The sequence below is a fragment of the Pseudomonadota bacterium genome, assembly GCA_039028935.1.
Classification (GTDB): Bacteria; Pseudomonadota; Gammaproteobacteria; order Steroidobacterales; family SZUA-146; genus SZUA-146.
This window is the reverse complement of the sequence record JBCCHD010000002.1, coordinates 1-115,343: the sequence shown is the minus strand read 5'-3', so window position 1 is coordinate 115,343 and position 115,343 is coordinate 1. Positions and strand designations below refer to the sequence as shown.

The following is a 115,343-nucleotide window of genomic DNA, read 5'->3' as shown; positions in this document are numbered from 1 at the left end:
ATTCCTCTCGCGCTTCTCGAAGGGGTAACGCCAATAAGTCTTGCTTTACCAGCGCGGCTTCTTCGGCCACGACCGATTGTGACAGCGCGTCCTCGACATCCTCTAAGCTAATGACCTCATGGCCCCCTTTGATCAGCAAACGGTGCACCAGGTTACGCAAATCGCGAATGTTGCCAGGCCAAGGATAGCTACGTAATCGGTTTTGTGCGGCGACAGAGAACTTACGCACAGGCAAGCGCTCCTCATCCGAAAGCTTGTCGGAGTAATAGTTGAGTAATTCCGGTACGTCTTCGCTATACAGGCGCAGTGGTGGCACGTGCAAGGTGCCCACACTGATATGAGGCAGAAGTTTGGCGAGCAAATCGTCCGAATCAATCGCCTGTTCAATTCCCGGCTGCGCCGCACACACAAGACGGGCATCCAGCGGATGTTCATGCTGGCTACCAACCGGTCGAAACTCCCCGCCCTCAACGGCAGCGAGCAAAGTTCGTTTCGCCGACTGCGGCAGATCTTCAATGCCGTTAATGTACAAGGTACCGCCAGCCGCCTCCCGCAGCTTACCTTCGACCGCTTTATCACCGTCGAGGCTACCTAACAGAACCGCCGGCGCGGACTCTTCCGTAAGCGTCGCGGCCACGAGCGACACATACGGGGCGTTTGCCCGTCCAACCAGATGGTGCACGTATCGCGCGAACGACTCGCGACCGGTACCGGCTTCTCCGGTAATTAACAAATTGGTGCCATGGGGCGCGTAGCGCTTGGCTTCTTCGCGCAACTCGCGCATCACCGCGCTTTTGCCGACGGGCGCGACGAAGCCTGTCACCAATTTTCGCGCTCCCTTGGTGCTGGTCGCTTTGTCGCTCGACTCCAATGCGCGCTCAACGGTGCGCAATAGTTTGGCCAAAGACAGTGGTTTTTCAATAAAGTCAAAGGCGCCCAGGCGCGTTGCCTCGACCGCCGTTTCAACAGTGCCGTGGCCGGACATCATGACGATCGGGCACTGCAGGCTTCCTGCTGCTGACCATTCGCGCAGCAACGTAATGCCATCGGTTTCAGGCATCCAGATGTCGAGCAGCACAAGATCGGGGTCAAAACCATGCCACGAGGAACGGGCTTCCACCGCGTCGGCGGCCGTCGAAACGTTGTAGCCCTCTTCGGTTAAGATTTCTTCTAATAGTCCGCGGATATCGGACTCGTCATCAACCACTAACACATTTGCAGACGTCATGCGCTTTCCCTTCTTGGCTGCTCAGGTGAATCCGGTATCAATGCCGCGCGCGAATCGTTGTCAACCGGTAACAGAATTCGCACACGAGCACCGCCGTCATCAACGTTGCTTATAGTAATTACACCGGCGTGTTCTTCAACCAATTTTTTTACAATCGCTAACCCTAAGCCGGTGCCTTTGGGCTTGCTGGTCACGTACGGTTCAAACACCGTTCGCATCATGGCCTCGGGAAACCCTGGGCCGTTATCCTCGATCACAATTTCGGCCACTGACTGTGCCTTATACGTGGCGGCCCGCGTGCTAAGGGTTATCACCGATCCTTGTTGTTCGTGCACGGCGTCGATCGCGTTGCGCAGTAGATTGTGCAAAATCTGACGGAGACGACCGGAGTCGGCGACAATCGAGGTTAGCGTCTCATCAAGATCGAGTCTCAGCGCCACGGCGGGGTCGCCACCTCGGTAAAGATCGACGACCTCACCCATCAAACGATTGAGATCAAATCGCGCCAATTCAATTTCCGGTGCACGCGCGTAATCACGAAACGCATCCACCATGTCGCGCATGGTTTCCACCTGCTGCACAATTGTGCGCGTCGCGCGCTCCAACACGTCCGCCTCGTGAGCGGTCATTTCGCCTAAGTACTTTCGCCTCATGCGTTCGGCAGAAAGCTGAATCGGCGTAAGCGGATTTTTAATTTCATGCGCCAAACGTCGGGCGACTTCACTCCAGGCCGCTTCGCGTTGCGCCTGGAGCACCGTCGTTACGTCCTCGAACACGATGACGTAACCCATGGGCGGATCGTTTTGATCATTCGGAAGTGGTGTGCACGCAGTACTCAATATGCGCTGCTCGGCCGGACCGTGCACCGACAACTGCTGTCGCCACTGAGTGTGTCCCTGTTCGAGATGATTGTTCGACGTCAATGCAAGCTGAGTGGACATGTCGCTGGACGTTTCATCGGCGACCGTGAGGGCGGCGAGTAACTGACCTTCAAACGCGGTGGCATTGGTTTCCAAAATGCTGCTCGCCGCATCGTTGACATTGAGCACTCGGCGATCGGGACCGACCACCATGACACCCGACGACAGGTTGCCCAGAATTTTTTGCAGGTTGGCTCGCTCCGCTTCGACGGCCTCACGGCTGCGCTGCTCCACTTCGCTGGCGTGCGACAAGCGACGAGTCATATTGTTGAATGAGGCCACCAGAAATCCGATGTCGTCGCGATTGCCCTCCGGCAGCTGCATAGCAAAGTCGCCGGCGGCCACCGCGCGCGTCCCCGCCACCAGATCTTGGATCGGTTTGACGATGCGACGAGCGATAAAAAAGATGCCCCATAAGGTCAGCAATAGCGAGACGAGCAGCACCAAAGACAAGGTGAGTTTAAAGCTGTCAATCAATGGTTCACGAATAAACTCGAGGTTATTGTGATAGGAATACGTTTCCTGCACCGACTCGGCAAGTTCGGCGATATTGCTGCTCACCGGAAAGCTAGCAAACACGACGCGCGCGTCCGAATCGCCGTTGCCGACCTGCAGTCGCTGAGCCGCTCGGATATTCAGTCCCCCGTCGGCGGCCGGTTCAATATCGAGCATCGGTAAACCGGAGCGGACCTGTGCGAGTAATTCATCCGACATGCGCTGCGGTGCAACGGATGGCTCGCGACTCACGGCCTGCACGGCGTTATTGCTCGCGATAAAGGTCAGTTGTGCCGCCTGCAGCTCCTGGCGCATGCCGCCCACCGCCTGGGCCAGTTCATCGGCGGTTAACGGTCCGGCCTGGCGCGCAATAAGATCGAGTCGCTCCATGTGTTCGCGCATGCGCATATCGAGAACCGTTTGGCTCAAGGTCAGCGCGTCGTCTAGCCCGCGGGTCACATCCGCATCAAAATAGCTTTGGATTCCGCGATTGAGGAAGTACATGGAAAATAGGTACACGAGAATCAACGGCACAGCGGCGAGGGCTGCGAACATACCGATCATGCGCCCCTTAAGACGCGCACCCGGAATGCCTTTTATGTAGTCACGCCCAAGACGCAGTATGTTGACTAGGATCAGGCCGAGCAACAGCAACACACCGGCGGCGTTCAACAGCACGATCACATAATGGAGGCGGCCGAATTCTTCGGTGTTTTGTGTGGTCTTGGCAAGCAGCAACAGCGCCACCACCATGACCAGAAACGCCAGAACGGAAAGGGCGCGAACCGCCAGCCGACTCACAGCGTGATCAACCAGCGCTCCCATGAACTTTCAAGACGCCAGTCGTCCACCTGAAACAAGGCCGCCAGCATGCGAAGCGGTGCCGCGTAGGAGCGCGTGTCGAGCACCGAGCGCATACGTATCGAGTAAGCGGATTCAGGGTCGAGCAGACTGATGTCAATGATCGGCAAATCTTGAAACTGCCCCAAGCGCTTTAACGCCTCAGACAATGTGGCGTGCGTGGTTTGTTCGGAGCTGTTGAAGTTGCGCACCACAAACCGTTGGGTCAGCGCATGGTAGGTCAGCTCAGATCGCTGCACCAAGCTCACCACGTTCGGGTCGGGCAAAAAGCGTCGGCTGCGGTCGAGTTCGATCTGCGTTTCAAACAATAGCGGTACGCCATTGTATAAGCCGTTGATCGCCCCACGCGTGAGACCATAGACAATCTCGGCGTTGAGCAACAAAAGATCGGTCTCAACTCGAGTGTTGGTCTCCACAATGACGAATTGACCGTCCGTCGCTTCGGCTGGCGGTAACACCACGGTATCGGGTGTGGAAGGGGGTTCACTGTCTTGAGCGACCGCGGCAAACGACGCCGCCATCGCGATCAGCAACGCGAACGCCGCACACGCTCGACGAGCATTTTTTGACGCGCGGGATACGTCAGCACACGACTGGCTCAACCGCCAATTGTCGCTCGCACACAACATTATTATGGGCTACTCTCTCCGTTTCTCAACCGCAGCATAATAAAAGCCATCACTCCCTGTCGCGTTCGGCAATATTTGAACTCCATTTTTCAATAACTTAGAGTTCTCTAAAGCACACTCCAACGGCACGATTTGCGCAGTTGGGCAGCCCTCGAGCCAGGCGCTCAAAAGGTCCTCATTCTCCTCCGGAAACACCGAACATGTGGCGTAGATCATACGCCCGCCAGGTTTCAGAGTTGGCCAAAGTTTGCGCAGTATTTCGCGCTGAAACTCTGGAAAGCTCCGGGCATCTTTGGGCCGTCGCAACATTTTGATGTCGGGATGCCGGCGCATTACCCCCGACCCACTGCAGGGCGCGTCGACCAAAATTCGATCAAACGATTCGCCATCCCACCAATCCTCCGGAGCGACCGCACTGCCGGTAATCAAATGAGGTGAAACACCCAAGCGGTCGGCGTTATCCTCCACACGCTCAAGTCGTTCTTCCGCCAGATCGAGCGCATACAGCGACAGCGCCTTGTTGCGCTCCAACATATGCATCGCCTTGCCACCGGGTGCCGCACAGGCATCGAGCACTCTCAGCGCACCGTCGTCGATGGCCATGTGCGCGGCTGCCAGCTGCGCGCCGGCGTCCTGCACCGACACTAGACCATCAGCAAAGCCCGGCAATCCCTCCACGGGTCGCGCTTCATCGAGCAATAGAGCGCTGTCAACGCCGGCAATTGCTGCAGCCTCTATATCGGCAGACTGCAGCATTTTTAGATAGTTGTCGCGGGTGGTTTTGGCCACATTGACCCTCAACGCCATCGGCGGCTGAGCATTGTTGGCGTCCAGAATCGCTTGCCAATCGTCGGGCCAATCCCGGCGTGTTTTGTCGATGAGCCATTTGGGGTGACACCACACGAACGAATCGTTGGTCGCGAGCGAGGCGTCTATCGCCTCCCGCTCTCGCTGATAGCGACGCAGAATCGCATTGAGAAAACCGGCGCCTTTGCCGAGATTAACCAGGCGACTGGCGGCAACCGTCGCATCCACCGCCGCATGCGCCGGCACCCGTGTTGCGACGAGTTGCTCAAGTCCGAGCGCCAACAACGCACGCATCATGGGATTGAGTGGTTTTTTCGGGTTTCTCAGTAGTTTAAGCACCACTTCATGATGTCGCGGCATCCGTCGTAACGTGCCGTAGGCCAGCGCACTGACAAAGCCCTGATCGATTTCCGTCAGCCCCAGTTTGGCCTGTGCCAATGGCTTGTCGAGTGCCGCACCACCGAGCACCGCCGCAATCGCTTTGGCCGCGTTAGCTCGCACCTTGGCACCGGTCGACATCAGACGAAACGCTCGTTCAGAGGTCGAGTAGCACGCAGGTAGTCCGCCGCGCTCATCACCCGTTTGCCCGCCGGCTGCAGCTCGGTGACGCGCAGCACCCCATGACCGGTCGCCACATGCAGCCCCTCATCCAGGCTGATAATCGTGCCGGGCTGGGCCTCATCCGTCGATTTTGCTGCACGAATATCTGCAGCAAAAATTCGCACTGATTTGTCGCCCAATACCGTATGCGAAACCGGCCATGGATTGAACGCGCGAATTTGTCGCTCGATCTCGTCCGCCCGCTGCCGCCAATCGATGCGCGCTTCGGCTTTGGTCAGTTTATGCGCGTAGGTCACGCCATCTACCGCCTGCACTGTCGGCGCCACCGATTGCGCCAAGACAGTCGGTAGGGCATCGATCAGCGTCTCAGCTCCCAGGATCGCTAAGCGGTCATGCAGCGTCCCGCCCGTCTCGTTTGGTGCCAAAGGTACTCGCGCTTCCCGCCAAACGGGCCCCGTATCCAGCCCCGCCTCCATCTGCATAATTCCCACACCCGAATGGCTGTCTCCGGCCGCCACCGCGCGTTGAATCGGGGCCGCCCCACGCCATCTGGGCAGCAGCGACGCATGCACATTCAGGCAGCCATAGGTCGGGATATCGAGCACCATCTGAGGTAGCAACAGGCCATAGGCCACCACCACCATCAGATCCGGTTGGGCCATCGCGAGGTCGGCAATCGACTCATCATGTTTGAGGCTTTTCGGCTGAAATACGCGAAGATCACGACTGATGGCGTAATCTTTAACCGGGCTTTGCCGAAGCGAGCGACCCCGCCCAGCGGGCCGGTCGGGCTGGGTCCAGACGCCGGCCAGTCGATGGCCCTCAGCGCTGCACCATTGATCGAGCGCACGTAGCGACGGCACAGCAAAGTCCGGCGTGCCGGCAAACAGCACGTTGAGCGAGTCGGTCATGGGTGGCAGCAAATCGCCGCTTACGAGCCTGTCTTCGCCGTCGCTACCGGGTCACGCAGACGGCGATTTTTGGCGAGCCGTTTTTCGATCATGCGGCGTTTGAGCGGCGACAGATAATCAACAAATAACTTGCCCTTCAGGTGATCCATTTCGTGCTGGATACAAATGGCTAGCAACCCCTCGGCGACGAGTTCGAACGGTTCCCCATGCTTATCGAGGGCTGACACCTTAATACGCTCCGCACGATTGACCTTCGCGAAGATATCCGGCACCGACAAGCAGCCTTCTTCGTGAATGACTTTTCCTTCTTTTTCAAGGATTTTAGGGTTGATCAGGCAATGGGGCGCGGAGCGATCTTCGCTGACATCTGCAACGAGCAGACGGATATGCCGATCGACCTGCGTAGCCGCCAAACCGATGCCCGGCGCCGCGTACATGGTTTCAAGCATTTGCTCGGCCAGCGCGGTGATCTCGGGCGTCACTTCGTCGACCTTTTTGGCCACGGTGCGAAGTCGCGGATCCGGGTATTCCAAAATTGTGAAGTGGGTCATATTTTGCCGCTGACTATTTCGTGTATTTTCCAATAAAATGTTGCTAAAGTTATGACAACTATGGAATAGATGGGTTTCGTGGTGTCGGTTCTGAACGCCCGCTTGAGCGCCTGAGCCACCCCCCGAAATGGGTTTTGAACGCCGTTTTTCAAGGGGCCTTTTGCCAGTATACCGTGCACCCCGGTCCCACGCATTCGAAAACCGCCACTATTTTGCCCATTACACCGGCCCCGAACGTTGGCCTACTACATCGGAATTCGTACATGAGCTCACCCATTCGCTCGCTTTTTCGGCCCTTTCTGATCGGCACACTGACCCTCGCCCTGCTCGGCGGGTGCAGCACGGTCCGCAATATCGACCTGAACCCCTTCTCTCAAGAAGCCCCCGTGGTTCGCGAAGAGGTGCCGGAACTGACGCCAACCAGCGCCTCGCAGGTGGACCGTGATGACAGCTATCCCGTCCGACAGCCCCCGATGCCGGCCCGCGAGCTGGCGACCGGCGGTGGCACGCGCTATGTCGGCCAATCTGGACGCAGCACCATTCGACTGCGCCCTGACGCACCGCAAAACTACACCGTTGTGAAAGGCGACACGCTCTGGGACATTTCCGGACTGTTTCTGCAAGATCCGTGGCACTGGCCCGAGATCTGGCAGGTCAACCCGCAAATTGAGAACCCGCATCTCATCTACCCAGGCGACGTACTGAGCTTGGTGTGGGTGGACGGACAACCTCGCATTGTTTTGAATCAACAGCTCAGTGGCCAGCGACTGTCGCCCAAAGTCCGAGTGCTGCCGCTTGAGGCCGCGATTCCAACTATCCCCTACGATGCGATCGAACCGTTTTTGTCCAAGCCACGCGTCATGTCCGCGGAAGAAATTAATGGCTTGCCCTACGTACTGGATATTAAAGAAAGCCACATTGTGGCCGGATCCGGTTTCACGATTTACACCCGCGGCAACTCCGAGGCCGAGGTCGGCGATCGCTATAACGTCATGCATGTTGGCGACCCACTTTACGACCCGGACAACGGTCGACTGCTGGGGTATCAAACCCATCATGTCGGTGGCGGGCGTCTGGTTGCCCAAGGCGATCCGGCGAAGCTCTTTTTGAACGAAACTTCCCGCGAAGTCCTGCGCGGCGACCGCTTGGTCAATCAAGACATCACGCCCGCTCAGGACTACACGCCTAGCGCACCTCGCTATGTGGTGGACGGCTCAATCATTGACGTGATCGAGGGCGTGAAGCTCATCGGCCAGTACCAAATTGTGGTGGTTAATCGTGGCACGAAACATGGTCTTGAGGCCGGCAACGTTCTATCGATTCTGCAGCGCGGCAACGTCGTGCGCGATCGGTATGCGGATCGCAGCCTATTCAGTCGTTCTTTCTTCGCACCCAAGGTAAAACTCCCTGACGAGCAAGCCGGTGTGATGATGGTCTTTCGCGTCCAGGACGATCTGAGCTACGGCATCGTCATGCAGGCGACCAGCGAAATTCATGTTGGCGACAAAGCGGTGAACCCGGAATAAGCGCCTGCTTATCGAGTATAAAAAAGCCGACCACTGGGTCGGCTTTTTTGTGCGTGTAGACGGGTACTCAGGTCGTTAGGAAGGCTTGTCTCGTAACAGCGGTAGCGATGCACAGCGAAATGAGCCACCGCTTTTGGGCGTATCGGCAAACACGACTTCAATCACCTCAAAACCGTGCTCGCGCAACACCGCATTAACGCGTGTTGCTGCACTACGCGAAATGAGGGTGGTGGTGTCGATCGAAAGAACGTTAGTCGCCAAAATACGTTGCTCGGCCTTATTCACTTCAATCCACTCGTAGTGATCTCGGATCGCATCGGGTATACGTTTGAGTCCATCGGGATAAATGAGCGCTTTGCCTTTTCCAATCGGTACGAACGCACAATCCAAATGCAACACGTCTTCGCCTTGCGCCTCTCCACGCAGCGGCACCTGCACTACTTGGAATGTATCGCCAAAGCGATGCTGAAGAAACTCGACCCCCGCAGCGTTCGAGCGCTCGCCCGTACCAACAAAGATAAAGCCATTGTCCACCACCACATCGCCACCTTCGAGCACCGCCGATTCTGGCACAATCTCGTAGTGTTCATGCGGAATGGAGTCGATGACGCGCTGAATTCCGCGCCATTCGTTTGCCCTACACGACGTGGCCATACGCATGCGCACGAATACGTCACCAATCACAACCCCAATATCGCGGGGCGTTAATTGGTCAGGCACACCGTCGACCGGCTCCGGTTTTATGACTTCGACATCGTGTTTTTCTAACGCTTTTTGAAAGTGCGCAAACTCTTTAATTAAGCGATGGCGATCAGGAATGAGCGACGCATCATCCAACCATTTTCGTTGCTTTTGGTTGATGGGTGCTTCAGGCACAACAAAGCACTCCGGTGAACCGATGATTACCTGTCTGAGGCGTCCTGTTTCAGAGTTTACCCACATGCGTATTATTCAAATTCTTATTAAGCGCTTGATAGTAATTTAATAGTGCCTCAATGCCCACGCTTTTCGACCGCAACTCAACATAAACTCTCAACTTGCTTTGAATGGCCACACGAGGCGCATGTGAATGCACGAAAACGGTTCACATAAAGTAGTGTTTGCGTGTGATTCAGCCTGAACCATCGACACTACCAGCCACCGCCGCCGCCTCCACCGCCACCGCCGCCTGAGAAACCCCCACCGCCAGAGGACGAACCGGGCGGCTTGGAAGCGGACGCAATAGCGCTGCTAAAGGAATTGCCCATGGTATGGACGAAGCGCATCGGATTAGCGCTGTTAAAGTGGCCACGGTACCAGCTGGGCTGATAGTGCGAACCGTTTTTGTCTTCGGCCGTTAACAGCACGTTAGTAAAGCGCTCAGCCCAGGGTTGTTCGACATCAAGCGCCTGGGCATACGGTAGATACCGTTCGAACAACTCGGGCGTCTCTTCAGGCGGATGCCGCAGATTCAGTGAATCTTGTTCCGCGTACTCCAGATAGCGACGAAAGCCGTCCACTTTGTCGAGGAGTTTCCGACCAAGCGGTGTGGGTGTTTTGAGCAACCACCAAAAAATGCCGGTGCCAATCACGCCCAGAGCAAACACAAGACTTGTCGCCGTGCTCAATGCGTCCATAGCTCGAACAGTAATAAACGCGCCGACGATTAAGAGAATAGGCGGCACAAGATAGCCCACGTTGTCGACGAAAAATCGTCTATGGTGATAGTTACGCAACGTTCGCCGATGCGCTTTTTTGGCGCTGCCAATTACCGCGTGATTACTGTCGTCCAGCCATAGACTGCTGCGAATCGTGAACAGTTTAGCGAGCAATACACGTTCACCTGGTGCGAGCGTCTCGTCACTGGTTTTGTCCGTCCGATCAAGCGTGTAGTCGCCATCATCGTTTTTGATCGTGATAAATCCGTTCACAGCAAGATTGAGTATGGCGGCCGACAGCACGCCGCTGTCGTAGCGCATTTTGGCAATGTACCGCAGCGACGCCGGCGAGATATCAGGCGGCGGTTCGTACAACGGCATCACCACGCCGGGCGGCGGGTCCCGCCCCACTCGCGCCCACGAAACAAATAGATAGCAAAGTGACGCCAGCACCGCCGACAGCGCGATAAAAAGCCCGCGATTTTGACTCAATAGGAACGTCAGCTTGTCGACGAGCGATGGCTCGCTAACCACACCTTTGGGCCACAAGACGGCGATGGTCAATCCTTCACGAGGCCGCAATGACCGCGTTGTTCGAAACGCCGCGCTGGAATCCATGCCAACCTCTGCAGCGTAGTCGGCGCCCCGCGAGCCGGTAGTTCCGGTATAGGCAACCGCTTCAATCGCATCAGCGCTCACGCCCGGGGGCAAACGCACCGTGGCTGTGACGTCATCGATGGTGAAGTCCCACCCATTGCCCGTCACATTCCAATAGAGCTCATCGTGATCGTCAAAGTAGCCCAGCATGTGCGTTGCGCGATACGCGATTTCATACGTATAGACGCCGGATGCAAGGTATGCGGATGCCTCACCGACATAGACGCGCACGCCATTGGCAACCCGTTGTGTGTGAAAGGGCTCGGTCCGACCATCGCGCCGCACAGACTGAACCTCAAATCCCACACGAACATGATTGCCCAACCGGTCTTTGTAGTCTGTGGGAAAATCTCGAAAGATCCCACGTTGAATCTGCCTACCCTCGGCGCGCACGGTAATGGACTCGACGACATCGATCGTACCGTCGGCATTTACACCGATCGCGCTATGAAAGCTCAAAATGCGTTCGTCCGCAGACACCGAGGCAACACACCACGCCATCACCAGCGTGGCCACGATACGGAAAATCATTGCGCCGACCCCGGACTCTGACGCTCACCCTCCTCTAAGCCCGACTCAAAATACTCCGCTTCACCGAAACCAAACGGAGGCGCGATGAGCATATCTGGAAACGACTGAATCAGCGTGTTGTAGTGTCGAACGGCCCCGTTGTAGTAGCGGCGGGCATATTGAATGTGATCTTCCACTGCCGAAATAGACGACTGCAAATCGAGAAAATTGTCGCTCGCTTTCAGGTCAGGATACGCTTCGGCTATCGCCAAAAGTCGCCCAATGCCGGCACCCAGCTGCGTTTCAATTGCAGCGACAGCCGCTGGGCTTCGGGCTTGCTCGCTTTGCACCCGAAGTTCCGTCACGGCCGTCAGCGTGGCTTGTTCAAAATCAGCATAGGCGCGTACGGCAGAGACCAGTTTCGGAATGAGGTCGTGACGGCGTTTGAGCTGGACACCGATGTCGCTCCAGCCCGCTTTCACGTGATTGCTCGCCGCTACTAACCGGTTATAGAGAAATACGCCGAGTCCAGCGAGCGCTAAAATCACCAGTCCAATTATCAGTAAAAGGTCGATAAGCGTCTCTCCTGCCCGTGGGCGTTCAGTACATCAGTCGAATTAGTTTACCGCGCATTCGCCGATTCCTGTGGCTGTCGGCCAGTGACCAGTGCAATGAGTGCCACCACGCCGAGTAAAACCGCCACTAGGAACGATGCAGCCGGAAACGCAAGGGGTGCATTGGGTCGCGTAAAGTAGGACAGCGTAGTGTTGTAGATCAGTGGTGATATCAGCAACGACACGGCCGATAGACTACCATTGAATCCTTGCAGCTCCCCTTGCTGGTCGCGCGGTGTCCGTTTGGACATAAGCGCGTTGATGCACGGCATGGCCATTCCCTGCAAGCCAATCAGCGCGCACATAATCAGCGCAACCGTACCACTCGACGTCAAGCCAAACACCAACAACCCCACAATGCCCGCGGCGATACTAAACACCGCGGTGTTGCGTTCGCCGAAGCGACGCACCATACGGCTGATAAGCTGGGTTTGAACCAGCGCCATGGACAGACCGACCAACGTGAGCGAAATACCCACCATGCGGCTGTCCCAGCCAAATTTCATTGGTGAGTAATACGCCCAACTCACCGGGTAGATGTTGGCACTGGTGATCCAAAACAGATAGACAAAGGCGATGCTGAGTACACTCGGGACATGTCGCAGGCTCAATAGTGCGCCTAATGGATTGGCACGACGCAACGAGAATGGCCGCTTATCCTCTTCGCGCATTGGCTCTTTGAAGACGAACAACCCATAGATTAACGTCATTAGCGCCATGAGCCCGGCGACAAAGAAAGGCACTCGAGTACCGTACTCACCCAGAAATCCGCCGAGCGCGGGCCCGACGACAAAGCCGATGCCAAAGGCGGCACTCACGAGTCCAAATCCTCTTGCGCGATCCGCTTCGCTCGAAAGGTCTGCCATGGCCGAATTGGCCGGCCCAAAAATAGCACCCAATGCGCCAGCCAGCGTTCGGCCTACAAACAACCAGACGATGTTCTGAGCAAAGCCCATCACAATGAAATCGAGACTGAAGCCGAGTAGCGACGCTAAAAATACCGGCCGACGACCAAACCGATCGCCGAGATTGCCGACCAGCGGGCCCATGAGAAATTGTGCCACCGCATACGCGGCGGCAATGAATCCACCGAGTAACGTAGCGCGAGACAGCGACACGTTTTCCAGCTCCATGATGAGCTCGGGCAGAACAGGCATGATAATGCCAAAGCCCGCGGAGTAGGTGAACACCGTGAGCAAAACAAAGCGCGTAGCGCGTTTTCGGGCGACTGCATCCATGAGCGTGAGGTCGGTTCAGAGGCTTGGGATAGTGCCGAATAATGGAGCCCGTGGCCAGAACCGTTGGACTAGTTGTAGTCGCTTAAATCCTCAGGCGCGTGCAGCAGTGTACTGGGGTATTTGGTGAGCTCATCGTGTAGCGGTAGCCATGGCAACTTGCTTTCGTAGTTCACATGAAAGGTCGGCTCAAAATTCTCCGGCGTTTCGAGGGAGGCGGCATATAAATGCATACCCCCGGGATAGTGATCGGCTTCGAAACCGATGGGCGATCCGCAGTGACCGCAAAAATGGCGATGCACGCCGCTGGAGGATTCGTAGGTATTGGGGGGCTCGCCCAGCCACCGAAATTGGCTCAACGGCACGCCTAGCCAAGCCACAACCGGCGCGGCGCAGTTACGCCGACAGTCATCGCAGTGGCAATAACAAGCCCAAGTCATATCGCCGTCAAATTCCCAGCGCACCTTCTTGCACAAGCAGTGCCCTCGCGTTACCACGGGTACCTCCTTCGGTTGGCGATCGCAATCCGATCGCACATCACACATTGATTGCAAGCTTAGTCGAGACGTTTGGTATGGAGAATGAAAGGGCACGACGCGGGCTATGCCGCATAAGCCACCATCGATGTCGAGCGACGATCAGATTACGATCCCGTTGCGGGTGAACGACGGCTGCGGATGACTGGCGGCACAACCGTTGAGCATCGGATCGATGATAGGAGAGTGCGGGTTCTAACGCTGACCGGGCAGGTGATACCCGTCAATTTGACCTAGTCTTAGCGCGTGAGGTGCGCGTTCTACTCTCGATAGGGATCGCTTGCCGCTGAGCGCGATAAAAAAGAGACCCCGACACCCGAACAGTGCCGGAGTCTGATGGGCAGTTAGTAGGTCTTTTTGCTGCGCTTTTTCGCTTTATAGGCGTCGAACTCTTCTTGCGAGATCATCTCGTCACCATTGGTGTCGATTTTCGCCAGCTTATGGGCTTTCTTTTCACCCAGTTCGTCCGCCGTAATCACGCCATCGGCGTTCTTATCGTACTTGTCAAAACCGCCGGCAAACGACGGCGCGGTAAAGGCGATCAGAGTCACTAAAGTCAGTGCTTTTGCTTTCATTGCGTGTTCCTCATTGAGATAGATGGGCTTTATCGATAACAGCGCGCTACTGTACGAACAGTTTCGCACAATGACGGCACAATACGATTACTCGGTGGATGGACTTATCGCGAACAACGCGCGGCCCGTCGCAGAGAAATTAGAAATCAAGCACTTACAACATATCTATTCGGCTCGCACTGGACCGGCTTCAGAGCGTGTCCATGGCGTTCACAAACAGATGGACGAGGCCGTTACGCGGCGCGTTGGATGGCCATTCAGCACAAAGACTCAAACTTCCGAGCCTCCAGTCGGGCAATACGTACTTCAAGATTCCGGCTTTTACTGGCTCATCAGTCAAAAACTCGGGCAACGCAGCGATGCCCAAACCGGCTTCTACCAGCTTCAACAGTGCCCGCGCATCGTTGGATTGCAGGCGCACCTTGGGTTTCAACGTCACCGAGCCGGCGCCCGATCGGGCAAAGGAAATGCCACGCAAATGCACGGGCGCCAGCGCCAGCCAATCCCAGTCCTCCAGGTCATCGGGATGGTTCACGCTCGCGCGGCCCGCCCAATACGGTTGCGTAACGACAAGGCGCCGCTCGATCGTGGTTAGCACCCGCACATTGGGCGACACCGGCGCATCTCTCATAAGCCGAATGGCGACATCAAAACCATCATCGATCAATGCTTTGCGCGTATCGGAAAAGTCGACCGTTAAATGTATGCGCGGATATCGCACCAAAAAGGTCGCCAGACGATCCGCCACGACCGAGTCGGATAGCACGGATGGTAACGTCACGCGAAGCTCGCCGCTGGGTTCGCTTGACGATCCAGAAATGTCGATGAGTTCTTTATCGACAGCATCAAGCATAGCTTGTGTACTCACCATCAGACGCTCTCCCTCTGGCGTGAGCGTTAGTTTGCGAGTCGAGCGGTAGATGAGTGCCACGCCCAAATGTTTCTCTAATTGCGACACATGGTGGCTAACAACCGAGGGCGATAAATCCAATGCCTTGGCGGCGTTTCGAAACGAGCCGAGCTGCACGGTTCGTAAAAATATGGCGAGCTGTCGGTAACGATCAATCATTATTCAAGAATTTAGAACAGTTAATTGTAAGTGTCCCATCTTATCAATCTTAGCCTGCTTCTGCATACTGGCGCCGTTCACTTGGGCTTCCTGTGAAGCACTGATTTTTCTATTAATTGGAGAAACGTTATGGCAACGCTCACCCGAATTTTTGCGCTTATCGCCCTGCCATCGATCCTGATGGCGTGCGGCACGACAACCGGCCCCTCCCCTGAAAAAACCGCCGCTCAGGCCTTTTACGACTACTTGAGCAATCCCGGCTCGCCCGCTCAAGCCGAGGCGTTTAAACGGGTTGCCGCCGAAGATTGGCAAAGCATCGGCAACTACTCCGGCAATAACAAATCCCGCGATGCCTTCGCTGGGCAAATGGCTGGTTTTTCAAAGCTAATACCTGACCTGGATTGGGCCGTTCAGGATATGCATCAGGATGGCAACACCGTCGTCGTGCGCAGTCGTGCCACCGGCACACCAGTGGCGCCCTTGTTTGGCATTAACGGTGAAGGTCGCCGCTTTGACGTTCTGACTATCGACATTCACGAATTTGAAGCAGGCAAGATCGCCCGTTCCTACCATGTCGAAGATTGGTCTGGCGGTCTGCGACAGCTCACAAGTCCCGCGGTGGCCAAAGCCACGGCCGACGCCATTGAGGGTCAAGAGACCATGAAAGTGGTCATGGCGTTTATGCAAGCGATGGGCAGTGGCGATATGGAAACAATGATGGACCTCATGGCCGACGACATGGTTTGGCAAAATGAGGGGGACTCAGCCATTCCATGGATTGGACCATGGAAAGGTAAAGAACAGATCCTGTCCTTTTTGCAAACGTTCTCCACGGGGGCAAAAACAACGCTGTGGGAAAACGAAGACGTGAGTGCCTCCGGCGATACCGTTTCGATCTTTGGCAAGATGAAATTCATCACCACCCATTCGAATCAGGAAACGGACGAGTTCACGTTTGGGCTGCGCGCAAAAGTTCGCGACGGCAAAGTCGTGTTATGGAATTGGCTAGAAAACTCATACGATGTCAGTCGCACCTATCACGGTAAGTAGGCGCAGCACTAACTCTAGCGAATGACTAATTTGAAGCGGCTGGTTCCGAATTGTACGCAGGTCCCAGCCGCTTCTTGTTTTCGTCACGCAAACCGATCAACAACAGCTCACCGTCTGCGTCGATCCGAAATTCACCATAGCGCCCGTTCTCATAAATCTCGGCCGTGCCTTCCTGGAAAAAATAGGCGTCGGTGGCAAACTTGACCCGTCCTGAGCGCACGCGATAGGCAACGTGCACCACTCCCTCGCTGGCAACCGATGAGTCGGCTAAGCCAGCAAAGCGGCCGACACCCTCTTCAAGAGTTAATACTGCCCAGCCGTCAGCCGGCGCTAACCCGCGCGATTCTTCCGGTGGGACATCCGGTCGCAGCGCCTCGCTCAATTGATTGGTTACGGCAAAGCGCAAGCGCATGTAATCACCCTGCATAAGCGACCGAGGGTCAACCGGCGCCAGCTCGAGAAGCACGGTTTGTCCACTTTTGAGATGGTGTTCTTTTTTGTAAATGGCAACGTTCACATAGGCGAGTATGCCAACGAGAGCGGCAACGGCGACAAAGGCTCTCACAGACCGCTCTCCGACGTGGTTTCCGACTTACCGGGCAACACCCATCGTATGAGCAGCAAACTCACGCCGAGCGCCACAAATATGCCCGATTTAACCAGCAGCGTTTGCTCGAGCTGATAGTAATAAATACCGAAAAAGCCCAGCAGTACAACAAAGCCGATTCCGCTCAATACGGTGTTGCTGGCCGCAAAGCCCAGCAACAGCAAAATGACGCCGATGGTAATACCCGAGACATTAAACGACAGCGCGCCCAGCGCGATTGCGGCAAGCACCACCCAGCGTTGTTGACGCATATTGAGCGAATAGCGGCGCATAATGCCCCACACGGTATACAAAAGTGCGAAGAACACCAGTGCCTTACCCACCATCGGTAACTCATACCATTCGGCATCTGCCGGGCCGACGCCCACGGCGGCTCGCACATCATCAATTCGAACACCGAGCAAAGGAAACAGCGCAACGAGGCCTACGGCAAGTGTTGCGCCATAAGCAATCGCGGTATTGCGCGCCACGTGCCTGGGAAACAAATACTCGTTGAGCCAGACCGACGCGACACCGAACATCACCGTGCCCCCCACGAGATGGTGCAGCTCCGGACGCTGCAAAGCAAAGAACACGCACAGCACCGCGATACACGCCGACCAAACCCGATGCACAAAGCTGGGCACAACAAAACACAAACCGAGTTGAAACGCGGCAAAGAGCCAGAAGAAGGGCGCATCAAAATCACCCATGATCTCGTAAACGCCAATCGACATAAGCCCCTGACCGGCAAGACTCAGCGCCAACGCACTGTGCTCAAAGAAATCGTTCTGTAATGTGCGAAGCGCGATAATGGCCAGTGCCACAAGTATCAATCCGGTCGTCAACGCAACGGCTGGCTGATCGAACACGTTGCCAAACACGATGACTATGCCAACAAGTAAAAATAAGGATGCCGCCCAACCCGAGACGGCGAGCAGAAGTTTCACAAACCAAGGTGATTCTGGCTCTGGCAAAATCGGCGCCTCGCCACTCACCATACCGGCGCGCTCAAGGCGCTCCCAGACTGTGTTGGATGCGCCGCTCACGCTTGCTCCGCCAACATGGCCTTTTGGATCCGTCGAATCCAAATGGCAACCAGGGTACCAAGCCCCACAATAAGCATCGCCATCAGAATAAAAAGGCTGCCTTCATCGAGTCGAAACGAAAAGACTTTATCCCCAACGAACACCAGGAACACGAGCGCGAGCGATACGCAGGTACCTGCCACCACAAACAGATCAGCCTGTCGAAATCGATAAAAGAAATACAGCGCCGCGCAGAGCGCAAGCCAAGCAAACAAGGCGATGAGCGAGGCGGACTCGAATCGAAAAGTAACCGCTATGATCGCGACAATCGTAGCCGGGATGCCGGTAGCGAGCGCCATAATTCGCCGCGCATATTCCGACTGCATCCATTCATATTGAGGCCGGCAAAATTCCCAGAGCACAAGCGCCACGCCATTGTTTAACGCCAACACTGACCACAGTGTGACCTCAAACTGACTAAACAAACCATGCGCCAAAGCCGGGCGAAAAGCGTCCCAAAAGAGCATGACCGCGACATTGATCAGGCCCAATACCAGCAACCACTGCGGCGCAAAGCGCGACAGCACGGTCCAGGGCACAATCATGACCGCCCACATGGCAAACAATTGCCAAGGATCCACACCGGTTTGATACGTTTGACCAAACAAAGCAAGCAGGACACCCGTTAAAATACTGGCACTAAACAGTAATGCTTTGCCCAATGCTGGATTTTCGCGCCACCAAACATAGGCGGCCAACACAGCGATGAGCAGCCCCTGCACCAAGGCAAACTTCGCCAGACGATCCATGCCGTCCCAATTGTAGGCGAAGAAAAACAGTACACCGGCGGCGGCCGCCGATGCGCCCAACCACAACAGTAAGCCGTCAATAAACTGACGCCAACGCGCGAGGCTCGGTGCAATACCGGCTTCGGTCAGTGCATTAGCCAACTGCGCATCGAGCACATCACCGCGCTGTACAATGGCCAGAAACTGCTCGCGATCAGAAGTCATCGCTTCTCCTAGACAAAGCCTACGCCGAAGGTGGCGCCGATCGAAACGGACACCAAACCAACCGCCACGGCGTACCAGCAGCGCTGGCGCTCCTTGGGCGCACCCGCCGCCAGCTTCATGCCAACTAACCCAGTGATTGTGCCCACGACACCCACGAGCACCAGCCACGCGGTCAACAACACAAACACAAATCGTGCCTCAGGCTCAGGCGGCGCAATGACCAGATCAAACGCTTTTACACCGGCCCAAAAAAGACCGAGAAGTAAGAACAAAGTGATCATAAGCGCAATGAACGATACGGTACGTGCGGCACTAGATGCCGTTGAAGTCATGTTCCCCCCTTTGGTCGCGCCCGCTGAATTTATCACATGCACACACCGTTTGCGGCGGGTAGGCCGCAATCGAGACGGAATACGGGAAGTTACAAGATTTCGTTAGGTCGGCGCATAAGATAGTGCGCAACATACCACTGCGTGCCGTTGTCCATGGCGAAAAATTCAGCACACGCCATAAAGAACATGCGCCAGCGCTGAAACCACACGCGCGCCTGATCTTTGCCATAGGTGCGTTCAAAAACCGGCAATACTTCGTTTTCGGCTGCGTCCAGTCTCAACAACCAGGCATCGGCCGTTAGCGCATAGTGTTGCCCGGAGACGATCCAACTGTCCTCCATGACCAGGTCGTCCTGAAACTGTTCAAGCGTGTGCCGGGCGGGCATCAGCCCGTTCGTGAAAAAGTAACGCGCCATCCAATCTTGTTCACTGTTCACGGAAAAGGGATACATCACTTTATCGTGGCAAAAAATATGCACAAACAGTGTGCCGTTTGGTTTTAACCACTGTGCAATGCGCGACAAGAGCATTTGATAGTTGCGCATATGCTCGAACATTTCGATCGACACGACACGATCGAACTGGCGATTCGTTGAAAAGGTGTTCATGTCCGACGTGATGACATGAACGTTGTCGAGTTGTTTTGCGGCCGCGTGCTGTTCGATAAACGCGCGCTGTGACCGCGAATTAGACACCGCGGTAATGGTGGAATTGGGAAACTGCTCAGCCATCCACAGCGTCAGGCTGCCCCAGCCGCAGCCGAGTTCGAGGATGTTGTCACCGTCGATTAGTCCTGCCCGTTCGCACGTGAGCCGGAGCATATGCTCTTCAGCCTCGGCCAGTGAATCACACCTGTCCGGCCAATAGGACGAGCTGTACTTGAGTCGTGGTCCGAGCGTCTGCTGAAAAAAACGCGCGGGTAATTCATAGTGCTGCTCGTTCGCTTCGGTGGTGGACAGCGCGATAGCGCTTCGTTTGAGCGACGCGATCAGTTGATCAAAGCGCACCTTTTGAGCCACCGGGCCGCCCTCTAATTCGGCTTCGAGTCGATTGCGAATCGCGCGCCGCATACCCCACCGTGTTAGCCAGTCGGGAATCAGACCTTTTTCACACAAAGCGATCAGCGACACGTGTCGTCCTCGGCATCAAGCGCGTTCGGCATAGTGCGCGCACCGTGCTGTGCCCGTTTCGAGCTCCGGGTCACGGGTGGCGACCTGACGCGCACCTCGATACTATGAGATACGCTGCGTGACAACTGTATCAAATACGCCGGGACGCGCCCCACTATGATTACAATCGCTTCGCTTCATTGCTACCCGGTAAAAGGCCTGCGCAGTATCGACCTCACGCGGGCCACGGTGCTCGACCGCGGGTTCGCCTACGATCGTGAATGGATGATTGTTGATGAGAATCATTCGTTTATTACTCAGCGCCAGGCAAATATCATGGCGACGATCACCACCCGACTCACCGATACGCATCTGGTGCTCGAACACGAATCGGCCCAACCACTGGCGATCGAGCTGGATCACACGTCCGGGGACACATATGCGGTAAAGGTGTGGAAAGACACGTGCGAGGGCGTTGATCAAGGCAATGAGGCCGCTGACTGGCTCTCGGCCCTGCTCGCTACCAATGGGTTTGACCGCGTGCGACTCGTGCGCTTCGCCCCGAGCGGAGAGCGGCCGGTGGAACCCGACTATCTGGATGGCGACGAGGCGCACGTTGGCTTTGCGGACGGCTATCCTTTCCTGGTGGCCAATACCGCCACGCTTGCCCACTTAAATAGCCTGCTCGATGACGCCGTGCCAATGAATCGATTCCGGCCGAACATCGTCCTCCATGGACTGCCAGCCCTCGACGAGCATCGACTGGTGTCTCTTGACGTTAAGGCCCGGGGTGTCCACATGCGACTACCCAAGCCCTGCCAGCGCTGCAAAGTCACGACGATCGATCAACAGACCGGCGTTGTGGCCGACTCCCGTGAGCCGCTCAAAACACTGGTGCGTTCACTGTCACTCGACGGGCTGATCGGCGGCTTCTTTGGTCAAAATGGCATCGCCACTTCGGGAATGGGCACGGCGCTCGAACTTGGCGATGAAGTCACCGTGACCTATACACCTGATTGATCACCCAGCGCCTGAGCACGCTTCTTACCGGACTGAGCGTCGCCCGATCGTGCAACGAACACGCCGCGCATCACGCCGGCAGAGCAAACAACGCGTATCAGAGTATCGACTGCCACAGCAAAACGGTCAGTACGCTCAACACGGTCGTGACACTCAGCATGGCCACAATCAGTCGCTCTGAAAAACCAGCTTTGATACCGATCAGTCCTGCGGTGATCATACTGGGCATGGCGGCCTGCATGACACTCGCCGTCATCGCCGGTGCACTGACGTCCAGGGTGCGCGCCACGCCATACACTAGAAGCGGCGCAAGAATGAGCCGTGTAAGCACCCCGATCGACAAGGGTAATCGCAGCGACTGCGGCACGCGGAACCTGAGCGCAAAGCCGACAATAAAGGCCGCGAGCGGCCCCATGAGTGACCCGAGCACGCTAAGTGGCCCTACCACGATGGCGGGTAGCGTCGTGGCATCCATCAAAAAGATAGCCACCATCAACACCGGAAACGGTACGAACGTAATCACTTGCCGTACCATGCGAAAAAGCCGATCGACCGCCCGTTCCCCAGGCACTTGACTGTAGAGCGCAATCACAATGGAGGCATAGATAACGAGCGCTAGAAAGTTGCCGAACTGGTCATAGAACGCGCCGTAGGCGACCACCGTATCGTCGAATAACGCATCGAGCAGTGGCACGCCCAAGTACGCCGAGTTGGAGAGCGGCGCGACGAGCAACAGCGCGCCCGTTACGTTGGACGACCAGCCCAATGCGCGCGAACATATCCACACCACCGCCGCCGAGAAAAGAATGACGCCCCACGCCGCCGCGACCGGCGCAATGGCATTGAAATCCAGCGCCAGAGCGGGCACTTTGAGCAAAATTACGGCGGGCAGCGCCGCGTTGATAATAAAGGTATTGATTCGCTGTGGCGTAGAGGGACCAACCCACCGGAAGCGACGGGCTAAAAGCCCAAACGCCAACCCCACGGCCAGTAGCGTAAAGGTCACGGCTAGCCGTTTCGCGGTGGCATTCGCGAACGACCGTCATGGGCGACATGCGGCATTCTTTGTCGCACGGCCAGCCGACTGACGCGCATCGCGGCGGCCAGATCGGCAACTTGCCCAGTGAACGACACGCTCAATGTTCAACAAGCGTATTGAGTCGAGCCTGGATCAGATCGAGTCGCAGATCGGCCGCACCACCAGGCGATACGCGTTTATTCAGGCTATCGCTTGGCGACAGATCATCAATTTCATCCAACCCCTCTTTCACCAGCCGATACGCCTGTCGAAACGGGATGTTCTTGGCAGCAAGTTCCACCGCGATATCCGTCGCGAACATACCTCGATCCATTGCCTTACTCATGGTTTCAACATTGAACGTTACCGTTTCCAACAGTTCCGGCATGAGCCGAAGCGCGCCCAGCGCATGCTGCACGGCGCGCAGCAACGGTCCTTTGGTGTTCTGTAAGTCCCGATGATAACCACTCGGCAACGATAGGTTTGCGGTTAATTCGGTCATCGCGCCGTCGACCACACCAAACGCCGCACGCAGCAACTCGATCACATCCGGATTGCGTTTGTTCGGCATAATCGACGACCCAGTGGTGTAGGTGTCGGGCAATGACACGAAATCGAACTCGGCCGTGGTAAATACGCTCAAATCCCAGGCCAGTCGACGCACATCCAGCAGCGCCTGAGAAAACGCGCTGAGCGCCTGCAGTTCAAACTTGCCTCGACTGTTCTGCGCATAAATCGGACTCACCTGCAAACGCTCAAAGCCGAGCTCCCGAGTAGTGAGCGCGCGATCGAGCGGAAGATTGACGCCGTAACCAGCGGCCGTACCCAGTGGATTACTGCTGATCCACTGCGCCGTCTGCGACGCCAACTCAGCATTATCCACAAAGGCCTCTGCAAACGCGGCAAACCACATGCCCACCGACGACACCACGGCACGTTGTAGATGGGTGTACCCGGGCATGGGCTGATCCATACCCTTTTCGGCCCGTGCCAGGCAAATGGCGGCGCTCGCCACGCTAAGTTGTTTGAGTTCAGCCAGACTGTGCAGCATGAAAAGCCGTGTGGCGACCAGCACTTGATCGTTACGGCTTCGGCCAGTGTGCACTTTGCCGCCCAACTCACCGATGCGTTCGGTTAGCCAGTGCTCAATGGCCGAATGCCCGTCTTCAAACTCACTGGTCAGCGTTAATTTACCCGAAACAAAATCAGCGGCAATGACATCGAGCGTGTCGCAAAGCGTGCCGCACTCCTGGGCGGTCAGCACCGCAATGCTCTCCAGTCCCCTCACGTGGGCCTGGGTCGCACGCACATCAAACAAAAACAGCTGTTGGTCGAGAGTCACATCCTCACCCGCCAAAAACTGCATGATGCGTTCGTCCAGCGACGTACCGTCGCTTTGCCAAAGCAGATTAGCCAAGTCGTATTCCTTCCAGTTCGTTAAGACCACAAGCAAGATTCATGTTTTGCAACGCCTGCGTCGCGGCCCCCTTAAGCAGGTTGTCGAGCGTGCAATGCACGACCGCACGAAGGCCGTCTTCACTCACCGCAAACCCGCCGAGCGTCGCGCCGGACCGACCCACACTCGCGTTGACCATCGGCACGTCTTCTGTGAGTTCGATAAGCGCCTCATTCGCGTACAGATCGGTGTAACGCAACTGCAGGGCCTCAAGACTCACCGGCGCTTGGAATCGAGCGTTCACGGTCATAAGAATGCCACGAAAAAAGGACGCCACATGTGGTGTAAAGTGCACGTCGGCGCCAAGCTGCCTACCCACCTCTCGCTCATGAATGTGATTGATGGTTTTATACGGAATGAGATTCTTATCGAGTTCAGTGGGATTGTTATAGCGACTTTTCTTCGTGCCCGCACCGCTGTAACCCGATACGCCGAAACACGCCGCCGGCCCATCCAATAGGTCGCGTATGGGGTATAGCGCCAGCTGCATCGCGGTGGCATAGCATCCTGGGTTGCTGATGCGCGTATGACCAGCCGCTTGAGCCCGAGTCAGCTCAGGCAAACCGTAGTACCACTCATCGTCAAAACGATAATCGGCGCTCAGATCAATGACGATGGTGGATGCCGGAAGCGCGCTGGCAAAGCGTGCCGCCAATTCGTTGGGCAGTGCCAGCACAACAATATCGACCTCGCGTTCAGCCAAATCCTCCGGCTCGAGCCGCTCAAATTGCAGATTGCTCGAACTGCCTGGCACCGCGCGACGCAACAGCTGTCCATGCAGTGCACGCGAGCTTGCGTAGGCTAACTCGAATTCCGCATGACCCTGCATCGCGCGAATAAGCTCACCCCCAACAAAGCCACGAGCGCCAACGAGTCCAACCTGTTTCATAATCGTTCCACATCACTGTTTGTCGCTCGGCCGCTGATCCGGTAAGTCTACCGATGCGCGCTGATTTGGCGACGTTAACTGCGCGCCAAGGTGGCAGGCGTTTTGACAGCCGCCTCCACGCAACGTTCTACCTGTTTCAAGTCGTTAAGGCCATACCAAAATACATTCCAGTCCGAGGTTTTGATCACACCATCTGCCTGGCGAAAGTAAAATGAATTGATCGGATTGTTGGGACGCGCACGCCAAAAAAGCTGCGTATGACCATTCCGTACCGCGTCCCACACCGCTTTGCCGAGGCCTTCCCCTTGTGCTTTATCGGTGACCGCAAACTTGTCGAGCCACGGCACTCCGTCATTCGTTGTGATCACTGCGGCCGCGCGGTAATTCTGACTGACGTAAGCGGCGAGCAAATTCTTCTGCTCGGCGTAATTGTCAATAAGGCGGCGTCCGAAGCTCGATTCTATGAGCTCACGTAGTTTGCCTTCATCGACGGAGTGCCAACCCGTATGCGCGTTGATCGACTCGCCTACTCGAATCAGCGTGCCCGACCCCTTGTGGGTGAACAGTTCACGAGCGAGAAAATCGGGCTGGGTAATCGACACCGATGACGTATCCGGCAAGTCACGCAACAGATTCGCGATTTGCTCCACTTTGAGACGCATACCGGAGTGCAGCCACTCTTGTTGCAGTAACTGCTCAAGATCGGTGGACAAATTGACGGACGAAATGATGCGGCCTTCGCCATTGAGGATGCCGCCGGTTTCGGTGAGAAAGATAATTTTGTATGGCTGAAGCGCTCGCACTAACGCGTTGGTGACCACATCGGCATTGATATTGACGATCTGACCATCTGGCGTTTCGCCAAGCGGCGACACGATGGGCAGCATACCGCCGTCCAAACAGTGGCGGATGACATCGAGGTGGACGTCGGTAATTTTACCCACCATGCCATATCGACCGTCGTCCAAAATCTCCGCTTCGAGTACACCACTGGTAATGGGCGCCGCGCCAGTATTAGCGTCGCGCAGCGCTTCGACGATGTTCATGTTTTGTTGGAGAAATACGCGCCGAGCGTGTTTGAGCACCTCGGGCGTGGTCACCCGATAGCCATCCACCACCTGCGAATCGATATTGTGCTGTGCCAACGCCGCATTGAGCTGAGGGCCGGCGCCATGCACAACGATGGGTGTCAAGCCTACGCGCTGTAAGAAAACCAGCGCCGACGTCAGCGCAGGCAACGACGAGGATAAAATCGCACCGCCTACTTTAACCACCGCAAACTTATCGACATCGAGGTCAGAATAGCGTTTTAAATATTGCTGAATCTCCTGCTCGCTCCCCATGGTATTGAGCAGTCGATGGATAATTTCGCGTGTTTGCTTATGCGGCGCCATGATTCAGTATCCGTTCGTAGTGTTCGGTCATAACCTCAAGTTCACCACAATCCACCCATTCATCGGCGGTATGAGCTTGCGCTATGTCCCCCGGCCCCCACACCACAACGTCACAGCCGGCTTTCGCAAACAGCGCCGCTTCGGTCCAAAAATCAACCGCCTCGCCCACTGGGCCATCGAGACGCGCCACCAGATCATCAGACGTGGCGGTCAGTGACGGCGCGATAAAGCCGGGCGTCAACATGGCCCTCGGATAGTCACCAGCGAGTGTCTCGAAATGGCGCACCAACTCCGATTGATCGTCACCGGGTAGCGTGCGCAAGCCAAACTTGAGTTCCGCAGAGGGTGCAATCATGTTGGGCTTGATGCCGCCATTGAGCGTTCCGAGATTAAACCGCACACCCATTAAGTTCTGGTAAGTACGAGACTGCTGCTCGTCGGCCCATCGCAGTGCGCGATGGCTAAAGTGCACGGCTTGATGGAGCGCACTGTCGCCTACCTGCTGCTGCGAGGAGGCGTGACCTGCAGCACCTTTGAATGACACCGACGCGGTCACAATACCGCGATGCGCGCGCACGATGCGCGATTGGGTGGGTTCAGCGACAACCACCTGCTGAAAACCATGCGGTTGAGCCAGATAGGTGTTGATACAGTGACTGTTGCCGGCTTCCTCATCGGACGTAAAGAGCAACGCGACATCGCCAGCACTGTGCGCGGCTGCCGTAAGCATGCACGCCGCGGCGCCTTTAATATCACACGCACCAAGACCCGTGGCGCGCTCATTGCTTACCGACAACACAAACGGGTTGTGCGTCCAGTCTTCATTAACCGGTACCGTGTCAACATGAAAGTTAAACAACAGGTCAGGGTTGCCGCGCACGCTGAGCAAACTAATGCGCCCTTCGCCATGATTCCACAGCGTATGTTCGAACCGAGGCAGACTCTGCTTTAGATAGGCAAATAAGCCAGTTTCATCAAATGCGCGAGGTGGATTGCATGTGTCGAAACCCACGAGTGCCTCAAGATGGCCCAAGATTTCTGCGCGATAAGTCACGTGTCCGATACTCCTGCACCGTTGATCTGCGCCCACAGAGCGGAGCTTTGACCAAATAACTTGATGAAGCCCTCGGCCTCCTCCACCGACCAGTCGGCATGTTGCGCATAGCCTGCGGTGCCTGTGGTTAGTAAGTGTGGTGAGTCAATCGCCACCGCCTCCACCATGCCACCCGCGGTACGCAGCGTGACGGTGCCGTTCACGCACTGCTGTGACTGGGTGAGGTAGGCCTCTAGGTCGTGTTTAAGCGGATCATAAAAGAAACCCTGGTAGACAAGCTCGGCCCACTTTGTTGCCACAACCGACTTGAACGCGTTCTGCTGCCGCGTACTGGTGGCCTCTTCCAAGGCGCGATGCGCAACGTCGAGTGCCGTAATGCCCGGCGCCTCAAATACGATGCGTCCTTTAAGACCAACGGTGGTGTCCCCCGTATAGATACCCCGACCAACGCCGTACACCCCGAACTCGCGGTTCAGCGTGGCGAGCAAATCCGGGCCACTCATTGGCGAGTTGTCGAGTGCCACCGGCACGCCGCGCTCAAACGTCACATCGATTCGCAGTGTTTCAGACGGCCATACGCTCGCCGGTTTCGTCAACACCCGCGCACCTTCACCGGGCTCCTTCCACTCGTCAATTTCAGAGCCCGAAAGCGTCACACCCATCAGATTCTCGTTGATGGTGTACTGGTCAGTCTTGTCCGGTACATCGAAACCCAGTGCTTCGAGTTGCGCCTTCTCGTACTCGCGTACATTGAGTCCCTTTCGTTGGATAGCACGAATGGGCGCGATGATGTTGTAGTCGCCCAGCGTTTTTACCGTTAAATCGAAACGCACCTGGTCGTTACCCATGCCGGTGCAGCCGTGGGCAAAGTGCTTGGTACCCAACCGATCACACAATGCCAACGACGCTTTAACAATGACATAGCGATCAGAACACAGCAGCGGATACTGACCTTGGTACCATCCACCAGAACGAATGAGCGGTATGAGCACTTCATTCCACACGTCATGCGAGGCGTCAAAACAGTGGTGTTTCTCAGCACCGAGTGCCATGGCGCGCGCTTCGATGCGTTCAACCTCATCCTGGCCGACACCGCCGGTGTCAACAAAGAGCGTGTGCACCTCAAAGCCTTGTTCACGCAACCACGGCACACAAAAGCTCGTATCCAAACCACCGGAAAAGGCAAGTACTACAGACTGGGACATCAAACACTCCTCGATCGTGACGTTAATCGTGTCGCTCGACCTGGCCCCGATCGATTGGCCATGGGTCGTGACGTACTCTCCAGCGTGTTCCTTCTTTGTACTGACTCGACGTTCATTCGTCGTTCAACTTAAACGACGCGTGTTCATTCAGGCGCATCATGAGCGCTTTTTGAACGTGTAAACGATTTTCGGCCTCATCAACGGCCATGCAGTAGTCAGCGTCCATCACCGCGTCAGTGGCTTTTACATTGCGGCGAAGCGGCAAGCAATGACTAAATCGAGCGTTGTTTGTCCGCGCCATCTTTGCTTCGTCGACGATAAAATGCCGATGTTGCTCGCGCATGGGCTGCTCTTCGGGCCATCGGCCAAAATAGGGCAAGGCGCCCCAACTCTTGGCGTACACCATGTCGGCACCGTCATAAGCGGCGGCGATGTCGTGCGTCACCGTGAGCGTTTGCCCCGCCGCGGCACTGAAATCTTTGGCGGCCTCCATGTAGTGTGCGTCGAGTAAATACTCTTCGTTCGGACACAATAAGGTGACATCCATACCGAGCTTGGTTGCGATCAACAAAGCGGAATTGGCGACGGCGGAATTCAGTGGTTTGGGGTGATATGTCCACGTGAGCACGAATTTGCGATTGGCTAACGTGCCAAAGTGCTCTTGCATCGTCATGGCCAATGCCAGCTCCTGACAGGGATGGACAATAGTTTCCATATTAATGACAGGCACCGTGGCGTATTCGGCGAACGACTGAATCACGCGATCCTGGCGATCGAGCTGCCAGTTTTCAAATTTGGGAAAACACCGGACGGCAATGAAGTCGCAGTAGCGAGACAATACCTGCGCCGCCTCGGCCACATGCTCCTCGGCCACGCCGTCCATCACCTCGCCCAAATCAAACGCCAAAGGCCAGGCATCTTTACCGGGTGTTAAAACAATGGCTTTTGCGCCGAGCTGATGCGCACCCAATTCAAACGATGTGCGGGTGCGCATAGAGTTGTTGAAAAAGAGCAACGCAATGCTTTTGCCCGCAAGCGCGTTGTTGATCGGTTCTCGCTTGAGGTCCGCAGCCATCGACAGCAGATTTTGCAATTCAGACTGACTCCAGTCCTCGGTGGATAAAAAGTGCTTCATCAATGCTCCTGTTTATGCTGCATTGCCATAGTTTAGACATAAAAAAAACCCGACCAAATGGCCGGGTTTTAAATACACTCGCATTCGCGTACTAACCAGCCTCGGATAAAACTCCGGAATTGCGCCGCGGTGCGCGGCGGGGAACAATATAGACTGGGTACGGTAAATGCATTGCTGCCTCTTTCTCATCACGGTTGCGGATAAGTACAACCGCAGGGCCAATGTGACACGGAGTTATGGTGAGTTGCAATAATTGCTTATGAAACCGTAACTAAACTCAGTCTACTGAGAAAATTGTTTATATATGCACTAAATTGGTGCCTATCGCGCCTTCCATATATGAGCTAATTCCTTCTTTTTATTAGCCGGCTTGGTTTCAATTGCATCCGTTGCATTGCGTTGCAACAAACTCTACATTTATGGGCCGTCTCGTTCCGCGCAGGCAATCTGCGCAAACGTTCGACGCCTGACCAGACTCATGCCGTCTCGCAGACTGGCGCTTGGTGAATGACCCAGCGCTCGATTCGCTCACGGCGACGGATGACGGTTCAGCCCGTCGGCCCTGGGCGAACTGACCGGCCGACGAGACGGGCCGAACGCGCTACCCGCCACGGAATGTGGGTTGTTGAGTGATGCAACATCGGGGGAAAGATTGAACAACGCACCGGGTTTATACGACAGCCGTTTCGAGAAGGACAGCTGTGGCTTTGGCCTGATCGCTCATCGTTTCGATGAACGATCCCACGGCATTATCGCGTCGGCAGTCAGCGCGCTTAGCCGCCTTACGCATCGAGGTGCCGTCGCGGCCGACGGCAAAACCGGCGACGGTTGCGGCCTGCTCCTGCGTAATCCCGAGCCATTCTTTCGCCTAATCGCCAATGAACAAAACATCGATGTCGGCCACTTGTTCGCGGTGGGTGTTGTGTTTTTACCTGCTGATGACCAATTGGCCGAACCCGCCAGGGCCCGGATTGAATCCGAATTGCGCGCGGCAAATCTGCACCCCGCCGGCTGGCGGTTGGCGCCGCTCGATCCGGATGCGTGTGGCGAGGAAGCGCTTCGCACCTTGCCACGCATCGAACATGTGTTTGTCAACGCGGCGGACGATAATCGCGCCACGTTCGAACGTCAGCTTTTTCTTGCACGTCGCGCAATCGAACAACAGGTCGAATTGGAACGCTCCGACACCTACATCGCCAGTCTGTCGCCAGATGCGGTGTCGTACAAAGCGATGGTGATGCCCGAGTACCTCGATCAGTTTTATGAAGATCTGCGCGACGAACGTCTCACCACTTCGGTTTGCATTTTTCATCAGCGATTTTCCACCAATACGCTACCCCAATGGAAACTCGCTCAGCCGTTTCGCCTGCTCGCGCACAACGGCGAAATCAACACCATTCAGGGCAACCGCAACTGGGCGCAGGCGCGGCGAGCGCTATTTCAGTCGCCACTGATTCCCGGGCTCGAGCGGTTTTCTTCGCTGGTCGGGATGGCCGGATCCGACTCGGCCTCGCTCGACAACATGCTCGAAGTACTCGTGATGGGCGGCATGGATGTGGTCCAGGCCATGCGATTGTTGGTACCACCGGCCTGGCAGACGGTCGACGCGATGGATCCCGATGTGCGCGCGTTTTACGAATTTTACGGCCCGCACCTGGAGCCCTGGGACGGTCCGGCCGGTATTGTGTTGTCGCATGGCAAGTACGCCGCCTGCATTCTCGATCGAAACGGGCTACGTCCAGCGCGCTACACGATGACCACGGACAACTTGATCACCATCGCGAGCGAAACAGGCGTTATTGAGTATCCGCCGGAAGACGTCGTCGCCAAAGGCAAGCTTGGCCCCGGTGACATGATCGCCATCGATTTGGCGAGCGGCGAACTGCTCACCAACGAGCTGATTGAAAAGAAGCTTGCTGCTCGAGCCCCCTATAAGTCTTGGCTAAAAGAGGGTGTGCGCTATCTCGACACCGATCTAATCGATGTCCGTCTCACCGCCGAGCCGATGGATGACGCGACGCTTAGCGTTTACAACAAAATGTTCGGCATCTCGTTCGAAGAGCGCAACGAGGTGATCCGCGTGTTAGCGCAGGCACAACGCGAGGCGGTCGGATCTATGGGTGATGATGCGCCCATCGCGGTGATGTCGCAAAAAGCGCGCTCGCTGTACGACTACTTCCGCCAGCAATTTGCCCAAGTGACCAACCCACCCATCGATCCTCTACGTGAGTCGATTGTCATGTCACTGCAGGTGCAGGTCGGCAAAGAGATCAATGTATTCGAACCTAAGCCCGAGCACGCCGAACATATCGTGCTCAACTCGCCGGTACTGTCTCAGCGGAAACTGCGCCAGCTAGTGTCGGATGATGGCATGGCCATTGCACATACGATGATCGATCTGAATCGCCCTCTGGAGCAAAACTTGGCCGACGCGATCAACGACATATGTGATGAAGCCGTCGAGTCCGTGCGCGATGGCAATCTCATTTTGTTGCTCAGCGATCGTTACCTAAAAGAGTCGCTCTATCCTGTGCACGCGTTGCTCGCAACCTCAGCCGTTCATCATCGGCTGGTGCAGGAGGGCTTGCGCTGCCAGTGCAATATCCTGGTCGAAACGGGTACGGCGCGCGATTCACATCACTTTGCGTGTCTTTTAGGTTTTGGTGCGACGGCCGTCTACCCTTACATGGTTTACCAAACGCTCACCGAGATGGTGCGCACGGGCGAAGTGCATCACGATCTCACGCGCTCGCAGCTTGGTCGTAGCTATCGGCGTGGTATTCGAAAAGGCCTGCTCAAGATCATGTCGAAGATGGGCATATCCACCGTGTCGAGCTATCGCGGTGCGCAGCTGTTTGAAATCGTGGGACTCGATCAAAGCGTCGTTGAGCGTTGCTTTCCCGGCACGGTGAGTCGCATTGAAGGGGCGAGCTTTACGGATCTAGAGAATGACCAGCGGCTGTTAGCCAAACAGGCCTGGAATGTCACGCAACCGATCGATCATGGCGGCCTGCTGAAACATGTGTACGGCGGTGAGTACCACATGTACAACGCCGATGTGATCGGCGCACTGCAAGCGGCGGTACGCACCAATGACGAACACGAATATCAACGCTTTGCGCAACTTGTAAACGAACGACCGCCGTCGACACTGCGCGATTTGCTGCAGATTGAATCACCCGAACGCGCCATCGCAGTGGAAGAGGTCGAGCCCATCGAGGCGATTACCCCGCGCTTCGACTGTGCCGGTATGTCGCTGGGCGCATTGTCGCCCGAAGCGCATGAAGCGCTCGCAATCGCTATGAATCGACTCAATGCGCGCTCCAATTCCGGCGAAGGCGGTGAGGATAAGGCGCGATACAACACCGAGAAGGCGTCGAAGATCAAACAAGTGGCCTCTGGTCGTTTTGGTGTGACACCGGCCTATCTCACCAGCGCGGAAGTCATTCAGATCAAAATGGCGCAGGGCGCCAAGCCCGGGGAAGGCGGCCAGCTCCCTGGCCATAAGGTCGACGAGATGATCGCTCGGCTGCGCTTTGCTAAACCGGGCGTGGGCCTCATTTCGCCACCGCCTCATCACGACATTTATTCAATTGAAGATCTTGCGCAACTCATTTTCGATCTCAAACAGGTCAATCCAACCGCGCTGGTCTCGGTCAAGCTCGTCGCGGAACCTGGGGTGGGAACGATTGCAGCCGGCGTGGCCAAGGCCTATGCCGATCTGATAACCATCTCAGGACACGATGGTGGCACTGGCGCCAGTCCGCTGACGTCCGTGAAATACGCTGGCAGCCCTTGGGAAATTGGCTTATCCGAGGCGCATCAGACGCTGCGCTTTCACGATTTGCGCGGCAAGGTTCAACTGCAAGCGGACGGCGGTCTCAAAACCGGGCTCGATGTGGTTAAGGCGGCACTGCTGGGCGCCGAGACGTTCGGGTTCGGCACAGCGCCACTGGTCGCATTGGGATGCAAGTATTTACGAATCTGTCATCTCAATAACTGCGCGACGGGCGTCGCGACACAGAACAAGACGCTGCGCGAGAAGCACTTTATTGGGCTGCCCGAGATGGTCGTCCATTACTTCCAGTTTGTGGCGCAGGAAGTGCGAGACATTCTTGCGCTGATGGGATTTACTCGGCTGGAAGACATCGTAGGGCGCGTCGATCTGCTCAAAGAGCTCGACGGCATTACCAGCAAACAAAGCCGACTCGATTTGTCGCCACTGATTTCCGACGGTCCAGCGCTGGCCAGCATCACGCATGTTTGCGTGAGCGAGTCGAACGACCCGTTTGATAAGGCCGAGCTTGCCGAACGCATGCTCGACGACGTGAGCGACGCCATCATCAACAAAAGCGGTGGCACGTTTCACTATGAAGTGCGCAACTACAACCGCTCGATCGGTGCCCGATTGTCCGGAGAGATCGCCCGTGCGCACGACGATTACGGGATGTCCGACAAGCCCATTACACTTCAGTTAAGCGGTTCGGCCGGCCAAAGTCTCGGCGCCTGGAACGCGGGTGGTCTGCATATTTATCTAGAGGGCGACGCCAACGACTACGTGGGCAAGGGCATGGCCGGCGGCAAGATCGTGGTGCGTCCACCGCAACACTCGTCGTTTAAGTCGCAAGACACCGTGATTCTGGGCAACACGTGTTTATACGGCGCCACAGGCGGCGAACTGTATGCGGCCGGCCAAGTCGGCGAACGGTTCGGTGTGCGCAATTCGGGCGCTACGGCAGTCGTGGAGGGCGCTGGCGATCATTGCTGCGAATACATGACCGGCGGTGTGGTCACCGTACTTGGCGACACCGGCATCAACTTTGGTGCCGGCATGACCAACGGCTTCGCGTATGTGCTGGACAAGCGGCGCGACTTTGTTGATCGCTACAATCACGAGCTAATCGATATTCATCGCATTACCCAGGAAAGCATGGAAGCGCAACTGCATCACCTGCATGGTCTCATCGTGCGCCACCAGCAAGAAACCGGTAGCACCTGGGCGCAGCATATTCTGGATGATTTTCGCACTTACCTGCCTCTGTTTTGGATGGTTAAACCCAAGGCCGTGGGGCTTGATCAACTGCTGGAGGCCTTGCGTCGCGCCGCGTAGAACTTATGAGTAAGAATCCCCTTCAGTACCTGGACATTCCGCGCACCGACCCTGAAAAGTCGCCGGTTGCCGAACGCGTGCATCACTTTCGCGAAATTTACGGCCATTACAATCAGCAAGGCGCCACCGAACAGGCGGGCCGCTGCATCTCGTGCGGGGTGCCTTTTTGTGAGTGGAAGTGCCCGGTACACAACCACATTCCAGCGTGGCTCGATCTGTTGGCCAAAGGCAATCTGTTCGAAGCCGCCGAGATGTCCCATAAGACCAATTCGCTACCGGAAATATGCGGACGTATTTGCCCGCAAGATCGGTTATGCGAAGGGGCGTGCACGCTCAACGACGGTCTAGGCGCAGTCAGTATTGGCAACATTGAGCGTTTCATTACCGATGAAGCACTGCGCCAAGGTTGGCGCCCCGACATGTCGGCGGTGAAATTTACCGATAAGCGCGTGGCGATTGTCGGCGCCGGACCCGCCGGGCTGGCGGCGGCTGATATCCTGGTGCGTAACGGCGTTAAACCCGTGATCTATGATAAATATCCGCTCGTTGGTGGGCTGCTAACCTTCGGCATTCCGCCATTCAAACTTGAGAAGCAGGTGGTCGATACACGACGCCAGATTCTCAGTGAAATGGGCGTGGAATTTAAAATGGGTGTCGAAATCGGCAAGGACCTGGCGTTCGACGCACTGCTCGACGACTACGATGCGGTGTTTTTGGCAATGGGTGCCTACACAGCCGTCAGCGGCAACTTGCCGGGCGAAGCGCTACCCGGTGTGCATCAAGCGCTTCCCTTTCTGATCGGCAACATTCATCGCGAGCTGCTGCTGCCTGGAGCGGCTGACCAGTTTGTCGATATGCGCGGCAAACATGTGGTTGTTCTGGGTGGAGGTGACACCGCGATGGACTGCAATCGAACCTCCATTCGACACGGCGCGCGCTCAGTCACCTGCACGTACCGCCGCCCGGAAGACAGCCTGCAGGGTTCGCGACGCGACTATGTGGCCAGTTGTGAAGAAGGCGTGTCGTTCGAGTTTAACGCTCAGCCCATTGAAATCATGGGTGAGAAAAAAGTAGAAGGGGTTAAGATTGTCACGACGCGCCTCGGACCTAAAGACGCTCGAGGGCGTCAGGTAACCGAGAATATTGACGGCACTGAGCGAGTGCTCAAGGCCGATGCCGTGATCATCGCCTTTGGTTTTCGTCCCAGTCCAGCCGCCTGGTTCAGCCACCACAACATCGAACTACTCGATAACAATCTCGTTAAAGTCGAGCGCAACCCCCACACACCCTTTCAAACCACCAATCCCAAGGTGTTCGCCGGTGGGGACATGGTGCGGGGCGCCGACCTGGTGGTGACCGCGGTGTTTGAAGGACGGGAAGCCGCCCGTGGTATTCTTAACTATCTAGAAGTGCACTAGTTACGACCTTCGCTCGCTTAGAGAACAGGCGATGCCCGTCGAGTCGAAACGCACTACCGGCACACTGATCACCAGGTTTGTTCCATGACCACCGATGTGAAACTGTTTATCGCCTTACTCGCGCTACCGCTAGTCGTGGCAATGTTCGAGTTCGGCTGGTTTGTTGCGCTGATGCTCGTACTGGTTTGGCTTGTGCTCCGCTGGGGCGCAACGCTTCAGGGCTTGATGCGCCGGGGTAACCCTGAGATTCAGCTCGACACCATTGCGGTGAGCCACTTTGTGGAGAAGGTGCGCTGGTGCCTGGATCGCGCGGACATACCGTACAAAGAGCACCAAAGCGTGGGGTCAATGGGCGCCTTTTTCACCGGTCGTTCCGTACCTCGACTGCGTGTACACACCGGCGCGGTGACCACATCAATCGGCAACTCGCCCGAGATTCTTCGCTATCTTTGGGGACGGTATGCCCATGAAGCACCCGAAAAACGGGCGTTCTTGGCACCCACGCCAGAGCGTGTCGCGTTTGAACAAACGCTGGATCGCTATGGCGTCAATCTGCAGGTGTGGGTGTACTCGCACATGCTCAAACACCCGGAAAAACTCGATATCCTTTGGGGCCTTAACGACCCTAATACGCCTGCGTTTCAGCGCGCATTCGGCCGGCTCGTGGCGCCTTTGCTGCGCACCATGATCGCCAAGTCATTCCGCATCACGCCAGGCAATGTCGAAAAGGCCAAAGGCTTCATTGAGAAGCTGCTGGCCGATACCGAATCGCGACTTGCGCAGAATGGCCATCTGGTTGACGAAACGCGCAGTTTCGTTGACTACGCGTTTGCGGGCATCTCGAGCCTCTGGCTGCAACCGGAAGAGTTTGGCGGCGGCGCTGCCGACAATGTTCGACTCGGTGCCGAGGATATGCCCGACTCGCTGATCGCCGATGCCAACGAGTGGAAGGCCGCTTATCCACTGTCCGTTGAGTTTATGCAATCGCTCTACCGCCACGAGCGCCGGCGAACGGCGCCGCTTGCTGAAGCCGCCTGATTCACCTGTGCAGGCTCGTCGCAGCCGTCACCGCCAGCGGATAGTCCAAAGGGGTATGCCAAAGTGTGGGTAATCCAAGTATCATGCTTCACATGATGACGACTGCGCGTCGGGTCTTATACGCGTTCGAGCAAAACGGGAATCCAGTATGACTTTCTTACCAGCGCCCATTTTGGGCAGCATCAGTATGCTGTTGTTTGTGCTGAATTTGACGTTCTGGATCATACCGTTTTACGCCATCGCTATCGTTAAATTGCTCGTCCCACTACCGATCGTGCGCAATGCCTGCTTTCGAGGTCTAGAGACGATTGGCGAGAGTTGGATTTGGTGCAACCGCATGATGGTCAGAATCCTCAAGATCGATTTTGATATTCGCGGTGTTGATGGTCTTAAACACAATGATTGGTATCTACTGGGCAGCAATCATCAAAGCTGGAATGACGTGTTTATGCTGCAGGTGGCGCTCAACCGACGCATTCCGTTCCCTCGATTCTTCCTTAAAAAGAATCTCATTTGGGTACCGCTACTGGGTTTAGCCTGGTGGGCGCTTGAGATGCCGTTCATGAAACGCCATTCGCGCAAAGAGATTGAAGCCAATCCAACACTGCGTGCGGACGACCTCGAAGCCACCCGCAAGGCTTGCGCCAAACTGCACGACTATCCGGCCACCGTCATTAACTTTCTCGAAGGCACTCGATTTACTCGGGCCAAACACGCGCAACAACTCTCGCCTTATCAGCATCTGCTCAAACCCAAAGCCGGCGGACTGGCCTTTGCCATTTCGGTACTGGGCAACAAAATGAAAAACTACCTAGACGTCACGATCGCCTATCCCACCGAGCTGAGCTTCTGGGACTTTATGTGTGGCCGCATGCGCAAAGTGGTCGTTAAAGTGCAGCATGAGATCCTTCCTGACTGGATATTCAACGGCGATTACCTTAACGACTCGGCCTTTCGCGACCGCTTCCAAACCTGGGTGAACGAAAAATGGCAGGCCAAAGACAATGAGCTTAAGCGTCTAATTGCGGAGCTCGCTCCCTACAAACCCGCCTGATTACTCGTTTACTTTCTCCCTTTTATTTCAACTGTTTGCTCCTCTTTGGCTCGAAGGCCACACGACCGTCGGCGCGATTGTGCGATGCGTGATGACCCGCCCAACTGACCACATGTCGGGCGTCACGCGGTGTCGATACATAAACCGGCACCAATTACGGTAAACTCCCGGTCTGGTATGAAACGGGAAGAACAATGACCGAAACAATAAAAAAATCAGGTGGCTGGCTGGGTACCGTTGAGCGCGTAGGCAATAAACTGCCCGATCCCGCCATCCTTTTTGTCGCCCTGCTGTTTATCGTTTGGGTGCTGTCGTGGCTGCTATCGTATGTGAGTTTCGACGTAATCGATCCGCGCTCCGGGGAAAAGCTGGTTATCAATAACCTGCTGTCCGGATCAGCCTTTACCGAGTTTTTATCGGTAATGGTGACGAACTTCTCGCATTTTCATCCGGTGGGCGTGGTGCTCGTAGCCATGCTGGGAATCGGCGTGGCTGAACACACAGGCTTTATCAACGCCGGTCTTCGAGCGCTGCTGAATGTGACGCCAGCCAAACTCATCACACCGATGGTGATCGTGGTGGGGATCGCTAGTCACGCCGCCGCCGACGCGGGTTATGTGCTTGTTATCCCGCTGGGTGGCGTCATTTTCTACGCCGCCGGTCGACATCCGCTCGCGGGCATCGCGGCCGCGTTTGCCGGTGTTTCGGGCGGTTTTTCAGCCAGCTTCATACCGTCTTCGATCGATCCTTTGCTGCAAGGCCTCACTCAAGCGGGCGCACAGATTCTCGATCCCGACGTCACACTCAATCCACTCAATAATTATTTCTTTACGACGGCCTCATCGGTTCTGATCGTGGCATTGGGCTGGTTTGTTACGGACCGAATCGTCGAACCGAGGCTGCAGAGCCAGGAAATCGACGGAGACGCCGAAGATCTACCCGAAATGAAAAATCTCGAGGAAGCGGAACGCAAAGGTCTGCGGTGGGCGGGCATCTCGATGTTGCTCGGGGTTATTGTCCTTATCGCCACCTCGCTGCCCGCCGGCTCGCCTTGGCGCGACGCAACGGGCGACATATCCAGTTTTCAGGCGCCACTGATGCGATCGATTGTGTCGCTTATCTTCTTGCTGTTCCTGATTCCCGGCATTGTGTTTGGTGCCGTGTCCGGTTCGATGAAGGGATCTAAAGACGTGATTGTCGGTATGACAAAGTCAATGAACAGCATGGCGTACTACCTGGTCATCATGTTTTTTATCGCTCAGTTTGTGTATGCCTTTGGTCAGTCCAATCTCGGTGTGCTGCTCGCGCTCAAAGGGGCCGCGGCGCTCAAAGCGTTGGCGTTACCCTCGTCGATCACCATCGTCGGCATTATTTTGCTTACCGGATTTGTAAATATTTTCGTCGGTTCCGCGAGTGGCAAATGGGGGCTGCTTGCGCCCATTTTTGTGCCGATGCTGATGCAGCTGGGCATTTCGCCTGACCTCACACAGGCCGCCTATCGGGTCGGCGACTCGAGTACCAATATCATCACTCCGCTGATGCCTTACTTCCCATTGGTGGTGGTGTATTGCCAGCGTTACGTTAAGAGCACCGGAATTGGCACGCTAACGGCCATGATGCTGCCTTACTCGCTGTCGTTCCTGGCCCTGTGGTCGGTGTTCTTACTGCTTTACTCGTTTGCCGGCATACCGCTTGGCATTCAGTCAAGCTATGCCTATCCCTAATCAAATTATCGAATTCGAGCTGCCTCGTTGAGTGAAACCTCAACGAGGCAGCACGATGATGACAGGCAGGGATAGCGATTATCGCGAGTGCGTTTTTAAGATCCCGTCGCAATGCATGTCAATCAGTCCGTATTGCGTTTGCGCGTCGGCATGTCCGAAGGACATGATTCATTCATTGCAGCGTCGTTTGAATCGATCAATACGTTTCGTTACACCCCTGCATTCCTTGACAGAAAGCCAGTTGCCAAGAAAGGCGTGCGCAGTCGATTTTCTTTTCATTTGCAACGCTAGTTAGTTTGACCCCGATTGTCGCGTTGATCTTCCGCCTGGATCCTAGAGTGAGCATAGCGAAACCGCTTGAGGTATCCGCGTAGTGCTCAGCATGCCATTGCTTTACGACAAAGAAATTCAGGCGCCGAGTGTCATCCAATACGTCAATCCTGCGACAACAACCCCAACCGCGAACGCCATTCCCAACCGAGAATGTCCAATACTCTCCTCTTCGGGCACAACATCGGCCGACTTCCGGCCGCTGAACATGGCTCGGATAAGGCCTTCTTTTTTGACCAACACGTGATACAACACCGCCGCGATGTGAATGCCGACCAACACGAGAATCAGATTGATCGCAGTATGATGGATTCTGTTCATCCAGCTGGCGAACTCCACCGACACCGCCATGGCGTAAGGCCCGGCAAACATGATTTCGTCATCCACAAATAACCCACTGACTGCCTGTAAGCTCAGCAGGGCAAGCGTCATAAAAATCATGATGCTACCAAGCGGGTTGTGACCGACCGTTTCCTTTGCCTCGCCACGTGCAACGCGTTTTAGGTAGGCCACCACTCGACCCGGTGTCGGGAAAAAGGCCAAGAAGCGCGCATGCCGAGTGCCAACAAAACCCCACACGATACGAAACGCGAGCAAACCGATCATCCAGTATCCAAGCCAAAGGTGCAGCTGACGCGCGTCGTAGCCGATTTTAGCGGTGACATACGACGCCAGCAGACTCAACGCTAACAACCAATGAAATAGGCGCGTCGGCAAGTCCCAGACAAGTCGAGTTGTGGGTTTATCCGTCAAAGCGCGGCAACGTGTGCTAGTCGTCGTCAACCCTGAAGTCGTCATGGCACGAGCCGCACGACTGGCCTAAGCGACCGGCAGACGCTTTTATTGTCGCTTCATCGCCGGTTGCCGCGGCACCTACAAGCGCCACGCTGGCTGCCTGAAAAGCAGAAATTTTTTGCGCATACTTTTCGGGCTGTTCCCAAATGGCGTCGAGCGATTCGGTGACAACGCCGGAACCGCGCGTATCGGTTTCAAATACATCGGCCATCATCGCGCCCAAGTTTTGGATATGTTCCGCGTTTGTGCGCACCACGTCGGCATCAAAAGGAATGCGTTCGCGCGCCATGCTGGCTATAGGCAAGTAGTTCTTAAAAATGAGTGTGAATAAAGCCTTGCGTTGTTTGGTCGCGGCCAACATTGCTCGGTCAGGTTCAGGCCCACTCGGCGCGGCCGTCGCTTCGGCCGATGAGGCCGCCGACGGATTTGCGCCTCCTGAATCACAGCCAGCCAAAGCAAACAGCCACACGAACGCGAGCATGAGCGCACTACGCTTCATAGAATTCTCCAAAGGTTGTGTACTTGACGGGTCGTATGCGCTTCGCCTCGCATACAACCAAAGTGTATTCAGATGCTAAAAACTATATGCATTTGCGTGTGCCGGCGCAAATGACGCCCGTCTAGGTTGGCCTCGATTGAGACAAACCGAGCGTTTACAACGTTAGAACGACATCGAGTCTCCTGTCTACCACCGTGATGGTGCGCACGGCGGATGACACGGCGAGGCGACCACGAACAGATCGGCAGCGGTTCACCACTCATCCCTGTGGGTGATCGCGCTATCTCAAGCGGCGACGGAGTGATTTAACGGCCAATCCGCAAAGCGGATGAGCCACGAAAAATCGCCTGTGAGGGATTAATACTGCACAAACCAGACCGTGCCGGCCTGACGGATATTCGGCTCACCACCGTCCATAAAGGCCGTAACAAATCCGTTCGTACCGCGAATAGCACGCCATTTTTGACCGGGTTCCCGAAACACCATTTGCAGAGGCTCGAGAGTCGGTCGCTGAGACTCAATCGGTGTCAGCTGTGCAAAGACTTCGCCGTCAAATATCGATAGAAACTGAGCATCGGCCGCGTGTTCGATGCGTCGACCCGCCGTGTACACGCGCACGGGTTTGCCGTTACGAACGGCACGGATCAAGACGTCTTTGGATCCTTCGAGCGTATTGCCGTCGGCGTCGTTCTCCAACACCATTATCCAGCTATCGAAGCCATCGTCCTGAGTGGTGAGATCGGTCGTGATGGTGCAGGCACTCAGTGCCATGACGCCCAATACCATCGTTAAGTGCTTAAACATCCTGTTCTCCCGTTAGGTTCGCCGTGTACGCAACCTCCAATAGATGTGTTAGCGCCGCGGATGGTCGCGCCAGTGTGGTATTTCCACCGTATCCATGCGCCCCAGACGGTGGGCCGGTTCGATGGAACATCAAAAAAGCTCAGAGCCGCTCTGATGACACCTATTTTTCGGCCAACCCCCGCAACTCGCGCTGGCTTTTTGCGCTGCGGCATGCAAGATTAGAGCTCGCTCCCCGATAGGATCGACCAAGACGCGGAGCGCGATCGCCGCGCCGGGCGATGTCCATCGAACACTCTGGTGCACCATCACGTTCACGGTGGTGTAGAAGGAAGCTGCATGGAAAATTCCGAGAACAGCGTCGACGATATCGGCATTCTGGTCGTGCACGGTATCGGCATTCAAAAAGCCGGCGAATCGTTGGAGGCGGCCGGCAATGCGATTATCCGTTGCTTAGCCAACTACGGCGTCGATGTCTCGCTGCTCACCTCAAAACCCAAGGGCACAACGGACGAGCCACCCTCATTGGACATCGCTGTACTGGGTAAACACTGGGCGTTCGCGGAGTGCCATTGGGCAGAATCGTTTCTCGAGCCGAAGTACGCGCAGCTCACCAACTGGTCGCTGATGGCCCTTCCCTCAGTGGCCGTGCGGCATTTTGGGCGCTTCATCCGGCGCGCGTTGAAGCGCCCCACCTTGGGTCAAAAAATCGTGAGCGCCATTCCGGCCACACTCGCCTATCTTGCCATGGCCGCGGCTTTGCCCTTTATCTGTTTGTCATTGATGGTTGTGAACCTGCTGTCCTTTCTGCCGATTATTGGGCCGGTGGCGCGCGGACTTCGCAACATACTGATTCGCATTGCCGGCGATGCGCTGGTCTTTACCGATAACCCCGTGCAGGAGGCGGCGATTCTCGGCGTGTTCCGCGAGCGACTGCTTTGGCTGGCCGAACGAGTATCGGGACCGATTGTGGTGCTGGCCCATTCGCAGGGGGCCGCGGTATCGCGCCTCGGCCTTTATCAGTGGGACGAGCCCGCTCTGCGCAAACGTCTGCATCTTTATACGTACGGCTCCGGGTTGGTCAAGCTTACGCATGTTCGTGGTGGCGCACATGCCAGCTGGTGGTACCCTTGGCTCGCCACCCTCGCCACGGGCTTCATCGCAACCGGCGCCACGCTTTTGTGGACCACGACAAATCTAGCGTCTCTGCTCGTTTGCGCGCTCGGGTTTGCATTACTAGTAATTGCATTGCGTGCGCATTCAGAAGACAGCCGGCTCGAAAGCTATCTCGACCCCAGTCAGATGTTCACGGACAACCCGCAACAGTCATTTCGCTGGACAGACACCTACGCGTCGCACGACCCGGTGCCGGGCGGCGCGATGTTTGATCGCAAGATCGACTATTTGGCGTCGTTTGAGGTGACCAATCGCCGCAGCACTGTCTTTGACCACACGTCGTATTGGCTCAACCGGGATGAGTTTGTCACACGCGTGACCAATACACTGCTGCGCGAGGCACGCTATCCAGGGCTGCAAAACAACGACGTGTTGGACGAAATGGATCAAGCTAACGTCCGCGCGTCGCTGCGGCGGAGATTTCGGGCAAGCGTGAAGTCGATTCTGCGATGGTTTGTGGTCATCGCAACGGCGGTGTCAATCTATTTATCGCAAGTGACGCCCAATGCGCTCGCCGCCCACACTCGCGCCGTGTTACAGCGCGGCATTGACGCTGTTCCCTATGGCTGGGCGGAGCGCGCCTCCGCGTTTTGGCTCAACTTGTCCGGCTCGGCGCTTGCCGCGCTGTCGCTGCTTGCTGTGGGCCTGTTGGGCTACGGTTTACTCGCCCTAGGCTGGCGCCAATGGGAAAAAGCCGATTCTGAAGTTGTCTATTCGCGCAGTAACTACACGCATGGCGGTTATCTGGCGCTTCTGTTTACCGGTTGCTGCATTCTGTTTGACCGGTTACTGGCTTTTGCCGGCCTACCTCAACCAATACTCATCGACCCCATTTCGATCGCTGCCACAATCGTCATCGCCGTTGCACTGTTTGTTGACGCATGGTGGCCAGCGCGGCCGCCGGTTGAGGAGTGGATACGACAAAGCGCTGACGAAACCCAGTGGCGTTGGGATGATGGGTTCAATCGCGCGTGGCTGTTTGCACTGGCGAGTGTGGTCACTTTGCGCTGGCTGCACACGACCTCCGCCATTGCGTCGATTGATAATGTCCTGCTTACGCATTTTGTTGAACTGGCCGTGCTCATCGTCGTGGCGTTCGTTATACGCGGGTTAGTGCGAACACTTCTGCGTAAAAGCGCGCGCTATCATCTCGCGCGCAAGCGCTAGCACGCGCAGACTTTTTGCGACGTGCCGCCCCGTAAAACAGCCCCTGACCAATAGGAGTGCTCGATCGCTAACGCGATTTGATCGACGGATCACGTACCCGGCAAATCGTTCTCCAGCACCTCCACCGTCGCCTTGTCCAAACGCCGAGTGATCACATCGAGATAGTCAAGGTGTTCGGGCTTCATCACACACGCGCGCAAAACACTGACTGAGTCTTGATCCCAGTCATCAATACACTGTAATGCTGAGCACATGCTTTTGGGCACCGATGCCACGGCCAGATGTAGGTCGTGCTTGGCGGCCTGATCGAAGACCTGGTTAGCCCGCTTCGAGGCCTCGCTGGCGCTGGGTGCATCGACCGCCCAACACACAATATCGAGCTGTGGACCAAACAGCGGCGTGAAACGAGCGCTGTCATGCAGCCACTGATAAAACGTCATGGCGGCTTGCCGGCACTGCGTCAGTGAGGCGGCAAACTCGCCTTCGGGGGTTAGCGGAAAAGCCTCGTGTGTACACCAAAGCGCCACCGCACTCGCGCCGGCGCGCGAACACTCGAGCGTAATCTCACCCAGATGCAACTCTTCAGAAGAAAAGTAGGTGTACGGTGAGTCGTGCTGATAAATACGCCCTACCGACGGATCTTTGAACAATACACAGCCGCATCCGTAGGGTTGAAGGCCATGTTTGTGCGGATCGACCACGACCGAATCGGCGTCGCGGATCGCGTCATAGGCCATGCGCACAGCCGGATCGAGATTGGCCGTAAGCATAAAATAGCCGCCATAAGCCGTGTCTACGTGAAGGCGAAAGCCATAGCGCTCGCGCAGCGCGAGAATGTCCGGCAGTGGATCCACCGTACCGGCTAGCGTCGAGCCGAGTGTCGCGACCACCAGACCCACGTCACCTTTTTCCAATTCGCGTTCAAGCGCCGCCATATCCATATTGCCTATCTTGTCCACCTCAACAGAGCGATAAGGCATTTGCAGCACTTGCGATAGACGTGAGTGCGTATAGTGACTCTGACTCGAGGCCAACACGGCCATCTTGCCCGAAGACTGGTTCAGCTCTCGCGAAACCCATAGCGCCTCGAAGTTCGCCATCGTACCGCCACCACATAAATGACCCATAAAATCGGTCCAGCCAAACATTTGGGCAATCGCGGCAACGGCTTCTTTTTCCATCTGAGAGCTTTCGCGTCCGCCGTCGAGTGCGTGATTGTTGGGATTGAGATTCATCGCCAACGCGTAAGCCAGCTGCGCGATCGGGTGAGGGGGTTTGAGCATCTGACCCACGTACAACGGATGATGGTAGGGATAATTATTGTGCAGACGTCGCGCTGCACGGCTAAGAATGTCGGCGCTTTGATCTGTGTGAAGGTGGGCGGTGGACGGCGGCAGTCCATCGAATCCGGCTGTCAGCGTCTGCATAGCCGTTCTAAGAATGTCGAGATTGGCGTCGGTGAGGTTCATGGCGATTTCCCGCACAAATGGACAGAGCCCGTATGATAACGACTCGGCCCGTCGATCGTCAGGATTAATTCGGTCAACCACCACGAATTTGAACAAGCGGGTTCGGGTTGTCTATGATGATAGCGAGCGAGCCGCCAACAAACGGAGAGGGCAATGGGCAAAACCAAGACGGTTAATCAGTACCTTCGCACTACCCAACAATGGCAAACCGAATTGAAATTGCTGCGCACAATACTGCTGGACACGCCGCTCACAGAGACCATCAAATGGGGCATGCCGTGCTACACCTACAACGGCAAGAATGTGGTTGGCATGTCAGGCTTTAAAAGCTACTTCGGGCTTTGGTTTCACCAAGGCGCGCTGCTCGCCGATAAACACCACAAGCTGATCAATGCACAAGAAGGCAAAACCAAGGCGTTGCGCCAATGGCGCATGACTCATGCCCGGGACATCAAGCCGCGCATTATTAGACGCTATGTTAAGGAGTCCATCGCCAATATCCACTCGCAGCAAGAAATTAAGCCCGCACGAGCCAGTCGTCAGACCCTACCGCCCGAACTCAACAGCGCGCTCGACAGCAACCCGAGAGCCCGCTCCGCGTTTGCCAAACTCACGCCAGGCAAACGCCGCGAATACGCGGAGCACATTGCGCAAGCCAAACACGTTTCGACCAAACTGCGGCGTATCGACAAAGCACTGCCGCTGATTCTCAAAGGCGTGGGCCTTCACGACAAGTACCGCTGATCACTGCGCGGCGGTCCATCGCCGTGGGGAACTAGAGCAAGCCAAGTTCGATCGCCCGCAGCACGGCGCGCGTTCGATCGCGTACACCCAATTTTGACAGCACGTTGGACACGTGATTTTTCACAGTACCCTCCGAGCGCTTAAGACTGTCTGAAATTTCGCGATTGCTATAACCACCTGCCACCAGACGCAGCACCTCAAGCTCGCGTGCGGTGAGGGCCTCGGGTTCTGGCAGCGTGTCGAAGCTTTGGCCGGCACTGTCAGCTCCATCCACCGCTCGAAGTAACGTATCGGTGATCGCCGGCCGCACCATCGTTCCGCCTTGATGCACGAGCTGGATGGCGTCGATCAGATCTTCGAGGGAGACGTCTTTGAGTAGGTACCCCCGGGCACCGGCGCGCAGTCCCTGCAGCACAAGCTCATGATCATCAAACGTCGTGAGAATAATCACCGGCACAGTTAAGCCTGCCGCGGTCATCGCGTCGATCGCCTCGATCCCATTCATCTGTGGCATTTGAATATCCATGAGGACCACATCTGGCGCATGGGATTTGACCTGTTCAAGCGCGTCCAAGCCGGTGGCCGCCTCGGCGATAACCTTTACGTCATGGGATAGTTCCAGCAGGCTGCGGATACCGTCGCGCACCAGTTTCTGATCATCCACCAGCACCACCGATATGGTCATACGGCGACCTTCGGAAGCGACACCTGAATCGTAAACGACGGTTCGGCGGCGAGCGTCAGTCGACCGTTGAGCTTTTCAATGCGTTCGCGCATCCCCACTAAGCCGTTTCCAGGGGTAAATCCGCGGCGAGCTCGGCCGTTGTCGCGAACATCCAGTCGAATCTGGCCATCTTCCTGCCAAAGGCGAATCCAACTTTCGCTGGCGCGCGCATGCCGCAACGTATTGGTAACCGCTTCCTGAACACAGCGCACGATGGCCTCGGCTACCGCTACGTCGTCGACGGCCAAATCCGACTGCACGTCCAGGTGCACAGTCAGTCCAGGCACTCGCTCAACAATGCGCTGAAGTGAGCCGGCAACATCCAGCATGCGGTGCTCGCGTAGCGTCGATACCGCACGGCGCACGTCATCCAGAAGCTGTTTGGACAGGTCGTGACACTGATCAACCTTGTCCTTCACCTCGCCCTCCGCCAATCGTCCTGCTACCTGCAGGTTGATGGTGAGCGCCGTCATGTGGTGACCGAGTTGATCGTGAAGGTCACGCGCAATCCGGGTGCGCTCATTTTCCTTGGCCGCATCGGCCAGCAGTTGTTGCGTTGCAAGCAAGCCTCGGTTGAGTTCCTGCGCATGCTGCGTAGCGTCTTCGGCACGGCGCGCAGAAAGCGATGAAAACAGCGCGAACATATGAAAAGTGGCAAATAGCAATACGCCCAGCGCGGCGTCCGATTCGCCCCAAGCAAATCGCTCAATGAGATACCAGCCAACGTTTACGCCTAGGAGCAGCGCCACTGCCATACGCGTGCCAAAAAACGACGGTAGCAATGACACCCACATAATGCTGTAAATCGGCAAAAACGAAATGGGGAAGCGCGCGCCCAACCACATCACGATGGCTAACGACAAAAACAGAAGCACAATGCCCTGTGGGCGCACTCCATATAAACCTCGATCGCGCACTGAGGCGAGCAGCAACAGAATGAAACCGATCTGTAGCCCCACAAATTCCGTCATACGCTCGGCGTAAGGCGCTCCGGCATCACGCATCAGCAGCAATCCCAGTCCAAACACCGTCGCCCAGGTGACAAACGCAGCAAGCGTGTGCAATTGGCTGTCCAAGGAACGTTTCATACCATCATTATCCATCTTCCGCGCACCGACGCTATAGGCCAAAAGTCATGGTCTGAGATCATGACTTTCCGCACTGTCGTGGCCTGCGGGCACCACGCTAAAGTGACGATACGATTTGGAGAAACCGATATGGCTCAGCTATTTACCGTAATACTCATCGCGCACATCGTCACCGGCGCCGCGTCGCTTGTGTTGTTCTGGATTCCGGTGGCCGTAAAAAAAGGCGGTGCCGTGCATATCCGCACGGGCCATTGGTACGCCCGGTGTATGAACCTTGTGGCGGTTTCTGCACTCATACTCAGCGTGATGATAATGATCGACCCAATGGCATTAAGCACTCGGAGGCGAACCTATCGACCGCCGATGCGTTCGCCGCCGCCGAACAGCGCCGAAGTGTGGCGTTATTTCTGCTCGCCATCAGTGTGCTCGTGATCGCGAATATCCGTCATGGGTTGCTCACGCTTGGCGAGGGTCTCGACCGTCAAAAAACCCGTGCCCTGGACCACACGTTGTTGAATGGCGCCTTGATCACCCTCGCCATCGTGCTCGCGATTGTCGCCTATCGACAGTCGAGTATCTTGTTCTACGTCTTTACGGGCTTGTGCAGCGCGACGGCCTACACGAATCTGCGCTACGCGTGGCGCCCGAAGGTAACCCGTGGCGACCGCATTCAATCCCATCTTGCCTCCATGATCGGTGCTGGCATCGCTTCACACACCGCCTTTTTTGTATTTGGCGCCAATCGGTTTTTAAGTGACGCGCTTAGCGGTCACTGGCAGCTTGTGCCGTGGGTCGCCCCGGCCGTTGTCGGCACGATCATTATCAATCGAATTTCACGTCGCTATGTGCGCAAACCCCGTCGGAGTACGTCCCATGCGTAAAGGCATTCAACTGTTTATCTGCATTTATGTGCTGATTACCCTCTTTTCATCCAAAGCGGATACGCTGCCCGGTCAACTCGCTTTTGAACAAGGCGATTACGAGCGCGCCAAAGTAGAAGTGCTCGCTGCCGACGACTTTGATGGTTCCCCCGAACTGCAAACACTCTATGCACGCATCGAGCTATCGCAAAACCAACTGGATGCGGCCCAACAACGGATTACGCAAGTTCTCGAGCAACACCCCCAGAACGCCGATGCCCTTGCCGCTGCCGGACAGCTCTATGGGCAACAGGCCTCGCGCGCAAGCATGTTCCGGGCTGGCAAGTTTGCCAAGCGCTCATTGGCACATTTTGAACAGGCGCTTGAATCCGATCCGGAACATCAACACGCGCTTCAAGGGATTATCTTGTTCAAACTCAGCGCACCGGCGCTGTTTGGTGGCAGTGTCGACGACGCGAAACGGTTCGCTAAACAACTCGAGTCGATCGACGAAGTGGAGGGCAAACTGGCCTTTGCGAACATCTATCGAAAACTGAGCGACGATGTCCGACAGCTCGAGACGCTACAGACACTGTATGAGAATCACCCAAATGATCCGCGTGCGCCCCTGGCCCTCGCGTTTGTAGAGCAGGCCGATAACAATTGGTCCGGGGCACATGACTATTTTGCTGCGGCGTTAAACGCCGCTCGCACGGATGCTCGCCACACGTACAGCGCGCAGATGGCGCGTTATCAGCTTGGCCGAAATGTGGTGCTTTCCAAAACGACGGAGGAAAGTAAAGTGGCCGCTGCGGTCGCCTCGCTCAGCGACTACCTTGACGGGCCGCAATTTGGTGACTTGCCCGCACGAGAATGGGCGCACTACCGTCGCGGATTGTTGTTTGAAAAACTCGACGGCCGAGAGGACGCGGCCATCGCTGACTTTGAGGCCGCCGCGACAACCGATGATCGCGATTTGAAACGTGCGCTGTCTGGAAAATAGGCGCAAGAAACCATTCACGTTCCATCGCGACGCGTAAAATCGATGATTGACTACCCTTGCCGCGCTCTGCGGGCATCGGATGCGTCTACTGAGGCGTGACGTTCGCCGCCTGAAGACCTTTTTGGCCGTTGGTCACTTCCATCGTTACCTGCTGGCCTTCGAGCAGTGTCTTACGGCCTTCAGCGTTTATCGCACTGTAGTGCACAAACACATCTTGTCCGTTGTCCTGACCGATGAACCCAAATCCCTTCGCGTCGTTAAACCATTTCACGACGCCTGATACCACTTGATCCGTCATACTACTGTTTCTTTCCTGTTGTTAAATGTCCATGGCGATCGTTCTTGGCGAGGTGCGAACACAACGTTAAAAACGGTCACCGCACCCTTGTTATACGATAAAACTCACTGGAATGGTACTTAGCCAAAACCTCAGATTCCGCGAGTCGGTTAGCGTGACCACACGGCGTATTCGATCTTGTCAGGGCCAAGAAAATGGAAGCGGCGCCCGCCTGGAAACTCAAATACCGGCACGCTAATCGTGGCGCCGAGTTTCTCAGCGCTCGCTTGCGTTGCGCGCAGATCCTCAGAAAAAAATACGACGAGCACCGGGCCCTTTGGGGGCAGTTCGTCGGGCGCTACGCGGTGAAAACCGCCCGCAAGCCGACCATCTTCGAACGCCGTGTAATCGGGTCCATAATCAGTAAACGTCCAGCCAAACAGACCCGAAAAAAACGTTTTGACGGCGGCCAGGTCGGTCGCCGCAATTTCAATGTAATCGATGCAATGATGGTTGGGTGTGTAGCCCACTGTGCACTCCTTGGCGAGGGTCGCCGGTCAGTCAGTGATTAAGGAACCGCCCCGCGTCGGAAAACCGAACCGATTTATCTTTCCGGCTAGCGGCCCAGTGCCTTGAGCAAACGTTCCTGTACTTTGCGCGGCGCACCGCGAGCGGTGTGACGCTCGTATTGGCCGCTCGGCAGCAGCGTCCAGCTCAGTCCGGTGTCGCTGAGGTAGTCGACGAGCAGTTCGCTCTTGAGCCGCGCTTTGAGGTCATCCTGAAGAATTGGAAAGCAGGCTTCGACTCGTCGATCAAGATTGCGCTCCATAAGGTCGGCAGAAGAACAATACAGGCGGTCCTCGCCACTATCAGCGAAATAATAAACACGCGAATGTTCTAAGAAACGGCCAACGATGGAGCGCACGGTAATGTTTTCTGACAATCCTTTGACGCCCGGCCGCAAACAGCAGACGCCTCGAACAAGTAGATCGATTTTTACGCCAGCTTGAGACGCGCCATAGAGCGCTTCAATAATCGATGGATCGGTCAACGAGTTCATTTTCGCGACAATATGCCCTCCCCCGCCTTCTTTTGCGTGCTTAGCCTCACGACGTATGGCACGCAGTAACCGATCCCTGAGGGTAAACGGCGCCGTCCACATTTGGTGGAGCTTGGTGACCGTACCCATTCCTGTTAACTGCTGAAACACGCGCTGCACATCTTCACCAATCGGTTTACTGGAGGTGAGCAAGCTATAGTCCGTGTACACCCTTGCATTCGCCATATGGTAGTTACCGGTGCCGAGGTGCACATAGCGCTTGAGTTTTTTCTTTTCACGCCGGACCACAAGCATCATTTTCGCATGAGTTTTGTAGCCGACGACGCCATACACAACCAGTACTCCAGCATCTTGCAAGCGTTGGGCGAGCATGAGGTTTTCCGCCTCGTCAAATCGCGCCCGCAATTCAATTACGGCGGTTACTTCCTTGCCGGCGCGCGCCGCATCGATGAGCGCTTCGACAATTGGCGAGTCGGCGCCACTTCGGTAAAGCGTTTGCTGAATGGCAAGCACTTGAGGATCGGCGGCGGCCTCACGCACTAACTCAACGACGGGCCAGAAGCTTTCGTAGGGATGATGTAGCAAATAGTCTCGCTCAGCGATCCGCGCGATCAGCGAGTTGCCACGCTCAAGATCACTCGGTACACCCGGCGTAAATCCTTCGTAAGCCAGGTCTGCGCGATTGACGATATCGAGTAACTGCTCGAGGCGATTAAGATTGACCGGGCCGTCTACTTCAAACAGCTCTGATTCGGTCAGGCCGCATTTTTGCAACAAGAAATTGATCACTTTCTTGGGACAACCAGCGCTCACTTCTAATCGCACCGAAGCACCGAAGTCACGTGACGACAGCTCCTTTTGCAGTACCATAGCAAGGTCTTCCGCTTCGAACTCATCGAGCATGAGGTCAGAATCGCGGGTTAGGCGAAACTGATAACAGCCTTTGATTTGCATGCCGGGGAACAGATCCTCGGCGCATTCCTGCACAATGTCCGACAGCAACAGCACGCGATGCGAAGGCGAATCGTCATCAGAGGGCATTTCCACTAATCGCGACAGGGATCGCGGCATGTGTAACACCGCGTAGTTCAGATCACGACCGAACGCATCAATGCCGTCGATGCGTAGAAGAAAATGAAGACTCTTGTTGACCAGTCGTGGAAAGGGGTGAGTTAGATCCAAACTGATCGGCGTAATAACAGGCGCAACTTGCCTACGAAAATACGTTCGCACCCACTCCAATTCGGATTCGCTCCATTGATCGCGCGTTGGCAAGAACACCTTTTCATCACTCAGCGCCGGCATCAGCACGTCATTCAACAGGCGATATTGTTCATGAACGAGTTGGCGGGCTTGATCGTACACCTGCTTTAGAAGCTCCGACGGACTGCAGCCATCCGGCCCGGTCGCGCTTTCGCGTCGCTCCACCACGTGGCGCAAACCAGCCACACGGACCTCAAAAAACTCATCGAGGTTATTGCTGCAAATCGATAAATAGCGCACCCGCTCTAATAGCGGAATCGAGTTGTCGAGCGACTGAGCCAGCACGCGTTGATTGAACTGAAGAATACTGAGTTCGCGATTGAGAAAATTCGCCGAATCGGAAACACGCCGTGGCGCGTTCGACAGCGGCACAACTTTGTTTTGATCGGCGGTGGTTTTGCTCATGGCGATTGTCTTCAGCATGAATTGCTGGCGGCCGTTAAAAATGCCTTATTCTGGCTAAACTTGCAAACGCTCTTGTGCGCTGACGTGCTTATCGCCAAAACAAACAAAAACGCGCAGCAATCTACATATTGCTGCGCGTCAGTTTATACGGTTCTTGAAATCGCCTACTATTCTTCGGCCAGTTTGAATTGCACCAGCGTCTCGGAACGCTGAGCGATGACTTCACCATCAAGCACGCGTGGCTTAAAACGCCACTGCTCCACGGCTTTTAGCGCGGAGGAGGAAAACTGCTTGGCGAGTCGCTGCGACGACTCCACCACTTTTAGATCGCGTGTCTTACCGTCTTCCGCTACCGTGAATTCAATTTTTACCCAGCCCTCGATCGAGCGGGTCATGGCGCGCTTCGGATACTTGGGCGGCACGCTTTTCTCGACTTCGAAGCCTTTGAGCGAAATCACTTTCTGCGATTCCGCTGCAAGCCATGCGGTGCGCACGTCGGAGCGAGCCTGCGTCACCAGAGCTTCGGCAATGCCCACTCCTTCTGCCTGATCGAGTGCTTCACGAGCCGCCTCGATGTCCCCTTCTTCAGCCGATTCATACGCCTGTGACGTGAGTTGCTGAACAATACTGCGCAGTCCGCGCTTGGCATCCGCATTCGTCGACTCAAGTGCAAGCACCTGATTAAACAACTCCACCGCGTTATCACCCGACGGCGCGACAAATCGCTTGTCTTCCACTTTGCTCGCGGCGGACGCGAGCAGTTCTTCTATCTGAGCGCGGACCTGTTCAGCCGGATCAATCAATTGGGGCTCAAATGACGTGGTCGCGCCGTCGATAGCAGGATCGATCGACTCGATAGACAGGCCGGTTGTACTTTGATCCAGATCATCCGTCATGCGCTTACTGCTGTTGAAGGCAACGGCTTCGGTCGTCGGCAATTCAGCGGCCTCAGCCGCGCTTCGCGCTAACTCCGCCTCACGTTCTTTGGCTTCTGCCGCAGCAATTTCGCGTTCCTTACGGGTTTGTGCAATGGTCACCATCGCGGCATTGATGCGTCCAGAATCGGCATCGGGAATGACGCGCAGACTGCGGGCCAATTCTTCAGCCGTTTCTAACTCACCGCTGCCAATCGCCGCGTCCATGGATTCGAACATACTCGCCGCCTTGTCGACCAGTGACTGTTGAAGTGCCAACACCGCATCGGAGCCCGCTTCGATTTTATTCAGTGATTTCAGTCGCTGCACCACCTGCTCGTAGTTGCCTTTTGCCATCAGGTCGTTGGCTTCATCCACAAGCTGAGTGGCAATTAACTGCAAACCTGCCTTCGCACGCGTGTTTGCGGGATCTTGGTCGAGTACCTGACGATAAAAATCCAGCGCCGAACCCTCTTCTTCGCCGGCAAGCTGGCCGGACTGAAACGCCATTTCTGCCATTTGCAACGCCGTATCAACCGGTATGGTCTCAGGTTCTTGTTGCTGCACCGGCTGCGGTGCAACGCGAGTAGCGACCTGCGTGGTTTCGATGGCTTCGTCGGTACCGCTGTTGAGGAACAACCAAGCGCCCCCCACCACAGCGAGGAGTCCTGCCACAATGACCGCTACCTGAACCGATGAATCTTTGCTGTTTGGCATTGTTTTTTCCCTATCTATTTAGTGCACTTTGCGGGACCAAAGTCCGCGTACGCGCCCGAGGCCGTTGATGAGTCGGCCAATTGAGGCCGGCAGTTTGCCACCGCCAGACTTCAGCACCTGATGGCGCTGAATCAAATCTGGATTGTCGCGAAGCTGGATGTGCTTCTTGATCGCTTCACGCACGTGACGCTTACAGGCCGTCGAGCTCATCGGCTTATCGACCATACGAAATACTTGGCCGTGATTAATGAGTCGAACCATGAGGTCGGCGTCGCGATGCTGGCTGGCCACCATCGTGACCATCTCAGGCACTTTTTGCTTGAGTTGAGCGGCGAGCTGCTCGATCACTTCCGGGTCTTCGCTCACATCGGTGATGAGCACGGCGGGCGCAATTTTTTGAATGCCGTGCATCAAGCGCGCAATATTGCTGGCCTGGAAGGTGTAGAAATAGTCTTGCAGCGAACGACCAATGCTCTTGGCAAACTGTTCGTCCGAAGTAAAAACGATGATAGACACCTTGTATTTGCCGGTGCCAACAAGTTTGACTGGATTGGGGTCCTTCTTCTTTTCTTCCTGGGGTGCTTCAAGCGTGGCGGCTACATCCAGAACAGCCGTCGTTCCGCCGAAGTCACCCTGATCCTCACTGTTGTCGACCACTTCATGCGTGTCACCACTCATGACAATCTCGACTTCTGACTCGCCTTGATACTCTTCGGGTATCACGGCCGTAGACGAATGATCAGGCGCTTCAATAGACGGCGCCATGGCATCGTCCAGAATGGCCGATGCGGTAGCCTGCGCTTCAATCTCCTCCTCGGACAACGCGGCGGCCTGCTCGGTCTCATCGCTTAATACGACCGATGCAGACTGTGAGATTACCGGATCGGCTAGTTTTGGTGCATCGCTGGAATCAGCCTCATCGCTGAGCTCAAGCGTCGTGTCGATTTCGGTATCCACGTCCGCGTCCGACAACTGCTCAACCACCGATGTGTCAACACCACTGGCTACAATTGCTTCAAGAAAGCTGTCGTCGTCTACTTCATCCAAGCTTGACGAGCCGGTGGTTTCGATTGCGATTTCGGTCGCAAGCTTAATGGTGCCGCGCAGTTCTTCGGCCGCACAAGGCTTGCTCAAAAAGCGGAACACTTCACCGTCGTTCATCGCTCCTTCAATCGCATCAAGGTCAGCATAACCGGTGAGCAAGATGCGTACCGTGTCAGGCGATGATTGTTTCACCGCTGTCAACACTTCTACGCCCGTCATGATTGGCATACGCTGATCGGCGACAACGACATCAATATCGTTCTCATCGATGATTTTTAACGCTTCGTCACCGCGCGTCGTCAGAAACAGATTGTAGTCGCGACGAAACATAGCGCGCATGCTGTTGAGCACGCGTTTCTCGTCATCCACAAACAGCACGCTCGGCTTACCGGAACGCACTGATGATGGGGTCGCTGAATCTGTTGCTGTCATGGTCTCTCGATTCTCTAACTAACTAATGCAAAATCCACTTCGTCGGTGTCCCGTGCCTGATCCACCACTTCCTGGAAGAACGGCTCACCGTCGCCTTCACCCTCGTCAATCTGCGTCTCGGACTTAACCGGCAGCAACACCGTAAATGTGGAGCCCTCGCCGACCGTCGACTCAATATCTAGGCGCCCGTTATGCGAGCGTAATATCTCTTCGCTAATTGACAGACCAAGGCCGGTACCTGTGCCAACCTCTTTGGTTGTAAAGAATGGATCGCGAATCTTAGACATGATCTCATCGGGAATACCGCATCCGGTGTCCTGCACAGCGACCGACACAAAACCGTTTTCGACAGACGTTGTGATGGTGATGTCACCACCGTCTTCCATGGCTTGTGCCGCGTTGTTGATGAGATTTAAGAAAATCTGATTGATTTGAGACGGCGAGCACTTCACTGGCGGTACGTCGCCGTACTGTTTAATCACGTTGACGCGAGACTTCAGCACATTCTTGGCAATCACTAGCGTTCGTTCGAGGCCATCATTAACATTGAAAGAATCAACCGGCGCTCGATCGAGTCGACTAAAGTCCTTGAGGCCTTGTGCAAGAATCGTGAGTTCCTCAAGACCTTCAATATTGTCATTGGTCAAATCCACCAATTCCTCCAAGTCAGCCTTGATTTCTTCCTCGATTAGAACGGTCTTGAGCTTTTGCAAGCCGTGCACATAGCGCTTACGAATGACTTCTTTGTCTTCGGTCGGATTGGCGCGCGGTACAAGCTTGTCCTGACACAGTTCGATGAAGTTTCCGACCCGACTGAGTGTTTCTTTAATCAGCGTTTGGTTACTTTGCAGATATAGCAACGGCGTATTAATTTCGTGGCTGATGCCTGCGACCAGTTGACCGAGCGACGACATCTTTTCCGCTTGCACAAGTTGCACCTGTGACTCTTTGAGCTCGTCAAACGCTTTTTCGAGATCCTGCGTACGCGCCTCGACGCGCGCTTCGAGGCCCGTATTCGCGTCTTTTAGCTGATCGTTAACGTCGTTAATCTCGCTGTAGCTGTTGTGCAGTCGAAATCCGAGCAGGCCCAAACCACCAAATAGCAATACGCTGAAGATGTTCAGTAGCGTTTGGGAGTTTTCAGCCTTGATGGTGCGAGAGCTGTGCGCGGAGTTGATCGAGTTCTTGAGGTCGACCGCCGCATTGGCAAACGGTACCGCCGTCAGTGACGACCAGGCGGTCTCTACGTTGTCGCGACCGTTACGAACTCGCTCGATGGCATCGATCATACTCACCATCGAACTGCTCAATAGATCGCTGTTGTTCTTAAGGCCTTCGAGCATGGAGTCGATTTCATCGACGTTGCTCGATGCACCGGGAGTGCCGTAGGCCAATGTTTTTAGCAGGAGCTTATAGACGGCTCGTGATTCTGTGGCAAAACCCGCCGCACTGAGTTTTTGCACTTCGTTCGGGCCGTTATCGCGAATCAGTTTGAGCGCGCTGCCAATCGAGTTTTGCTGTGTCTCCACTTCATTGGACAGGTCAATCACTTTCTTAAGCTGCGCATCAAAATTTGACTGCGCGGCGCCACCTTGCAGGTCGGACGACAACACAGCGTCTTTGTTTGCATTCAAACGTCCGCGCATGAGCGCAACGCCGGTGCCAGTCGGTCGCCCGTCACGTCGAGCGGCGGAGAGCTGATCCATTAGGCTCTCGTAGTTCGCCACGCTCTGATCGACCAAACTCACTGTTTGATAGTGGGTGTTGTAGTCGTTGACGTCGACGGACTTCGAGCTGTAAATCAGCGCAGCCAGAACAGCGACGGCGAGCGCCGATGTGATGACAGCGATCCATACTTTTGACACAGTTTACTCCAGGCTTTTTTTCTTGAGTCGGGAAAAAATACCAGTCGCATCAAAATCAATCCGTGAGCCAGTTCTCGCTTGCAAAAAGCGAATGAAATCCCGCCCTTGTCGGCGTTCGCCTTCCTCGTGAAAAATTGCGGATTGCGGCTAACACATTAAGAATTAACGTGATATGTAAACCCTGACGCTACGCAGCACGGCGCGGGTAAACCCTGATTTGAATGTCAGGTTTTGACGGGTTTTGGGCAAACTGTGACCGACCACGCATAATGACGGTCAAATCGCGGGGCGTCGGCAGATCGGGCGCGCACGAAATGGGCTAGTGGATACCCAGCTCCTTGATCTTTCGCGTGAGGGTATTGCGCCCCCAGCCCAGCAGCTGTGCCGCTTTTTGACGTCGGCCGCCGGTATGGGCCAGCGCCACGTTGATGAGCGCACGCTCAAACACCGGCAGCGCATCTTTTAGAAGCTCGGGTTTATCTGCCTTGATGTGCTGTTCAGCCCATTGTGTCAGCGCCCGCTCCCAATTGTGGTCGCCGCGTTCGCTGATCAGACCACCACCGAGTTCGGCCGGCACATCCTGTTCACGAATCTCACGACCCGGCGCGAGTGCCGTGAGGCGACGGCAAGCATTGATCAGTTGGCGCACGTTACCCGGCCATCGAAAGTTTGCCAGTAGCGCCCGAGCGCGCTGACTGAGCTGTTTCGGTTCGACCCCCATTTCGGTGGCCGCGACATGCAGATAGTGTTCGAGCAGCACCTCGACGTCCTGACGACGCTCGCGCAACGGTGGCGACTCGATATTAATCACATTGAGGCGATGATAAAGGTCTTCGCGAAAATCCCCATCCACCACCTTTTGTTCGAGATTTTGATGCGTGGCCGCAATCACACGAACGTCGACTTGAATCGGCTGTTGGCCGCCGACCCGATAAAATTCGCCCTCTGCCAGCACGCGCAATAGACGGGTTTGCAACGTGGCGGGCATATCACCAATCTCATCCAAAAATAACGTGCCCTTGTCGGCTTGTTCAAAACGTCCGACACGCTGACGATCGGCGCCTGTAAAAGATCCACGTTCGTGACCGAACAGTTCCGATTCGAGTAATTCGCTGGGCACTGCAGAGATATTGAGTGCGATAAAATCTTGTTGTTTGCGAGGGCTATGTTCGTGCAATGCCTTGGCAATGAGTTCTTTACCCGTGCCGGACTCGCCCGTTACCAACACATTCATCGACGACCCGCTGAGTCGCCCAATGGCGCGAAACACCTCCTGCATTGCCGGTGCCTGACCGATGAAGCCTGGAAACACCATGGGCTTGCTGCCACCATTAATCGAGCCGCTTTGGCTCGCCGCACGACGCACCAACCGCACCGCCTCGTCGACATCAAACGGCTTGGGCAAATACTCAAATGCCCCCGACTGGTAGGCGCCAACCGCACTTTCCAAATCGGAATGCGCGGTGATCACGATCACGGGTAGCTCCGGTGCATTCTCCTGTAGATGAGCGACCAAGCCCAATCCACTCATGCCTGGCATACGAATATCGGCAATCACAACGTCAGGGCGGCCGCCATCGAGGGCTGATAGCATCGGCTCCGCATTGTCGAAGCTGGTTGATTGCATACCCGCGTCACGCAGCGATTTTTCAAGCACCCAGCGAATCGAAGGATCATCGTCCACAAGCCAGACTGAAATATCGGAATCGCTGGTCACTTAACTCTCCTCCATGCTGAGCGGCAGGTACAAACTGAACACAGTGGGCGCAGCGGGCTGCAGTTTAATCAGCCCGTCGTGTCGATGCGCAAGATCGAGGGCGAGTGATAAACCCAGGCCCACACCTTCAATGCGTCCCGTTACCAACGGATAAAAAATTTGCTCGCGTAGCTCATCCGGCACCCCTGCCCCGGTGTCTTCCACGTCTACACGAGCCACCATGGTGTGGCGTTTTGCGCCAATCGTAAATCCCGATTCAACCCTCGAGCGAAAAACGATGCGTTGCGGACCGTCCTCGATGTCAGACACGGCTTGCAGTGCATTGCGGGCAAGGTTCAATAGGGTTTGCGTGATCTGATCTTCATCGATCAACAGCTTGGGCAAGCTGGGATCGAAGTCTCGGAAAACCTCGACCGACTCGGCAGCCTCGCTGCGAATCAGAGTGAACACGCGATCGAGTATGCGATGCAAATTGATCAGCTTACGATGGGTGGGGCGATTTGGGCCAAGCATGGCGTCGACCAGATGCACCAGTCGGTCAGCCTCATGAATAATAACGTCGGTGTATTCCTGCAGATCTTGCGTCGGTAAACGTCGCGCCAAAAGTTGCGCTGCCCCGCGCAAGCCACCCAAGGGATTTTTTATTTCGTGGGCAAGTTGTCGGGTGATCGTGCGGCTGACCGAATTTTGCGATTTCAGCTCGTTGTCACGCTCGATTCGCAAGCGGTTGGTTACGTCGCGCAGTTCGAGAATAAGCGTGTTGGTCGCGAGCGGCATCGCGGTAACGTCAACCGCGGTGCGGTGCTCAGGATCATGGAACGGCACGAGTTCGGTCTCGTGGATTTCCATTGAACCGCCTGATCTTACAGTGCGATCAATAAGATCATAGATTTGCCCATCATCATCGAAGACGTCACTCAACGATTGACCGATCACGCGGTTGCGGGTGGTGCCACTCAGTGCTTCGGCGGCTTGATTCATGTATTGGAGCGTGCCCGACGTGTCCACAACCAATATGCTCACGTTGAGCGCGTCGAGCAGCGCGTGTTCGGCGCCATCGTCAAACGGTGCGCGCACGAAGTTAGTTCCCACGACGCTCAGCCGCAAGTAACGATCTGCTAGCAGATTGTGGTATCGCGAAGAGGTGCGTTAGTTGCCGGCGGTCGACTGTCGCACAAAGAACGTGACGGATTGCCCGTCGAATAGCGTGTTGCCGTCCAAATCTCGAATGGCGGCGCGTACGGTGTGCTGTCCGCGATAAACATTGTTGATCGTGATTGACGACGAAACGACCGGGTCGCTGTTGACCGGGCGACCGTTGTACAAAATCACTACACCATGACCGGGCTGAAGACGCGGTTCGATATTGACTCGCACGGTCAACTCGCCACCCAAGTTCCAGAGCGTTTCGCCATCCGACGGAGATTGAATCGACGCAGCGGTATACGGCAATAACGCCTCTTCGCCAGCCGGCGGTGGTGGGCTGTCGTTGCGCGTTGTGCTGGATGCCGTTGGTCGCGGACTGCGAATAATGTTGGTGGGCTTGAGCTGGATTTGCTCCGCGCCCTCGCGAGGCGTGTCGGAGTAATGCACCGTGCCCGACGCATCCACCCAACGATAGAGTTCCGCGCTCGACGCGCCGACGGCTGCACTCAGCGCCGCGGCGATTAACCAATATTTTAAGGTCATAGTCCAAAAGAATAGCCTGACTTACTGTTTCGACCAACGTTAGGGGGGCAATGGTTCCTCCTGGCGAGCGTAAAGTTTTGTGCCGCAGGATGGCTCCGACGCGGACCCAGGCGCCAGGCCTGGGTCCGTCATATCGGATTTTTCGACTTAAGTGACTGTTATTACAAGCTATAGTACAAGTCGAATTCGGCCGGGTGGGTTGCTAGACGCAAACGAGCAACATCTTCACCCTTCAGTTCCAGATAGCCGTCGATGAGGTCATCACTGAACACACCGCCCGCTTTGAGGAAATCGCGATCGGCATCCAGCGCCTTGAGCGCCTCGTCAAACGAGAACGCCACTTCTGGAATGAGCTTCTCTTCTTCCGGGGGCAAGTCGTACAGATCCTTGTCGGCTGCATCGCCGGGGTGAATCTTGTTTTGAATGCCGTCCAGTCCGGCCATGAGCATCGCGGCAAACGCCAGGTACGGGTTAGCCGTTGAATCAGGGAAACGTACTTCGATGCGGGCTGCTTTCGGGTTCGCCACATAGGGAATGCGAATTGACGCCGAACGGTTACGCGCTGAATAGGCGAGTTTCACCGGCGCTTCAAATCCCGGCACGAGACGACGGTAGCTGTTGACGCTCGCGTTTGTGAACGCATTGAGCGCCTTAGCGTGCTTGATGATACCGCCGATGTAGTACAGCGCCATCTCCGACAAACCGCCGTAGGCATCACCCATAAACAGGTTCTTGCCATCTTTGACCAGCGACTGGTGTACGTGCATGCCGTTACCGTTGTCGCCGACCAATGGCTTGGGCATAAACGTTGCGGTCTTGCCGTAAACCGACGCCACATTCATTACCACGTATTTGAGAATTTGTACTTCATCGGCCTTGCGCACAAGGCTGTTGAATGCCACGCCAATTTCGCATTGACCCGCCGTGGCCACTTCGTGGTGATGCACTTCGGTTGGGCAGCCCATGTCGTCAAGAGCAAGACACATCGCTGAACGTAGATCATGCAGTGAATCGACAGGCGGTACGGGGAAGTAGCCACCTTTCACACCTGGACGGTGACCGCTGTTGCCTTCCGCATATTCTTTTGAGCTGTTCCATCCCGCTTCGATCGAATCCACCTCGAAGAAAGAACGACCCATGTCGTCGCCATAGCGCACGCTGTCAAATACGAAAAACTCGTTTTCCGGACCAAAGAACGCCTGGTCCGCAATGCCGGTAGACGCAAGATAGGCCTCGGCTCGCTTCGCCAACGATCGTGGATCGCGGGAGTATCCTTGACCGTCGGAGGGCTCAACCACGTCACAGCGTAGATTGAGTGTCGGTTCTTCAGCGAACACATCGACCACGGATGAGTCGGTGTCGGGCATCAGCACCATGTCCGATTCGTTGATGCCTTTCCATCCGGCAATCGAAGAACCATCAAACATCTTGCCTTCGGACAGAAAGTCGTCGTCGCACTGATGGGCCGGGATTGTCACATGCTGCTCTTTACCCTTGGTGTCGGTAAAGCGCAGATCGACAAATTTGATTTCCTTCTCTTTTAAGAGCGCTAACACATCTTTCGATGCCATGGTGTCCTCCGATCTGATAGGTAATAAGTGGGTGTGCGCATCGGGCGCACAAAGCTATACGGCTGCACCGGGATTGCATAAACTGTGCCAACAACAAAGCGCCCAAAAATGCGGCTTTTGGGCGCTAATTGTGCGAATATCGCACCGTTATGGTGCAGTTTGTGAATCTGGATGCTCGATTATAGTGCGTTTTGATCTTCGGTACAACCGGCGAAAACCGCACGTTACGAAGACGTGCTGCACTGCCGCAGACCTAAGCTATATGAGACTAACGCACCGAAGCGGGGCGTGATGTGAAACCCGTCGAAAAGGGTAGAAATGCGGCGGGCACTCGTACATGCTCTCGCTTCGCGCTCGAACCGTATTAAAGGAATCCCCACCATGAACGCACCGCCCGTTAATCCGGCACCCGCTACGTTTCAGGAACTGCTGCTCAATTTGCAGGGGTTCTGGGCCGATCGCGGCTGTGTGATCATGCAGCCGTATGACATGGAGGTGGGCGCCGGCACCTTTCACCCTGCGACATTTTTGCGCAGCATCGGCCCAGAGCCTTGGCGAGCGGCCTACATACAAGGTAGCCGTCGCCCCACTGATGGGCGCTACGGCGACAATCCGTTTCGACTTCAGCACTACTTTCAGTTCCAAACGGTGCTCAAACCGTCACCACTGGATATTCAAGAGCAATATCTTGATTCACTCCGCGCCATGGGTGTCGATCCACTGGTGCACGACATCCGGTTTGTCGAGGACAACTGGGAGTCACCGACACTGGGTGCGTGGGGTCTGGGCTGGGAAGTCTGGCTCAACGGCATGGAAGTGTCGCAATTTACGTATTTCCAACAAGCCGGCGGTATCGACTGTAAACCGATCACCGGTGAACTGACGTATGGACTCGAACGCATTGCCATGTACTTACAAGGTGTCGACAACGTCTACGACCTACTTTGGGCACGCACCGAAGACGGCGACATCACCTACGGAGATGTGTATTTACAGAACGAACAGGAACAGAGTCGCTATAACTTTGAGCTTGCCGACACCGACGCGCTATTTGTGCAGTTCGATCAGTGCGAGAAGGAATGCGCGAAATTGGTCGATGCCGAACTGCCCTTTCCAGCCTATGAACAAGTACTGCGCGCCTCACATACGTTCAATCTTCTGGACGCCCGACAGGCCATTTCGGTCACGGAGCGACAACGGTATATTTTGCGTGTGCGTACGCTCGCACGTCGCGTTGCCGAAACCTATCTCGCCTCGCGAGAGGCACTTGGTTTCCCACTGATCCAGCACGCGGATAAATAAAACGATGAGCACCCACACCTTTTTGGCTGAACTTGGTACCGAAGAGCTGCCGCCCAAAGCACTAGAATCACTGCAGAATGCATTTGCGGACAGCGTACGCGCGCAGCTCGATGAGCTCGCACTCGGCTACACGTCTCTCCTGGCCTATGCCACGCCGCGCCGATTGGCCATTGTGATCAATGAACTGCAGGCTATTCAGGCGGACAAGGCCATCGAGCGTCGCGGACCACCTGTCAAGATCGCCTACGATGCCGACGGAAAACCCACTAAAGCCGCCGAGAAATTTGCAGAGGGCTGTGGTATCGACGTCGGCGATATCCGTACGATCAAAACCGATAAAGGTGAGTGGCTGTATTTTGAAGGCACCGAAGCGGGCGCTACGGCGGACGCATTGATGCCCGGTGTCGTTGAGACCGCGCTGGCCAATCTCCCTATTCCCAAACGCATGCGCTGGGGGGACTCGGATGTCGAGTTCGTACGGCCGGTGCATTGGGCGGTCATGATGCTCGACGATAGGCCGATTGACGCGAAACTGATCGGCATGGCTACCGGACGAACAACCTACGGTCACCGCTTTTTAGCCCCGGGGGCCATAGAACTGGCGACGGCTTCGGAATACGCCGAACGGCTGAAAGAAGAGGGATGGGTGCTGGTCGACTTCAATGATCGGCGCGAGCGTGTGCGGGAAATGGTCAATGACGCCGCAAAGACCTGTGGTGGTGTGGTGGTGTCTGACGAGGCGCTCCTAACCGAAATCGCGGCACTCGTAGAATGGCCGGTACCGGTCGCAGGACAGTTCGACGCGCGCTATCTTGAACTGCCACCAGAAGTATTGATTTCCACACTCAAAGATCACCAGCGCTATTTTCCCGTGGTCGACAACAACAGCCGGGCGATTCTGCCGTGGTTTATCACGGTAAGTAATTTGAAGAGCACGCAACCAGAGGAAGTGAAGAAAGGCAACGAAAGGGTGGTCGCACCACGGCTTGCTGACGCTGAGTTTTTCTGGACGAACGACAAGCAAAAATCACTCGCCGATCGCGTTCCAGATTTAGCGGCCGTCGTGTTTCAGCAGCGGCTCGGATCTCTGGCGGACAAAGTCGCGCGAGTGAACGACATCGCTGTGCGCATCGCCGCGCAAACCGGTGCAAACGCTGACTACGTGGCACGCGCGGCACAGCTCGCAAAATGTGATCTACTCACCGGCATGGTCGGTGAATTTCCTGATCTGCAGGGCGTTATGGGACGCTATTTTGCTCAGCATGACCAAGAGCCCAACGAAGTCGCCGACGCGATGGCCGAGCAGTACTTGCCGCGTTTTGCCGGCGACCGGTTGCCAGCCACGCCCACAGGTACCGCGCTTGCACTCGCCGATCGTCTCGATACACTCGTATCGATATTTGCTCTTGGCAAAAAACCAACCGGCGCCAAAGATCCATTTAGCCTTCGCCGCGCGGCGCTTGGGGTACAGCGCATTCTGATCGAATCGGGTCTTGCACTCGACCTTCACGAATTACTGGCACCGGCCGCTGAAGCGGTCATGCCGTTAATCGCACAGGACAAGAAGCCCGCCTACTCGGATGCCCAGGCCCTAACCGCCGACGTATTTGCCTACATGATGGAGCGGCTTAATGGCTATTGTCTGGATGACGCGAGCAAAGGGTTTACGCCGGGCATGCTCGCGGCTGTTGCGGCCAATACGCCCACCCAGCCGCTCGATTTCTATCAGCGCATGGAGGCGGTCAAAGACTTCATGCAGCTGCCAGAATCCGACGCGCTCGCAGCGGCGAATAAACGAATTGCCAATATTCTCAAATCGGCGAAAGACACGATTCCGGACGCCATCGAACCCACTCACCTCACCGAGCCCGCTGAAGCCGCTTTGTATGAGGCACTGGTTGAGGTTACTCGTGACATTTCTCCACTCAAAGCGAAACGCGCTTACGCACAGTCGCTGAGCCGATTGGCTCACCTGAAGTCGCCGGTCGACACTTTTTTTGATGAGGTGATGGTGATGGACGAAGATGATACGAAACGACAAGCCCGACTCGCCTTGCTCAGCCAACTGCGATCCTTGTTCTTGGATACGGCAGATTTTTCGAAAATACAATAAGATACGGCTGCTTCTTTTCTGCTCCAACAGCGCAAAGACACGCATCTGTCCAATTTGGACTCAACCTAAGCTACGGATTCTACGATCTATTTGAGGGAATTTGCAGCGATCCGTCGCTGTAGACAATGCCGGTAATGACGATCACGTGCCACGCCAGCGGTTAAATCGAGCCTGTTTGATGATCAGGCGATGGTATTCTGGACCAGAAAACTGGCCGTCGGGCCGATCATCAAAATAACACCGGGCAACCAACAAACCGGATAGTTTCGCCAACCCACACGCGGCTTGCCCGCATTCGCTGATCTGGGGGGATCGCATGAACCACATGGACTGGACTCATAAACCGTTGTTTTCAAAGATCATGCAACTCTGCATGCTGACCGGCTTGCTCGTTGCGGCACCGCTTGTCTGGTCGGGCAACACCTGCGGCAATCTGCAACTTGAGATCAACGAACAGTGCGATGACGGCAACCAGGATGACGGCGATGGCTGCTCGCGATTCTGCCAAGTCGAAAACGGCTACTCCTGCACCGCACCGTTTTTACCCGTGGCGGACATGGGCACCATTCTCGATGGTGGGTTTGAACAAGGTCCTAATGCGTTTTGGGAAAACCAGGGCAGCATCAGCCCGGTGGTGTGTACCGAACAAGAATGCGCGCTTGCACCGGCTGGCGCGCGCGCCGGCGTGGGTTGGGCGCAATTTGGTGGTGAAGGCTCGTCAACCTTTCGAATCGCCCAAGAGGTCGATTTTCAAAACGATGCTCGGTTTCTAAAGTTCGATATTCTGTTTGAACAATGCCCTAGCTTCCCCTCCAACGCCCAGTTTGTCATTCAGATTAATGGCACGACGGTCTACTCGGCGGGTCATAGCAACCCAGGCTGCTCAAACGGACAACGTTACGTATCTCAAACCGTGAATCTAAATACCGCGCCCGACGGACCTTGGGCGAACGCAGGGACGGTAGAGATTGCGTTACAGCTCGATGAGATTGAAGGCGCCTTTCGCATTGCGGTAGATAACCTTCGTGTCGGTGACGTTACGGGCCCACCCGTACCCTCCATCTGCACAATCGATGCGGACGTGTCGCTATACGAGCCCTTTGAAGACATCAATGGTCCGCTGTCACCACCGCAGTTTGAACAAAAAGTTCGTGGCGAGATCGATTTATTATGGGGCACAACGTCTGACGGCGTCTGCGGCACTAACCAGTCACCGCCCGGCAACCATACCGGTGAGCCTGGCGATGCGGCCTGTATTGATTCGACGTTTCTAATCGCCAATCGCGATGAAGAGGCGCGCGCCCAGTTGGCTGCACTGGTTGAGACCTACGTGTGCAATGAACCCGTTGATCTGAGTTTTAAACTCGATAGTCAACTCGAACTGGTGGTGAACTATCAACCCGGCATAATTGTTCCGGGCGGCGAAGATTTTTTCGGTGTGTGGGTCGGCACGACACCTTTTTTTGGTCCGCTCACCTTGGGCGTGAACAGCGCGCGATTGCTCATCAATCAGCCAGAAGGGGATTTTGGACTGCCTCCTGGAACGCCGTTTAACTTTAACATCAGCGATCTGGATGGCGAGCCGGAAGTCTTTGTGTGTTTTGGCTATGGCAACGAAGGTCTTGGCTACGCACAAGTCGACACCGTCATTCTCAGCAGCAATGGCTGCACCGATGATTTTGAAGAAGACAAAATCTTAAGTTGCAATGACAACTGCTCAGAGGTCGACAACCCCCTTCAGCGTGATACCGATAATGATGGGTACGGTAATGCCTGCGATGCCGATATAGCCCGCAATGCACAAGCGGCGACGGCCGATGGCGTTAAATCAGACAATGCATTTGGCAACGACTGCTTAGTCAATTTCCAGGATTTATTTCAGTTTTCACAAGCCATGTTCTCTGATCCACTCCGTGAGAACTGGAATCCCGACGCGGACTTCAATGGCGATAACCTCGTGAACTTTCTGGATTTGGCGATATTCAGTAACCAGTTCTTAAAGGCACCCGGACCAAGCGGTGTGGCGACCACCTGTGCACCCGACGATTCGCAAACGCTGAGCCAGCAGTAGCAGCTCGCGTTTGCGTTGTGTGGCATGCGCAGGCGCCAAAACGGATGTGACCATGACGGACGGTCCGTGCGTTACCGTGCAGTCCGCTTGTCGATCGCTAGATTCAGTTCGAGCACGTCGCGCGACCGCGCCAATGCAGGACTGACGCCACTGTTGTCGCTGTTATAGAACGCCTACCATCGTCGAGCTCTGCGCGATGCGCAGCCCCTAAGTCGACGGTGCCGTTTTATCTGAAAGCGTCAGACCGCGTGCAGCCGATTCGACCTCGGTAATACGTTACCTTGTCGAATAAAAGGGGATAGCAGAAAGCCGACCCCCTGTTGATGGGTTGAAACGCCCCGATTTTCGACCGACTATAAGTGATCAATACAATAAGAACGTACCGCTCCGGGTTTTGGATGTTTAAACGCTTTATTTTTTGGCTCACCCTTCCTTTCGCGTTGCCTCAGGCACTTTGGATTAGAAAAACCGCCAACCGGTTTGACGGCGCAGCCGGTGAGAAAGCCGGGTATATCGGTGATGGCCCGCCATGTCGACTGCTCGCCATCGGTGATTCACTCGTGGAAGGGGTAGGGGCGAGCACCCTCGATAAAGCACTGGTCGGACATACCGCCCGCGCGATGGCCGCACAATTTGGCGTGACCGTGCATTGGACCGCGATTGGGCAATCCGGCGCCCGAACCCACGATATTACACGCGGACTGGTCCCGACGATGCCCGAGCAGCCGTTTCACGTTATGCTGATCTCAACCGGCGTTAACGACGTCACCGGACTTACGCGAACCACGCGCTTTAAGGTTGATTTGCACAAACTGATTGCGGCACTTCGACAGCACAGTACGGATGCGCAGATTGTGTTAACGGGCACACCCCCAATGGGTGAGTTTCCGCTGCTACCTCAGCCGTTGCGGGCGATACTTGGCCTTCGTGCTGAGATTTTGGACACGGTGACACAGCAGGTGGCCGACGAAACAGGATCGATTCATGTGCCAGTCGACATAGAACCGGATCCAATGAAGTTTGCTGACGATGGCTACCATCCGTCCGAATCCGGCTATGCCGACTTCGGAGAGGCAATCAGTCTGAGTCTTGAATCGGTCAATTCGGCGTTTTCGAGACCGCGACAAAACGTCGTGCCGCTGCACAAAGGCCGATAAAGTCGTATCCGCCGAATAGTCCCCTCATTGACTGCGTCCACGCGATTAGATTGTCAGAGCGTCAATAAAAGAAGCCCGACATGATGATCATGCCGGGCTCTATCTTCCTTGTTTTTTTATCTCAGCTTGGGTGGCGCCAGCTGATCATGGCATCGATTCCTTGATGCCTACTTGTCAAAGCGACACTACGACCCGAATACCCTCACTCAATTTGAAATAAATTTCGATATCGATCAGCGTCGATCAGCCAAAAAAAACGGCAGCCGTTGGCTGCCGTTCCTCTGTGTGTGTTGCCGGCTCTTAACGGCGGCGATTGAAGCCCAATCCAAGCAGCGCCGAACCGAGGAGCCACACTGCAGCCGGTACGGGCACTGGCGCAGGCGTGACAGTACCCGAGGCTGAGAAGGTAAATAAGCCACCGAGCGAATCGGCTGTCAGCACCAACGTGCCCGCGGTGTCATCAAAGCCGTCGAGGCTCCAAAACCCGGTAAGAGTAATATCAAGCGCGGTCGACGTTTGAAGATCAATCGCCAATGAGTTTGCAGTGAACGATCCGCCACTCCCGAACGACAGCACCTGTCCAGAGAATGATGGGTCAATGGTGATTGCATTGAGCGACGCATTGCTGCCAACCGCAAACGCAAAGTCGTTAACACCTGCCGCGATGAGCGCCGGATCGGCAAACGTCAGTGTCGTGGCCAGCGTAAGATCACCGTTGTCGGCAGAGTAAGTGCCAAACAGTGCGGTTTCAGAACTCGCGTCAATGAGCATCGCGGATGCTGACAGACTGAATATGCCCATCATCATCAGCATAACCAGGCGCGCAATCATTCCCTTAATATTGGTGTTCGTCATATCGTTTACATCCCTATTGGTTCGTCGTGATAACGAACCGGTTTTTATTAGTTGGTGGTCAAAGAGACCACCGAGTATCGATGTCGTGTACCCCGACCCGATACGTTCCCCCTAAAAATCAATCAGTTGGTGCGACGACGCACGGCGGCCACACCGACCAAACCAAGACCCAGCAACAATAATGTGGAAGGCTCGGACACGCTCTCAGCAATCGTGATGCTCGAGAACGTAAAGAATACACTACCGTTTTGACCTGAGAAGGTCCATGTTCCCGCCGTGTCATCAAAGCCGGTCGCGCTTAGGATGCCGGTGCCGGACAGATTGATTTCGTCGGCATCCTGGAAATCGAGACTAATATCAAGCAAATCAAAGGCATAATTAATACCCCCAGCCGTAACTGACCAGAGCGGCGTGATCGGCGTGTTCGCCGGGTTAAAGTCGAGATCGTTGAAGCTCGCGAATTCACCAGCGGCCGGTGCGAAGTCACCGGTTGCGGTTGTCACCGTGCTAAAACCGAAGGAAATGCCGGTGGCATCCCCAAGACCGGTACCGCCAGTCGGCGTGAACAACCCACCAAAGCCGATGCCACCTTCTATAAAGCCCGCCATGGCAGGTGCCTGGAAAGAGGCCAGCGCAAAAATGGCCATCAATGTGGCAAGACGTGTGCGAAGTCGGTTGGTGCTCATCGTTAATTCCTTATAATCCATTGATTCTGCGAATGTTTCATCAGTTTTCGGTCAACCCTGACCGATCGAAAGCAGAATTTCTATCTTGTTGGGCTTTAAAATATTGCAAAAATCGCACCAGAATTGACATAACTGCCGCCATATTTACCTTAACGCATCTAAGCATATGTTAAGTAAGCGAATAAAATCGGGGGTATTCACCGCCAAACCGCTGTGTCCGCCGCATCAAATCCAATAGATCACAAAACTGTAAACTACGCCGACATTATGTTGCGCTGCATTCGGACCGAGCACTCGCCCGATCACGGCCGGTTGGGTGCGACGATGACCACCCATCAGTGCCCGGGCAACCGAACGTCCGAATCCGGGGTGGTCGCGCCGCGCTTTCCTCGGCCAAATTCATACCAATCAATCCGACGGGTGAGCAGCATGACAGCGGCCAGTAAACCGAACAGCAGTATCGTACCCATTAGCAGCGCAAAGTCCTCGGATCGTAGGATCGTAAAGAGCATCGCGTAGAGCAAACCCATTCCCACACTGTATAGGAAGGCGAGTCGACGATGGCCTAATGCGCCGCTAAGATACACACCGATCAACGTGACGCTCGACACGGTGGCCATCACATAGGCGTGTCGAAACGGCATATGCTCAGACAAGGACACCAACAACAGATAGAAAATCGCCAAGGACAAACCGACGAGCACATACTGCATCGGGTGTAGGCGAGCGCGGGTGAGTGTTTCGGTTAAGAAGAAGGCGACGAATGTGATCGCGATAAACAGCACACCGTATTTAATGGCGCGGGTCACTTTCGTGTAGATATCGACGGGCTCAAAAAACGTAACGCCCAGGCGAGGTAACTGATGCGCGGCGCAACGCGACTCACGAAAACACCCATTGATCTGTGTTTGCGCATTCGTGGCAAACGAGGACACATCCCAAACGCCGCTGAATCCTTCGTCCGAAACCGTGCGCGACGCAGGCAAAAACTGCCCGTCAAATTTCGGATGCGGCCAACCCGACTGTAACGACGCGTTGAAGTGGTGGGCGAGCGGGCTGAAATACAGCGATTGACTGCCGCGTAACGTCAACGTCATCGACACATCGACTGTCTGTGCTTGCTGCGGCCAGATCACATTGGCATGCAGTCCCGGTGGATTGTTCGGCATCTCGCTACCAGCCTGGAGGGACTGCGTCTGGCCGTTCCAGTTGAGCACAGGCTCGCCCGAGATCCCTCGGCCATCGCTTACCATCAACGACAGTGTTGGCGATCCCCATCGAACGAAGTGTTCTGTGTTTTCGATGGTTTCAAGCGAAGAAAACGCAAACGTGGCGCGCATGTCGTGGTGGCTGGTGTATACCGGCACGCTATAAATACCAATCGTACGCATTTCTGTTTGAGCGGTACTCTCAAGGTGCAACGTCTCGGCAATCAAATAATGCATGCGATGCTCTCGGCGAACGCGTGATTCGAGTTTTCCAGTTGCCGGATTCGTAATGCGTTCTGTGAGATCAACAAGGTAGGGCAGCTTGAGCACAGGGCCGGTCACTATCTGTTCGCCCGACCAGGTACGTTCTATTTCTCGAATCACTTGATCACGATAGTGACTGCGATCGTCTACCACGCTTGCGATCATGCCGAGCGGCACCAACAACAGCAGCGCCACCAGTAAAATCATTCCCACTTTGATATAAACCCGAACCATACCTGCTCTCCCGCTTTTCTCACGTCGAAGGTAGGCATAAAAAGCGTTGGCGGGAGCGCTCAATCATGAACAATTGAGGCAAAGGCGCGACACATTCGGGCGCGACATAACGGCGGGCGGATTACACCCGGGGAAAAACTAACGTTCCGATCCGGTCGGAACACGTTTAGACAGTCTATGCGAGGCGAGTGAGACAGCGCTCATGATTGCGCGCCACGCCGGGCTGTCGATGCCCGCACGGGTTTTGGCGGGGCGGTTATCGCGATAAAAAAAGCCCGACGAAAACGTCGGGCCAGCCAATCATTGGCAAATAGACCGCGTCCAGTGCGGTCAGCAGGTTCGACATCGGGGTACAGGTGATGTCATGTTTATAAGCGCTAAAACGACGCCGATTCCATCATTTTGGAATGAAATTCTGCGGTTTATGTTGAATTCCCGGTACACTACGGCCGATGAAATTGGTGATTCTCGACAGAGATGGCGTAATCAACCGCGACTCGAAGGCCTACATCAAGACGCATTCTGAATGGAAAGCGTTGCCGGGGAGCCTTGAGGCGATCGCGCGTCTACACCAGGCTGGCTATGTGGTCGTTGTGGCGACCAACCAATCGGGGCTGGGACGTGGCCTTTTCGATCATAAGGCGCTCGCGGGCATCATGCGTAAAATGCACGATGCCGTGCAGGCCGAAGGTGGCGAAATTGCGGCGGTGTTTTTTTGTCCTCACTCACCCGATGATTTCTGTACCTGCCGCAAGCCCAAGTCCGGTTTATTCGAACAAATTCGCCAACGGTTCAACATTGACAATTTAGACGGTGTGCCGGCCATCGGTGATTCGATGCGTGATCTAGAAGCCGCCAACACAGCCGGTGCTACGCCCATCTTGGTGCGCACGGGAAACGGCGCGAAAACGGAAGCCGAACTGGATACCGATGCTGACATCGCCGTATTCGACACGCTGCTCGATGCCGCCAACGATTTGATTAATGATGGCTAACTCTAACGGACACGCACGGTCTCGGATCACGACCACGCGCTTAGGTCGCATCGCGGACTTTCGCGGGGCGGTAGGCCACGCGATGCATGGCGACCGATACCCGCTCGAACGGTTCGGCCCACACCGGCCTTTCGATCGACCAGCCGTCGACGTTTACCGCAGTGGCGACATTCTTGACCGACATGGCCGTGTGGGTTTGCGATGAGGCATCTGACCTCCTTACTCTTTTTGATCATCATGGGACTGTGCGTGATCCCGTGGGGTCTGGCGCTCACGCTCTCGCTGGTTCTGCCTCATCGTTTCCGATTTGCGATCGTACCCTCCTACGCCCGCATGATGACCTGGCTGCTCAACGTGCTGTGTGGCATCGAAACGCGGATCGAGGGGCTCGACACGCTGCCCGATACGCCTTGCGTCGTTCTGCTCAAGCATTCGTCACCTTGGGAAACGTTGTCACAACTCATGATCTTTCCACAACACGTCATTGTGCTGAAGCGTGAACTGATGTGGATACCCATTTTTGGTTGGGCACTCGCGGCGTTGCGCTCGATTTCGATTAACCGGCGGGCAGGGCGCTCGGCCGTTAAACAAGTGCTGGACCAGGGCAAACAGCGCCTCGCCGAAGGCAACTGGGTCATGATCTTCCCTGAGGGCACTCGCGTTCCCAAAGGGCGCATTGGCCGCTGGGGCCTGAGCGGTACGCTGCTTGCCGTCGAGGCGGGCGTGCCTGTCATTCCGGTCGCCCACAACGCCGCTGACCATTGGCCCAACGGGCAGCTAGTCAAATTTCCCGGCACCATTACGTTGCGAATAGGACCGATCATCGACACCCAAAACTGCACGGCCGAAGAGGTGGCCAGCGAAGCGCGTGCCTGGATGGATCAGGCGATGCTCGACCTCAGTCCCAACCACCAGGCCACCCATCCTGACGGCACGCTGATACACCCCTGAAAGGAAAGCGCATTCTTTGCCTTTTTATAAGGTTTTTTCTTATAAACGTTTATTACGTAATTCCCTGTTTTAAAAGGTGCATGGCGACTAGGCCGCGTTTGGCCGCCAGTCACGTTCCTGTAATGTTCGACAGCCCATCACCGTCTAACCACAACCCAGCGGCCATGGCCTATCTGTATAGCGCTTCGATTTCCGTTATGGATTATAGAGTTGCTGCACTTGCACGGACGTTGACTCGATTGTGCAACAGCCGGTCTTAGGTTCGATTAGTTTAAACTCAGCATTTTCCCTACTTTGCAGGTGAAGGGCGCCTGATTTATGAATCGTCAATTGACAGCACGCTGTGGGCGAGAGTAAACCTATAGAAGATGCACTGTGTAGAAGTGAGGTCCGCAGACGCTGGTCGCGTTGAACCGTTCAGGCTCACCCCGCCCACTTAGCGAGCTGGCCCCACAGTCTGTGCGTCATGGAGAATAAAAACCTGGGGGAATCAACATGAGAATATCGGCATTCGCGGCGCTCATCCTGGCAGCGTCCTTTGCTCAGGCCCAAGATCTGCCTGAAATTTTTATCACTGAAGTGTCACTACCCGACGGTGGCATTTATACGGTCACGATTAACCAGCCTCCATCGCCACCTGGCACGATTTGGTCGATGGCCGCGTGGGGCGTATTTAATCCACCGGCAACCTTCAGCGAAACCCTGCTCACCGGCTGGACGAGTTCACTGTTCGACGCGGCGGCCTGGGATTCGCAGCTAGTTTTTGAGACCGGTACACCCGGCCAACCAATTCCACTCTTTATGTCTGGCGTGAGTGGCGTGAGCGATTTTCTGACGTTGTTCGGCTCACCCGCCGGGCAGGCGGCTGTCTATTGGAACGAAAGCTACTTCGGCAACCCGTTGGTGGCGACGAGCAGTAACTTTACCTGGTCCGGAGGTGACATGGGTCGAGCCTCGCGCGTTGGCAGCACGCAGGCCTTTGCCTACATCACGAATGTGGCCGGTGAACGTTTACTGTGCGAGATCGGCGTTGGCTTTGCGATCCCGTTAACCTGTAACGAAGTGGTAGCAGCAGACGAGGATGGCGATGGCGTGGAGGATTTTAACGACAACTGCACGCTGGCGCCGAACCCCGGTCAGGAGGACACCGATTTTGATGGTTTCGGCAATGCCTGCGATCCCGATCTCAATAATGACAACATTGTAAACTTCCTGGATTTGAGCGCTTTCTCAAACGTATTTCTCACCAATGATGCCAATGCTGATTTCAATGCCGACGGCACCGTGAATTTTCTGGACTTATTAGTCATGAGCGAGCTGTTTTTCGGCCCCCCCGGTCCGAGTTTCGGATTCTAGTGGGCGCAGAGCGGAGGACAGGACAGGGCGGGATATACGTACGTCTTGTGGACATCGATATGGGCTCGCGCCTCGCGAGCCCATCACTAACGCGATTGGTTATTTGATCGGGTTGAATCGTACTGTCTTGATGAACAAGGTACGTTCTTATAACGCGCGATGTTGTGTTTGTTTTATGCGTTCGCTACTAGCGAAACTAGAACCTTGCGCGTTCCATTAAATGGGCGACGGCCATGCATGACACTAAAGTTGTCGATAATGGCCACGTCACCCGTTTGCCAAGACAGGTCGAACGTCAACTCGTCAGACAGTTGAATAGCAACGTTCATATCGTCGGCATCGATCGGCGTGTCGTCACCAAATCGAATCGACTTTGACGGATCGTTACGCGCGTCTGCCCATCCTCGAAAAGCGGCGATCAGTTGATTAAAAAACGACTGTCGCCCGTCTTTCAGTGTGTAAACGGCGGGTAACACCGGTGTAGTCACCGACAGGATTTCATTGTCGCGCCAAATCCACGTGTAGCCCAACGCCGACAACCGTGCCTCGGCCTCACGGCGGTTGTCAACGCCTAACGTGCTGCGCCAACTTCGTCCCTGACCGGATTTCGGGTCGTCGACCGCCGGCATGATATTGGTGTATTTCACGCCGCGTTCAATGCACGCCGCCACAAAATTTGAACGATCCTGTGCCAGTCGCGATAACAGTATATCCGAGCGACAAATGGGCGTTGCACCACCAGACTCAGCAGCCTGTTCACAAAAGAAAAACAATTTCGCCGGATAGATTGGCGTCTGCGCCATCTCATGATGCAGATAAATACCCACATCAGGGGGTGCTTCGTTAGCAGTGAATACACGCTCGGTACGATTGATTCGAACCGCATTGGAAAGTGAATCTGCATACGTAAAGTTGGGGGCATCGAAGGACTGGATGACTTGATCAAAATCCTTGTCAGAAGCCACCGGGAATCCACGTAACAGCACGGCACCATGTAAATCGACCTGCTCAAACAGCTCTTGCCGGCGTTCGCTCAGCCATAGTGCCGCTTCGCGCAGCGAGCCAGAGTGTTCAGCTGAATAGACCAGCGGAAAGACGGATTCGTAATCTTGTTGTTTCTCAACCGCCTGAGTCACTGCGTGAAAGGTCATGATAGTTCGTCCAGGTTAATCGTATATAGGGTGAAAGGTGTTAAACGCGGCCTCACAAAACACACCTGGGTCATTGAAACGACGGTTTGCGTTTAGCGCGGATATCTCGCTCATTTCCTTGTCAGTCAGTTCAAAATCAAACAGAGCAAGGTTCTCTTTCAAACGCGCCGGCTTCGAGGATTTGGGGATAATCGCTGTGCCGCGCTGAATACCCCACCGCAGTACTACCTGTGCGGCAGATCGATTCACTCGCAGCGCTGCCGCCTTGACAACTTCTTGTTTGAGTACGGATTCGTGCGGAGACGCCATATCGAGTTGTAAGTAAGACAACGCACCCAATGGTGAAAAGGCCGTCACCGGAATGTCTCGTTCTTTACACAGGCGTAGCAGTGGTTCTTGAGTACAGTAGGGGTGTGATTCAATCTGCAACATGGCGGGCTTTATGCGCGCATACGAGAGTAAATCGTGCATCAAAGCGGAGGAGTAATTGCACACACCGATACTGCGAGTGCCCCCGTCAGCAACCAGTTCTTCCATCGCACTCCACGTGTGATGAAGAGGCACCGCATCAATCTTCATTGAGGGATTGGAGTCAGTAGGGTCGAAAAGCCATTCTGCGGGATAGCGCCGGTCATGAGGCACGTGTTCAAGGGCTATTGGGAAATGCACCAGATACAGATCCAGATAGTCCAAACCTAAGTCGTCGAGTGTACGATTCAATGCCGGTCGAACGTGCTCTTTGCGATGATCAGTGTTCCACAGTTTTGACGTTATCCAAAGTTCATCTCTTGTGCAGAGCTTCTCATCAAGTGCGCGCTTGATACCAGCACCCACCTCTTTCTCATTGCCGTAGTCACACGCGCTATCTAAATGTCGATAGCCAATCTTGATGGCTTCGTAAACCGCATCCGCCGCTTGTGCGTTGTCGAGTTTCCACAATCCCATGCCAATGCATGGCATGGTTCCATGACCGACTTTCATTGTTGCTGGACTATCCATACGCTCAACCTCAAGCATCAACAAGATGTGATAAATCGATAGAATCGAGAAACGAGTCAATCTTTATAACCTTGCCAGAAGCAGCCGACGCTTCGGCAGCTTGGCCGACGACAATAGACCAAAAGCCCTGATCAACGTTTGCCGCAGACTGCGCAACACCGTCCAGAGCATCATGAAAAGACTGGTGTTCATAGAACGTGGCGCCATGATGGCCGCTTTGTTCGATAAAGGATGGATACCCTAATTCAACCCGACGGGAAGGACCCGTTTCAGCGAGTTCAATATTGAGCAACGACTGACTTGACTGAGTTTGAAAAACGTTAAACGTCTCAGTGGTAGTCAATCTGCCTCTATCCCCACAGACAATCATTTCCTCATGAAAGTTGGGCACAAACATATTGAGCTCAAAGTTCGCCCGCACACCATTTTTGTACTCAATCACGACTGTCGCGTTGTCCATTATGTCGGATTGTTCACCGTTGTATTCGAACTCTTTGAAATTGACTGCTTGACTGCCACGGGCGAAGACCGCATCGGGTTGACTGCACGCGAAGTGATTGAGTAAATCGAAATAGTGGCAACATTTCTCAGTTAACGTACCGCCCGTGTTCTTTGAAAATTTGTTCCACTGACCCACTTTGTCGAGAAAGGGGGGACGGTGTTCAAAAAGTTGAAGTGTCTTGACTTGCCCGATTGATTGTCGGGTGAATATTTCTGCTGTGGCCTCAGCATAGACCGCTTTGAAACGATACTGTAATCCGACCTGAACATGGGACGGATAGTCGTTGCACAGAGATACGGTTTCGGCCGCATCCGCCAGCGTTGTCGCCATCGGTTTTTCAAGCAGTATGGGTTTGCCGCTTTGCATTACCTGTTTGAGGATCGATAGGTGGGTATGATTGGGCGTGGCGATAATAAATGCGTCAACGTCCTCACTCGACGTTGCCTCTTCAATTGATTTGAAATGAGTCGGTTTGTCTCCCGTTAAATCTTCGTTCAGACAACTGGCCACTTCCAGGCTATGTCGTTGCTCGTCGAATAAACCCACAACCCGCGCTCGCCCGAGAAGATGTGTGACCGCTAGGTGTTCCTGACCAATGGTGCCGCAGCCAATAATAGCGATCGTGCGACTCGGTTCAGGCTTCGCGTACAGATAACGGTCGTCATGCGAAATATGGGACTGACTCTTCAAATCCTCAAAATACCGCAGGCGGATTTCTTGTCGTTTCGTCATACAGTCACCCGAGTCATAATTACTGATCATACGTGCGGGAATCTCAAAATACAAACGTTTGTATTTTAATTTATCAGCGTCTTAGCTACTCTTATATCCAGGATTTCGTTAGATTCATACTGCGCTCTCGCATCATCACACGTTCACGAGACCATGAAGAAAAATTCCGCGATTAGCAAACGAGTCACGATCAAAGATATCGCAAAAGCGGCTGGCGTTGATCCCTCTACCGTGACGCGGGCACTAGGCGGATCGCCGCGAGTCAAGCACAGCACTCGAGCGCTCATCGAAGGCTTGGCAGAAGAACTCGGCTATGTGCCCAGCGCTATCGCCCGATCGCTTTTGACCCGACAGAGCAATCTGATCGGTGTTGTGATTCCAGATATGACCAATCCGTTTTTTGACGCCCTGGTGCGCGGTATCGAACACCAAGCTTCGCTCTATCAGCAACGTGTACTCGTACGCAGCACGGACGGCGACCCGGATGCAGAACGAGACGCTGTTCGACTCTTCTACGAACTCAACGTCGATGGCCTAATAATTCCGATCGCGCGCTGTCCACAGTCGTTTTATGAGCGACTCGACAAATCGACGCCAGTCATTCATGTGAACCGCGACGACGCGGAACACAGCGTAAGTTGCAACACCATATCAGCATCCGAAGCGCTCGTTGACCATCTCATAGCGCTCGGACATCGCCGCATCGCGTTCGTTTCCGGTGTTTCGGGTTTCGTCCAGGAACCGAAACGCATTGCGTACGACCGTGCTTTGCAGCGAGCTGATATTGCGCTCAAACCCGACCTGCTGTTTGCCTATGATGGCTCCACCGACAGCGTACGAAAAATTGCCGATCAACTGCTAAATAGCCCGCATAATCCGACAGCCGTTTTTTCCTGGAACGATGTGTGCGCAATCAGTCTCATTCACGTTCTGCACGAACGTGGCATCTCGATCCCAGAGCAGATGTCGGTCGCCGGTCACGACAACATTGACATGGCTGCGTTGGTTCAACCTACCCTGACGACCGTCAATTGGCCCATGACAGAAATCGGTATTCGCAGCGTTAATCTGCTCATGAATATCCAAGGCCGTTCTACCGAGCAATGCGTCGCTATCCCGGCTCCTCAACTCTTAATACGCGACTCGACAGGTCCTTGTCCCCAACCTAAGCGGACGGATTAGAAACAAGGACCATGACGAGCCTCAATCGCCGTGTCTAGAAGTCGAGTCGAACGCTCACGCCAAAGTAACGATCGCTGTCACGTGGAATCACATAGCGGAATCCGTCGCCTGCAAAAGTGGTGGCATACGCCTCATCGGTGAGGTTTTTGCCGATCAACGACACAGACAGTTTTTCGTTCTCACTAACGTAAGCGATGCTGCCGTTTAAAATGCCATAGTCTGGCAGCAGAAAGGGCACCTCATCGACCTGCCCAATATTGCCGGAGAGCTTCTCATCCGTATAAATGTAGCTGGCGTTAAATCGAAGCGTGCCGCCACGAGCTAATGGGTAGTCATATTGATTGGCCAAGGAATACTTCAGATCCGGGGCAAAAGGTAAGGGCGCGCCGGTCGTGCTTTCGGCATCGGATGACGCTAAGCCGCCACTGATTAACCAGTTGTCGGTTGGGTTGTAGATAAAGTCAACTTCAATGCCGCTGGTTTCAACATCGCCACCGTTCGTAAATCCGGTAATGGTTGTGCCATCGGACGCATCGAAGTCATTGGCCTGAAAGTTCTCGATATCCGTGCTGTATAGAGCAATCGCCAACAGTCCCCAAGGAGCGGAATATTTATAACCGAACTCAATTGAGTCAGATGTCTCTGATTCAATGGGATTAATATCGTCGTCATCCATGTTGTAGAACACATTGAATGCGGGACCTTTGTAGCCCTGACTGAAGGTACCGTAGAATAAATGCGAATCGCCCAGTTTGTACTGTACGCCGATACGACCAGAGACGTCTGTTTCATCGGTCGAACCCGAGAGATTGGTGTCAGTTTGATTGTTGCCGTCTGAAAAGCGTGGTCGCACCCCTACACCGCGTCGTCCGAATTCATCATTATTCACTCGATTATGATTAAACGACACGTCGTCGTTGGTGTATCGCAAACCAAACTGAATGCTAAGTGCATCGCTTAAATGCCAGTTTCCCTGACCGAATACAGCAAAGTTTCGAAACTCGGTATCCATAAAACCGGTGGCCGAAACAATATCATTGGCATTACAGGTGATGTTGTTCGCCGCGATGAAGGCAGCAACATCGGCGGGATCATTCGGCAATCCAAGCGTTTGGTCGAGATGATTGGCGATAGCAGCGTCAAGCTGACCGTTATTGTTTTGGCAGCTCGCCTCACGCGTAAAATTTCGTTCAGACTCAATATTCCAGTAGAACAAGCCAACCTGATAATCGAACGCGCCACCTACCGGTGAGGACAGACGAAGCTCCTGTGAAAACTGGCGCCATTCCTGGGGCCCGATATCATGAAGCTGAAATGGGACACCAAACACTGGATCGGTACTATCGCCAGCAATGGACGTGAAATCACCTTCGCGAAACTCGGTGTTATCCCACGAACGTTGAGCGGTAATTGAGGTGAGCGTATGTTCGCCAAGTTCTGTTTCCACTTGGATGGACGTGGCCGTTGTTGAATCCAGCGTGCGGGTTTCAAAATCATGATCCACACGGCGTTGATTCAAGTCGAGTCCGGTTCCGCTCGGCGCGGCTTCTGAGGCTGGGTTGCGGCCACTTGGACGTGCTTCCAAGTCTGCACAGCAATCATTATCGGCATCGTAATCCTCAAAAATGAATAGCACTTGCGTTTTGTCGCTTACGTCGTATTCGAGCATTCCCCGGACACCACGTTTGTCGTAGCCGTTGATCGTTTCATTGTTGAACACGTTTTGAATAAAGCCATCAAACTGGGCATCCATGAACGTGAGGCTTCCGCGCAGATTGTCATTTATCGGGCCCGAAACTCGAGCTTTTATCTGTGTTTCATTATCTTCGTAGTAGGTAGCGGAGACGTATCCCTCGAGTTCGTCACTGGGTCGACGAGTGGTAATGTTCACAACGCCGGCTGACGCGTTTTTACCGAACAGTGTTCCCTGGGGCCCGCGCAGCACCTCCACCCGCTCGAGATCATACAAATCACCAAAAGCTTGTCCGGAGCGTCCCAAGACGACGTTATCCACCACGGTCGACACACTGGGTTCCGCTGCGATACTGAACGAGATCGTACCGATTCCTCGTACAGTGAGTGCGTTGTTGCGTGTGGTATTGCCGGATCGGATACTCAACGACGGTACTAACGCCTGTAGATCTTCCATGTTGTTCGAAAACGTCGAATCGATGAGGTCACCGCCAAGCACCGATACGGCCACCGGTACATCCGCGACACTTTCCTCGCGTTTTTGTGCTGTGACTATGATTTCTTCTAACGCTCCTTGCGCATGAACAGTCGTTGGAATTGACGTTAAGAACATACACACTGCGCTGAAAAGAACGGCAAACAGGTTTGACTGACGCATAAAAAAACTCCCGAGGTTTTAATTTGCAAGAAAACTCAAACGACGACACGCAGATCGCCCAAACCGACTCCGCGTGATGTGCAGGCTCCATATTTACCCAGCCTGTCGACAAAATGCAAACGTTTGTATTTTTGGCATTCATTATTGCGGCGCAGCGTAAGCGCTTGGAATCCTGTCGAAAATCTACCAATCAGCTAATTTTCTGGGCGGCCGCCGAGCGCCACCAAAAGGCGACGTTAAGCACCGCCAACCCGGCCAAAACCCAGTAAAACGCCTTGCTCAGCTGCCCTCCTACCAGACCTATGGTGGAGAACAACGCGTAGACAATCACCACACACGACATCAGCAACACAGCGGTCGGAATGGCAAAGCGCCAAGGCGTCAGATCCACTTTGCTTTGAACGGTATATGTCCATTCATTCGCGCGAGGGCGCCAGTGTCCAATCGCCAACATCATGATCACTTCGACAACAAACAGCACCGCGTAGAGATGAATAAAGTGCAGCGTCACCACATCATCTAGCAGGAATTTAAGTATCGCGTAGGCCACGACATGAAAAACGATCACGCATTTCGCCGCTAAGGCCGGCACTCGACGTGTGAACAGTCCAACAATGACGATGACGATAATAGGAATGTTATAAAAACCGGTAAAAATTCGGATGATCTGCCACAGCCCCTCTGGCGCGAACTGCAAGAGTGGCGCAACGGCAAACGAAAACAACGCAATGACAACACTCGCTATCTTAGCGATCCGAACCAACTGTCCATCCGAAAGAGGCTCTTTTCTCAGCGGCGCATAAACATCCAGGCAAAACAGTGTCGCTGCGCTATTGAGCAAAGAATTGAACGAACTAAATACTGCGCCGAGCAGTACGGCGAGAAAGAATCCGGCCATGTAGACGGGTAACACATCTTTGATTAACTGGGGAAAAGCCAGGTCAATCGTCGACAGTCCGGGCCCATAGAGATGGTAGGCAATAGTGCCTGGAATCATCATCATGAAGGGCACCATTACTTTAAAATAACCTGAAATCAGAACACCCTTTTGGCCTTCCGCGAGATTCTTCGCGGCAAGAGTCCGTTGAATCACATACTGGTTGGTACACCAGTAGAACAGATTGGCAAAAATCATCCCCGTGAACAGCGTGCCAAACGGTGTTGGGTCGTTTGCGCCACCAATGGCATTGAGTTTATGCGTATCGACCGTGGTTAAGATATTGAGTCCCTCGAGAAAGCTGCCCTTTCCAAGCAATATCAAACCCAATATAGGAACCAGCAAACCGATAATGAGCAGGCCAATACCGTTAATCGTGTCAGACACTGCAACCGCTCGCAGGCCACCGAATATAGCGTATAGCGCCCCAAGACATCCGATGGAGATGATCGTGATAACCAGTCCTTGGCTGTAACTCACGTTAAGTAGGGTCGGCACATCGAAGAGCTTTAGCACTGCGATGGAGCCCGAATAAAGCACGGACGGAATGGTAATGAGGCCGTAACCCACCAAGAAGAGGACAACCGTCATGCGACGCACCGAATCGTCAAATCGGCTATTAAGAAACTCAGGCAACGTCGTAAACGCGCCAGCCAAATAGCGAGGTAAGAAAATCAGCGCCATGCAAACAGTGGCAAACGCCGCCGTTACTTCCCACGCCATGCTACTCAAATTATAGCCGTACGCGCTGCCATTTAAGCCGATCAACTGTTCCGCAGACAAATTGGTGAGCAGCATAGAACCTGCGATGAACACACCGGTCAAGCCACGACCCGCTAGAAAGTAGCCGTCTTTGGTGTCGACCTCACCGCGCGTTTTTCGCCATGAAATATACGCAACAATGCCCATAAAAAAGACACAACTCACGAGCGTAAATACAACATCTGACATGGGCAGGCTCCGCGAAATTACGCACATAAACCGCGAGAAACGGGCTCGAATCTGTTTTATCGATCATGCGCTGATCAATTACATCGCTTGAAAAAATGATTCACACGGTAGCAACGAAATTTTTAAAGCGCAACGACACATAGCGCGCCTGAACTTCGCGTACCCATCCGATAAGATCTCGGTAAGTTCTTAGAAACCGGTAACTGGCACCATGAATTGACGCTCGACATTCGTCACGTGCTTGATCGAACGTTCCGTTCACGCAACAGTGGTGCAGGCAGGATTGGACGTGCTTAACGCCAATTCGAATCTACAAATAAGCTGGTAATCGACGCGGTGCACACAGACTGTATTGCGCTCACTAGGTCGATAACGGTGGAGGACTATGCACAGGGCGGGTTCATCAGACCCCATCGGCAAGTAACGACAGGATGAGAACGATCGTTGCGTGAAATGGACGCGCTACCCTTCGCGGATCGGTGCCCCGTCGATGACCTTCGAGTTTATTGAGGGCGCCCGTCGGCATTGTCTAGATCAGGCCGTCGCGAGGTTTGGGTTTAACGCCAACCGTTATCCAGAAATCTCCGGTCGTGCAAAGAAGGGTTTGCCGCTGCGGAACGTGTCTTCGCGGCGCAGCAACAGAAGCAGCATAAGCCCAGCAAACATGAGCCCGGCGACCACGATGATGGGTAACGCGAAGCTGCCTGTTTTTTCCGCCACAATGCCGCTCAGAATAGGCGACAAAATTTGAGCGATACAGTAACCCAGCGTTAATCGCGCCATGATTTGACTGGCATCGCCCAGATATCGACGACCAACAATCGCCAGTGTGAGCGACACGATGCCCATGAAGCTAAATCCAAATAGGAGCGAGGCGACAATTGTGCCAGTGAGGGTGGGCACACCGATCATGATCAAGTTGCCGACCGCATTGAGAAAAAACGCCGCCAGCAGCGCATCAAGATAGCTAATACGGCGCGCCAACGCTTCCCAAATTAGCGGCGCCGGCGTCGCCGCCAATCCAACAAACAACCAGGCTTTTGCACCGAAATCAGGCAGTGGCTGTAGCTCGGCAATTAACGACGTAAACGTCGCGTTCATCGTGTTACTAAAGCCGGCGCAGAAATAGGCCGCTTGCAACAGCCATACCCAACGCACGGAAGGAATGAGTTGCTCATTCTGCTCAACGGTGGTGTTGCCGGTATCCTCTTGCTCATAATGAGGAAGGGGCATAAGAAACTGGGCTAATGCCAATGGGATGAACGCCGCCACAGCCATCACTACCCACATAAGTCGATAATGCAGGTCAAACACCGAGACCAGAATTTCGGTGGTCAGTCCACTTAGAACGATGCCAAGACCCAAGCCGCAAAAGTACATGCCCATGCGCACGGGGTGACCTTTGTGGTGTAGCCAGTTGATGATCAGCCCAGCACCGAACAAAAATCCGGCCGCCGCCGCCGTACCCGCAAAGAAACGGCTCGCCCCCCAGACCAACATATGCTCATGGGTTGCCATGACCGCGGTGGCAATCACGGCAACAAACAGAGCATAACGAAAGAAGAAATCTTTCACCTTGGTATTGGAGATTAGCCAGACCACAAACAGTCCGGCGAGATAGCCAATGTAACCCCAGCCCGCGAGCCAGCCGGCCGCACTCTCAGTGAGACCCGCTTGTTCTCCCATTACCGGGATCATTGGCGTGAACGCATATCGCCCAAGCCCCATGCACACCACCAACGAGCAAACGCCGGCAAGCATTACGGTAAACCGATTAGCCTTGATCATCACTCTCATCCAATATCAGCGTCAGTCGGGCGGCCAGTTCAGCGGGCGTAGTGCTATGGCGCATGGCGTCAACGAGCGCTCCTTGTTTATTCACAATAAAAAAACGGGAGGTATGTAGGTAATCGGTCGCCTCATCGGCCGCCGATTCGCCGCCGGACGTGCGCTCAAAAAATGCCCCATATTGCTGCGTTACCGACTTGATCTGCTCCAAGCTTCCAATCAGTCCGCTGATCTGCGGATGCCATGACTGGGTGTAGCGCTCAAGTTCATCAATGTCCTCAAGCCATGGATCAATATTGATCATTAACGCCTGTACGTATTCGCGATTGGAGTCGGGCAATCGATTGAATGCCGACTTAAGTGTGTGCATCGAAATATCACAATAGTTCGTGCAGCCTAAAAAACCGAAGTAGATAACGACCACTTTGTCGTCGAAGTCTGACAAGCGCACCGGTCCTTGATGGCCGGTCAACTCAAACTCTCCACCGAGTGTGCCGTTGGCGTTGCCTACTCCACCTAATGGTTGATTGGTATTACTCATCCAAAAGCCAAACAACGCCACAATAAATATTAATGCGACGAGTGGTAGTAACCACATCGCTGTCTGTCTTGATTCGGTCTTGGTCACGACTAATGCCCCATCAGCATATTGTGATTCATCGATTGCATTACCCAAATCGAACCGACGATAAGTATCGCGACGAGGATCACAACAAACACCGCCGACATCGTGTTCCACCATTGTTCTGAGCCACCATTCATATGCAAAAAGAACACCAGCTGCACCAGAATCTGAGCAATCGCACAAACGAAAATGGTGAGAATGATTGGGCCTTTAGGAAACTCTGAGAACATGACCAGCGTAAACGGGATGGCGGTGAGCACGAGGGACAGCACCAAACCCAACACGTACTGCTTCACATTGCCATGCGCTACACCGAGGTCGTCATCGGCACGGTGGTCGCTGACCGCCTGCAAGACACGATCATTCATTAGAGCATCTCCATTAGATACACGACGCTAAATACGCAAATCCAAATGATGTCCAGAAAATGCCAGAACAGGCTCAGGCACAAAAGACGAGTCGAATTTGACTGAGTGATCCCATCGCGCACAAAGTGAACGACGAGAACAATCATCCAAAGCATGCCAGCAAACACATGTAAACCATGCGTGCCAATGAGGCCGTAAAAGGCCGACCACGCGCCCGCTGACCCGGGCGTCGCCCCTTCATGACTCAGATGAATAAACTCCATCACCTCGAGATAAAGAAATCCTGCGCCCAACAGGAACGTCACCGCTAACCACGCGTACATCGATCGTATCGATTTTGCGTACATTCCTAGCACCGCCATGCCAAAGGTAAAACTACTGAACAGCAGTAGCGCGGTTTCCATCGCAATGTAGTTGAGATCGAACAGTTCGACAGCAAGCGGCGCATCGACAAAATTAGCCCGCAGCACCGCGTACGTGGCAAAGATGGATGCGAACAATATGCAATCAGACAAGATATACAGCCAGAACCCGAACAGCGTGTCGCCCTCGTAGTCGTGGTGTTTTTCCTTGTCAACGAATCCAGTGTAATCCAGAGGTGGTTTGACTAATAAATTGCTGCTCATCTTTTATCCTAAGCAATCAGCTCCATATTGTCGGGTACCGCTTCATAATCCTCATCGCGCTCACCGCGTGCCCGACGGAAGCGGCGCCAGCGTTCGCTTTCAATGGCTTCGATTTCTTCCACACTGACCCAATAGTCTTTGTTGCCGCTAAATGACCAAACAAGAAACGCGCCGAATAACGCCACAAAGCTGATCGCTGCAAGCCACCACATCCACCACACCATCGCAAACCCAAGCGGAATAGTGAGCATACCGATAACAAAGCCCGCCCACGTATTGCGCGGCATATGAATCGGTTCATAATTGGGCGGCGGTCGGTGTTCCAGGCCGTGTTCTTTGAGATAGCTCAGGTGATCGCGATCTCGAATATCAGGGAGCACTGCAAAATTGTAGAACGGCGGCGGCGAGCTGGTTGTCCATTCAAGTGTACGCCCATCCCATGGATCGCCCGTTAGGTCGCGGTTCTTATGGTGGTCACGAATGCTCGCGAATATCTGATAGAACTGGATAAGAATACCGACAAGAATAATCGCCGCACCAAATGCAGCCACCACCAGCCAAAAATTCCAAACAGGATTATCGTAATAGTTAAGCCGGCGTGTCATGCCCATGAATCCGAGGATATAGAGCGGCATGAACGCGACAAAGAAGCCCACTGTCCACAATGCCGCGGCCCATTTGCCGAGTTTCTCATCGAGTTTGAAGCCAGTTGCTTTCGGGAACCAATACGCAACACCGGCAAACAAACCGAACACCACGCCACCAACAATCACGTTGTGGAAATGCGCCACAAGAAAAAGACTGTTGTGTACAACAAAGTCGATCGCGGGTATCGCCATCATGACGCCGGTCATTCCCCCTAGTGCAAAGGTGGCGTAGAAACCCATCGTCCACCACATCGCCGATGTGTACTCGACACGGCCTCTGTACATAGTGAACAGCCAGTTGAATAGTTTTACGCCAGTGGGTATGGCGATGACCATCGTCATGATGCCGAAAAATGCATTGACGTTCGCACCACCGCCCATCGTAAAGAAATGGTGCAGCCACACCACAAATGACAGCAACATGATCGCCGCCGTTGCCCACACGAGTGAGTTGTAGCCAAATAGTCGCTTTCGACTGAAGGTCGCGGTCACTTCGGAGAACACGCCGAAGCACGGCAAAATGAGGATATACACTTCCGGGTGTCCCCACGCCCAGATGAGATTGACGTACATCATCTGATTGCCGCCGCCATCAGCGGTGAAAAAGTTCATACCAAGATAGCGATCTAACGTAAGCAATGTTAGGCACACGGTTAGGATCGGGAATGCAACAACAATTAGGGCGTTAGCGCACAGGGACGTCCACACAAACACGGGCATTTTCATTAACGTCATACCGGGCGCACGCATACGCAAAATGGTGACAATAAAATTAATGCCTGACAGGAGCGTACCGATGCCGGATATCTGAAGCGCCCAGAGCCAATAGTCCACACCCACCCACGGGCTGTAGTCAATCCCCGATAGCGGCGGGTACGCGAGCCATCCCGTCGCCGCAAACTCACCAACAAAAAGTGAAATGTTGAGAAGAAGCGCCGCCGAAACAAACAGCCAAAAGCTCAGCGAATTCAAAAAGGGAAAAGCCACATCACGAGCGCCGATCTGCAACGGCACAACAATGTTCATCAACCCAATCAGCAGCCCCATCGCGACAAAGAAAATCATGATGACGCCATGAGCTGTGAATATCTGATCGTAGTGTTCCGGTGGCAAATAGCCCGCTCCAGACACACCGACCGCGGCTACCGCTTGTTGAGAGCGCATCAAGAGTGCGTCGGAAAAACCGCGGATCAACATGAGTAGGGAGGCGATGATATACATGATACCAATGCGTTTGTGATCCACAGAGGTTAGCCACTCATCCCAAAGGTAGCGGAGTTTTCCGAAGTACAGCACCGCGCCAATAATCGCCAGGCCACCCAAACTGGCCACGAAAAAGGTGGTGACCAGAATCGGATCTTCGTAGGGAATCGAGTCAAATGTCAGCCGGCCCCAGAAAGGGTGGGCTTCTGTCACTATTTCATCGTAATTCTTGGCCATTATGGTTTCTCAACAGACGCTTCTTCTGTTTTTTCATCACTACCACTCAAGCGTCTCTTGGATAGTTGACCGAGACTGCCCGAGTAGCGATCAATGATTTCACTGAATAACAGCGTGTTCGCCAACGAAAAGTACATAGGGGGTACGTCGCGACTTTTTTTTCTGAGTAACTCGTACGATTCACTCGACAAGGACTGGTCGCTGGTTTTGACATCACTGACCCATTGTTCAAACGCATGCTCAGATTCGTGTACATGGGTTTTGAATTTCATGCCCGAAAAACCAAACCCGGAATAGTTAGCCGACATGCCGTCGTAGACACCTGGCTCATCTGCCATTAAGTGCAGTCGATTTTCCATGCCCGACATCGCATAGATCTGAGAACCGAGGTTAGGAATAAAGAATGAGTTCATCGCACCGTCAGAGGTAATCAAGAACTGCACGGGCTGATTGACTGGCATCGCCACCTCGTTGACTGTTGCGACACCTTCTTCGGGGTAAATGAACAGCCACTTCCACGGAAGCGCCACCACCTGGATGATCATCGTCGGTTTGTCTGATTCAATAGGACGACGCGGATCCAGTTCGTGAGAGCTCACAAACGTCAGATAGCCCAACACCGATATAATCGCGATGGGAATACCCCATACGGCTGCTTCAATTTTGTTGGAATGTTCCCAGTAAGGGTCGTAGGGTCGATCCGTTTGACCCCGGCGATACCGCCACGAGAAGATAAATCCCATCATTGTGACCGGAACTACCACGAGCAGCATGATGCCGGCACTCACCAGTGTCAGCCACATGATGTCGTTGGCAACCGGTCCTTTTGGGTCAAACAAACGCCATTCACTGCTGCAACCGGTCAAAGACAGGCACGCGAGCACGGCGAGGGCAGTCTGGTAGCGGAATCGGGTTGTCATTATGTTCAGTCTAGATTGGATAGACGATACTGCGTAATCGGTTTGTGGATTATATTATAATTTCGGTAATTACTGAAATAAACGTAAGTCACAGTTTTGACAATCCATTGCGGTTGTTGGTCTATTGTCGTACAACTGTATTCCGCCACCTTCAGTATTTACCGAAAATTCAGTAACCTAATACCTATGAAAGATCTCGAACCCTCTAAACAGGCATTTGTACTGCACTTTGGCGAAATGGGCAGTCGGTGGGGCATCAACCGAACGGTCGGACAGATTTATGCGCTGCTGTACATGTCGGAGCAGCCACTTAACGCCGAACAAATCACTGAAGAGCTTGGGCTATCTCGTAGCAATGTCAGCATGGGAATCAAAGAGTTACATGCGTGGCATCTGATTCGTGCACAGCACTTGCCCGGTGATAGAAAAGACTATTTCTCGACACCCGGCGATGTATTAGATATTGCCCTGATTTTGCTCGAGGAACGCCGCAAACGTGAGCTGGAACCCACCCTGACACTGCTTCGACAGATGTTGATGGACGACTCGGAACACGAGGCCAGCCATCCGTCTTTTGAGCGCGATCGCATGCGGGAAATGCACGACCTCATGGAACAAGTATCGGACTGGGCCGACGACCTTCAGCGTATCAGCCGCAAAGACCTCAAACTCTTGCTCAACTTAAGCAAGAAGGTACCGCGCTTGCTCGAGATGAAGGATAAAGTGACGAGCTTCGGTAAGCGCGACTAACGCCATCAGCCTGAGAGGCACGTCCATCTTCGACGCAGTAATGCGCTAGAAAAACGTGCTAATCATTTGCTCGCGCATCTGATCGATCTGTCGATCTTTGGGTAATTCGACATCGGCATAGGTAATGGCGGTATCGATTGCCACCGGGCGCTTCATCACACACCCCTCGGCGACACCCATCGGTAATAGACCTTCTTTGAGACTCGTCTCGAAATTATCGATGAGCGCGTAGGCGGCATATCCACCGATGCCATCCAGCTTATCACCGGGCTTGAGATCTTTTTTAGCAATCGCCGCTGCTTCACAATATGGTCGACCTTTTGGCGCAACCGTTGCGTCATTGCACAACACAGCGCGCGACACCGTAATTGGAATTTCCAGCTGCGGCAAATGGAACGGCGTATAGAAAACATAAAACGGTCCGTCACCCATTTTTAAGTACCTTAAATAATCCTGTTTCATTGGGTGTTCGGAATGACCGACGACAAACGCGCCAGTGTAGGGGGATGCGCCAAGTAGAAAATCAACCACCCCACGTCCCGGCGTGAAGGCGCCATCCGGGAAATGCGCTAGGCACGTGCGCACATCATCACAATCCACGCCATGCATGCCCCGTTTATCCACGCCAAACCCTAACGAATTACCCAGCACCGAAAGCTCCATCGATAGTTTGGTGCCATCGACGAACGAGGTCATCATATGCGGCTTTTGGTTATTGGCTTCGGCAAATTCCCGTTGAGTTTCAGGTGTACGGTGAACGTCGTAAAAACCTTTTAAGTTGCCGGCACCCACGACTTCAAGACCAATGGTCTTCACAAATCGCGCGAGGTTCGACGCAACACCGGGCTCATCACCATCGGTGTTGGTGTAGATCACGCCCTGCTGGTCCGCCAAATGCTTGAGCAGCGGACCCACAGTTGCGTCCATTTCGCAGTTCAGCACAACCGTGTGCTTGCCGGCCAAAATCGACTTATGCGCCACCCACGCACCAAACTCAACTTCGCCTGTTGTTTCGATGATCGCATCAATCTGATCACACTCAAACACCGCGTCGGGATTGTCAGTAACCGCAAACCGGCGCTTTTCGATGGTGGTGTTGAGTTCAGATGCTGAATTAACCACTTCTACTTCAGCGCCCTCAACGGCATACGTATCTTTCGCATGCTGCAGTGTACGGTTAGAAATGACGGCCAGATGGATTGCCGGAAACGAGCTCAGTATTTGTGAGCAAATGTGTTTGGCACTATAGCCCGCACCGAACATAGCGACCCGAATCGGTCGATCTTCAGCAACGCGTTTAGCAATCTGTGTGTCAACAATAATCATGAACCATTCCTTTTGCAGTCCCTGGGGGCACTTGCGTTACTCGCCGAGGGGTGGGGTAAGACTGTACGTGCTAAATACGGTGGGAGTGAATGCGTGCCATCTCTATACGAAGTCAGGCCATGCGATATCGTTATCCGACATCACCTTCGCCTCGCCTGGCCACTCGATCGCAAACGCTGGATCATCGTGGCGTACGCCAGTAGCGTGCTCGGGCGCGTACATTGCCGAGGTGTTGTAGTAGATCTCGCTGTTGTCTTCGAGCGTCAAGTAACCGGTCGCACAACCTTCGGGTACATACAACATCGACGCGTTATCGGGGTTAAGTTCGAGGCCAAACCACTGCTTAAAGGTCGGCGAATCTGGTCGTAAATCTACGACCACATCCCACACCGCACCACGGGTGCAGCGCACGATTTTAACTTCTTCGTGAGGCGGCGTTTGATAGTGCAGTCCCCGTAGCGTGCCAGCCTTAGGGCTAAAGCCGATGTTTGACTGCCTAATCGTGTCTACCAGACCCATGTCTTTGAGTTCTTTTTCGCACCAAAGACGTCCGAAATAGCCACGGTCGTCGCCAATGCGATTCACATCCAACACATAGGCGCCAGCGACGCTGGTTTCGGTAAACTTCATAATCGCAGCTCCGCTAACTCTGCCAGCGCAGGTTTTTATCGAGTTTGTTTTCCTCGATCAAATTCATAATGTGGGCAATGCGCTTGTAGCGGATACCTTCATAATCGTCTTTATTGAGGCCATGCTGCACATAAGAGTCGTAGCACTGCTGCACACCCTCACGTGCCGTCCACGTGGTTTTAAACGTTGGAAACACTTTACCAATCTTGTCGAAGTTAACGCGATAACTGCGTTTGTCGGGGCCAGCGCCGTCTGCAACTTCAATTTCGCAATTAGGCACAATCTCATGAACATAGTTGGCCAAATCACGCATTTGGTAATTTTCGTTGTTCGACCCCACGTTGACCTGCAGCCCATGCACATCCTCACGCGGTGCTTTGAGCGCACAGACTACCGCCTGACAAATGTCGTCGATATGAACAAGCGGTCGCCAGGGTGTACCGTCACTTTTCATGAGAATCTTTCCTGTGGTGTATGCCCAGGCCGTCAGATTATTAATCACTAGATCAAAGCGAATGCGGGGAGACACGCCGTAAGCGGTCGCATTGCGTAAGAAAACCGGACTAAACGCATCGGTCGCCATCGGCGCGACATCGCGTTCGACATAGACTTTAGATTTGGCGTAGGCCGTCACAGGATTAAAATTGGCCGTCTCATCCAGTACGTCATCATCCCCAGCCTTACCGTACATGCTGCAGCTTGACGCGAACAAGAACCGCTTAACGCCAACCTCGCGCGCAATTTCAGCGATGCGCACCGACGCCTTGTGATTGATATCGTACGTCAGATCCGGATTAATGTTGCCAAGCGGGTCGTTGGACAGCGCAGCCAAATGCACGATCGCGTCTACACCTTTGAGATCATCCGGTTCGACGTCGCGCACGTCTTTGTTGATTGTCGCTATCGAATCGGGCGCATCACCGTAGGTACAATACCGATACAAGTCGGTATCAAGGCCGACCACGTCGTAGCCTTCTTTGGTCAGGATCGGCACAAGGTTTGTGCCAATAAATCCACGATGTCCAGTAACCAAAACTTTCATGTGTTGTCCTTTATGAGCTTCGCAAAAGACCAAAACGCATATAATTAGCCAGTTCGGCGAATAATTCGCCTTTTGTCCAGTACATGGTTTTAGTCAGATATTGATAAATCTTTCGTCGGTCCCCAGTCGGAATGGGCGCCCGTTTCGCCGCGTTGTAATACGCCATCAAGCCTCGCCACGACTGCATTAGTAGTCGCTGTTTGGAGGGATCCCAGAAATTGCGCTGAAGGTTTTCGTCCGAGCGATCGTGGCTACTCGACAAATCATGCATACGCCGGCTGAAGCGCGTCTCCGGCATTTCGAAGTACTTACCGTAGAGCGTGAGTTCAGCAATCAGATTCATATCCGAGGCCACAAAGTTGCCAAAAAGCGCGGTTTGCGACAGAGCGTCCCGTCGCATCAAACCATAGAGCACATTACTCAACCCGGTACGCTGTCGACATTCGATAAACCGCTCGGCGGCGCTGTTTTGGTCGAGGTGCAAATTGTCTTTGTAATCTTCCAGCCACTGACCTTCGCCGTCGATCAGTCGGGTGCCGCCATAGGCCAATACCACGTCCGGGTGTTGATCAAGCACCTCAACACACTCAGCGATGTACATGGGTTCGATCAAATCGTCCGCGTTCGACCATCGAAAGTAGTCGCTGTTCGCCGGCGTAAAGCACTTCGCATAGTTGCCAGCAGCGCCCACGTTTTGAGGGTTGCGTACATACACCACGCGCTCATCCTGGTTGGCGTAGTCCCGGCAAATGTCAGCCGTTCGATCGGTTGACGCATTGTCGGCGATAATTAAGCCAAAATCGTCGAACGTCTGGGAAAGGTTGCTAACGATGCTTTCTTCCAGATACTTCTCACCGTTATACACGGGCATTCCCGTGTACACGCGACGGAAAGGCAGGGCCTGTCCGTTATGTGAAGTGTCTGTTGTCATGATGCGGTTCCGCTTGGCTCGGGCGGTTCGTTCTTAATAGCGATGTACTGTGGCGTTTTCCGTCATTTCTGCCTACGACGTGGGTCTCAAACTGTTAAATTTTTATACGCATTGGCCAGATTAGGAGCCGGATTATACGCAAGGCATGATTTTTTGCACGATTCCGTCAATATTTCTCGAAAAAACGATGAAAAAAGAGCGAGTTAGACTGGTTATAATGCAATCAGCACGGCCTGGAACGATCAACCCGTCACGCCGCTGTATCGGTCGTTCAGAAAGCGACGCACCGGGTTCTCCAACGCGTAAAACGACACCAGTCCCACCACGAACGCGCCGGCCAAAAACACCAGCGATTGGCCCGGAAAAGACAGCAAACCGGTTTCGGATGCACGGTAAAACGGTTCTTGCCATAAGTAGATCGAATAGGACCAGATGCCCAGAAGTTGAAGCGGCCGAAACGAGAGCATCGCGTTAAACCAGCGGGGCGCCTGTTCTAGATGATTCACCGCAAAGGCAAACGCAAAAGGCGCTACCGCCCAACTTGCAAACCATGGCGCATACAAGGAATAACAGGCGATGCCGCCCATAAGCGCCAACACGGGCAGCCACGACGGGACATGCGGTGCCATCCGATCGCGAATCAAAAAATAACCCGCAGAGAGCATTAGATGCGCGGCCGCGGTCTCGGTGCGCAAGCCAAATTCATCCGTTGTCCATTCCGGAAATCGAATGTAAAGATAACGCAGCGCAATCGACGCAAATGCGATCATGAACAGCACGAGATATTCTCGGTAACGGAGCGCACCGATCAGCGTGATCAGACTCAATAAAATGTAGCAGTGCTCTTCAACGTTGAGCGACCAGATATGAGCAACCGGCAGATCGGTGCGCCAGATGCTTGGCTCGGCGGGGATATAGCTTCTCAAAAACGTCAACGTCGACAGATAATTGCCAGCCTCCTGTTTGCCCAGCCACCAACCCATCCCATAGATCACCGTTACAAACACGATGAACACCGGAAATATACGGCTGATACGCCGTTGGTAGAACACCTTAAGCGGTGTGCGCTTGACGAATAGAATATTCGACATGAGCAGGCCCGACAGCACGAAAAAGAAGTCGACACCCATGCGTCCGAGCACCACGCGTTCAAACGGTAGGAAGTAAGCAAAGGTACCGAAATGAGAGAGCAGGACAATGGCAATCGCAATGCCTCGCCAACCGTCCAGGGCATTGATTCGCGTCGCGCCAGTCTGACCGTAATGGCCGGCGCGGGCAATCCATTGACTTAACATTCCATGTCGTTGCACTGCGTTTACCGATTGCGGCAGAGCCGCTCAATGTCATTACTCTTGGACGGTGGCTCGGGCTGACCAAGGGTGTGGTAGCGGGAGTCGTTTTTGTTTGCCGCCATGGCGAGTGTTTAGGCTGTCATCATCCTAACCGACAAGTGGGGCGGTTGGCATCAAAATGTTCGGCGAACGCCAAGGATATCAAGGCGACAGGATATCTGCGCCACAACAAAGCAGGTTTCGTTACTTTAGAACACCGATTCCCGTCCAAAAATGCTGCACTGTTGCTGCAGCATTTCGTGGGCTAAAGAGCCTTGGCGAGGTCGATGATAGTTCGAGTAGGGCACTCTCGCTTGCGCTACGAACTCGCAGGCGATTGGATGCCAGCGCTGTGAACGTGGGTAGTTTGCCCAACACTTTGAGTGAGCTTGTGATGCGCTCCCTCGGGTTAGCTCACACGCTGGAGCTGACTGTGTCGACTGCGGGGGCCGTATTGTCGACTATGATTATGTGTGCCCAAGTAAAAAATATCGCCCTTAAGCTGCCAGGTAGCGGGATCCGGCGCCAAGCCATCATTCATATCAATTTCTTCAGCGAGCGCGATAATGTGTTCATACTCATCAACCGACAGTTTGGTTCGGTGTTCCAGATCTGGCCGCGGGTTTATGGCATCGGCGTAGTCCATGGCACCGTCCGCGACGCGAGCCAGCATATACGACGCGCCACATCCGCTGCCATATGAAAATAGGCTGATGTCTTGGCCTTCAAGTTCGCGATTCTTCTGAGAGATAAAATCGATCATCGATAGAAACAATGAGCCGGTGTAGATATTGCCCACCTGCGCATTGACCGAAAGCCAAGGCGCGACGAGCTGACCATAGGATTCGGTAAAAAACGTTTTATCTTCAGCTTCGCTCAAATCGAGTTTTCGACCCAAGTGTTGTTCCAAAAAGCAGGTGTGCGCTTTTCGAGCCATTTTGACAAAAGGCACATGATAAAAGCAGGCCGCTAAATTGGTGGCATCAAAACGCGTTGTGTCATCAGCCACGCCACGTGCATCGTCATAGGCGTGCTTCAATGCGTCCAGATAACAATCAATGGAATAGTGTCCGTCTGCGAACGCGTATTTTGAATAGAGCGGTCGCCAAAAATCCATGACTTGAGAGGAATAATCCCCCACACAGTTCATCTCCAATTCAAACAAACGGGGATTTTCGCTGACCACCATGGCAACCGCCCCGGCGCCTTGAGTGGGTTCGCCCGGTGTACCTATGCCGTATCGCGCGATGTCCGATGCGATGATTAACGCCTTGCGGCCTCGAGCGCGTCCGGACAGAATCCAGTCAGCGGCACTGGTGAGCCCAGCTGTGGCGCCATAACACGCGTGTTTGGTTTCAAACTGGCGACAGTTGGCCGGCAGTCCAAGCAATTCATGCACATAGACAGAAGCGGGTTTGCTGTGATCGATTCCGGTTTCGGTACCAATAATCAACGTGCCGATGTCGGCGGGATCGATGTCGAACGCATTCAGTGCAGTGCGCGCGGCAAGCGCGGCCATGCTGACGGTGTCTTCGCAGGGTGTTGCCACGGCCATTTGCTTTTGACCGATTCCTACCGTGAATTTGGCTGGGTCAACACCGCGCGCTTTGGCCAGATCAACCATGTCGATGTAGCACTGGGCGCCACTGAAACCCATCGCGTCGATACCTACTCGTCGGCTGCTCAGCATTGGTCTTTTCCTTTGGAATTACACACTGAATTCGACCCCACAGTGCGAGAAACCTTGGGGAAAATCAAGCAATAACGCGAGTTTTTCGGCTGCCATAATTGGCCACAATTGGGCATATCGTGGCAGAATTCAACATCAATCAAAATGTCGAAAAAAGAATGTAAAAACAATCAGATATCGATATTAGCAGCCAGTAGTGCGTTCTTTTCGATAAAGTCACGCCGCGGTTCGACATGATCGCCCATGAGCGTGGTGAAGATCTCATCGGCCGATACCACATCCTCGATGCGCACTTGCATCAGCCGTCGGTTCTCTGGATTAACGGTGGTTTCCCACAGTTGTTCCGGATTCATTTCACCCAAACCTTTATATCGGGATATCGCCTGGCCGCGCTTAGACTCGGTCATCAACCAATTCACCGCATCACGGAAGTTATCAACAGCGATGGATTTTTCCCCTCGTTCCACACGCGCACTGTCGCCAATCAGGCCAGTTAAGTCTCGGCCCAGATCTGCAATCGCCGCGTAATCTTTCGACTCAAAGAATTCCTTTGAAATTCGTCGTGTCGTTGAGACACCGTGGTAGCGTCGAACTAATTCAATAACGAACCCGTCACTGTTTTCTCGTGAGACCAACTGGGCGGTGTAGCGAGCCGAACTGTCATCATTACCATCGAGTGCTTCGATGATGTCATCGAGCCAAGCGGTCATTTTGGTTGAGTTGTTAAGCTGATCAGCGGTGACTTCAGGAGAGTAAATAAGTCGACGCAAAAAGTGTTCGTCGTAACGACGAGTTAAGCGTTCGATGAGGCCTTGTACGCGCACAAATTTTCGAGATAGTTTTTCGAGTGCTTCACCCCGCAATGCTGGCGCGCTGTCATTAACATACAGCGCGGCGTTATCGAGTGCGAGGTTAAGTAAGTAGTCATTGAGTTCGTTATCGTCTTTCACGTAGTGCTCTTGCTTGCCTTTTTTAACCTTATACAACGGTGGTTGGGCAATAAACACATGGCCGCGTTCGATGAGCGCTGGCATCTGACGATAGAAAAACGTGAGCAATAGCGTACGGATGTGCGAACCATCCACATCGGCATCAGTCATGATAATGATCTTGTGGTAACGCAATTTGTCGGGATCAAAATCGTCGCGACCGATTCCACAACCTAGCGCCGTTATCAGCGTGCCAACTTCTGCCGAAGACAGCATTTTATCGAATCGTGCCTTTTCAACATTCAGGATTTTACCCTTAAGCGGCAGGATAGCCTGGGTCCGTCGATCTCGTCCCTGTTTAGCCGAGCCCCCGGCGGAATCACCCTCAACCAAAAAGAGTTCGGATTTGGCAGGATCTTTTTCCTGGCAATCAGCAAGCTTGCCCGGTAACCCAGCAATATCCAACGCGCCCTTGCGTCGAGTCATTTCACGCGCTTTTCGAGCGGCTTCGCGCGCGCGCGAGGCATCAATAATTTTTTGCACGACCGCTTTGGCTTCCAACGGGTTTTCAAGTAGGAAGTCGGCGAGTAGTTCGCCCATCGCGGATTCGACAATGCCTTTGACTTCCGATGACACGAGCTTATCTTTCGTTTGTGACGAAAATTTTGGGTCCGGCACTTTGACGGATAAAACCGCGGTGAGTCCTTCACGCGCGTCGTCGCCGCTCATACTGACCTTTTCTTTTTTCGCCAGGCCCTGCTCATCCATGTAGTGATTGAGTGTGCGTGTCAGCGCGCTGCGAAAGCCAGACAGGTGTGTGCCACCATCCCGTTGAGGAATGTTGTTTGTGTAGCAGAACATATTTTCTTGATAGGCGTCATTCCACTGCATGGCGACTTCCACCACCACATCGTCTTTGTCAGCAACGAAATGGAAAACAGACGGGTGCACAGGTGTTTTATTGCGGTTGAGGTGTTCAACAAACGCGCGAATTCCTCCTTCATATTCAAAGACATCCTTTAAATCTTCGCGCTCATCGATCAGCTCGATGCAAACACCCGAATTCAAAAACGAAAGCTCTCGTAGACGTTTGGCGAGCACATCGTAATGGAAATCAATATTGGAGAATGTTTCGGGGCTGGGTTTGAACTGTATGGTGGTACCCGTCGACTCGGCGTCACCCATTTCTGTCAGTGGCGCCACCGGCTCACCATGCCGGTACTCCTGATGGTACAGCTTGCCGTTACGCCGAATAGTGAGCTCGAGATGTTCCGAGAGCGCATTGACCACTGATACGCCTACGCCGTGGAGACCACCGGATACTTTGTATGAGTTGTCGTCGAATTTACCCCCCGCGTGCAGAACCGTCATGATGACTTCGGCGGCAGAACGATTTTCTGTAGGGTGATTCCCGGTGGGGATGCCGCGACCGTCATCGCTCACACTCACGGACTCATCAGCATGAATCGTGACGATGATTTTCGAGCAGTGGCCGGCCAGCGCTTCGTCGATCGAATTGTCGACAACCTCAAAGACCATATGGTGCAAACCAGTGCCATCATCCGTGTCACCGATGTACATTCCAGGCCGTTTTCGAACGGCGTCCAATCCCTCTAGGACCTTGATATTACTGGCGTCGTAACGACTGTCGTCGGACATGAAATCACCCCAAAAAAGCAACGGGTGATTATACCATTTTTTCAACCTCGCCACGTTCCACGTGGAACACCGACGCACCGTTATCGGCGTCGATTAGGGGTTCTTCCAACGCGGTAATAAACCGTTGTGCCGGTATCGTTCGCGCGTAGTTTAACAAGCGCTTTAGACTGTGTCGGTCTAACTCTGCCGCCGGATCATCGATTAGCAGAACGGCAGGCTTTCCCAATTCCTTTTCAAACATAGCCAGCTGGGCAAGCACCAGACCCGCTGCCAGTAACTTTTGCTGACCGCGTGATACCCTCGCTCGCGCCAACCGATCACCGAAGCGAACCCGGATGTCCGCGCGGTGGGGGCCAGCGTGGGTTCGAGCCAATCGGGCGTCTCGCTCTGCATTGTTGGCCATTGCTTGAGCCAGCGTTTGCTCAGCGTCCCACCCTCGATGAAAAACACACTCCAGAGGCGTGTCAAATAAAGCCATTCCCGCTTGGTCTAAAAATGGGCGCAATTTGTCTAGATATCGCTCTCGTTGCGAATTGACCTCTTCGCCCGCGGCAATCAGCGTGTCATTCCACACTGATACCTGATTCACGGGTAAGTGATCCCGAAGCCCAGCATTCCGTTGATCAAGCGCCTTCTTGTAGCGCCGCCATGTGGAATAGAACAGGTGTTCCACGTGGAACACGCCCCAATCTAAGAAACCTCGACGTTGAACTGGGCCTTCTTCAATCAGTTTGTGGATCCCGGGCTCGATTACCTGCACGGGCAGTCGAGTCACCAAACTTGATCGACTGTGCGCTCTCGCGCCATCGATTTTCACCGTCATGCCCGAAGCGCCTGCCTGTATCCCCAATTGGCCATCCGGTTCAGTCAACCGAGCGAAAAGAGTCAACGACTTTTCCCCATCTTGGACCAGTCCGCGCGAGGGAGTGCCGCGGAAGGAGCGACCGTGGCCAAGATAGAACAACGCCTCAAGCAAAGTGGTTTTGCCTGAGGCGTTGCGTCCGACGATTAGGTTTTCATGCTCATGGAAGGGGAGCGATGCTTCCGCAATGCAACGGAAGTGTTGAATCGTTAGGTGTGTGACCGCCATGGGGCGGAGGCTCGTTTACAGGCGCATTGGCATGACGACGTACGTGCATTCTTGCTTCTTCGGATCCTTGATGATGCAGCTGCTGTTCGCGTCCGTCACCTGGATCTCAACGTCATCATTGTCGATGGCACCCAAGGCGTCCAACAAGTAATTCACGTTAAACCCTATTTCCATTTCGTTACCGGCGTATTCGACGCCCACTTCTTCCTCTGCTTCTTCTTGTTCAGGGTTATGTGCTTGAATTAAAACGGTATTTTCTTTAATGTTCAGCCGAATACCGCGGTATTTTTCGTTGGACAAAATCGCTGTGCGCTGTAGTGACGCCCGCAGCACCGCGCGTTCCGTGCCAATAACAGAGTCGGATTTCTTCGGAATGACGCGCTTGTAATCGGGGAAACGGCCATCGATGAGTTTGGATGTGAACCGTGTGCCATCGAACTCCGCTCGCAAATGGTTATCGCCAATCGTGAGTCGAATGGGCCCCTCTTCGAGCATGCGGAATAACTCGAGCACGCCTTTACGAGGAACGATTACTTGTTTATCGACGTTTCCGCCGTGCTCGAGCTCCACATCGCACAACGCTAAGCGATGCCCATCTGTCGCCACCGCGCGAACTCGCTGGTTGCCGAGCTCCAACAATAATCCGTTCAAGTAATAACGAACATCCTGGTTCGCCATCGCAAACTGTGTCTTCTCTAACAGTCGCCTCAAATCATTCTGAGCGATTTCGATTGTTTGCTGCCCACCCACACCTTCAATGATCGGAAACTCATCGGCCGGTAGCGTCGAAAACGTAAAGCGACTCTTGCCACTGCGTACCACCACGCGCTCGCCCGATTGAGATACGGTAATCTTCGCGCCATCTGGTAACGCCTTGCATATGTCCAAAAACTTTCTGCCGGGAACAGTGATATCGCCTTCTTTATCAACGTTCACATCCGCCGTCGCCATCAACTCAACTTCTAAGTCAGTGGCAACAACAGATAACGTTGAACCACTCGCTGATAAATAAAAGTTAGCCAGAACCGGCATTGTTTGCCGACGCTCCACAACACCGACAACAGTCTGTAATGGCTTCAACAGCACTTCTCTTGGCGCAGTAAACTTCATTTGTGTGCCTTTCAAAAAATGTTTTTAAATACTTTTATTACTATTATTAGGGACCTTGTTGGCCCTGAATAACTAAAATTTCTGTATCTAATACAATGTCTTACAGCGATTTTTCAGCTGCGTTAACCAATGTATTATCACGGTATTGCCTGGGGATAACTCGTGCATAAAAAACGCTTTGTTTTCACGCACACTTTATCCACATCATCCTGTTAGTGTTCTCAACAGGTTTTGGTAGTCTTCCTGAATACGGCTATCGGTTTCACGCAGCTCCGCAATTTTTCGCCGAGCGTGGATGACCGTTGTGTGGTCTCGACCACCAAACGCGTCCCCAATTTCAGGCAAGCTGTGATTGGTGAGCTCTTTGGCCAGCGACATGGCAACTTGACGTGGTCGAGTAATGGATCGACTCCGCCGTTTCGACAGCAAGTCCGATACTCGAATTTTGTAGTACTCAGCCACGGTGCGTTTGATGTTATCGATCGTCACCAACTTGTCTTGGAGAGCGACCAGATCGCGCAAGACTTCTTTGGCAAAGTCGACCGTGATTGGGCGGCCCGTGAAGCGGGCATTTGCCATCACTCGACGCAGACCGCCTTCGAGCTCTCGCACATTGGATCGGATCAGTTTCGCCATGAAAAACGCGACGTCATCGGGTAACTCAACATCGACGCTTTGCGCCTTGCTGCACAAAATGGCTACGAGCGTTTCGAGTTCGGGTGGCTCAACCGCCACCGTTAGACCCCAGCCGAATCGCGATTTCAGCCGCTCTTCCAACCCGTCCACCTCCTTGGGATAGCGGTCGCAGGTCAGAATGATTTGCTGATCGCCTTCCAAAAGGGCGTTGAAGGTGTGAAACAGCTCTTCTTGGCTGCGGTCTTTTCCGGCAAAAAACTGAATATCATCAATAAGTAACGCATCAACGGAGCGGTAGGCTCGTTTGAAATCGTTGATCGTGTTGTGCTGCAGTGCGCGAACCATGTCTCCCACGAACCGTTCAGAATGCACATAGGCCACTTTCGCGTTGCTGTTGCGCTGCACAATCATGTTGCCAACACTCTGCATCAGGTGGGTCTTACCCAGCCCGACACCTCCATAGATGAAAAGAGGGTTATAGGTCGTTCCTGGGTTCTCGCCAACCTGCAGGGCGGCCGCTTTTGCAAATTGATTGCTTTTGCCTTCAACGAATGTGTCAAAGGTAAAATCCGCCTTCAGCTTAGAACCGAGCCGAGGCGCGATGGCAGTTAAGTTCGGGGGCCGGGTCTTGGTCGGTGTGGGTTCTGGTTGACGACTACCGACCTGGATTATGACTTGTTCAAGCGCGTGATCGGATGCTTCCGACGCGGCTCGTGCAATCTGACCCTTAAAATTATTGTTAAGCCAATCAACAACATAGTCATTAGGCGCAAACAAACGCAACACGCCATCTTCCTCGACGGCTTGCAGGGGACGAATCCAGGTGTTTAATTGCTGTTCGGAGAGCTCAGATTCGAGTTCTTCAATGCAGCGTTTCCAAAGTGAGGCCGACACCTAAGTCTCCCGGTCAAAGTTGCGGGTAATTATGTTCCACCGAAAGGGGGGGAGATTCGAGAGTCTAACTCTTGTTTCGGGGTTTATCCACAGGCAAATTGGCCGCTGCGCCTATTGACACACTTCGTCGCCATGCGTAACCTTCGTCGGCTCGCAGCGGTGGCGACACCGCATCGCAACAACCGTTAAAACACGATCACCGAGAAGCCCTATGAAACGCACATTTCAACCCAGCAACCTAAAGCGTGCTCGCACCCACGGCTTCCGTGCCCGCATGGCGACCAAAGCAGGCCGCGCCGTGATTAAACGTCGCCGCGCTCGCGGTCGCAAACGACTCACGCCGCAATAGCCCTTGCGGTGACGCGCGGTCGCGTCCGGACCAAGGCGCTCGCTGGCCACGCGCCACGCCACCGGTATCCGCTGGAACGGCGGCGAGACCTTCGCTTTCTCTCTACCCCTGTTCGCCCCGCGATGATTGTCGTGGAGGGTTTTCTGTGCGGCCAACCTTAGCGATGAATCGTTTCTCCCGTCAGCAGCGATTGCTGAAAGGCGTGCAATTCGATCGCGTCTTTAAACGCAATGTGCGTTCTCGAGACCAATTTTTTGTTGTACTCGCCAGCCTCAATCAACTACCCTATCCGCGCCTTGGGTTGGCGATATCGCGTAAAGCGGCCGGAGACGCCGTGCCGCGCAATCGTCTCAAGCGCCTTGTGCGGGAGTCATTCCGCACACTGCCGGACGACTATCCTGGACTCGATTTCATCGTTATGGCCAAAGCCGGTGCCGCTGCCCAACCCAATGACATTTTATTAAAGAGTCTGACCAAACACTGGAATCGGGTGCAAGCACAATGCGCAAAGTAATACTGGGGTTGATAGCGTTGTATCAAAAGTGGATCAGCCCAATGCTGGCACCGCGCTGCCGTTTTTATCCAACCTGCTCACACTATGCGGCGGAAGCCGTTCAGACACACGGTGCCGGTAAAGGCACCTGGTTGAGTATCAAACGCATCGCCCGCTGTCATCCACTGAATGAAGGCGGCGTCGATCTTGTTCCGGAAATCGATCCGCCAGGCTCAACAGTTAAAGCAACTCCATCAACATCGACCGAAGAGAAAAAAGCGCATGGATAATCGCGTATTGATCTGGATGGCTGTGGCCATGATCTGGCTGCTGGTTTATCAGGCCTGGCAGCGCGACTTTGGCCCGCAACGCGCGCCGGTTGTCGCCGAGGCGCCCGCCACCAACTCACTACCGACCATTGAACAAGCAACGGCGCCGCCTACGCTCGATAGCGCGTTGCCCGCACCCCAAATCGAAAGCAGCACAAGCGTCGGTCCCTCGCTCACCGAACAGCCCGATACGGCAACACAGAAAATTACCGTCGTGACCGACGTGTATGAGCTGGAGATCGACACCACCGGGGGAACGCTCAGAAACGTAAGGTTGCTGGGTTACCCGAAACAAAAAGATCGACCGGATGATTTGGTGGTTCTGCTACAGCCCCAGGTCACTGCACTACAAACCGGATTGCTCGCAAGCCAAGGTTTAGAAGCGCCGTCACACGACAGCGTGTTCACGACCGCTTCGAATCGCTATGAATTAGGCGCCAATGACGACACGCTCGAGGTGACCCTTAACTGGCAAGGTACCGGGGTAAATGTCGACAAAACCTATGTATTTAAACGAGGACGCTACAACATCGGTCTACAGCACCGTGTTACCAATACCAGCGACGCCAATTGGTCCGGCGCCCAGTACACACAGCTAAAAGGTAATGCGGGCGGGGCAAAACGCTCAATTGTCGATGTAGACAGCTATTCGTTTGTGGGGACAGCACTTTACGATGGCGAATCATTCGAGCGATACGACTTAGGCGATTTGCTCAAGAAGCCGCTCGGTTATGACGCCGAGAACGGTTGGATTGCGAACCTGCAGCATCACTTTCTGTCGGCTGCGATTCCACCACCTGGCGAAACGATCAAATACTCTTCCCGTACACCGAACGACAACACCATGCTCATCAGTGGCGTCGCGCCGCTGCGCACGGTTGCGCCCGGCTCGAGCTTGGACTTTGCACAGCAGCTTTTCGTTGGGCCAAAGATTCAAGAACAGCTCGAGGAAACGGCCGAGAATCTAACGTTGTCTGTGGACTACGCGTTAACGATCATCGCCGCGCCGATGTTTTGGCTGCTCAATACCATCTTTAAGTTTGTGGGTAATTGGGGTCTGGCCATCATTCTGTTGACTGTCCTGATCAAGATCGTGTTTTACCCCCTGGCTGAAAAAGCCGGACGCTCCACCGCTAAGATGCGTACGGTTGCGCCGCGCCTTAAACAAATCCAAGAACGCTACAAGGATGATAAACAAGCGCAAAGCAAGGCCATGATGGAGTTGTATAAGAAAGAGCAGATCAATCCGGCTGCGGGCTGTTTGCCGCTTCTGATTCAGATGCCTGTATTCCTCGCGTTGTATTGGGTGCTTATCGAGAGTGTGGAATTGCGACAGGCCCCATTTTTCGGATGGATTCAGGATTTATCCTCACGTGATCCGCTCTACATACTCCCGCTCATCATGGCGGTGGCGATGTATGTGCAAACCAAGCTCAATCCAGCCCCACCTGATCCGACGATGGCTCGTGTGATGACGTTTATGCCGATCATCATGTCTGTGTTTTTCATGTTCTTCCCGGCCGGTCTCGTGCTGTATTGGGTGGTGAACACGGTGCTGTCGGTGATTCAACAGTGGCGAATCAACAAAGTGGTTGAGGCGAACAGCTAACCGCGGACGACATTCACGGATCCGCAAACCGCAGACTGCACACAACAGAATCACTACGCACAAGTGGACCGAGTTTGGCGGTCAGTCGCGAAATGATGTGATTGATCAGTAAACGTGATATCTCCCCCAGGCCAGAGTGCGTTAGGCTTAGCGTTCTCGGGCGCCAAATGATCGTATTTGGCTGATGCACAGCGACATGGGGAGTCAGGGCATGGCTAAACCTCAGGACCGACACGTTGTTCGGCGATTACCAAAGCGCGCGGACTATTCGCGCGATACGGTCAACGCGATTCTCGACGAAGCGATGATTTGTCACGTCAGTTTCGTGGTTGATGGACAACCCTATATTATTCCGACGATCCACGCCCGCGATGGTGATACCGTGTTGCTTCACGGGTTGAAAGGTGGACGCATGCTCAAGCATATCGAAGCGGGGCACAGCGTCTGTATCGCCGTCACGCTGCTGGATGGACTGGTGCTGGCACGTTCTGCGTTCCATCATTCGATGAACTATCGTTCCGTGGTTCTTTTTGGCAAAGGGATCGAAATCACCGAACCTGACGCCAAGATGGCCGCGATGCAACGGTTTGTTGATCATCTTACCCCAGGCCGTTGGGACGCGTTGCGACCGGTCACCGACAAAGAAGTTAAAGCGACCAGCATTGTCTCGATTGCCATCGATGATGCATCGGCCAAGATTCGCGTTGGCGCTCCGTCAGACGACGAAGACGATTATGCACTGCCGATCTGGGCCGGTGTACTGCCGCTCTCACTCAAAAGTGGCCCCATCGAAGACGATCCCAGGCTCATGGCGGGCGTTGAACGACCCAGCCATGTTATGCAGTTTGACCCCGCCACCCGGTACGACTCCTGATCCGTTAGCCGCGAAAGCGAGACAAGCCACGGCCAGGCTTATTGTTCACGGGGCTTGGTCAATGGCAGGCTGGACGTTACGATACGTGTCGCGGATGCGTGGTTGCTACTGTGGCAACGACGTGTGCCTAACACCACGGCGTAAACGGGGATACTGATGGACGAAACACGATTGCTCATTCCATTCTTTGGCATGCTCATGCTGACCATGTTGGTATGGATTTATATGTATATCCGCCGCATTGGCTACATGCTCAAGCACAATATTCCAGCGCGGGCAGGCGCAACACCTCAAAAGATGGTGAGTGTTGTGCCCGAATCGGTTCAGAATTCGGCGAATAATTTTAACAATCTTTTTCAGGTGCCCATCCTGTTTTACGTGATTGTTCTGTATCTCGTTTGGGCCGGACAGGCCGACGCGATCCATGTGATCTGCGCTTGGGTGTTTTTCGTACTTCGGGCGATTCACAGTGCCATTCAGTGTACGGTGAATGTGGTGATGGCGCGTTTTGTTGTTTACATCGTATCGAGCATCGCGCTCGGCATTATGATCGTTCGCGCTGTCTTGGCGCTCGGTTCGACCGGCTGATCAACACCGAAGGTTGCTCGTCGTCGGCGTTCGATTCCGGCGCACTGTTGAGGGCCAACATTGGATGGCGTGCATCGACCCAATCGGCACGCCCGTCATTTTTGGCCGTAAAATCGACGGTTTCGGACGATTAGGCCTCGACGATAGTGACGATTCCACGCTGCGAGTGGTACTTTAAGCGCAAAATGTGAAGAAAAAGAGCCACAGCGCCAATCGGAACCAATCGACCGGTTGATGTTCAAACTGCGTGAGGCTGTAGCGGGGTGAAAGAGTGAGCACATTTTCAAGATTGTTTGGCGCGATGGCTGCCCTATCGCTGACCGCGGGCGTCTTGGCGGATCCGTATCTAGGCAAGCTGAAGGGCTACGTCACGGCGCCTGGCGCTGTGGATGCGCAGATTCAAAAAATTCTGTACACACCAGAAATCCGGACGTTGACCGATACGCTATCTGAAAACCTGGCGAAGAATGCTGAGTGGTTCAATGAATACTCAAAGTCCCTCGCGCCTGGGCAGCGCATCCCGTACCACCCTAATATGGGTCTTACCGAGTCCCAATACCAACAACTTTTAGGCGGCGAAGATCAGAAGCGGCTTACCCCATCAGGCGGCACCCGTTTGGCTTTCAGTTGGCGTGAAGATGACGTGTTGAAGATCACCGGCCTACCGGATGAACCGCCTTTTGATAGCCTGCTATACGAAAGTGTATCGGATACGCTGATCACCAGTTTCGGCAACCTGAGCCGAAGTATCGAAGCCAAAGGTCAATTGGGCGACGACACGTCGTTGGCGTGGCGGGGCCGGCTGTGGTCCACGGAGCGCAAAGACGACAAAGGTAAGGTGTCGATCTTGTACGTGATCGGCGATCTGACCGACAGTAACCGAGGGGTGCTCATCCATGAAATCAAAGGGGTGGTAAACGACGAAATCGTTGAACATCACTACATGATAATGTGGAATAAATAGGAGTTATCTCGATACCCACAAAAACCCGGCCATGGAGCCGGGTTTTTTATGTCTCGTTGGCGCGACACAGACGCGGTGCATTCAGTCGAAAAAGGCAGCCGCCGTCGGTCGACTGTTAAACAGCACCATTGTGTCGGCCTACTCGCGTTTCGAACGTGTTCTTTGGGCTATGACTCGTTGGCGTAGTGATCCATCGACTGCTGAATATATTGCCGTGCGGTATCCGCATCTCCCCATTTGACGACTTTTACCCATTTGTTCGGTTCAAGCGCTTTGTACTGTTCAAAAAAATGGGCGATCCGGTGCAACATAATTTCAGGCAAATCCGTATAGGAATGCACAGTATCGTAGTATTTCGTGAGTGACTGGCTAGGCACGGCGATAATCTTTTCGTCCATTCCTGCCTCATCTTCCATAATCAACACGCCGACCGGCCGCGCGTTAAGAATGCAACCGGGCACTAAGGGTCGATTGCCAATACACATTACGTCAATCGGATCGCCATCGTCCGACAAGGTGTGCGGCACAAAACCATAATTGCAGGGATATTGTGTGGCGGTGTAAAGAAATCGATCGACGACCAGTGCCCCGCTTTCTTTGTCGAGCTCATATTTAATGGGTTCGCCACCCAGTGGCACCTCAATAATGACGTTGATGTCATCGGGCGGATGATGGCCAATGCTGACTTTGTCGATATTCATAATAACGTGCCTTTTATTCGATAACGGGAGTATACGCGATTCCAAGTGACTTCATGCCGCTTCCGTTCGTTACTTAATACGAAAGACTCTTCACATAAGTGCGTCGAGCCAACATAAGTACTCTGATCGACATTGATCACGTCATGTATTTGTGAAAATGGACACGACAAAAATTAGTGGTTTCTCGCAGTATTGCTATGTGCCCAAAGGAGGGCGCTTTCGTTTAGTTAAACCCACATGGAATCGCGCACATGGTTGTATCGAAAAAAGTAACGTCACTCGCTCTGCTCGCGCTCTGCGCTTTGGCGCTCATGCATTTTAAATCCAGTGATATTCAGCAGGCGACTGTCTCGCCAAGCGCTGAACACGCTGCTTTGGTTGATTCGGTCTTAACTGTTGAGCCTTTTAGCGAGGCGCATGTTCAGAAGATGGCCAATGACGCTGTGGAGCTGGACTATATTGAACCCGCCGCTGCGGCAAAGCCCGTCGATCCGACCAGTTATCAGCCGGAATACATCCCGCTGCCAGCGGTTGCCGATCGTTTGTGGCGTGAAGATGATATTAGCGACGCGTTGGAAGACTCCGCGCGTGATAGTGGTGCAGAAGGCGTTACTCAGTCGCTCGCCTGGACGGCCCCGATGCCCGAAGGATACGAAAGCGTGATTCTAGAGTTTGAGCGTCTTGAAGATCGCGCAAACCTAAGCGCCAAGCTTGAGGCGGTTGACGGCCAGATTGTGCAGCAGTACCACCACATGCCGTTGAGCACAGTGCGCGTGCCTTCCCATGTGGCCCCTCAAATTGCAAGCCTCGTTGGCGCTAAGCAAGCGAGCGCGGATGAGGAGATTCTGTTTTCCTCCACGGCATCCAAAGGCACGATGAACCACCCGAAAGAAGCAACGGGCATTGATATGCCGGTCAGTAGCTCGGTGGGCGTGGCCGTGCTCGATTCAGGTGTGGCAGAACATGATGACCTCAACGTGGATCGACACATCAACTTCGCTGTGCCGTTTACCGACTGGAGCGCGATTAAGATCGACCGCAAGATTACGCTGAGCTATATTTTTGACGAAGACGGCGGCACCACGGTGTTTGATCGTGCGATCAAACCAACGGCGTCGGCGCACATGACTTACCTGCACAGCACTGCTGGTAAGCACCCTGAGTCGATTCCCTCGTCGGTGATGCGTTCGACCGAAGATGGCATCGTCACCGAGCTCGACCTACAAAACAACTGGTCACAGGATGTCGTCGTACACCTGATCAACGACAAAGGTAAGCGTGTCCGCCTTAAGAAAATTTATCGCAAGACGCGCTGGCGCTTTCCGTCGAAGAGCAGCTACAAGTACTCAATCACTGACAATTCCGGTCTGAATGAACTGGCAGTGATCTCCGATCAGAGCGTGCCGGTGCAGGTAAACGGACCGCTAATTGACTGGCATGATCAAAGCATGTCGATTCGTGGCGGTGGCTTTATGTCGGTAGCCGGCTACGGTGAGGTCATCAACCAGTGCGCGTTGATCCGCCGCTTTACGCTGGAAGCATGGGTCGATAGCCCGGGCTTTAGCAACACACAGCCGTACATGCACACGTACGGTAAGCACAGCCCCAACGGTTTTTATCAGGCGTTGCGCAACCCAGCAGACGATCAAGTGATCTTCGCGTCATCGAGCTCGAGCAAGATGAACTTCGAGCTGCGTGAAACGTCACTTGGCTACGTGTTTGTTGTCACTGATGGCAGTGGTTATCAGCACGAAGCTGCCGTACATACCACGCTGCCTGAAGGCGCGACGATGCACCTCGTCGCAACGGTGAATCATCGTACGGTGAAGCTCTACTTGAACGGCAATCTGGCGTCCACTGTGACGATGAACGATACGATCAACAAGTGGGATCGCAATGCGCCGTTCACCCTCGGCTTTGGACGCGAGTCGACTGCTTCGTGGGGCGGCAACATTCACACTCTCAATGTCTACTGCGATGAGCTGTATAGCCATGAGGTGAACACCAAGTACAGCGAAGGACCGAATGCGGTGAAATCGAACCGCGATCCTAAGGGTCACGGCACGCACGTAGCTGGAATCATCGGCGGCAACGGCATTAATTCCAGCGGAACCTATGCCGGTATTGCCCCGACTGCGAATATCTTCGACCTCCGTGTGCTCGATCATGAAGGTAAAGGCTCAACCTCTCGTCTGCTCGCCGCACTCGATTGGCTGATTAGCTACGCGAGCGATGCGGGTATTAAGGTGGTGAACATCTCGATGGGTAAATCGGTTGACGGTCCGGCTGCGAACGATCCGCTGGTCATCGCCGTCGAGAAGCTGGTGGACCAAGGCATCACGGTCATCGCGTCAGCGGGTAACTACGGCCGGCTTGGCAACTTCTATATCACCAGCCCCGGTATTTCACCGAATGTGATTACGGTTGGATCGGTTACCGACCGTGGCACCGGTAGCAATTTCCTGGATGACTTTGTGTCGTCATACTCATCTAAGGGACCCACTCTCTACGATCACTTCATCAAGCCCGACTTGTTGGCGCCAGGTAACCGCGTGATTTCGGCGAGCTCTAAAGAAAACATGATTGAGACGGAACAGCCTGAGCGAGTGGTTGACTGCACGACAGCCAACTGCAAAGCCAGCTACATGGAGCTGTCCGGTACCAGTATGGCCGCCGCGATTGTCTCGGGCGCCGCGGTGCTGATGATTTCTGAAGAGCCGGGCATTAACCCCGCCACTATCAAGGCTCGCATGATGAAGTCTGCACGTAAGATCAAGGGCGACATCGTAGCGGTTGGCGCCGGCGTGCTCGATCTCAGTGCAGCACTGAAAGAAAAAGGCTACGCCGCTCAGGCACCGTCACCAAAACTGATACGAGACGAGAAAGATAAGAACTTGTTCTACGTCGAGAACCCAGCGGTTACGTGGGGCCCGGAGTGGAGCGCTTCTTATCTTTGGACGGACGGCTACCTGTGGTCGGACGGCTATTTGTGGTCGGACGGCTATCTCTGGTCAGACAGTTACCTTTGGACGGACGGCTACCTGTGGTCGGATGGCTTCCTCTGGTCAGATGGCTTCTTGTGGTCAGACAGCTATCTGTGGACCGACAGCTACTTGTGGTCAGACAGCTATCTTTGGAGTGATAGCTACCTGTGGTCGGATAGCACGGTGATCGACGACTAATCGACCACCTATCGACACAAACCCCCGTTCGCTGACATACGGCCGGGGGTTTTTTTATGGGAGGTGGCCCCGGAAACGCGTGCTGCAGCCGAACAGACAATTCGTAGAAAATATCCTTATAATTCCATCTAATTGGATTATCTAATCCGTTTTGGTATCTATATTCCACATATAGCCTATTTATCGATGAAATTGGTTTAAACAATGAAAAATAAATAAAAAAACGTGATAGGCCTCTTATAAAGGTAAAGTGGTATTTTT

At 54.3% G+C, this 115,343-nt stretch carries 95 protein-coding genes (1 of these 95 running past the window's edge); 29 read left to right on the top strand and 66 right to left on the bottom strand.

All coding sequences use genetic code 11. The features are described 5' to 3' along the window. The 6 genes from AAF465_01665 to def all read right to left on the bottom strand — a co-directional run. A protein-coding gene (locus AAF465_01665) for a sigma-54 dependent transcriptional regulator (GenBank protein MEM7081430.1) crosses the window boundary here: on the bottom strand, nucleotides 1-1,228 show its 5' portion. Its footprint begins 143 nt before the window's first position; the window shows 1,228 of its 1,371 coding nt (coding positions 1-1,228); it begins with the start codon at nucleotides 1,226-1,228; the stop codon falls past the left edge of the window. Further along, complete coding sequence (locus AAF465_01660) at nucleotides 1,225-3,468, bottom strand: ATP-binding protein (protein ID MEM7081429.1); 2,244 nt, start codon at nucleotides 3,466-3,468, stop codon at nucleotides 1,225-1,227. Before AAF465_01660 ends, AAF465_01665 begins: the two co-directional genes overlap by 4 nt. Then, nucleotides 3,441-4,037: a DUF4390 domain-containing protein gene (locus tag AAF465_01655; protein ID MEM7081428.1), complete on the bottom strand. Its 597-nt coding sequence runs from the start codon at nucleotides 4,035-4,037 to the stop codon at nucleotides 3,441-3,443. Before AAF465_01655 ends, AAF465_01660 begins: the two co-directional genes overlap by 28 nt. A 105-nt stretch (nucleotides 4,038-4,142) precedes the next feature. Beyond that, complete coding sequence (gene rsmB / locus AAF465_01650) at nucleotides 4,143-5,459, bottom strand: 16S rRNA (cytosine(967)-C(5))-methyltransferase RsmB (protein MEM7081427.1); 1,317 nt, start codon at nucleotides 5,457-5,459, stop codon at nucleotides 4,143-4,145. Then, a complete protein-coding gene (gene fmt, locus AAF465_01645; GenBank protein MEM7081426.1) occupies nucleotides 5,459-6,412 on the bottom strand; it encodes a methionyl-tRNA formyltransferase in 954 nt (317 codons plus the stop codon). Before fmt ends, rsmB begins: the two co-directional genes overlap by 1 nt. Nucleotides 6,413-6,432: 20 nt before the next feature. After that, nucleotides 6,433-6,963 carry a peptide deformylase gene (gene def / locus AAF465_01640; protein MEM7081425.1) on the bottom strand — a complete coding sequence of 177 codons (531 nt, stop codon included), beginning with the start codon at nucleotides 6,961-6,963 and terminating at the stop codon, nucleotides 6,433-6,435. Nucleotides 6,964-7,226: 263 nt separating this feature from the next. Here def and AAF465_01635 point away from each other — a divergent pair, with 263 nt between their 5' ends. Next, a complete protein-coding gene (locus AAF465_01635; GenBank protein ID MEM7081424.1) occupies nucleotides 7,227-8,489 on the top strand; it encodes a LysM domain-containing protein in 1,263 nt (420 codons plus the stop codon). Nucleotides 8,490-8,564: 75 nt separating this feature from the next. On the opposite strand, the gene AAF465_01630 is transcribed toward AAF465_01635, so the two are convergent. The 7 genes from AAF465_01630 to AAF465_01600 all read right to left on the bottom strand — a co-directional run bounded on the left by AAF465_01630 (nucleotide 8,565) and on the right by AAF465_01600 (nucleotide 15,322). Beyond that, complete coding sequence (locus tag AAF465_01630; protein ID MEM7081423.1) at nucleotides 8,565-9,365, bottom strand: arginine deiminase family protein; 801 nt, start codon at nucleotides 9,363-9,365, stop codon at nucleotides 8,565-8,567. Nucleotides 9,366-9,619: 254 nt separating this feature from the next. Beyond that, a complete protein-coding gene (locus tag AAF465_01625; protein MEM7081422.1) occupies nucleotides 9,620-11,314 on the bottom strand; it encodes a DUF2207 domain-containing protein in 1,695 nt (564 codons plus the stop codon). Next, a complete protein-coding gene (locus AAF465_01620; protein ID MEM7081421.1) occupies nucleotides 11,311-11,841 on the bottom strand; it encodes a LemA family protein in 531 nt (176 codons plus the stop codon). The genes AAF465_01625 and AAF465_01620 overlap by 4 nt, the downstream gene beginning before the upstream one ends. Nucleotides 11,842-11,915: 74 nt before the next feature. Further along, nucleotides 11,916-13,145, bottom strand: coding sequence for an MFS transporter (locus AAF465_01615; GenBank protein ID MEM7081420.1), 1,230 nt, complete (start codon nucleotides 13,143-13,145; stop codon nucleotides 11,916-11,918). A gap of 68 nt (nucleotides 13,146-13,213) precedes the next feature. Further along, complete coding sequence (locus tag AAF465_01610; protein MEM7081419.1) at nucleotides 13,214-13,582, bottom strand: GFA family protein; 369 nt, start codon at nucleotides 13,580-13,582, stop codon at nucleotides 13,214-13,216. 440 nt (nucleotides 13,583-14,022) lie between these two features. Continuing rightward, nucleotides 14,023-14,253 (bottom strand): hypothetical protein, encoded by a 231-nt coding sequence (locus AAF465_01605; GenBank protein MEM7081418.1) that lies wholly within the window; start codon nucleotides 14,251-14,253, stop codon nucleotides 14,023-14,025. 190 nt (nucleotides 14,254-14,443) lie between these two features. Further along, nucleotides 14,444-15,322 carry a LysR family transcriptional regulator gene (locus AAF465_01600; GenBank protein MEM7081417.1) on the bottom strand — a complete coding sequence of 293 codons (879 nt, stop codon included), beginning with the start codon at nucleotides 15,320-15,322 and terminating at the stop codon, nucleotides 14,444-14,446. 129 nt (nucleotides 15,323-15,451) lie between these two features. Here AAF465_01600 and AAF465_01595 point away from each other — a divergent pair, with 129 nt between their 5' ends. Then, complete coding sequence (locus tag AAF465_01595; GenBank protein ID MEM7081416.1) at nucleotides 15,452-16,372, top strand: nuclear transport factor 2 family protein; 921 nt, start codon at nucleotides 15,452-15,454, stop codon at nucleotides 16,370-16,372. Between the two features lie 25 nt (nucleotides 16,373-16,397). Here the strand turns inward: AAF465_01595 and AAF465_01590 are convergent, their stop codons facing one another. The 5 genes from AAF465_01590 to AAF465_01570 form a co-directional block, all read right to left on the bottom strand. Beyond that, on the bottom strand, nucleotides 16,398-16,937 hold the full coding sequence (locus AAF465_01590) for a GDYXXLXY domain-containing protein (protein MEM7081415.1): 540 nt from the start codon (nucleotides 16,935-16,937) through the stop codon (nucleotides 16,398-16,400). Beyond that, nucleotides 16,934-18,007 carry a DUF4401 domain-containing protein gene (locus tag AAF465_01585; GenBank protein MEM7081414.1) on the bottom strand — a complete coding sequence of 358 codons (1,074 nt, stop codon included), beginning with the start codon at nucleotides 18,005-18,007 and terminating at the stop codon, nucleotides 16,934-16,936. The genes AAF465_01590 and AAF465_01585 overlap by 4 nt, the downstream gene beginning before the upstream one ends. Beyond that, complete coding sequence (locus tag AAF465_01580; GenBank protein ID MEM7081413.1) at nucleotides 18,004-18,999, bottom strand: DUF2157 domain-containing protein; 996 nt, start codon at nucleotides 18,997-18,999, stop codon at nucleotides 18,004-18,006. Before AAF465_01580 ends, AAF465_01585 begins: the two co-directional genes overlap by 4 nt. A gap of 8 nt (nucleotides 19,000-19,007) precedes the next feature. Beyond that, nucleotides 19,008-19,331 (bottom strand): hypothetical protein, encoded by a 324-nt coding sequence (locus AAF465_01575; protein ID MEM7081412.1) that lies wholly within the window; start codon nucleotides 19,329-19,331, stop codon nucleotides 19,008-19,010. Between the two features lie 89 nt (nucleotides 19,332-19,420). Next, the gene (locus tag AAF465_01570) at nucleotides 19,421-20,401 is read right to left on the bottom strand and encodes a cyclopropane-fatty-acyl-phospholipid synthase family protein (GenBank protein ID MEM7081411.1); all 981 of its coding nucleotides are present in this window, start codon (nucleotides 20,399-20,401) and stop codon (nucleotides 19,421-19,423) included. A gap of 216 nt (nucleotides 20,402-20,617) precedes the next feature. Between AAF465_01570 and AAF465_01565 the strand changes: the two genes are divergently transcribed. Continuing rightward, nucleotides 20,618-21,460 carry an MOSC N-terminal beta barrel domain-containing protein gene (locus AAF465_01565; GenBank protein MEM7081410.1) on the top strand — a complete coding sequence of 281 codons (843 nt, stop codon included), beginning with the start codon at nucleotides 20,618-20,620 and terminating at the stop codon, nucleotides 21,458-21,460. A gap of 97 nt (nucleotides 21,461-21,557) precedes the next feature. Here the strand turns inward: AAF465_01565 and AAF465_01560 are convergent, their stop codons facing one another. The 7 genes from AAF465_01560 to AAF465_01530 form a co-directional block, all read right to left on the bottom strand. After that, nucleotides 21,558-22,466 carry an AEC family transporter gene (locus tag AAF465_01560; GenBank protein ID MEM7081409.1) on the bottom strand — a complete coding sequence of 303 codons (909 nt, stop codon included), beginning with the start codon at nucleotides 22,464-22,466 and terminating at the stop codon, nucleotides 21,558-21,560. A 130-nt stretch (nucleotides 22,467-22,596) separates the two neighbouring features. Then, the gene (gene argH, locus AAF465_01555) at nucleotides 22,597-23,895 is read right to left on the bottom strand and encodes an argininosuccinate lyase (protein ID MEM7081408.1); all 1,299 of its coding nucleotides are present in this window, start codon (nucleotides 23,893-23,895) and stop codon (nucleotides 22,597-22,599) included. Then, entirely contained in the window at nucleotides 23,888-24,823 is a 936-nt protein-coding gene (argC, locus tag AAF465_01550) for an N-acetyl-gamma-glutamyl-phosphate reductase (protein ID MEM7081407.1), read from the bottom strand. The genes argH and argC overlap by 8 nt, the downstream gene beginning before the upstream one ends. Before the next feature lie 74 nt (nucleotides 24,824-24,897). Next, nucleotides 24,898-26,217, bottom strand: a complete 1,320-nt coding sequence (locus tag AAF465_01545) for an acetylglutamate kinase (protein ID MEM7081406.1) — start codon at nucleotides 26,215-26,217, stop codon at nucleotides 24,898-24,900. Then, nucleotides 26,204-27,271, bottom strand: coding sequence for an acetylornithine deacetylase (locus tag AAF465_01540; protein MEM7081405.1), 1,068 nt, complete (start codon nucleotides 27,269-27,271; stop codon nucleotides 26,204-26,206). Before AAF465_01540 ends, AAF465_01545 begins: the two co-directional genes overlap by 14 nt. Beyond that, entirely contained in the window at nucleotides 27,268-28,476 is a 1,209-nt protein-coding gene (locus tag AAF465_01535; protein MEM7081404.1) for an argininosuccinate synthase, read from the bottom strand. Before AAF465_01535 ends, AAF465_01540 begins: the two co-directional genes overlap by 4 nt. Before the next feature lie 112 nt (nucleotides 28,477-28,588). Then, nucleotides 28,589-29,611: an N-acetylornithine carbamoyltransferase gene (locus AAF465_01530; GenBank protein ID MEM7081403.1), complete on the bottom strand. Its 1,023-nt coding sequence runs from the start codon at nucleotides 29,609-29,611 to the stop codon at nucleotides 28,589-28,591. A gap of 625 nt (nucleotides 29,612-30,236) precedes the next feature. On the opposite strand from AAF465_01530, the gene gltB reads away from it, so the two are divergent. The 5 genes from gltB to AAF465_01505 all read left to right on the top strand — a co-directional run bounded on the left by gltB (nucleotide 30,237) and on the right by AAF465_01505 (nucleotide 39,955). Continuing rightward, nucleotides 30,237-34,721: a glutamate synthase large subunit gene (gene gltB, locus AAF465_01525; GenBank protein ID MEM7081402.1), complete on the top strand. Its 4,485-nt coding sequence runs from the start codon at nucleotides 30,237-30,239 to the stop codon at nucleotides 34,719-34,721. Between the two features lie 5 nt (nucleotides 34,722-34,726). Then, nucleotides 34,727-36,139 carry an FAD-dependent oxidoreductase gene (locus AAF465_01520; protein MEM7081401.1) on the top strand — a complete coding sequence of 471 codons (1,413 nt, stop codon included), beginning with the start codon at nucleotides 34,727-34,729 and terminating at the stop codon, nucleotides 36,137-36,139. Nucleotides 36,140-36,223: 84 nt separating this feature from the next. After that, entirely contained in the window at nucleotides 36,224-37,177 is a 954-nt protein-coding gene (locus AAF465_01515) for a glutathione S-transferase family protein (GenBank protein MEM7081400.1), read from the top strand. A 148-nt stretch (nucleotides 37,178-37,325) separates the two neighbouring features. Then, nucleotides 37,326-38,231: an acyltransferase gene (locus tag AAF465_01510; protein ID MEM7081399.1), complete on the top strand. Its 906-nt coding sequence runs from the start codon at nucleotides 37,326-37,328 to the stop codon at nucleotides 38,229-38,231. Between the two features lie 194 nt (nucleotides 38,232-38,425). Further along, nucleotides 38,426-39,955, top strand: coding sequence for an AbgT family transporter (locus AAF465_01505; protein MEM7081398.1), 1,530 nt, complete (start codon nucleotides 38,426-38,428; stop codon nucleotides 39,953-39,955). 408 nt (nucleotides 39,956-40,363) lie between these two features. On the opposite strand, the gene AAF465_01500 is transcribed toward AAF465_01505, so the two are convergent. The 3 genes from AAF465_01500 to AAF465_01490 form a co-directional block, all read right to left on the bottom strand. Then, complete coding sequence (locus tag AAF465_01500; protein ID MEM7081397.1) at nucleotides 40,364-41,038, bottom strand: cytochrome b/b6 domain-containing protein; 675 nt, start codon at nucleotides 41,036-41,038, stop codon at nucleotides 40,364-40,366. 16 nt (nucleotides 41,039-41,054) lie between these two features. Continuing rightward, entirely contained in the window at nucleotides 41,055-41,579 is a 525-nt protein-coding gene (locus tag AAF465_01495) for a cytochrome c (GenBank protein ID MEM7081396.1), read from the bottom strand. 357 nt (nucleotides 41,580-41,936) lie between these two features. Beyond that, on the bottom strand, nucleotides 41,937-42,383 hold the full coding sequence (locus AAF465_01490) for a hypothetical protein (protein ID MEM7081395.1): 447 nt from the start codon (nucleotides 42,381-42,383) through the stop codon (nucleotides 41,937-41,939). Between the two features lie 336 nt (nucleotides 42,384-42,719). On the opposite strand from AAF465_01490, the gene AAF465_01485 reads away from it, so the two are divergent. Beyond that, entirely contained in the window at nucleotides 42,720-44,723 is a 2,004-nt protein-coding gene (locus tag AAF465_01485) for a hypothetical protein (GenBank protein ID MEM7081394.1), read from the top strand. An 89-nt stretch (nucleotides 44,724-44,812) separates the two neighbouring features. Here the strand turns inward: AAF465_01485 and AAF465_01480 are convergent, their stop codons facing one another. Beyond that, nucleotides 44,813-46,192 (bottom strand): aminotransferase class V-fold PLP-dependent enzyme, encoded by a 1,380-nt coding sequence (locus tag AAF465_01480; protein MEM7081393.1) that lies wholly within the window; start codon nucleotides 46,190-46,192, stop codon nucleotides 44,813-44,815. Nucleotides 46,193-46,345: 153 nt separating this feature from the next. Between AAF465_01480 and AAF465_01475 the strand changes: the two genes are divergently transcribed. Beyond that, complete coding sequence (locus AAF465_01475) at nucleotides 46,346-46,936, top strand: DUF1801 domain-containing protein (protein ID MEM7081392.1); 591 nt, start codon at nucleotides 46,346-46,348, stop codon at nucleotides 46,934-46,936. Between the two features lie 31 nt (nucleotides 46,937-46,967). Here AAF465_01475 and AAF465_01470 read toward each other — a convergent pair whose 3' ends face one another. Together AAF465_01470 and AAF465_01465 are read right to left on the bottom strand one after the other, a co-directional pair. Beyond that, entirely contained in the window at nucleotides 46,968-47,621 is a 654-nt protein-coding gene (locus AAF465_01470) for a response regulator transcription factor (protein MEM7081391.1), read from the bottom strand. After that, entirely contained in the window at nucleotides 47,618-48,748 is a 1,131-nt protein-coding gene (locus tag AAF465_01465) for a sensor histidine kinase (protein MEM7081390.1), read from the bottom strand. The genes AAF465_01470 and AAF465_01465 overlap by 4 nt, the downstream gene beginning before the upstream one ends. 263 nt (nucleotides 48,749-49,011) lie before the next feature. Between AAF465_01465 and AAF465_01460 the strand changes: the two genes are divergently transcribed. Beyond that, nucleotides 49,012-49,629 (top strand): hypothetical protein, encoded by a 618-nt coding sequence (locus AAF465_01460; GenBank protein MEM7081389.1) that lies wholly within the window; start codon nucleotides 49,012-49,014, stop codon nucleotides 49,627-49,629. Next, the gene (locus AAF465_01455; protein MEM7081388.1) at nucleotides 49,622-50,611 is read left to right on the top strand and encodes a tetratricopeptide repeat protein; all 990 of its coding nucleotides are present in this window, start codon (nucleotides 49,622-49,624) and stop codon (nucleotides 50,609-50,611) included. The genes AAF465_01460 and AAF465_01455 overlap by 8 nt, the downstream gene beginning before the upstream one ends. A gap of 85 nt (nucleotides 50,612-50,696) precedes the next feature. Here AAF465_01455 and AAF465_01450 read toward each other — a convergent pair whose 3' ends face one another. The 10 genes from AAF465_01450 to glnA all read right to left on the bottom strand — a co-directional run bounded on the left by AAF465_01450 (nucleotide 50,697) and on the right by glnA (nucleotide 63,565). Next, entirely contained in the window at nucleotides 50,697-50,909 is a 213-nt protein-coding gene (locus AAF465_01450; GenBank protein MEM7081387.1) for a cold-shock protein, read from the bottom strand. Between the two features lie 149 nt (nucleotides 50,910-51,058). Then, complete coding sequence (locus AAF465_01445; GenBank protein ID MEM7081386.1) at nucleotides 51,059-51,418, bottom strand: VOC family protein; 360 nt, start codon at nucleotides 51,416-51,418, stop codon at nucleotides 51,059-51,061. Nucleotides 51,419-51,504: 86 nt separating this feature from the next. Beyond that, nucleotides 51,505-53,616, bottom strand: coding sequence for a polyphosphate kinase 1 (ppk1, locus tag AAF465_01440; GenBank protein ID MEM7081385.1), 2,112 nt, complete (start codon nucleotides 53,614-53,616; stop codon nucleotides 51,505-51,507). A 167-nt stretch (nucleotides 53,617-53,783) separates the two neighbouring features. Continuing rightward, nucleotides 53,784-55,247 (bottom strand): energy transducer TonB, encoded by a 1,464-nt coding sequence (locus AAF465_01435; protein MEM7081384.1) that lies wholly within the window; start codon nucleotides 55,245-55,247, stop codon nucleotides 53,784-53,786. Nucleotides 55,248-55,265: 18 nt separating this feature from the next. Next, nucleotides 55,266-56,723 carry a response regulator gene (locus tag AAF465_01430; GenBank protein ID MEM7081383.1) on the bottom strand — a complete coding sequence of 486 codons (1,458 nt, stop codon included), beginning with the start codon at nucleotides 56,721-56,723 and terminating at the stop codon, nucleotides 55,266-55,268. 14 nt (nucleotides 56,724-56,737) lie between these two features. Then, nucleotides 56,738-58,588 (bottom strand): ATP-binding protein, encoded by a 1,851-nt coding sequence (locus AAF465_01425; GenBank protein MEM7081382.1) that lies wholly within the window; start codon nucleotides 58,586-58,588, stop codon nucleotides 56,738-56,740. A 319-nt stretch (nucleotides 58,589-58,907) separates the two neighbouring features. Further along, nucleotides 58,908-60,305, bottom strand: a complete 1,398-nt coding sequence (gene ntrC, locus AAF465_01420) for a nitrogen regulation protein NR(I) (GenBank protein MEM7081381.1) — start codon at nucleotides 60,303-60,305, stop codon at nucleotides 58,908-58,910. Beyond that, the gene (glnL, locus tag AAF465_01415) at nucleotides 60,306-61,382 is read right to left on the bottom strand and encodes a nitrogen regulation protein NR(II) (protein MEM7081380.1); all 1,077 of its coding nucleotides are present in this window, start codon (nucleotides 61,380-61,382) and stop codon (nucleotides 60,306-60,308) included. A gap of 72 nt (nucleotides 61,383-61,454) precedes the next feature. Next, entirely contained in the window at nucleotides 61,455-61,994 is a 540-nt protein-coding gene (locus AAF465_01410; GenBank protein MEM7081379.1) for a DUF4124 domain-containing protein, read from the bottom strand. A gap of 161 nt (nucleotides 61,995-62,155) precedes the next feature. Continuing rightward, the gene (glnA, locus tag AAF465_01405) at nucleotides 62,156-63,565 is read right to left on the bottom strand and encodes a type I glutamate--ammonia ligase (protein ID MEM7081378.1); all 1,410 of its coding nucleotides are present in this window, start codon (nucleotides 63,563-63,565) and stop codon (nucleotides 62,156-62,158) included. Between the two features lie 381 nt (nucleotides 63,566-63,946). On the opposite strand from glnA, the gene glyQ reads away from it, so the two are divergent. From glyQ to AAF465_01385, 4 genes are all read left to right on the top strand, one after another. After that, nucleotides 63,947-64,867: a glycine--tRNA ligase subunit alpha gene (gene glyQ / locus AAF465_01400; GenBank protein ID MEM7081377.1), complete on the top strand. Its 921-nt coding sequence runs from the start codon at nucleotides 63,947-63,949 to the stop codon at nucleotides 64,865-64,867. Nucleotides 64,868-64,871: 4 nt separating this feature from the next. Then, nucleotides 64,872-66,980, top strand: a complete 2,109-nt coding sequence (gene glyS / locus AAF465_01395; GenBank protein MEM7081376.1) for a glycine--tRNA ligase subunit beta — start codon at nucleotides 64,872-64,874, stop codon at nucleotides 66,978-66,980. 325 nt (nucleotides 66,981-67,305) lie between these two features. After that, nucleotides 67,306-69,051: a hypothetical protein gene (locus AAF465_01390; protein MEM7081375.1), complete on the top strand. Its 1,746-nt coding sequence runs from the start codon at nucleotides 67,306-67,308 to the stop codon at nucleotides 69,049-69,051. A gap of 398 nt (nucleotides 69,052-69,449) precedes the next feature. Next, a complete protein-coding gene (locus AAF465_01385; GenBank protein MEM7081374.1) occupies nucleotides 69,450-70,208 on the top strand; it encodes an SGNH/GDSL hydrolase family protein in 759 nt (252 codons plus the stop codon). A 300-nt stretch (nucleotides 70,209-70,508) separates the two neighbouring features. On the opposite strand, the gene AAF465_01380 is transcribed toward AAF465_01385, so the two are convergent. The 3 genes from AAF465_01380 to creD form a co-directional block, all read right to left on the bottom strand. Beyond that, the gene (locus tag AAF465_01380) at nucleotides 70,509-71,063 is read right to left on the bottom strand and encodes a VPLPA-CTERM sorting domain-containing protein (GenBank protein MEM7081373.1); all 555 of its coding nucleotides are present in this window, start codon (nucleotides 71,061-71,063) and stop codon (nucleotides 70,509-70,511) included. Between the two features lie 122 nt (nucleotides 71,064-71,185). Further along, nucleotides 71,186-71,749, bottom strand: coding sequence for a PEP-CTERM sorting domain-containing protein (locus AAF465_01375; protein ID MEM7081372.1), 564 nt, complete (start codon nucleotides 71,747-71,749; stop codon nucleotides 71,186-71,188). A gap of 335 nt (nucleotides 71,750-72,084) precedes the next feature. Then, complete coding sequence (gene creD, locus AAF465_01370) at nucleotides 72,085-73,455, bottom strand: cell envelope integrity protein CreD (protein ID MEM7081371.1); 1,371 nt, start codon at nucleotides 73,453-73,455, stop codon at nucleotides 72,085-72,087. 452 nt (nucleotides 73,456-73,907) lie between these two features. Between creD and gmhB the strand changes: the two genes are divergently transcribed. The 3 genes from gmhB to AAF465_01355 all read left to right on the top strand — a co-directional run bounded on the left by gmhB (nucleotide 73,908) and on the right by AAF465_01355 (nucleotide 76,757). Then, a complete protein-coding gene (gmhB, locus tag AAF465_01365; protein MEM7081370.1) occupies nucleotides 73,908-74,450 on the top strand; it encodes a D-glycero-beta-D-manno-heptose 1,7-bisphosphate 7-phosphatase in 543 nt (180 codons plus the stop codon). A 201-nt stretch (nucleotides 74,451-74,651) separates the two neighbouring features. After that, nucleotides 74,652-75,401, top strand: a complete 750-nt coding sequence (locus AAF465_01360) for a lysophospholipid acyltransferase family protein (protein ID MEM7081369.1) — start codon at nucleotides 74,652-74,654, stop codon at nucleotides 75,399-75,401. A 495-nt stretch (nucleotides 75,402-75,896) separates the two neighbouring features. Further along, nucleotides 75,897-76,757 carry a thrombospondin type 3 repeat-containing protein gene (locus AAF465_01355; GenBank protein MEM7081368.1) on the top strand — a complete coding sequence of 287 codons (861 nt, stop codon included), beginning with the start codon at nucleotides 75,897-75,899 and terminating at the stop codon, nucleotides 76,755-76,757. A gap of 173 nt (nucleotides 76,758-76,930) precedes the next feature. Here the strand turns inward: AAF465_01355 and AAF465_01350 are convergent, their stop codons facing one another. From AAF465_01350 to AAF465_01340, 3 genes are read right to left on the bottom strand one after another with little or no spacing between them, the layout of a single operon-like run. After that, complete coding sequence (locus tag AAF465_01350) at nucleotides 76,931-77,908, bottom strand: TauD/TfdA family dioxygenase (GenBank protein ID MEM7081367.1); 978 nt, start codon at nucleotides 77,906-77,908, stop codon at nucleotides 76,931-76,933. Nucleotides 77,909-77,923: 15 nt separating this feature from the next. After that, nucleotides 77,924-78,907 carry an aldo/keto reductase gene (locus tag AAF465_01345; GenBank protein MEM7081366.1) on the bottom strand — a complete coding sequence of 328 codons (984 nt, stop codon included), beginning with the start codon at nucleotides 78,905-78,907 and terminating at the stop codon, nucleotides 77,924-77,926. 10 nt (nucleotides 78,908-78,917) lie between these two features. Beyond that, nucleotides 78,918-80,141 (bottom strand): Gfo/Idh/MocA family oxidoreductase, encoded by a 1,224-nt coding sequence (locus tag AAF465_01340; GenBank protein ID MEM7081365.1) that lies wholly within the window; start codon nucleotides 80,139-80,141, stop codon nucleotides 78,918-78,920. A 153-nt stretch (nucleotides 80,142-80,294) separates the two neighbouring features. Between AAF465_01340 and AAF465_01335 the strand changes: the two genes are divergently transcribed. Continuing rightward, nucleotides 80,295-81,323: a LacI family DNA-binding transcriptional regulator gene (locus AAF465_01335; protein MEM7081364.1), complete on the top strand. Its 1,029-nt coding sequence runs from the start codon at nucleotides 80,295-80,297 to the stop codon at nucleotides 81,321-81,323. A gap of 34 nt (nucleotides 81,324-81,357) precedes the next feature. Here the strand turns inward: AAF465_01335 and AAF465_01330 are convergent, their stop codons facing one another. From AAF465_01330 to cyoA, 8 genes are all read right to left on the bottom strand, one after another. Then, nucleotides 81,358-83,673, bottom strand: coding sequence for a TonB-dependent receptor (locus AAF465_01330; GenBank protein ID MEM7081363.1), 2,316 nt, complete (start codon nucleotides 83,671-83,673; stop codon nucleotides 81,358-81,360). A gap of 190 nt (nucleotides 83,674-83,863) precedes the next feature. Then, nucleotides 83,864-85,561: a solute:sodium symporter family transporter gene (locus AAF465_01325; GenBank protein ID MEM7081362.1), complete on the bottom strand. Its 1,698-nt coding sequence runs from the start codon at nucleotides 85,559-85,561 to the stop codon at nucleotides 83,864-83,866. A gap of 570 nt (nucleotides 85,562-86,131) precedes the next feature. Beyond that, the gene (locus tag AAF465_01320) at nucleotides 86,132-87,349 is read right to left on the bottom strand and encodes a YbfB/YjiJ family MFS transporter (GenBank protein ID MEM7081361.1); all 1,218 of its coding nucleotides are present in this window, start codon (nucleotides 87,347-87,349) and stop codon (nucleotides 86,132-86,134) included. Further along, on the bottom strand, nucleotides 87,336-87,947 hold the full coding sequence (locus AAF465_01315; protein MEM7081360.1) for an SCO family protein: 612 nt from the start codon (nucleotides 87,945-87,947) through the stop codon (nucleotides 87,336-87,338). The genes AAF465_01320 and AAF465_01315 overlap by 14 nt, the downstream gene beginning before the upstream one ends. Before the next feature lie 32 nt (nucleotides 87,948-87,979). After that, entirely contained in the window at nucleotides 87,980-88,342 is a 363-nt protein-coding gene (cyoD, locus tag AAF465_01310) for a cytochrome o ubiquinol oxidase subunit IV (GenBank protein MEM7081359.1), read from the bottom strand. Next, a complete protein-coding gene (gene cyoC / locus AAF465_01305; GenBank protein MEM7081358.1) occupies nucleotides 88,342-88,968 on the bottom strand; it encodes a cytochrome o ubiquinol oxidase subunit III in 627 nt (208 codons plus the stop codon). The genes cyoD and cyoC overlap by 1 nt, the downstream gene beginning before the upstream one ends. 8 nt (nucleotides 88,969-88,976) lie before the next feature. Then, nucleotides 88,977-91,055 (bottom strand): cytochrome o ubiquinol oxidase subunit I, encoded by a 2,079-nt coding sequence (gene cyoB, locus AAF465_01300; protein ID MEM7081357.1) that lies wholly within the window; start codon nucleotides 91,053-91,055, stop codon nucleotides 88,977-88,979. Then, nucleotides 91,055-91,975, bottom strand: a complete 921-nt coding sequence (cyoA, locus tag AAF465_01295) for a ubiquinol oxidase subunit II (GenBank protein MEM7081356.1) — start codon at nucleotides 91,973-91,975, stop codon at nucleotides 91,055-91,057. Before cyoA ends, cyoB begins: the two co-directional genes overlap by 1 nt. A gap of 186 nt (nucleotides 91,976-92,161) precedes the next feature. On the opposite strand from cyoA, the gene AAF465_01290 reads away from it, so the two are divergent. Continuing rightward, nucleotides 92,162-92,725 carry a GbsR/MarR family transcriptional regulator gene (locus tag AAF465_01290; protein MEM7081355.1) on the top strand — a complete coding sequence of 188 codons (564 nt, stop codon included), beginning with the start codon at nucleotides 92,162-92,164 and terminating at the stop codon, nucleotides 92,723-92,725. 45 nt (nucleotides 92,726-92,770) lie between these two features. On the opposite strand, the gene AAF465_01285 is transcribed toward AAF465_01290, so the two are convergent. The 10 genes from AAF465_01285 to dnaA all read right to left on the bottom strand — a co-directional run bounded on the left by AAF465_01285 (nucleotide 92,771) and on the right by dnaA (nucleotide 105,993). Then, entirely contained in the window at nucleotides 92,771-94,051 is a 1,281-nt protein-coding gene (locus tag AAF465_01285) for an NAD(P)-dependent oxidoreductase (GenBank protein MEM7081354.1), read from the bottom strand. Between the two features lie 102 nt (nucleotides 94,052-94,153). Next, on the bottom strand, nucleotides 94,154-94,681 hold the full coding sequence (locus tag AAF465_01280; protein ID MEM7081353.1) for a dTDP-4-dehydrorhamnose 3,5-epimerase family protein: 528 nt from the start codon (nucleotides 94,679-94,681) through the stop codon (nucleotides 94,154-94,156). A gap of 13 nt (nucleotides 94,682-94,694) precedes the next feature. After that, nucleotides 94,695-95,723 (bottom strand): SDR family oxidoreductase, encoded by a 1,029-nt coding sequence (locus tag AAF465_01275; GenBank protein MEM7081352.1) that lies wholly within the window; start codon nucleotides 95,721-95,723, stop codon nucleotides 94,695-94,697. Nucleotides 95,724-95,733: 10 nt separating this feature from the next. Further along, entirely contained in the window at nucleotides 95,734-96,654 is a 921-nt protein-coding gene (locus AAF465_01270; protein ID MEM7081351.1) for a glycosyltransferase family 2 protein, read from the bottom strand. Between the two features lie 242 nt (nucleotides 96,655-96,896). Next, nucleotides 96,897-97,949 carry an acyltransferase gene (locus AAF465_01265; protein MEM7081350.1) on the bottom strand — a complete coding sequence of 351 codons (1,053 nt, stop codon included), beginning with the start codon at nucleotides 97,947-97,949 and terminating at the stop codon, nucleotides 96,897-96,899. A 445-nt stretch (nucleotides 97,950-98,394) separates the two neighbouring features. Then, nucleotides 98,395-99,675, bottom strand: a complete 1,281-nt coding sequence (locus AAF465_01260) for a hydroxymethylglutaryl-CoA synthase (GenBank protein ID MEM7081349.1) — start codon at nucleotides 99,673-99,675, stop codon at nucleotides 98,395-98,397. A 170-nt stretch (nucleotides 99,676-99,845) separates the two neighbouring features. Next, nucleotides 99,846-102,263, bottom strand: coding sequence for a DNA topoisomerase (ATP-hydrolyzing) subunit B (gene gyrB / locus AAF465_01255; protein MEM7081348.1), 2,418 nt, complete (start codon nucleotides 102,261-102,263; stop codon nucleotides 99,846-99,848). A gap of 28 nt (nucleotides 102,264-102,291) precedes the next feature. After that, the gene (gene recF / locus AAF465_01250) at nucleotides 102,292-103,353 is read right to left on the bottom strand and encodes a DNA replication/repair protein RecF (GenBank protein ID MEM7081347.1); all 1,062 of its coding nucleotides are present in this window, start codon (nucleotides 103,351-103,353) and stop codon (nucleotides 102,292-102,294) included. 15 nt (nucleotides 103,354-103,368) lie between these two features. Beyond that, a complete protein-coding gene (gene dnaN, locus AAF465_01245) occupies nucleotides 103,369-104,463 on the bottom strand; it encodes a DNA polymerase III subunit beta (GenBank protein ID MEM7081346.1) in 1,095 nt (364 codons plus the stop codon). Between the two features lie 204 nt (nucleotides 104,464-104,667). Then, nucleotides 104,668-105,993, bottom strand: a complete 1,326-nt coding sequence (gene dnaA / locus AAF465_01240; protein MEM7081345.1) for a chromosomal replication initiator protein DnaA — start codon at nucleotides 105,991-105,993, stop codon at nucleotides 104,668-104,670. A gap of 211 nt (nucleotides 105,994-106,204) precedes the next feature. On the opposite strand from dnaA, the gene rpmH reads away from it, so the two are divergent. The 7 genes from rpmH to AAF465_01205 all read left to right on the top strand — a co-directional run bounded on the left by rpmH (nucleotide 106,205) and on the right by AAF465_01205 (nucleotide 111,199). Beyond that, on the top strand, nucleotides 106,205-106,342 hold the full coding sequence (gene rpmH / locus AAF465_01235; GenBank protein ID MEM7081344.1) for a 50S ribosomal protein L34: 138 nt from the start codon (nucleotides 106,205-106,207) through the stop codon (nucleotides 106,340-106,342). 145 nt (nucleotides 106,343-106,487) lie between these two features. Next, the gene (gene rnpA, locus AAF465_01230) at nucleotides 106,488-106,856 is read left to right on the top strand and encodes a ribonuclease P protein component (GenBank protein ID MEM7081343.1); all 369 of its coding nucleotides are present in this window, start codon (nucleotides 106,488-106,490) and stop codon (nucleotides 106,854-106,856) included. A 41-nt stretch (nucleotides 106,857-106,897) separates the two neighbouring features. Then, nucleotides 106,898-107,125 (top strand): membrane protein insertion efficiency factor YidD, encoded by a 228-nt coding sequence (gene yidD / locus AAF465_01225; protein ID MEM7081342.1) that lies wholly within the window; start codon nucleotides 106,898-106,900, stop codon nucleotides 107,123-107,125. Next, a complete protein-coding gene (gene yidC / locus AAF465_01220; protein ID MEM7081341.1) occupies nucleotides 107,118-108,773 on the top strand; it encodes a membrane protein insertase YidC in 1,656 nt (551 codons plus the stop codon). Before yidD ends, yidC begins: the two co-directional genes overlap by 8 nt. A gap of 211 nt (nucleotides 108,774-108,984) precedes the next feature. Continuing rightward, the gene (locus AAF465_01215; protein MEM7081340.1) at nucleotides 108,985-109,647 is read left to right on the top strand and encodes a pyridoxamine 5'-phosphate oxidase family protein; all 663 of its coding nucleotides are present in this window, start codon (nucleotides 108,985-108,987) and stop codon (nucleotides 109,645-109,647) included. A 156-nt stretch (nucleotides 109,648-109,803) separates the two neighbouring features. Next, entirely contained in the window at nucleotides 109,804-110,235 is a 432-nt protein-coding gene (locus AAF465_01210; protein ID MEM7081339.1) for an MAPEG family protein, read from the top strand. 271 nt (nucleotides 110,236-110,506) lie between these two features. Continuing rightward, on the top strand, nucleotides 110,507-111,199 hold the full coding sequence (locus AAF465_01205) for a hypothetical protein (GenBank protein MEM7081338.1): 693 nt from the start codon (nucleotides 110,507-110,509) through the stop codon (nucleotides 111,197-111,199). Between the two features lie 167 nt (nucleotides 111,200-111,366). On the opposite strand, the gene ppa is transcribed toward AAF465_01205, so the two are convergent. After that, nucleotides 111,367-111,900: an inorganic diphosphatase gene (gene ppa, locus AAF465_01200; GenBank protein ID MEM7081337.1), complete on the bottom strand. Its 534-nt coding sequence runs from the start codon at nucleotides 111,898-111,900 to the stop codon at nucleotides 111,367-111,369. Between the two features lie 251 nt (nucleotides 111,901-112,151). Between ppa and AAF465_01195 the strand changes: the two genes are divergently transcribed. Further along, the gene (locus AAF465_01195) at nucleotides 112,152-115,082 is read left to right on the top strand and encodes a S8 family serine peptidase (protein MEM7081336.1); all 2,931 of its coding nucleotides are present in this window, start codon (nucleotides 112,152-112,154) and stop codon (nucleotides 115,080-115,082) included. Nucleotides 115,083-115,343 lie beyond the last annotated feature (261 nt).

Coding starts and splice junctions, on each gene's coding strand:
- AAF465_01660 (MEM7081429.1), bottom strand. CDS start 3,468: ATGGGAGCGCTGGTTGATCACGCTGTGAGTCGGCTGGCGGTTCGCGCC.
- rsmB (MEM7081427.1), bottom strand. CDS start 5,459: ATGTCGACCGGTGCCAAGGTGCGAGCTAACGCGGCCAAAGCGATTGCG.
- fmt (MEM7081426.1), bottom strand. CDS start 6,412: ATGACCGACTCGCTCAACGTGCTGTTTGCCGGCACGCCGGACTTTGCT.
- def (MEM7081425.1), bottom strand. CDS start 6,963: ATGACCCACTTCACAATTTTGGAATACCCGGATCCGCGACTTCGCACC.
- AAF465_01635 (MEM7081424.1), top strand. CDS start 7,227: ATGAGCTCACCCATTCGCTCGCTTTTTCGGCCCTTTCTGATCGGCACA.
- AAF465_01625 (MEM7081422.1), bottom strand. CDS start 11,314: ATGATTTTCCGTATCGTGGCCACGCTGGTGATGGCGTGGTGTGTTGCC.
- AAF465_01615 (MEM7081420.1), bottom strand. CDS start 13,145: ATGGATGCAGTCGCCCGAAAACGCGCTACGCGCTTTGTTTTGCTCACG.
- AAF465_01610 (MEM7081419.1), bottom strand. CDS start 13,582: ATGACTTGGGCTTGTTATTGCCACTGCGATGACTGTCGGCGTAACTGC.
- AAF465_01605 (MEM7081418.1), bottom strand. CDS start 14,253: ATGAAAGCAAAAGCACTGACTTTAGTGACTCTGATCGCCTTTACCGCG.
- AAF465_01600 (MEM7081417.1), bottom strand. CDS start 15,322: ATGATTGATCGTTACCGACAGCTCGCCATATTTTTACGAACCGTGCAG.
- AAF465_01595 (MEM7081416.1), top strand. CDS start 15,452: ATGGCAACGCTCACCCGAATTTTTGCGCTTATCGCCCTGCCATCGATC.
- AAF465_01580 (MEM7081413.1), bottom strand. CDS start 18,999: ATGACTTCTGATCGCGAGCAGTTTCTGGCCATTGTACAGCGCGGTGAT.
- AAF465_01575 (MEM7081412.1), bottom strand. CDS start 19,331: ATGACTTCAACGGCATCTAGTGCCGCACGTACCGTATCGTTCATTGCG.
- AAF465_01570 (MEM7081411.1), bottom strand. CDS start 20,401: ATGCGGCGCGCGATTCGCAATCGACTCGAAGCCGAATTAGAGGGCGGC.
- AAF465_01565 (MEM7081410.1), top strand. CDS start 20,618: ATGATTACAATCGCTTCGCTTCATTGCTACCCGGTAAAAGGCCTGCGC.
- argC (MEM7081407.1), bottom strand. CDS start 24,823: ATGAAACAGGTTGGACTCGTTGGCGCTCGTGGCTTTGTTGGGGGTGAG.
- AAF465_01545 (MEM7081406.1), bottom strand. CDS start 26,217: ATGGCGCCGCATAAGCAAACACGCGAAATTATCCATCGACTGCTCAAT.
- AAF465_01535 (MEM7081404.1), bottom strand. CDS start 28,476: ATGTCCCAGTCTGTAGTACTTGCCTTTTCCGGTGGTTTGGATACGAGC.
- AAF465_01530 (MEM7081403.1), bottom strand. CDS start 29,611: ATGAAGCACTTTTTATCCACCGAGGACTGGAGTCAGTCTGAATTGCAA.
- AAF465_01520 (MEM7081401.1), top strand. CDS start 34,727: ATGAGTAAGAATCCCCTTCAGTACCTGGACATTCCGCGCACCGACCCT.
- AAF465_01515 (MEM7081400.1), top strand. CDS start 36,224: ATGACCACCGATGTGAAACTGTTTATCGCCTTACTCGCGCTACCGCTA.
- AAF465_01510 (MEM7081399.1), top strand. CDS start 37,326: ATGACTTTCTTACCAGCGCCCATTTTGGGCAGCATCAGTATGCTGTTG.
- AAF465_01505 (MEM7081398.1), top strand. CDS start 38,426: ATGACCGAAACAATAAAAAAATCAGGTGGCTGGCTGGGTACCGTTGAG.
- AAF465_01495 (MEM7081396.1), bottom strand. CDS start 41,579: ATGAAGCGTAGTGCGCTCATGCTCGCGTTCGTGTGGCTGTTTGCTTTG.
- AAF465_01490 (MEM7081395.1), bottom strand. CDS start 42,383: ATGTTTAAGCACTTAACGATGGTATTGGGCGTCATGGCACTGAGTGCC.
- AAF465_01485 (MEM7081394.1), top strand. CDS start 42,720: ATGGAAAATTCCGAGAACAGCGTCGACGATATCGGCATTCTGGTCGTG.
- AAF465_01480 (MEM7081393.1), bottom strand. CDS start 46,192: ATGAACCTCACCGACGCCAATCTCGACATTCTTAGAACGGCTATGCAG.
- AAF465_01475 (MEM7081392.1), top strand. CDS start 46,346: ATGGGCAAAACCAAGACGGTTAATCAGTACCTTCGCACTACCCAACAA.
- AAF465_01470 (MEM7081391.1), bottom strand. CDS start 47,621: ATGACCATATCGGTGGTGCTGGTGGATGATCAGAAACTGGTGCGCGAC.
- AAF465_01465 (MEM7081390.1), bottom strand. CDS start 48,748: ATGAAACGTTCCTTGGACAGCCAATTGCACACGCTTGCTGCGTTTGTC.
- AAF465_01455 (MEM7081388.1), top strand. CDS start 49,622: ATGCGTAAAGGCATTCAACTGTTTATCTGCATTTATGTGCTGATTACC.
- AAF465_01450 (MEM7081387.1), bottom strand. CDS start 50,909: ATGACGGATCAAGTGGTATCAGGCGTCGTGAAATGGTTTAACGACGCG.
- ppk1 (MEM7081385.1), bottom strand. CDS start 53,616: ATGAGCAAAACCACCGCCGATCAAAACAAAGTTGTGCCGCTGTCGAAC.
- AAF465_01435 (MEM7081384.1), bottom strand. CDS start 55,247: ATGCCAAACAGCAAAGATTCATCGGTTCAGGTAGCGGTCATTGTGGCA.
- AAF465_01430 (MEM7081383.1), bottom strand. CDS start 56,723: ATGACAGCAACAGATTCAGCGACCCCATCATCAGTGCGTTCCGGTAAG.
- AAF465_01410 (MEM7081379.1), bottom strand. CDS start 61,994: ATGACCTTAAAATATTGGTTAATCGCCGCGGCGCTGAGTGCAGCCGTC.
- glnA (MEM7081378.1), bottom strand. CDS start 63,565: ATGGCATCGAAAGATGTGTTAGCGCTCTTAAAAGAGAAGGAAATCAAA.
- glyQ (MEM7081377.1), top strand. CDS start 63,947: ATGAACGCACCGCCCGTTAATCCGGCACCCGCTACGTTTCAGGAACTG.
- glyS (MEM7081376.1), top strand. CDS start 64,872: ATGAGCACCCACACCTTTTTGGCTGAACTTGGTACCGAAGAGCTGCCG.
- AAF465_01390 (MEM7081375.1), top strand. CDS start 67,306: ATGGACTGGACTCATAAACCGTTGTTTTCAAAGATCATGCAACTCTGC.
- AAF465_01385 (MEM7081374.1), top strand. CDS start 69,450: ATGTTTAAACGCTTTATTTTTTGGCTCACCCTTCCTTTCGCGTTGCCT.
- AAF465_01380 (MEM7081373.1), bottom strand. CDS start 71,063: ATGACGAACACCAATATTAAGGGAATGATTGCGCGCCTGGTTATGCTG.
- AAF465_01375 (MEM7081372.1), bottom strand. CDS start 71,749: ATGAGCACCAACCGACTTCGCACACGTCTTGCCACATTGATGGCCATT.
- creD (MEM7081371.1), bottom strand. CDS start 73,455: ATGGTTCGGGTTTATATCAAAGTGGGAATGATTTTACTGGTGGCGCTG.
- gmhB (MEM7081370.1), top strand. CDS start 73,908: ATGAAATTGGTGATTCTCGACAGAGATGGCGTAATCAACCGCGACTCG.
- AAF465_01360 (MEM7081369.1), top strand. CDS start 74,652: ATGAGGCATCTGACCTCCTTACTCTTTTTGATCATCATGGGACTGTGC.
- AAF465_01355 (MEM7081368.1), top strand. CDS start 75,897: ATGAGAATATCGGCATTCGCGGCGCTCATCCTGGCAGCGTCCTTTGCT.
- AAF465_01350 (MEM7081367.1), bottom strand. CDS start 77,908: ATGACCTTTCACGCAGTGACTCAGGCGGTTGAGAAACAACAAGATTAC.
- AAF465_01345 (MEM7081366.1), bottom strand. CDS start 78,907: ATGGATAGTCCAGCAACAATGAAAGTCGGTCATGGAACCATGCCATGC.
- AAF465_01340 (MEM7081365.1), bottom strand. CDS start 80,141: ATGACGAAACGACAAGAAATCCGCCTGCGGTATTTTGAGGATTTGAAG.
- AAF465_01335 (MEM7081364.1), top strand. CDS start 80,295: ATGAAGAAAAATTCCGCGATTAGCAAACGAGTCACGATCAAAGATATC.
- AAF465_01330 (MEM7081363.1), bottom strand. CDS start 83,673: ATGCGTCAGTCAAACCTGTTTGCCGTTCTTTTCAGCGCAGTGTGTATG.
- AAF465_01325 (MEM7081362.1), bottom strand. CDS start 85,561: ATGTCAGATGTTGTATTTACGCTCGTGAGTTGTGTCTTTTTTATGGGC.
- AAF465_01320 (MEM7081361.1), bottom strand. CDS start 87,349: ATGATCAAGGCTAATCGGTTTACCGTAATGCTTGCCGGCGTTTGCTCG.
- AAF465_01315 (MEM7081360.1), bottom strand. CDS start 87,947: ATGTGGTTACTACCACTCGTCGCATTAATATTTATTGTGGCGTTGTTT.
- cyoD (MEM7081359.1), bottom strand. CDS start 88,342: ATGAATGATCGTGTCTTGCAGGCGGTCAGCGACCACCGTGCCGATGAC.
- cyoC (MEM7081358.1), bottom strand. CDS start 88,968: ATGAGCAGCAATTTATTAGTCAAACCACCTCTGGATTACACTGGATTC.
- cyoB (MEM7081357.1), bottom strand. CDS start 91,055: ATGGCCAAGAATTACGATGAAATAGTGACAGAAGCCCACCCTTTCTGG.
- cyoA (MEM7081356.1), bottom strand. CDS start 91,975: ATGACAACCCGATTCCGCTACCAGACTGCCCTCGCCGTGCTCGCGTGC.
- AAF465_01290 (MEM7081355.1), top strand. CDS start 92,162: ATGAAAGATCTCGAACCCTCTAAACAGGCATTTGTACTGCACTTTGGC.
- AAF465_01285 (MEM7081354.1), bottom strand. CDS start 94,051: ATGATTATTGTTGACACACAGATTGCTAAACGCGTTGCTGAAGATCGA.
- AAF465_01280 (MEM7081353.1), bottom strand. CDS start 94,681: ATGAAGTTTACCGAAACCAGCGTCGCTGGCGCCTATGTGTTGGATGTG.
- AAF465_01275 (MEM7081352.1), bottom strand. CDS start 95,723: ATGAAAGTTTTGGTTACTGGACATCGTGGATTTATTGGCACAAACCTT.
- AAF465_01270 (MEM7081351.1), bottom strand. CDS start 96,654: ATGACAACAGACACTTCACATAACGGACAGGCCCTGCCTTTCCGTCGC.
- AAF465_01265 (MEM7081350.1), bottom strand. CDS start 97,949: ATGTTAAGTCAATGGATTGCCCGCGCCGGCCATTACGGTCAGACTGGC.
- AAF465_01260 (MEM7081349.1), bottom strand. CDS start 99,675: ATGCTGAGCAGCCGACGAGTAGGTATCGACGCGATGGGTTTCAGTGGC.
- gyrB (MEM7081348.1), bottom strand. CDS start 102,263: ATGTCCGACGACAGTCGTTACGACGCCAGTAATATCAAGGTCCTAGAG.
- recF (MEM7081347.1), bottom strand. CDS start 103,353: ATGGCGGTCACACACCTAACGATTCAACACTTCCGTTGCATTGCGGAA.
- dnaN (MEM7081346.1), bottom strand. CDS start 104,463: ATGAAGTTTACTGCGCCAAGAGAAGTGCTGTTGAAGCCATTACAGACT.
- rpmH (MEM7081344.1), top strand. CDS start 106,205: ATGAAACGCACATTTCAACCCAGCAACCTAAAGCGTGCTCGCACCCAC.
- yidD (MEM7081342.1), top strand. CDS start 106,898: ATGCTGGCACCGCGCTGCCGTTTTTATCCAACCTGCTCACACTATGCG.
- yidC (MEM7081341.1), top strand. CDS start 107,118: ATGGATAATCGCGTATTGATCTGGATGGCTGTGGCCATGATCTGGCTG.
- AAF465_01215 (MEM7081340.1), top strand. CDS start 108,985: ATGGCTAAACCTCAGGACCGACACGTTGTTCGGCGATTACCAAAGCGC.
- AAF465_01210 (MEM7081339.1), top strand. CDS start 109,804: ATGGACGAAACACGATTGCTCATTCCATTCTTTGGCATGCTCATGCTG.
- ppa (MEM7081337.1), bottom strand. CDS start 111,900: ATGAATATCGACAAAGTCAGCATTGGCCATCATCCGCCCGATGACATC.
- AAF465_01195 (MEM7081336.1), top strand. CDS start 112,152: ATGGTTGTATCGAAAAAAGTAACGTCACTCGCTCTGCTCGCGCTCTGC.